A 115,343-nucleotide genomic window follows, 5' to 3' on the forward strand; every position below is an offset into this window, starting at 1 on the left:
CCGCAAAACCCTCGACTGGGCCACCCCCGCCCAACGCCTCGACCAACTCCTCGTTGCAACAACCACTTGACCACAAGGGGTCTCGATACGCCGCTCCGCGGCTACTCGACCAGCATGGTGCGGCTGCCGCCCGGCTAAAGCGCTCAGGCGGCGGCGATCCGCGCGTCCGCCGTGCGGCGCGCCCAGGCCTCGGCCTCGGCCAGCGACTCGCGGGTCAGCTCGCCGTCGACGGTGTGCGCGTCGACGACGGCCTCGACCGTCGCGAGGATGTCCAGGTAGCCGATCCGACCGGCGTGGAACGCCTGCACGGCCTGCTCGTTCGCGGCGTTGAAGACGGCCGGGTACGACGCCCCCGCGACTCCGACCTTCTTCGCGAGCCGGACGGAGGGGAAGGCCTCCTCGTCGAGCGGCTCGAACGTCCAGGACTGCGCGCGGGTCCAGTCCAGCGGCACGCCGACGCCGGCGACGCGGTGCGGCCAGTCGAGGCCGAGCGAGATCGGCAGCCGCATGTCGGGCGGCGACGCCTGGGCGATCGTGGAGCCGTCGACGAACTCGACCATCGAGTGGACGATCGACTGCGGGTGCACGGTCACGTCGATCCGGTCGTAGGGCACGTCGAAGAGCAGGTGCGCCTCGATCACCTCGAGGCCCTTGTTGACGAGCGTCGACGAGTTGGTGGTGACCACGAGGCCCATGTCCCAGGTCGGATGCGCAAGCGCCTCCGCCGGGCTGACGTCGCGGAGGGAGGCGCGGTCGCGCCCCCGGAAGGGACCGCCCGACGCGGTGAGCACCAGCCGGCGGACCTCGCGGTGCTCCCCGGCGAGCAGCGCCTGCGCGATCGCCGAGTGCTCGGAGTCGACGGGCACGAGCTGAGCGGGAGCGGCGAGCGAGGTGACCAGCTCGCCGCCGACGATCAGCGACTCCTTGTTCGCGAGGGCGAGGGTGCGGCCCTCCTCGAGCGCCGCGAGCGTCGGGCCGAGGCCGACGGAACCGGTGATGCCGTTCAGGACGACGTCCGCGTCGACCGAGCGGATCAGCTGCTCGGCCTCCGCGGCGCCGAAGGCGGTGTGCTCGACGCCGAAGTCGCGTGCCTGCCGGGCGACGACCTCGCGGTTGGATCCGGCGCCCAAGCCGACCACCTCGAAGCGGTCGCGGTTCGCGCCGATGACGTCGAGGGCCTGCGTGCCGATGGACCCGGTCGAGCCGAGGATGATGACCCTGCGCATCCGCCCATCCTGGCACGGCGGCCCTCGGCCCTCCCGGGTGCGGAGCCCCGCCGGGTCAGCTCACCGCGAGGATGTCCACCACGAAGACGAGGGTGTCCGTGCCGCTGATGCCCGCGTTCGCGTTGCCCGCCTCGCCGTAGCCCTTGTCCGGCGGGATGACCACGAGCACCTGCGAGCCGACGGTCTGGCCGACCACCGCCTCCTTGAAGCCCTCGATCACGTCGCCCGTGCCGAAGGACGCGGGCGTGCCCTTTCCCCAGCTCTGGTCGAAGATCTCGCCGGTGCCCCAGACCACGCCCTGGTACTGGACGATCAGCGAGTCGCCGTCGGCCACGGTCTGCCCGTCGCCCTTCTTGAGCACCTCGAGCTGCAGCTCGGCCGGCGGGTCGGTCGCGGGGATCGTCACCGTCGGGGTGCCGTCCTCGGCGAGCGCCACCGTCGGCAGCCCGTCGACCGGGGCCTGCGGCTCGCCGGTCGCGGCCGAGGGGACGATGCCCTCGACGTCGATGACCATCACGATGGAGTCGTCCGCGGCGATCCCGAGGTCGGTGCTGCCGGCGTCGCCGAACGCGTCGGCGGGCGGGACGACCGCGACGACGCGCGAGCCCACGGCGGCGCAGTTGACCGCCTTCACCAGGCCGGCCAGGTACTGCTCGGTGTCGACCTCGAAGGCCGCGCGGCCCCCGGAGGCGTAGCTGCTCGCCGAGAACTCCGCGCCGCTCGTGCCGTTGTAGAGGGTGTAGTCGACGAGGACGGTGTCGCCCTCGGCGACCGTCTCGCCGGTGCCGTCGATGACGGTGGTGCCCTCGGTCGCGTCGACGCTCATCGGGGTGGGGAAGACGGTGACCGGCTTGGTCCCGAAGTCGCCCGCCGCGTCCACCGCCTCGGACGCGTCCCCGGAAGAGATGCAGGAGAGCGGAGTCGGGCTCGCACTCGGGGTCGCCTCGGGGGTGCCGGGGGTGCCCGGCGTGCAGGCCGCGAGGCCGAGGGAGGCGCCGAGGACGGCGAGGATCGCGAGGGTTCTGCGCACGGGTGCACCTTTCCTGCCCGGCAGGGAGCGGGACGACGTCGGGGGGATCGGTCCATCCTGCGGGCTGCGCCTCTGCCCCGGCTGAACGATCCCTCCACGGCGCCCACCCGGTCGCGCCGCCCCGGAGCGTCCCCGGCCCCCTCCCCGGGAGCCGCGCCTAGCATGGAGGAATGCGTGAATTCTCGGTCCCCCAATCCCGCGCGCTCGTCACCGAGCTCCCCGGCCCCCGCTCGATCGCGCTGCAGGAGCGCCGCGTCGCCAGCGTCTCCCGCGGCGCCGGAGCCCTCGCCAACATCTACATGGATCACGCCTCGGGCGCCGTCCTGGTCGACGTCGACGGCAACCGCCTGATCGACCTCGGCTGCGGCATCGGCGTCACCACCATCGGCCACGCGCACCCCGCGGTCGCGGCCGCCGCCGCCGCGCAGGCCGAGAAGCTGACCCACACCCTCTTCACCGTGACCCCGTACGAGAACTACGTGCGGGTCGCCGAGAAGCTCGCCGAGATCACCCCCGGCGGCTTCGAGAAGCACTCGATCCTCGTCAACTCCGGCGCCGAGGCGGTCGAGAACGCGGTCAAGATCGCGCGCAAGCACACCGGCCGCCGCGCGATCGCCTCGCTCGACCACGCCTTCCACGGCCGCACCAACCTCACGATGGCGATGACCTACCGCCCCTGGCCCGAGCGCGCCGGCATGGGCCCGTTCCCCGGTGAGATCTACAGCCTCCCGATGAGCTACCCCTTCCGCGACCCCGAGGGCATGACGGGCGAGGAGGCGGCCGAGCGCTCGATCGACTACATCCGCACCCACATCGGCGCCGAGGAGCTGGCGGCGCTGTTCGTCGAGCCCATCCAGGGCGACGGCGGCATCATCATCCCGGCCGCCGGCTACTTCGAGCGGCTCTCGGAGTTCTGCACCGAGAACGGCATCGTCTTCGTCGCCGACGAGATCCAGGCCGGCATCGCCCGGACCGGCGCCTGGTACTCGATCGAGCACTTCGGCGTCGTCCCGGACCTCATCACCTCGGCCAAGGGCATCGCCGGCGGCTTCCCGCTCGCCGCGGTCACCGGGCGCGCCGAGATCATGGACGCCGTGCAGCCCGGCGGCATCGGCGGCACCTTCGGCGGAAACCCCGTCTCGACCGCGGCCGCGCTCGCCACCTTCGAGGCGATCGAGTCCGAGGGGCTCATCGCCGAGGCGCAGCGCGTCGAGCGCGCCCTGCAGGCCCGCATCGGCGACTGGGCCGAGCGCTTCGCCGTCGTCGGCGAGGTCCGCGGCAAGGGCGCGATGTTCGGCGTCGAGCTCGTGCACCCCGGCACGAAGAAGCAGAACCCGGAGGCGCTCTCCGCCGTCCTGAAGCACGTCACGACCAACGGCGTCATCGCCCTGGACGCCGGCAGCTGGGACAGCGTCCTGCGCATCATGCCGAGCGTGGTCATCAGCGAGGAGCTGATCGACGACGCCGCCGGTGTCATCGAGGAGGCGCTCGCCACCTTCGGCTGAGTCTCTCCCTCTGCGTCGACCTGCGGGCCGCTCCTCGTCACGAGGGGCGGCCCGCGGTCGTCCGCCCCGGCCCGCGAGAAGGGCCCCGCCGGAGCGGTCGGCGGAGCATGACCCGAGCGGCATGCACCCGCCGGTAGCGTCGGGCGAATGCCGACCGACGACGCTCCCGCACCGCCGACACCCCCGGGGATCGGCGTCTCCGCGCGCGTGGCCCGCTTCACGATGAGCCGCCTCGGCCGGATGATCTACCGCCCGATCGTCGAGGGCCGCGACAACGTCCCGCGCACCGGCCGGGTCATCCTCGCCAGCAACCACCTGTCGTTCATCGACTCCCCCGTCCTGACCCTGCTGGCGCCGCGGCCGGTGCAGTTCCTCGCGAAGGCCGACTACTTCACCGGCACCGGCGCACGCGGCGCCGCGTCGCGCTCGTTCTTCACGGCGGTCGGAGCGGTGCCCGTCGAGCGGGGCGCCGGCCAGGCCGCGCAGGAGGCCCTCGACCTCGGCCGCGCGATCCTCGAGCGCGACGAGGCGTTCGCCGTCTACCCCGAGGGCACGCGCTCGCGCGACGGCCGCCTCTACCGCGGGCGCACCGGAGTGGCGTGGCTCGCCCTCACCACCGGCGCACCGGTCGTGCCGGTCGGGCTGGTCGGCACCCAGGAGCTGCAGCCCGTCGGCTCGAGGATCCCCCGCCTGCACCGGATCACGGTGCGCTTCGGCGATCCGCTCGACCTCTCCCGGCACGGCTCGGCCGACTCGGGTCGCGCGCGCCGGCACGCGACCGACGAGGTGATGACCGCGATCCACGCGCTCTCGGGCCAGGAGGCCGCGGGCGTCTACAACGAGTCGCCGCCGGTCACCACGGTGGAGAAGATCCGGCGGGCGCTGCCGCACGAGCGGCGCTGACCGCTCCGGTCGCCGCCGCCCGAGCCCGCCAGGATCAGTGCGCGTCGGCCGCCGAGGTCTGCGGCTCGTGTCCCACGGGGAAGTTCACCGAGTTCGCGATGAAGCACAGCCGCGACGCCTCGCCGTGCAGCGACTGCGCGAGCTCGACCATCGACTCGTGCGCGACGCGGACCCGCGGCCGGAGGGTCACCGAGACGAAGCGCCCGCCCTCGCCCTCCTGCACCATCCGCCCGGCGGCGTCGTCGACGTACTCGGTCACGACGACGCCGTTCTTCACCGCGACGTGCAGGAACGAGAGCAGGTGGCACTGCGCGAGGGCGGCGAGCAGCAGCTGCTCGGGGTTCCAGCGGTCCGGGTCGCCGCGGAAGGGCTTGTCGGCCGAGGCGAGGATCGGCGGCGGGCCCTCGGCGACGAGGACGTTCTGGCGCCCGTAGTCCCGGTAGCCGCTGGTGCCGGTGCCGCGATTGCCCTCCCAGACGACGGATACGGCGTAATCGTGCTCCGCTTGCATCGGATCCCTCCTTCTCGGCCGTGGTTCAGGCCGGTCTCGACGGTCTGGACCCCTGCTCCTTCGAGGCCCGCGGGTACACTCGGGGGACCATGACAGACACGCTCGCTCCCCAGGTTCCCACGTCGGCCGTCCCCCAGGAGCGTCGCGTCGCGACCGAGATCCCGGGGCCGCGATCGAGGGCCCTGCACGAGCGCCGCCTCGCCGTCGTCCCCACCGGAGTCGGCACCGCGCTCCCCGTCTACATCGACCGCGCGCACGGCGCGATCCTCGTCGACGTCGACGGCAACCAGTTCATCGACCTGGGCGCCGGCATCGGCGTGACGACGATCGGCCACACCGACGACGCGGTCGTCGCCGCCGCCACCGCGCAGCTCGGCCGCCTCACCCACACGCTCTTCACCGTCACGCCCTACGAGCCGTACATCCGCGTCGCGGAGCTGCTCGGCGAGCACACCCCCGGCGACCACGCGAAGAAGACCGTGCTGGTCAACTCCGGCGCCGAGGCCGTCGAGAACGCGGTCAAGATCGCCCGCAAGCACACCGGCCGCCCCGGCGTCGCGGTGCTGGACCACGCCTACCACGGCCGCACGAACCTGACGATGGCGATGAACTTCAAGGCGCTCCCCTACGGACTCGGCTTCGGCCCGTTCGCGAGCGACGTCCACCGCGCGCCGAGCTCGTACCCCTACCACGACGGCCTCTCGGGCGCCGAGGCGGCCGAGCAGACGATCTCGTACCTCGAGAAGACGGTGGGTGCCTCCGCGCTGGCCTGCCTCGTCGTCGAACCCGTCCAGGGCGAGGGCGGCTTCATGGTCCCGGCGCAGGGCTTCCTGCCCGCACTGCAGGAGTGGTGCACCGCGAACGGCATCGTCTTCGTCGCGGACGAGATCCAGTCGGGCATGGCCCGCACCGGCGCCTGGTTCGCAAGCGAGCACTTCGGCCTGGTGCCGGACCTGGTGCTCTCGGCCAAGGGCATCGCAGGCGGCCTGCCGCTCGCCGGCGTCACCGGCCGGGCCGAGATCATGGACTCCGCGCAGGCCGGCGGCCTCGGCGGCACCTTCGGCGGCAACCCCGTCGCGGCGGCCGCCGCCGTCGCAGTCTTCGAGCGGATCGAGCAGGACGGCCTCCTCGCCGAGGCCGACCGGATCGGCGCCCGCCTCGGTGACGCGCTGCACGCCCTGCAGGGGCGCTACGACATCATCGGCGACGTGCGCGGCATCGGCGCGATGATGGCGATCGAGCTCGTCGAGCCCGGGACCGCGCAGACGACCAAGCGACCGAACACCGCGGCGGTCGCCGCGATCATCAACTACGCCGCCAAGCACGGAGTGCTCGTGCTCAGCGCCGGCACCTACGGCAACGTGGTGCGCTTCCTCCCCAGCCTCGCCCTCACGGACGAGCTGCTGGACGAGGCCGTGGCCGTGCTCGGCGAGGCGTTCGCGACCCTCTGAGCCCCGCCCGCTCCGTCGACGGCCCGGCCCCTCCGCCCAGGAGGCGCCGGGCCGTCGGGCAAGATGGGGGGATGTCCGCAGGTACCTTCACCCTCGCCGAGTCCGTCGAACTGGCGGTGGTCGAGCGCTCCGGCTTCGTCGAGTCGCGCCACGCCGGGTCGGCCGTGCTCCTCGACTCCGACGGCCGCGTCGCCCGCACGCTGGGCACCCCGACGGCGCCGGTCCTCCCCCGCTCCTGCCTGAAGCCCTTCCAGGCCCTCGCCGTGATGACCGCCGGCGTCGAGCTGAGCGGGGCGGAGGCGGTGATCGCGACCGCGAGCCACGCCGGCATCCCCCAGCACGTCGCCCTGGTGCAGAACCTGCTCTTCCGCGCGGGGCTCGACCACACCGCCCTGCAGTGCCCGGCCGACTGGCCGAGCGACTGGGCCTCGCGCACCAAGCTGCTGCGCGCCGGAGCCAGCGCGGACCCGCTGTACATGAACTGCTCCGGCAAGCACGCGGCGATGCTGCTCGCCTGCGTGCAGAACGGCTGGAGCACCGACGACTACCTCGAGCGCTCGCACCCGCTGCAGCAGCACATCGTGGACACGATCGAGCGTCTGACCGGCGAGCGGATCGCCGGCTCGGCCGTCGACGGCTGCGGCGCGCCGGTGCACGCACTGCCGCTGACCGCGCTGGCGAAGGGGATCTCGCGGATCGTCTCCTCCTCCCCCGCCTCCCCGTTCGGTCTCTACCGGCAGGCGGGCGTGCTCACCGAGGCGATCCTCGAGAACGCGTGGGCCCTGGACGGGCCGGGTCGCGACAACACCGTCGTGATCGAGCGGCTCGGCCTGGTCGCGAAGCTCGGCGCGGAGGGGGTGCTCGTGATGGCCTCGCCCGACGGAACGACGGTCGCGCTGAAGATCCTCGACGGCAGCCTGCGCGCCGCCACGGTGGTCGCGCTCAAGCTGCTGGTGGAGGCGGGCACCGTGGACCGCACGGCGGCGAACGAGGTGCTGGTGCGGCTCAACCCGGTCGTCACCGGCGGCGGCAAGCCGGTCGGCGCGGTCCGCGCCTCCTACGTCTGAGGCGCCGGGGCGCCGCCGGAGCGGCCGGTCGCGCCGCTACTGCGTGCGCGCCAGCCGCTTCGCCCGGGCCGCCGCCGACACCTGCGTGACGACGACGATGAGGATCGCCAGCACGAACACCGCCGAGGCGATCACGTTCGCCTCGGCGGGGATGCCGCGGGCCGCCGCGATGTAGATGTACTTCGGGAACGTGGTGACGGACCCGGAGTTGAAGTTCGTGATGATGAAGTCGTCGAAGCTCAGCGCGAACGAGAGCAGAGCCGCCGCGAGGATGCCGGGCAGCAGCAGCGGGAAGGTGATCCGCCAGAAGACCTGGGCCGGTGAGGCGTAGAGGTCGCGCCCCGCCTCCTCGAGCCGGGGGTCGAGGCTCGCGACACGCGCCTTCACCGTCACCACGACGAAGCTGATGCAGAACATCGTGTGCGCCAGGATGATCGTGACCAGGCCCTTCTCGGTGCCGAGCGCGAGGAACTGGGCGGCGAGTCCGGCGCCGAGCACCACCTCTGGAGTGGCCATCGGCAGGAACAGCAGCAGGCTGATCGCCGAGCGGAACCGGAAGCGGAACCGCACGAGTGCGATGGCGATCATCGTCCCTAGTGCGGTGGCCAGCACCGTCGCGACGACGCCGACCAGCAGGCTGTTCCCGAACGCCGTCATCACCTCCTCGCTCGTCCAGGCCGAGACCCACTTGTCGAAGGTGAAGCCCCGCCAGGCGAGGTTGCTCTTGCCCGAGTCGTTGAACGAGTAGACGAAGGTGTAGCCGATCGGGATCAGCAGGAAGATCAGGGCGAGGGCGGTGTAGATCCCGAGCCCGAGGCCCTTGAAGCGGCGCGGGCCTCGCACCGGCGCCGGAGCGGGTGCCCCCAGCGCCTCCTGGGCGCTCGCGACGGGGCGGTCGGCGGTGGCGGTCACAGGAGGTCCTCCGTTCCACTGCGCTTCACGTAGAAGCCGACGATGACCAGGATCACGGCCATCAGCACGATCGAGAGCGCGGCCGCGGCCGGATAGTTCTCGAGGGTGAGGAAGTTCGCCTCGATCGCGTTGCCCACCATCGAGGTCTGCGACGAGCCGAGGAAGTCCCGGCTCGCATTGATGTAGTCGCCCGCGGCCGGGATGAAGGTGAGCAGCGTGCCCGAGACGATGCCGGGCATCGAGAGCGGCACCGTGACCTTCCAGAACACCGAGGCGGGGTGCGCGTAGAGGTCGGAGCCGGCCTCGAGGAGCCGGGTGTCCAGCCGCTCCAGCGTCGTGTACAGCGGCAGGGTCATGAAGGGGATGAAGTTGTAGGTGATGCCGAAGACGACGGCGATCGGGGTTCCCGTGAGGTGGCCGTCGGAGGGCAGGATCGCGACGGTCTTGAGCGCCTGCACGAGCGGGCTCTCGTCGGCGAGGATCTGCTTCCACGCCAGCGTGCGCAGCAGGAAGCTGATGAAGAACGGGGCGATCACCAGCGTCAGCAGCAGGTTCTGCAGCAGCGGCCACGGCCGCGCCTTCACCCCGATGAAGTAGGCGAGCGGGTAGCTGATGACGAGCGCGAGCACCGTGGCGATCAGCGCGTAGCCGAAGGAGCGGATCGCGTGCGGCCAGTAGTCGGCCATCACGACGAGGTAGTTCTGCCAGGCGAAGCCCGGCGCGTACTCGCCGATGTCGCCGTCCGGCACCTCGACCTGGAACGAGGTCAGCACGAGCGAGATCAGCGGCGTCAGGAAGAAGAGCAGCATGTAGACGATGCCCGGCAGCAGGAGCACGAGGGCGATCGTCGACCGCCGGCGGACCGGCGGATCGAGCGTGTCGGCAGAGCCGGTCGCGAACGCTGCGAAGGCCATGCCTACGCCCCTCCGGAGCGTCCGGCGAGCAGCCCGCGCTTCTGCAGGGCGATCGAGCGGGTGGAGTCGTCGGCGGCGAAGCGGGGCACGGTGCCCGGCTCGTCGGCCAGACCGAAGCCGTGCTCGATGCTCCAGCTGACCCAGACCTGCGCGCCCTCGCCGACGACCGGCCCGAAGACCATGTTCTGGGCGAAGACGACGATCGAGCCGAGCGTCGGGATCTCGATCGTGTACTGGGTGCTGACGCCGCTGAAGGAGACGTCGATGACGCGGCCCGGCCCGAGCACGTTGCGGTCCGGCGAGTCGGCCGGCGCCTCCGTGAGCAGCTGGAGCTTCTCGGGGCGGACGCCGATCGTCATCTCCCCGGACTCGCGAGCGGCACGGGCGGTGGGCACGACGATCCGGGCGTCACCGGCCGCGATCGTCAGCGCGGTGGCGGTCGAGCCGACGACCTCGCCGGTGAAGAGGTTCGACTGGCCGAGGAAGTTCGCGACGAAGACGGTGCGCGGGAGCTCGTAGAGCGCCTCGGGGGCGCCCATCTGCTCGATCCGGCCCTTGTTCATCACGGCGACGGTGTCGGCCATGGTCATGGCCTCCTCCTGGTCGTGCGTGACGTGCAGGAAGGTGAGGCCGACCTCCTCCTGGATCGACTTCAGCTCGAGCTGCATCTGGCGGCGGAGCTTGAGGTCGAGCGCGCCGAGCGGCTCGTCGAGGAGCAGGAGCGCGGGCCGGTTGACGATGGCCCGGGCGAGGGCGACCCGCTGCTGCTGCCCGCCGGAGAGCTGGGCCGGGCGGCGCTGTGCGAGGTGGTCGAGCTCGACCAGCCGGAGCGCCTCGTGCGCCTTGCCCACCGGGTCGTCGATCCGGCGGCGCTTGAGGCCGAAGGCGACGTTCTCGAGGATCGACATGTGCGGGAACAGCGCGTAGGACTGGAAGACCGTGTTGACCGGGCGCTGGAAGGTCTTGGTGGCCGTGACGTCCTTCCCGCCGATGAGGATCCGGCCGGCGCTGGGCTCCTCGAGGCCCGCGACGAGGCGCAGGGTGGTCGTCTTCCCGCAGCCGGAGGGCCCGAGGAGGGCGAAGAAGGAGCCCGCGGGGATCGTCAGATCCAGCGAGTCGATGGCGGTGAAGCCCGGGTACTGCTTGCTGATCCCGACCAGTTCGAGGTCGGCGCCGCGCTCGGCGAAGGTTCCCATCGCCATCAGATGCCCAGCAGCACTTTCTGGAACTCGGCCTGGTAGTCCTTCTCCTCGTCCGCGGTGAGCGTCCGGAAGATGTGGGACTGCGCGAGCGTGTCCTCGTCGGGGAAGATCAGCTGGTTCTCGGCCAGCTCCGGGTCGATGCTCTCCATGGCGTCCTTCGCTCCGTCGACGGGGGTGATGTAGTTGACCCAGGCGGCCACCTCGGCGGCGACCTCCGGCTCGTAGTAGTAGTTCATCAGCGCTTCCGCGTTGGCCTTGCGCTGGGAGCCCATCGGCACGACGAACGTGTCGTTCCACAGGGTGCCGCCGGAGTCGGGGAGCGCGAACTCCCACTTGTCGCCGGCCTCGGTGTTGATCAGCGTGATGTCGCCGGACCAGCAGATCGCCGCGAGGGTGTCCTCGTTCTGCAAGTCGTTCAGGTACGCGTTGCCCTTGATGTTGCGGATCTGGCCCTCGTCGACCTGCTTCCGGAAGACGTCGATCGCGTTCATGAACTCGTCGTCCCCCCAGGAGCCGGCGATGTCGGTGCCCTGGGCGAGCATGATCAGCCCGATGGTGTCGCGCATCTCGCTGAGCACGCCGACCCGGCCGCGCAGTGCCGGATCCCAGAGGTCCTCGACGCTCGCGAGTCCGTTCGGCAGCTTCTCCTTGTTCCAGCAGATCCCGGCGAAGCCGGCCTGGAACGGGAGCGAGAGGTGGCGGCCCGGATCGAAGTCCGGGTTCGCGAGCGAGGGGGTGAGGTTCGCGATGTTCGGGATGTTCGCGTGGTCGAGCTCCTGGATGTAGCCGCGCCGGGCCAGCCGAGAGACCATCCACTCGGTCAGGCAGACGGTGTCGGCGCCGATGTACTGGCCGAGCGCGAGCTGGTCCTTGACCTTGCCGTAGTAGGAGTTGTTGTCGTCGACCGCGACGTTGTAGGTGACGGAGATGCCGGACTGCTCCTCGAACGCCGTCAGCGTCGGGTAGCCGCCGTCGTCGTCCTCGTCGAGGTAGGCCGGCCAGTTGTCCCAGACCAGTCTCGGATCGGAGGCGGACTCGTCGACCGCGGCGGTGGGGGCGGCCCGCGAGACCGGGGCGCAGCCGGCGAGCGCCAGCGCGCCGACGCCGAGCCCGAGGCCGCCGAGGACCGCGCGCCGCGAGAGCATCGCGCGCCGCTCCCGCTCGCGGGATCGTGCGACGGCGATGGCCTCGCGGAGGACGGGGTCCCTCGGGAGAGGACGGGTCATGGCTGCGGCTCCTGACTGCGTCGGTGCTCGGGCCCACCGGCGTGAACGTGGGGAAATACTGGCACAGTGCTCGGACGTCTGTCGATGACGGACGGAGGAGATCGGTGATCTGGAAACATGATTGTCACGAAATCCGCGCTCCGAGGGCTCTCCGACCACGGATTCCTCCCGTTCGGAGCCGATGGTCAGGACGCCGGGGCGTCCGGCCAGCGCGCACGACGAAGACGGTCGTCCACCAGGAGCAGCACCCTGTCGCCCGCGCAGAGAGGTGCCGGCGGGAGCGGACCCAGCACGACCCGCGCCTCGGCCGGGGGGGGAGGTCGAGCACGACGGGCGCACCTGCGCGGAGGCGGGCGAGGAGCGCCCTCGCCACGGACCACTCCGCGACCGACCCGAGGATCGCCGCCCCGGCCGGAGGCAGCCCGTTCACCACCGCCGGGACCGGGAGCGCGGGGACACCGGCCGCGGTGAGCCTCGCCCGCAACGCTCCCGCGCGGTTCGTCAGGACGGCGGTGGGCTCCTCGCCCGTCGGCACGACCGGCACGGCCGCCGGACGCCTGCCCGACGGCGACGGCGGCGGCGCGAAGACCTGGATCCGCTCCCCGCGCCACCAGCCGCCGCCCGGGGGCAGGTCGCCGCGGTACGGCTCGCCGTGCAGCGCGAGCAGCTGGTGCTCCTGCCGGTGTGCGGCGCGCAGCAGCAGGACGTCGTCGAAGGAGTCCCGGAGACCGGCGAGACCGTCGGTCGCCCGGCGGGCGGTGGCGACGATCGGCTCCCCGCCGGAGCGGAGCGCCGTCTGCAGGGCGTCGAGGAGTCGCCGGCGCTCGTCCTCGGTGCAGCGTCGCAGCAGCAGATCCAGGTCGTCGAGCAGGAGCGGACCGGACGGCCCCTCCTCGGCGACGATCGCGTCCCAGGCCCCCTCGGCGTCGAGCGGGCCGACCGTGCGAGCGCCGAGCTGCGCGGCGACCGTGCGGAGCGCGCCGCTGCGACCGGAGCCCGCTGCTCCGAGGACGAGGAGGGAGCGGTGATCGAGGTGGACGACGTCCTGGCGCTGCTCGGCCGGGCGGTCGACGACGCCGAGCGCGATCCGGCCCGTCCGCCGGTGCTCCGGCAGGGGGATTCGGTCGGGCAGCGGATCGAGCCAGGGCCGGTGCGCCGGGGCCGACCCGGCGCCGCTCCGCCTCGCCCTGGCGATGTCGTCCTCCTGCGCGAGGGCCGCCTGGATCAGCTGGCCGCGTCCACCGATCGACACCACGCACCGACCCGCCGCGCGGTGCGGGATCCGCGCGGCGGCGTCCGAGCCGATCAGTGCTCGCGAGTCGGCGGCGTCGTGCACCCGGAGCGCGATCCGGAGACCGCAGTTCGCCGCGACCGCGTCGCGGACGACGCCGACCGGCCGCTGGGTGCAGAGCACGAGGTGGACGCCGAGCGAGCGCCCGCGCGCGGCGATGTCGGCGAAGGTGCGGTGCAGCTCCGGTGCGCGCTCCAGCACGACCGCGCACTCGTCGACGACGACGACCAGCCGGGCGAGCACACCGGGTGCCAGCCGGGCGATGTCCGGGACGCCGCGCTCGGCGAGGACCACCTCGCGACGCCGCAGCTCGGCGGCGATGCTGGTGAAGGCGCGGAGAGCCCCCTCGGTGTCGAGATCGGTGATCACCCCGGTCACGTGCGGGAGGGGCCGGAGCGCGCTGAACCCCGCGCCGCCCTTGAAGTCCGCGAGCAGGAACGTCACGGCGGTCGGCGGGTGCCGGATCGCCAGTCCCACGACCCAGGCGATCAGGAGCTCGCTCTTGCCGCTCCCCGTCGTCCCGCCGACCACGGCGTGCGGCCCGTCGCGGACCAGATCGATCTCGATCGGGCCGCTCGGCGTCCGCCCCAGCAGCACCGGGAGGCCCGTGCCGTCGTCGGGTCCGTCCCGGTCACCGAGGTCGGAGAGCAGCACCGTCCCCGGGAGCTCCGCCGGTCCTGCGCCACGGGCGGCGGCGAGCGACTCGGCGTAGCCGCGCGCCTGCTCCGCGGCCACGAAGTCGACGACCAGCGGCTCCGTGGTGCCGGGCCCTCTCCGGCCGACGACGCTCGCGACGCCGGCTCCGCCGAGCTGCACGATGCAGCGGCACCGCTTCGGCAGCTCGGCCGCCGTGCCGGCGAGGGCGAGGACGGCGTCCGCCTCGGTCGCCGCGTCCTCCTCCAGGACGGCGAGGGTGAGCGGCGCGCCGACCGACCGCGTGTGCGGGAGAGCGCGGAGGCAGCGCCAGCCGGTTCCGGCCGGCAGCTCGATGCGGAGGGCTTCCGGCGCCACGAGCTCCGCGATCTGCACCAGGAGCCCCCGCACCAGCGCGCGGGTGAGGACGGCGGGGCCGACGACGCCGATCCCCGAGGACATCCCTGCCAGCAGCACCTCCCCGTCCTCCCATGCGCCCTCGCCGGTCCCCCTCGCCCGACCGAGCACGACCTCGAGTCCCGCCGCCGGCCGGCGCCAGCGGGCGTCCGCCGGGACGCGCTGCTCGAGGACGTCGAGCGGGAGCGGCGACGCGCGGCGGAGGGCGGCGACCTCCTCCGCCCGCGCCTTGGCCGTCGCGACGGTGTGCTCCGCGAGCTCCCGGGAGTAGCGCTCCGCCTCCCGCCGCGCGGTGCGGCGGCGGAGACGGGCCGCGTCGAGGAAGGAGGCGAGCGCGATCACGGGCCCGAGAGCGGCGAGGGCCAGCGTGTACGGCGACGAGGTCAGCGCGTACAGCACGAGGGACGACAGCACCGGGGTCAGCGCAGCGATCCACGGGAACGGCGGCCGCGGCAGCGTGCTCGGCGGAGTGGGCGGCAGGAGCCGTGCCCGGGGGTGCTGGATCGTCATGCGACCAGCGAAGCGGACGCCGGCTCCGCGCGGTGGGTCAGCGGGTGATCGGTGGACGGTTCGAGGCTGTGGAGGAGCCGTCGACCCGCTCCACCGCCATCTCCACCGAGGACAGCAGGAGCCTGCTGCCGATCTTCGCACGGTAGCGGCGGCCCGCCTCGAGCGGGAGCGGGGCCTGCGTCGGGGCGACCAGCACGGTGCCGTTGGCCGACCAGCGATCGCTGACCCACAGGCCGCCCTCGTCGAAGCCGAACTCGAGGTGCGTCTTCGAGAGCGAGCGCGTCGGATCGGGGACCGCGAGGATGTGCCGGAAGGTCTCGCCCGCATCCGGCAGCGGCTGACGGCCGATGAGACCGCTGCCGGTGACGATGGCGTGCTGCCCGGAGGCGAAGATCAGCTTCACGAGCCCCTGACTCGGCGGCGCCATGGGCGCCCCGGGAGCGGGCCGCCGGTGCCGGCCCGGCGCGAGACCGGGGAGCCAGGCACGGCGCGAGGGGTCGAGGACGGTGGTGTCGCCGGTCGACGCGGGGCGGGAGGCGCCGGGAGTCGCGTGCGAGGCCACCGAGGTGCCGCACTCTCCGCAGAGGATCGCCCCGGGATCGAGGGTGGAGCCACACGTGCTGCAGATCACCGAGACCACCCCTCCTCGACCCATGCTACCCGGGGCTCCGGCGGGCCTCCCGGGTCCTCGATCAGTCGCTCTCGCCGGTGACGGCGAGCACGTCGACGACGATCACCGTCACGTTGTCGCGTCCACCGTTGCCGAGCGCCGCCTCGACCAGCCCGTCGGCGGCGTCCTGGGCCGTCTCCGCGGTGGAGAGCACGTGCTCGAGGCCCGCGTCCGTGAGCTCCTTGGTCAGGCCGTCCGAGCAGATCAGCAGCCGCGACGGGGCGATGACGGGGACCAGGCGGTAGTCGGGGACGGGCGGCTCGTGGAAGCCGACCGCCCGGGTGATCACGTTGCTGTGCGGGTGCACGTCGGCCTCGTCCCGGGTGATCAGGCCGGCATCGACGAGCTCCTGGACGATCGAGTGGTCGACCGTCAGCTGGACCAGGGCGCCCTGGACGCAGAGGTAGACGCGCGAGTCGCCGATGTTGAAGACGGACCAGTAGGGCTCGCCGCCCACGGCGGTCAGTGCCGCTCCGGTGACGGTGGTCCCGGTCCCGCCGTCGGCGGTGCGCGACTGGCGGGCGATGTCGTCCACGGCCTCACGGAGTGCGCGGTCGATCTCCTCCGCTCCCACGGTGCTGCCGGTCGCGGCGAGGGAGAGCCGGGACACGACGGCGTCGCTCGCCACCTCTCCGGCCGCGTGACCGCCCATCCCGTCGGCGACGGCGAAGAGCGGTGTCTTCGCGAGGTAGCTGTCCTCGTTGGCGCTGCGCACCAGGCCGACCTCGGTGCGCGCCGCCCAGCCGAGGGTGACCTCCGCGGAGGGCGTGTCCGAGGACCAGGCCGAGACGGGGACGGTCACCGACGCTCGGCTGCGGCCGATCTGCGTCATCGCGTCTCCTCGCCTCCGCCGGCTCCGCGCACGCGGGCCGATCCCTCCGATGCTAGCGGCTGTGCGAGCACTGGAGACGCCCGCTCAGCGGCGCTCCGCAGCGCCCCCGCGGAGGATCGGACCGACCGTGCCCCGCGTGGGCGAGAGCGCTTCCGCGACAGTGGATTCCGTCATCCGGGACGCCTCGCCGATGCGGATTCACTTGCCGGGCCCCGACGAGGCTGCCAGGATCATCGCATGAGCCCCTCCCGCCCTCCTGCGCCGCGCCCGCTCCAGCTCGACGACGTGTCCAAGGCGATCATCGAGCAGCTGCAGGCCGACGGCCGGCGCTCCTACGCCGAGATCGGCAAGGCGGTCGGGCTCAGCGAGGCGGCGGTCCGCCAGCGGGTGCAGAAGCTGACCGAGTCGGGCGTGATGCAGATCGTCGCCGTGACCGACCCGATGCAGCTCGGCTTCTACCGGCAGGCGATGATCGGCGTCCGCGTCACGGGGGACACCAGGGTGGTCGCGGACAGCCTCGCGGCGATCCCCGCGGTGGACTACGTGGTGCTGACGGCCGGCACGTTCGACATCCTCGCCGAGGTCGTCTGCGAGAACGACGACGACCTGATCGCCCTGCTCAACCAGGAGATCCGGTCGCTCCCGGGGGTGCTCTCGACCGAGACCTTCGTCTATCTGAAACTCCACAAGCAGTTCTACAACTGGGGAACGCGGTAACCGATGACCACAGAGACAGCATTCTCGAGCCAGGGCCTCGCGTCCGGCGATCCGGTGAAGGGCGAGGACGCCCCGGCCGGCTTCGACGACGCGGCGCTGCAGAAGAAGGCCAAGGACCACCTCTGGATGCACTTCACCCGGCAGTCGGTGATGGACTCCGGCGCGGGGGTCCCCATCATCACCCGGGGTGAGGGCCATCACATCTGGGACAGCACGGGCCGGAAGTACTTCGACGGGCTCTCCGGGCTCTTCGTCGTCAACGCGGGCCACGGCCGGCGTCGGCTCGCGGAGGCCGCGGCCAAGCAGGCGGCCGAGCTCTCGTTCTTCCCGCTCTGGTCGTACGCGACGCCCTCGGCGATCGAGCTCGCCGATCGCCTCGCGGATCACGCACCGGGCGACCTCAACCGCGTGTTCTTCTCGACCGGTGGCGGTGAGGCCGTCGAGACGGCCTTCAAGCTGGCGAAGCACTTCTGGAAGCTCCAGGGCAAGCCCGGCAAGCACAAGGTGATCTCGCGCTCGGTCGCCTACCACGGCACCCCGCAGGGCGCCCTGGCGATCACCGGCATCCCGGCGATGAAGGCGATGTTCGAGCCGATCGTGCCCGGCGGCTTCCGCGTGCCGAACACCAACTTCTACCGCGCGCCCCAGCATGGCGACGACCTGGAGGCCTTCGGCGTCTGGGCCGCGGACCGCATCGAGGAGATGATCGAGTTCGAGGGCCCCGAGACGGTCGCCGCCGTCTTCCTCGAGCCGGTGCAGAACTCCGGTGGCTGCTTCCCCCCGCCGCCCGGCTACTTCCAGCGGGTGCGCGAGATCTGCGACCGGCACGACGTGCTCCTCGTCTCGGACGAGGTGATCTGCGCCTTCGGGCGGATCGGCCACATGTTCGCCTGCGACGAGTACGGCTACGTGCCGGACATGATCACCTGCGCGAAGGGCATGACCAGCGGCTACTCCCCCATCGGCGCCACCATCGTCAGCGACCGCATCTACGAGCCCTTCCGGCACGGCGAGGTCTCCTTCCCGCACGGCTACACCTTCGGCGGGCACCCCGTCTCGGCCGCGGTCGCGCTGGAGAACCTCGACATCTTCGAGGAGGAGAAGCTCAACGAGAACGTGCGGGAGAACTCGCCGCTCTTCCGCTCCACGCTCGAGAAGCTGCTCGACCTGCCGATCGTCGGCGACGTCCGCGGCGCGGGCTACTTCTTCGGGATCGAGCTGGTCAAGGACAAGACGACCAAGGAGACCTTCGACGCCGAGGAGTCCGAGCGCCTGCTCCGCGGCTTCCTCTCGAAGGCGCTCTTCGACGCCGGCCTGTACTGCCGGGCGGACGACCGCGGCGACCCCGTCGTGCAGCTCGCGCCGCCGCTCACCATCGGACCGAAGGAGTTCGACGAGATCGAGCAGATCCTGCGCTCCGTGCTGACGGAGGCCTGGGCGCGACTCTGACGTGCTCGTGTGCGCCGCCGGAGGGACTGGCGGCGCGCACGAGCACGCCGGACGCGCCTCACGCGGCACGGCGGCCCTCGGCGGCCCACGGGCACGGCTCGCCGCCCTCGAGAGCGGCTGCGAGGATCCGCGAGTCGTGATCGTGCGGGTCGAGGCGGACCGCCTCCCGCGCGAGGAGCGCCGCTGAGCGGATCGACCCCGACGACCAGTGGAGCGTGGCGAGCAGGACCAGCAGCGGTCCCCGCTCGGTCCCCGGCGCCGCCGCGGCCGCGTGCGCGATGAGCCCGATGACGGACGGCGCAGCGGCGCGGTCGGGAGAGGCGACGAGTCGGATCACCCGCTCCCGCCCTTCCCGCCGTTGCGCACCGACGATGAGCGCGGCGAGCGCGCGGGTCCGCGGCTGCCAGGGACGACCCGCGGCTGCACGCAGCAGAAGGGACTCGACGTCGGCCGTCACCGCCTCGGGGAGACGAGCGCGCGGGTGCCGGTCGAGCAGCGCGTCCACCTCCGCCGCGATCGCGAGCGCCTCCCCTCTGTCGACGGCCGGCAGCAGTTCCGCCGAGGGGGTGTCGCCGGCCCTCCTGAGGATCGTCGTTCCGGTGCCCGGCCGAGTCGGGCGGCGTGCGCCCGAGGGGACGAGCACCTCTACGGCGAGTCCGACCTGCTGCGCTCGACTGCTCAGCGCACCGAGGAGCGCACTCGCGGACGGATCGAGTCGGCCGCTCGAGAACAGCGCGATCACCACGCACTCCACACGCCCGAAGCGCCCGAGGGCCCCGATCCAAGCCCGAGCGGCTCGTGTCGGATCGCCGACAGCGAGGTCGAAGCGGAGGGCGCCGGTGGGCGTCCCGCCCCTCACCGGGAGGAGGACGACGCTCTCGTGGGGCGGATGCCCGAGCAGGCGAGGGATCGCCGCGAGCACGGCGCTGTGATCGACGGGGTGGACCGGAGGCGATGCAGTGGATGTCATGCGGCAACGGTGGCGGGCCCGGCGTCGCTGCGGGGCGGGGCCCACGGCGACCGGAAGACAGATCGCCGGAACGCCGCCTGTGGAGGACGCAGGCCCACCGCGCCCGGACGCGCGCACACCTGCTGATCGACCGGCCGCAGCCGATCGCGCGGACATGCTGGTCGAGTAGCCCCGCAGGGGCGTATCGAGACCCGCCCACCGTCAGCACGGCGGGACTGCGAGGCCGGTGGATCTCGACGCGCCCGTTCCGTCCTCCACAGGCCGCCGAGCTGCGAAGCCGTCCACCGATGTCCGATTCCCGCCGGTCGGCCGCGGGTCCCGCGGATACTCTCGTGGCATGAGAACGACTCCCCTGCACGTGCGCCGCACCGTCAGCCCCCTCGGCCGGATCGAGGTCGGCAGCGACGGCGAGTCGATCGTCTCGCTCGCGATCGAGAACGGCGGAACCCTCCCGCACGACCACCTGCCCGACGGCTCGCTCCCCGTCCTCTGCAGCGCGGTCGACCAGCTCGACGCGTACTTCGCCGGAGAGCGGCGCACCTTCGACCTGCCGCTGCTGCTGCGCGGGACGCCCTTCCAGCTGGAGATCTGGGGAGCGCTCCAGGGCATCGGCTTCGGCGAGATCACCTCCTACGGCGCCCTCGGGCAGGCGACAGGACGGCTCCGCTCCGGCCGGCCCATCGGCGGCGCCGTCGGCGCGAACCCGATCCCGATCCTCGTCGGCTGCCACCGGGTGCTGGCCGGAGACGGCCGGATCACCGGCTTCAGCGCCGGCGAGGGCGTCGCCACGAAGGCCTGGCTGCTCGATCACGAGGGGATCGCGCACCGATGACGGCCGAGGACGGGCTGATCACCGATGCGGACGGGACCGTCCGCTGCGGCTGGAGCGGCGACGACGCCGAGTACCGCCGCTACCACGACGAGGAGTGGGGCGTCCCCCTGCACGGGGACCGTCCGCTCTTCGAGAAGATCTGCCTCGAGGGCTTCCAGGCGGGGCTCTCCTGGATCACCATCCTCCGGAAGCGGCCTCGGTTCCGCGAGGTCTTCCACGGCTTCGATCTCGATGTCGTCGCAGCGATGAACGAGGACGACGTGGACCGCCTGATGGACGACGCCGGCATCATCCGCAGCCGCCCCAAGATCCTCGCGACCATCGGCAACGCACAGTCGGCCGTCGCCCTGCGCGAGCGCGACGGCGAGGGCGCGCTCGACCGCCTGGTCTGGTCGTTCGAGGAGGACACGCCGCCCGGCCGCGTCGTCCGCCCCGCCGACGTCCCCACCTCGACGCCGGCGTCCCTCGCGCTCTCGAAGGCGCTGCGGAAGGCCGGCTTCCGCTTCGTCGGTGCGACGACCATGTACGCGCTGCTGCAGTCGGCCGGCGTCGTCGACGACCACCTCACCGGGTGCTTCCGCGCCCGCTCCTGACGCTCAGGCCGAGCGCACGACGAGATCCAGCTCGCCGCTGCCGGCGTTCGGCGCCAGCTCGAACCCGCGGGACGCCGCCCACTCGATCAGCTCGGCGAGGGAGTCGGTCTCGACGCCGTCCTCCGCGAGCGCGCGGACGAAGAGACCCTTGCCCTGCTTGTTGAAGTGGTTCAGGTTGCGCAGCTGCCCCATCGCGTCGCGCGACCGCACCCGGACGAAGAAGCGCCCCTCCCCCGGCTGCAGCGGCCCGAGCGCCGCGTAGGACTCGCTGCGCAGGTCGAGGACGAGACCCGGGAGCGCCGACAGCTCGCGCCCCGCCTCGGCAGCCCACCAGCGCTTGAGCGGCATCCCGGGGATACGCGAGTCGTGCGACAGCCGGTAGGCGGGGATGCCGTCGAGGCCCCGGACGGGACCCCAGAGCGCGGACTGCACCACGACGATCCGGCCGAGGACGCCGCGCGCCCCGGCCGAGAGCGACGCCGCCTCGAGCGCGTCGAACAGCACACCGTCGAAGCGGTCCACCGCGGGCATCGCCGGCGCGGTCGGCAGTGCCGCGTTGCGCTCGATCTCGCCGAACTGCCGGGGACCGAGCTTCAGTGCGCGGGACGCCGCGTCCCGGTCGCCGGCGAGCGCGACCAGCGCGTCGCGCAGCGCGACGCGACGATCGGTCAGCCCCGGGAACGACAGCTCCTCGACCCGGAACTCGGCCGATCCGCCGTCGCGCTTGGTCTCGGACGGGGGAAGCAGGACGTGCACGGGACTCCTCGGGAGGACGGCGTGCGAGAGCGCACGCGGGGGACGCGGCGAGGGGACGCCGCGGACGACGGAGGGGCCGGGCGATCGCGATGATCACCCGGCCCCTCCGGTCGCCGCTCGAGGCGGCGGGTCGTCAGACCAGCGCGGCCTCGCGGGCCACGACGGTGACGACGTCGTTCTCGACGGACAGGAAGCCGTCGTCCGCCTGCGCGGTGATCCGAGTCCCGTCGGCTGCCGTGACGCGCACCTCACCGGAGGCGAGGATCGCGAGCATCGGCTCGTGTCCGACCAGGATGCCGATCTCGCCCTCGACGGTGCGGGCCGAGATCTGCTTCGCCTCGCCCGCCCAGACCTCCGCGTTCGCGGAGACGACGCTGACCTTCAGGAACGCGGCCATGATCAGCCGTTCTCCTTCTGGATCTGGGCCCACTTCTCCTCGACGTCCGTGATCGGGCCGACGTTGAAGAACGCCTGCTCCGCCACGTGGTCGAACTCGCCGCGGGCGATCGCGTCGAACGACTCGATGGTGTCCTTCAGCGGGACGGTCGAGCCCTCCACGCCGGTGAACTTCTTCGCCATGTAGGTGTTCTGCGAGAGGAACTGCTGGATCCGGCGCGCACGCGACACCGTGATCTTGTCCTCCTCGGAGAGCTCGTCGACGCCGAGGATCGCGATGATCTCCTGCAGCTCCTTGTTCTTCTGCAGGATCTGCTTGACGTTCGTGGCCACGCGGTAGTGGTCGGCACCCAGGTAGCGGGGGTCGAGGATGCGCGAGGTCGAGGTCAGCGGGTCGACGGCCGGGTAGAGGCCCTTCGACGCGATCTCACGGGAGAGCTCGGTCGTCGCGTCGAGGTGCGCGAACGTCGTGGCCGGCGCCGGGTCGGTGTAGTCGTCGGCGGGGACGTAGATCGCCTGCAGCGAGGTGATCGAGTGTCCGCGCGTCGAGGTGATGCGCTCCTGGAGCACACCCATCTCGTCGGCGAGGTTCGGCTGGTAGCCCACCGCGGAGGGCATGCGGCCCAGCAGGGTCGACACCTCCGAGCCGGCCTGGGTGAAGCGGAAGATGTTGTCGATGAAGAGCAGCACGTCCTGCTTCTGCACGTCGCGGAAGTACTCCGCCATCGTCAGCGCGGACAGCGCGACGCGGAGGCGGGTTCCCGGCGGCTCGTCCATCTGGCCGAAGACGAGGGCCGTCTTGTCGAAGACGCCCGCCTCCTCCATCTCGGCGATGAGGTCGTTGCCCTCACGGGTGCGCTCGCCGACACCGGCGAACACGGACACTCCACCGTGGTCCTGCGCGACGCGCTGGATCATCTCCTGGATGAGGACGGTCTTGCCGACGCCCGCTCCGCCGAACAGGCCGATCTTGCCGCCCTGCACGTACGGAGTGAGGAGGTCGATGACCTTGATGCCGGTCTCGAAGAGCTCGGTCTTCGACTCGAGCTGGTCGAACGCCGGGGGCTTGCGGTGGATCGGCCAGCGCTCGGTGATCTCGAACGACTGTCCGTTGATCGTGCCGTCGGCGTCAGCGTTGAGCACCTCGCCGATCACGTTGAAGACCTTGCCCTTGGTCACGTCGCCGACCGGGACCGAGATCGGCAGGCCGGTGTCGTGGACCTCCTGGCCGCGGACGAGTCCGTCGGTCGGGTTGAGCGAGATGGCGCGGACGAGGTCGTCGCCCAGGTGCTGCGCGACCTCGAAGGTCAGCTTGGACGAGACGCCCTCGACCTCGACGTGCGTGTAGAGCGCGTTGTAGACCTCGGGGATCGCGTCGTGGGGGAACTCGATGTCAACGACGGGGCCGGTGACGCGGGCGATACGGCCGACGGCCCCGCCCGGAGTCCCGGTCGCCGCCTCAGGTGCGGTCAGTGTCATTGCTTCTTCCTTCTGTGGTCTCACCGCACCCGGAGGGCGGAGGCTTCGTGTCGGGGAGGTGCGCCGTCTACTTCGAGGACGACAGGGCGTCGGCGCCGCCGACGATCTCGGCGATCTGCTGCGTGATCTCGGTCTGGCGCGCGTTGTTGGCGAGCCGGGTGTACGTCTTGATGAGCGTGTCGGCGTTGTCGCTCGCCGACTTCATCGCCTTCTGGCGCGCCGCGTGCTCGGACGCCGCCGACTGCAGCATCGCGTTGAAGATGCGGCTCTCGACGTAGACCGGCAGGAGGCGGTCCAGGACCGTCTCGGGGTCGGGCTCGAACTCGTAGAGCGGGTACAGATCGGTGTTCTGATCCTCGGCGCCCTCGACGACCTCGAGCGGCAGGAGCCGGACGACGGTCGGCTGCTGGGTGACCATGCTGACGAAGCGGTTGTACACGAGGTGGATCTCGTCCACTCCGCCCTCTTCGTCATCGAGGTTGTAGGAGTCGACGACCGCGTCGGCGATCTCCTTCGCCGTCTCGAACACCGGCTGGTCGGTGCCACCCGTCCAGATGCGGACGCTCGGACGCCGGCGGAACGAGAAGTACGCGTTCGCCTTGCGGCCGACCAGGTAGAAGACGACCTCCTTGCCCTCGCTGCGCAGCAGCGAGGCCAGCTCCTCCGCCTCCTTGAGCACGCTCGAGGAGAACGCGCCCGCGAGGCCGCGGTCGGAGGTGAAGATCACGATCGCGGCCGTGTCGAGCTTCTCGCGCTCGGTCGTGAGCGGGTGCTCGACGTTCGAGTAGGTCGCGACGGCCGACACGGCGCGCGTGATGGCGTTCGAGTACGGAGCCGCGGCGGCGACGCGGTTCTGCGCCTTCTGGATGCGCGAGGCCGAGATCAGCTCCATGGCGCGGGTGATCTTCTTGGTCGTCTGGGCCGAGCGGATCTTCGACCGGTAGACCCGGAGTTGCGCTCCCATGTGTCTCCTGTTGTCCTTCTCTGAATCGTCAGGGGGCCGCTGTTAGCGACGGCCCTTGACGATCTTCTCCTGGCCGACCTCGTCGGCCGAGATCGCCTTGTGCTCCTCGCGCCCGACCGAGGCGAGCGGCTTGCCCTCACCGGTCTGGAACTCGAGCTTGAAGCCGTCGACGGCACGGTGCAGCTCGGCGACGGTGTCGTCGGAGAGCACGTTGGTGTCGCGCAGCGTGGAGAGGACCTGCGTGTTGCGGCCCAGGTAGTCGAGCAGCTCGCGCTCGAAGCGCAGCACGTCGGGGACGGGCACCTCGTCGAGCTTGCCGTTCGTTCCGGCCCAGATCGAGACGACCTGCTCCTCGACGGGGTACGGCGAGTACTGCGGCTGCTTGAGGAGCTCGGTGAGGCGGGCGCCGCGGGCGAGCTGACGACGCGAGGCGGCGTCGAGGTCCGAGGCGAACATCGCGAAGGCCTCGAGCGAGCGGTACTGCGCCAGCTCGAGCTTCAGCGTTCCGGAGACCTTCTTGATCGACTTGACCTGGGCGTCACCGCCGACTCGCGACACCGAGATGCCCACGTCGACCGCCGGACGCTGGTTGGCGTTGAAGAGGTCGGACTGGAGGAAGATCTGGCCGTCGGTGATCGAGATCACGTTGGTCGGGATGTACGCCGAGACGTCGTTCGCCTTGGTCTCGATGATCGGGAGACCCGTCATCGAGCCGGCGCCGAGCTCGTCGGACAGCTTCGCGCAGCGCTCCAGCAGGCGGGAGTGCAGGTAGAAGACGTCGCCGGGGTACGCCTCGCGTCCCGGCGGGCGGCGCAGGAGGAGCGACACGGCGCGGTAGGCCTCGGCCTGCTTCGACAGGTCGTCGAAGATGATCAGGACGTGCTTGCCGCCGTACATCCAGTGCTGGCCGATGGCCGAGCCGGTGTAGGGGGCGAGGTACTTGAAGCCGGCGGGGTCCGAGGCGGGGGACGCGACGATCGTCGTGTACTCCATCGCTCCGGCGTCCTCGAGCGCGCCCTTCACCGAGGCGATGGTCGAGCCCTTCTGGCCGATGGCGACGTAGATGCAGCGGACCTGCTTGTTCGTGTCGCCGGACTCCCAGTTGGCCTTCTGGTTGATGATCGTGTCGATCGCGATGGCCGTCTTGCCGGTCTGGCGGTCGCCGATGATGAGCTGGCGCTGTCCGCGGCCGACGGGGATCATCGCGTCGATGGCCTTGATGCCGGTCTGCAGCGGCTCGTGGACCGACTTGCGCGACATGACGCCGGGGGCCTGGAGCTCGAGGGCGCGGCGGCCCTCGGAGGCGATGTCGCCGAGTCCGTCGATCGGGTTGCCGAGCGGGTCGACGACGCGGCCGAGGTAGCCGTCGCCGACGGGGACGGAGAGGACCTCGCCGGTGCGGGTCACCTCCATGCCCTCCTCGATGCCGGAGAACTCGCCGAGGACGACGACGCCGATCTCGTTCTCGTCGAGGTTCTGAGCGAGGCCCAGCACGCCGTTGGAGAACCGGATCAGCTCGTTCGCCATGACGCCGGGGAGTCCCTCGACGTGGGCGATGCCGTCGGCGGCGTCGATGACGTAGCCGACCTCGGTGGTGGACGCCTTGCCCGGCTCGTACGACGAGACGAAGTCCTTCAGCGCGTCGCGGATCTCATCCGGGCTGATGGTGATATCTGCCATGGGAATTCCTATTCGTTGGGTCCGTGCGAGCCGAAGCGGTCGTCGGGGCCTGACCTGGGTGGTGCGGAGGTCGGAGGCGGCGCGAGCCGCTCCCTGAGGATACGTGCGTCCGTCAGGACGCGAGCTGGAGCTTCAGGTCGGACAGCCGCGCCGAGACGGAGCCGTCGATGACCTCGTCGCCGACGTGCAGTCGCATGCCGCCCAGGAGGGAGGGGTCGACCAGGACGTTGACGGAGACCGGGCGGCCGTACTGGCGCGTGAGCGCCGAGCGGAGCCGGTCGAGCTGCTCGGGGTGCAGCGGAGCCGCGACCGAGACCGTGGCGAGGGTGAAGCCGCCCTGGTCGGCGACGACACCCGCCGCGAAGCGGACGAGCTCGGGGATGCGGCGACCGCGCGGGTGCGCGATCAGCTGGCGCAGGACGGCGAGGGTCTCCGCGGAGGCCTTGCCCTCGAGGAGGCGCTGCACGAGCGCCACCTTCGAGTCCGCCGCGGCGAGCTTGCTGCCGAGCGCGAGCTCGAGCTGAGCATCCGACGCCACGACGGCGCCGAAGGTCTGCAGCTCGGTCTCGAGCGAGACGCCCTCCGGAGTGGCGGACGCGATCGCACGGACCCCGACCTCCTCGATCCCGGCGATCAGATCGCTCGGGCTCGACCAGCGGTGGCCCACGACGACGGTCAGCAGGCGCTTGGCCGGCTCGCCGAAGGGTGCGAACACCCGGGCGACGAGGGTCTGCCTGCTGCCCGCGTCGGTGCTCGGGTCGGACAGGACCGTGCGCAGCTGCGCCTGCCCGTCGATGACCCGGGCCGCCTCGAAGAGCTGCCGGGCGGTGTCGAGGGACGCCTGGCCGCCGAGGGCGGAGAGCTCCGCCTTCGCCGACGCGAGTGCCTGCCTGGACGCGCTGCCCATCAGCTGTTCGCCTTCTCCGAGGCCTCGAGGTCGGCGAGGAAGCGGTCCACGATCGCGGACGCCTTCGCGTCGTCGTTGAGGCTCTCGCCGATGACGCCGGAGGCGAGATCGATGGCGAGGGTTCCGACTTCGGAGCGCAGAGCGACGACGGCCGACTGGCGGTCCGCCTCGATCTGGGCGTGCGCGTTCTGGAGGATGCGCTCGGCCTCGACCTGCGCCTGCTCCTTCTTCGCCGCCACGATCGCGTTGCCGTCGGCGTTCGCCTTCTCGCGGATCACTCCGGCCTCGGCGCGGGCCTCGGCCAGCTGAGCGGTGTACTTCTCGAGTGCGATCTCAGCCTGTCGCTGGGCCTCGTCGGCCTTCGCGATGTTCCCCTCGATCGCGGCGGAGCGCGCGTCGAGCATCGTCTGGATGCGCGGCAGGACCAGCCTCCAGAAGAAGAACAGCAGGATGAGGAAGATCACCCCCGACCAGAAGAAGTCGTAGAACTCCGGGATCAGAATGACCGCGGGGACGTCACCTTCTTCCGCAGCGATGTTCACAGCGGTGCTGAACACGACTACGCCGCGAAGATGAAGTAGGTGGCGAGACCGATGAGCGCGAGCACCTCGGTGAACGCGATGCCGAGGAACATCGTGGTCTGGAGGCGGCCGGCCATCTCGGGCTGGCGCGCCATGGCCTCGACGGTCTTGCCCGCGACGATGCCGACACCGATGCCGGGGCCGATCGCTGCGAGGCCGTAACCGACCGTCGCGATGTTGCCGGTGAGTTCGGCGAGAACGGTGACTGAGTCCACGAGTGGGTCCTTTCAGTGGGGTGATCGTGTGAACGGGCGGGAGCCCGTGAGTAGTGGGGTCAGTGCTCCTCGGCGACGGCCAACTGGATGTAGACCGCAGCGAGGAGAGTGAAGATGTAGGCCTGCAGCACGGCGACCAGCAGCTCGAAGAGCGTGAAGGCCCCGCCGAAGGCGAAGGTCACGACACCGAAGAGCTTGAACCCCGGGTCGATCTGCGAGCTGAAGAGGAAGAACTGCGTGGCCGAGAAGCACAGCACCAGGAGCAGGTGCCCGACGATCATGTTCATCACGAGCCGCAGCGCGAGCGAGAGCGGACGGATGATGAACGTCTGCAGCAGCTCGATCGGCGTGAGGATGAAGTAGATCAGGAACGGGGCTCCGGGCGGGAAGAGGGCGTTCTTGAAGAAGCCCATCCCCCGGTCCTTGATGCCGGCGTAGATGAAGGTGACGTACGCGACCAGGCCGAGGAAGAGGGGCATGCCCACGACCGACGTTCCCGCGATGTTCAGGAACGGGACGATGCCGGTGAGGTTCATCGCGATGATCGCGAAGAAGATCGTCACCAGGATCGGCAGGAAGCGGCGCGCGTCCTTCTCGCCGAGGATGTCCTTCGCGATCGTCACGCGGACGAAGTCGAAGGCCATCTCCACGACGCTCTGGAAGCGTCCCGGGACGATGCGCATCTTGCGCGTCCCGAGGTAGAAGAACAGCATCAGTGCGATGACCGCGATGAAGCGGACCAGCATGACGCGGTTGATCTCGAAAGGGGTTCCCTCGAAGAGGAAACCGGGCGGGAAGAACTCGGAGATCGACGGGGTGTGGAAGTCACTCTCACCGGTCGAGGACGAGACCAACAGGGTCACAGCGTTAGCAAACAGCGCTAGCTCCTGGAATTCGGGGCGTGGCACGTGGCAGACGAACGACGTGAATCGTTCGGACGCAACGCTCTCGCGACGACGAAAGGTGGGGTATTCCGCTCGGACGGCGTTCGCACTCGGCGGTCGACATCAACGATGAGACGACCTGAGGACGGGCACACGTCGCCTGCGGGGATTGGACCCTACTGTAGCAACAGAACGGCCTGAGAGCCGAATCGTGATCCTCTCAGACGCCACTCGGGCGGCGCTCATCGGGCGATGTCGCTGACGTTCGCCATGCGCGAGCGCGAGACGACGAGGACGTCGATCGCGAGCGAGCCGAGGACGGCCGCGATGATCGTGACGAACATCGCGGTGCTGTTCAGCCACGGCTGGTCGCGCAGCACGAGGGCCGCGATCACGAAGAGGACGAACTTGGCGAGCCAGGTGCCGAGCACCACGGCGAAGAAGCCGCCGATGTCCATCCGGTTGGCGACAAGGATGCTGGCGGCGGTGAGCGCCACCATGACCCCGCCGACGACGGCGCCGATCAGAGCACCGACGGCGCCCTCCCCGCCGGCGGCGAGGAATCCGACGATCGCGCCGACGACGGCCAGAGCGAGGACGAAGACGCCGCCGACGGCGAGCGTGCGCCGGAGGACGGGCACCGAGGCGGGCTGGGGGCGGGGGGCGGCCGGGGAGGCTCCGGTCATGATGCTTCTTTCCGCGCCTGGTGCGGCGCTGTCGTGTCGCGACCGAGCGGGAGCCCGATCGGCGGACGGCGCGTGTCGGTCTCGGACGCGCGGTCGAGGGGGTCGAGGACGGGGGACGCCTCCGCCGACTGCGCCGCCGCCTCGAGCCGCTTGCGGCGGCTGAGCGGGAGGAGCGTGACGACGGTGCAGGCGAGCAGCCCGATCGCGAGGAAGGCGAGCGGCACCCAGAGCACGTCGACGACGAACATCAGCAGGCAGCTGAAGGCGACGACCGCCGTCCAGGCGTAGAAGATCAGCACGGCGTGCAGGTGCGAGTGCCCCATGTCGAGCAGCCGGTGGTGCAGGTGCTTGCGGTCGGCGCTGAACGGCGACTTGCCCGCGCGCAGTCGCCGGATCACCGCGAGGCCGAAGTCCATCAGCGGGACGACCAGGATCGCGAACGGCAGGATGATCGGGATGAACGCGGGCAGCAGCTCCTTCGCCGCGAGCTGCGAGGGGTCTATCTGCCCCGTGACGGCGATGGCCGACGTCGCCATCAGCATGCCGACGAGCAGCGCTCCCCCGTCGCCCATGAACATCTTCGCCGGGCGCCAGTTGATCGGCAGGAAGCCCGCGCAGGCGCCGACGAGGACGACCGCGATCAGCGAGGCGAGGTTGAAGTAGTCCGTCGGCGACGTCTGCTGCACCAGCAGGTAGCTGTAGAGGAAGAACACGCCGTTGGCGATCAGCGCGACGCCGGCGACGAGGCCGTCGAGACCGTCGATGAAGTTCAGGGCGTTGGTCACGAGCACGATCGCCAGCACGGTGATGATCAGTGACATCCAGGGCGAGCCGACGGTGAGGCCGCCGATCGGCAGCGAGACGATCTGCACGCCCTTCCAGGCGATCAGCCCCGCGGCGATCATCTGCCCCGCGAGCTTCGTCGTCCAGTCCAGGTCCCAGATGTCGTCGGCGACGCCGATCAGGACGATGAGGAGGCTCGCGCCGAGGATCGCGAGGATCGGCTCGGGGTTGGCGAACACCAGCCGGAAGTAGGGCAGCTGCGAGGCGATGCCGAAGCCGACGAGGATCCCGAGGAACATGGCGATCCCGCCCAGGCGCGGGGTCGGCCGGGTGTGCATGTCGCGCACCCGGATCGCCGGGTAGAGCCGGTACCGCAGGCTGAGCTTCCAGATGACCCACGACAGCCCGCAGGTCACGACCGCGACCGCGAGCGAGACCAGGACGAAGGTGATCATCGGCTACTCACCCGGGGTGGAGTCGGGGCGCGCGGTGCCGCTCGCCGCCGGCTCGTCCTGCACCTGAGCGCGCGACGCCCAGTCCGGTCGCGCCGTGGGAGCGGGCTGCTCCTCGGCGGCGACGGGCTCGTCGTCCTCGACGGTCGGGTCGCTGAGCTCGGTGGAGGCGTCGTAGGACGCGACCGGCGCGGGGGCCTCGGGCTCCTCAGCCGTGGCGACGCCGTCGAGGAGGAGGTCGCCGACGACCTCGCGGATGCTCTCGGCCGAGACGACGCCCTGGCGGAGGATGCGCAGGGTGCCGCCCTCGAAGCTGAGCGCGGTCGCGTCGACGATGGTGGAGGACTCGCTGGCGCCGACCGGTCGGTCGCTGTAGCGGCTGCCGGCGGTGCCCGCGTCGAGGTAGACGTCGACGGAGTCGCCGAGCTGGTCGAGCGCCTCCTGGGCGGTGGTGGCGGACGGGCGGCCGGTGCGGTTGGCGGAGGAGACCGCGAGCGGCCCCGTCTCGGCGAGGAGCTCGAGGGTGACCGGGTTGTCGGGCATCCGGAGGGCGACGGTGCCCCGGGTCTCGCCCAGGTCCCAGACGAGGGAGGGCTGCGCGTGCAGCACGATCGTGAGCCCACCCGGCCAGAAGGCCTTCGCCAGCTCGCGGACGGCCTCGGGCACGTTCTCCGCGAGGGCGTCGAGCGCGGCCACGTCGCCGATCAGCACGGGCGGCGGCGACTGGCGGGTGCGCCCCTTCGCGTCGAGCAGGCGCTGCACCGCCGCATCTTCGAACGCGTTGGCCGCGATCCCGTAGACCGTGTCGGTCGGCAGGACGACGAGCTCGCCCCGGCCGATCGCGGTGCGCGCGAGACGGGTGCCGGTCAGGAGGTCCGTGTCGACGGAGCAGTCGTAGATGCGTGACATAACGCCGCAATGATACGGGACCACCGGTGGTGACCACCCGGAGGGCGCGCACCGCTCCGGCGGACGGCTCCTGCACGGAGGGACCGCGCCGAGAGGGGGCCCGCTGCACGGGACCAGGCGATCCGCGCCCCGGGACGCGCCACGCGGGGCGGGGCGGAACGGGGCGACCTACCGTGTCCCGGCGGCTCGCCTGCCGTCGTGATCCCCGATCGGGAGGCTCCCTCGATGGACCGGACGTCCTGCTGCGCGACGGAGTCCGGGGCTCCCCGCCCCGGAGCTCGATGATCCACCGCGTCGCCGCACTGCTGCGCTCCCCGACAGCGCGGAGCTCCTCGAACGCCGCCCTCGAGCGGCTCGTCTCCCGCGGCACGAGCGCGGTGGTCGGCCTCGTCGTCGCCGTCCACGTGTCGCCCGCGGAGGCAGGCGTGTACGCGATGGCGTTCCTCGCGCTCTCCCTCCTGCAGGAGATCGGGGAGAACACGGTGCGCCCGCTCGGCGTCGCGATGTGGCGGAGGGAGGGAGGTGCGCGCCAGCTCCGGCGCGCCGCCGCCGTCGTCTCCGTCGGCGGCGCGACGGCGATGGCGGGCGCGATCGGCCTGCTCTGGGCCCTGTCAGCGGCGTCCCCTGCGCAGGCCGTCGCCCTCCTGCCGTTCGTCGTCGTCGCCGCGCTCCACGGAGCGATCCTGCCCGCACTGACCCGGGCGCAGTTCGACGGACGCTGGGCCTCGATCGCGCGTGGTCAGGCCCTCGGCAGCATCGCCTCGATCGTCGTGTGCGTCCCGCTCGCTCCCGTCCTCGGCATCGCGGCGGGATCGCTCCAGACCGGCGTGACCGAGGGGATCCTCCTCCTCCTGCTCTCGAGACGGGGGACGCTGCCGGCTCCCGACCTGCCACGACGGCCGATGCTCAGGGACTACGTGATCCCCACCCTGCAGAGCAACGTCTTCGGCTGGCTGCAGGGCCAGTCCGAGCGGATCGTCCTCTCCGCCCTCGGTGAAGCCACGACACTCGGCCTCTACTCGATCGCGAGTCAGATCGCGCGCGCCGTCTCGGACGCCGTCGTCCTCGGACTCGCGAACGTCCTCCGCGCCCGGCTGGCGAACTCCCGGACGGACGAGGAGCGGCGCGCAGTGCTCCGCTCCGTCGTGATGCAGGCGGCGGTCGGCGCCCTGGTCGTCCAGACGACGATGGTCGCCCTGGATCTCCTCGTCCTCGGCCGCGTCCTCGACTCCTCCTGGCATCCCGCCCTGCTGATCGTGCCGATCCTCTCCGTCTCCTCCGCGCCGATCGCCTGCCTGTGGTGCGCCTCCTCGTACCTGATCGTGCAGGGCCGCGCGAGCGTGCTCGTGCCGTGGCACTGGATCGGCGTCGCTCTCAGCGTCGGAGCCGGATTCGCCGTTGCCGCCGATCTGCTCGCGGGCGCGTGCGCCGCCGTCCTCCGCGACGCCGTCGCCCTCGCCGGCCGCCTGCCGCACGTCGGGCAGGACATCGGCCGCTCCGGCCTCCTGCGCGTCTCCGGCTGCCTCGCGGCCGGCGTGCTCATCGGCGCCGCAGGCTTCTGCGCCGCGCTCCCCCGCTACAGCTGACCATCCGTGACACCCCCCGACCCCTGAGGTGACCCGCCATGACACCACCTCCCCCCGGCTCGCACCGCCGATCGCTCGCACGGTCTCCACGACGACCGCCGCCACTGCAGCGGCACGGTCACGCGGAGTCCTCGCTCCCGGGCGGACCACCCGCGCAGCGCTCGAACGCCGTCTGGCTCCCCGCTCTGGCGGTCCTCCTGCTCGGCGCCGTGGTGGTCGCGGTCGTCACCGGCGAGCTCCGGATCCCGGCGCTCGCCGCTGCGGCGGCCTGCGTGCTGATCGTCGCCCGCCTGCTCCCGCCGGCCGCCGCCCTGACGCTCGTCCTCGTCCTCTACGCGGTCGTCCCGTTCGACTACCTGGCGCTGCCCGCGCCGTTCCCGATCCTCAGTCCGATCATCGTCCTCGCGGCACTCCTGGCGATCGCGACCGGAGCTCCGCCACCGCACTGGCTCCGCAGGACCCGGCTGATGGCGCCGATCGCGTTCACGGTCTACGCACTGGTGATCCCCGTCCTCCGGCCGCAGGGGCAGATCGAGACGATCGTCTCCTGGACGGCCGTCGTCGTCATCGCGCTGATCGCCCTACCGCTGTGGATGAGCGACCCCTCGGTCTTCCGGCCGCTGACCACCGCCCTCCTCCTCGTGTCGGTCGTCCTCGCGATCATCGGGACGGTCGAGTTCACGACGCGGTCGAACCTCTACGCCGAGATCTTCGCCTCCGCTCCGTTCCCGCTCACGCAGAAGTGGAGCGTCTACCGGATAATGACGACGCTCGGGCACCCCCTGGTGAACGGCACCTTCTTCGCGTCGGTCGGATCCCTCGCGTTCGGGCTGTTCCTCAAGGGCGGACGGCCGGGTGCCCTCCTCGGCTTCGCGGCCTGCTGCGCCGGAGTGCTGCTCTCCGGATCACGCAGCGCCGTGGTCGCGATCGCGGTCGGCGTCCTGGTGGCGGGCGGCGTGACCGTCTTCCGCCTCACGGGCAGCCGGCTCGTCAGACTGATAGTCGCGTTCGCCCCTCTCCTCGTGATCGTGTCGACCGTGGGCGCTCAGGCCCTCGACCCCCGCTCCGAGACGGAGGAGGGCGCACGGTCCGCGGACGTCCGCGACCTGGTCCTCCGGATCGGTCTGAAGGTGCTGCCGACGGAGTCGGGCGTCTTCGGCTCCGGAGGAGGACTGTCGGGGGTCGTCTTCGCGCAGAACGGCGGGGGGAACTACGTCCTCGAGAGCAGCCTGTGGCAGACGGTGTTCAGCTACGGGGTCATCGGCACGACCTTCCTCGTGGCCCACCTCCTGATCGTCCTGATCTGCTCGATCACCCGAGGTGCGGTGGCCGGCCCCGCGATGCTCGTCGCGTACCTGGTGGCGGCGTCGGCCTTCAACCTCCTCGAATCGGCGCCGGCCTCTCTGATCATCCCGGCGCTCGCCCTCCTGCTGACCATCGCGGAAGCGCGGTCGGAACCGGCACCGCCGCGTGCCCTCCCGCCCGTCCCTCCGCGCCGCGTCGGCCACGGCGAGCGCCACTCGAGCAGCTCGGGCCCCGCTGCACCAGCAGCGCAGGACGGGCGCGCCGGAGCAGCCGGACCGGCGACGAGCCGGGTCGTTCCGGCCGCGCCGCGCCAAGAGCCCCGGAGACCGCGCCGCACGCCGCAGTGGCGGCGAGCGTCTTGGTAGCGTCCCGCGAGCCGCTGGACACCCCGCCCCCGGCGGACACCGAGGAGTGCTGATGACATCGACGCGCCGCTGGCTGGTCGCCACCACGGAGTACGCGGGGCTGACGCCCTACACCGGCGGAATCGGGCGCGGCTTCGCCTCGCTCCTGCCGGCGCTGGTCAGAGCGGGCGTCGAGGTCGACCTCGTCGTCCTCTCCTGCGACCCGCCTCTCGACGGCTTCGATCCCGAGGGCGTGCGGATCCTCGAGTACGTCCGGCTGCGCCGCCGGCCCGCTGTCGGCAGGCTCCTGCAACGGGCGCTCCACCTGCGCGCCCTCGTCCGCCGCTCCCGCTACGACGTGATCTTCCTCGCGGAGTGGGAGGGCCTGGGGGCGCTGCTCCCCCGGCACGCGCCGCTCGTGACGAACCTCGCGACCGGCTACCGCATCGCGGACTGGATCGCGGGCCGGTCGACGGAAGGTCGGACTCTCCGCACGCGCCTCCTGATCGGGCTCCAGAAGCGCCTCGAGACCCGCCAGATGAGACGGTCGCTCGGACTCGTCCCGATCTCCCGCGCCGTCCGGGACTGGTACTCGACGCGGATTCCGGAGCTTCCGCCCTCGGTCGTCGTCCGCAACTGCATCGACGTGCCGACGGTGCAGCGGAGCGCGCGGTGCGGCGACCTCCCGGAGGGCTGGCCGCCCGGCCCGGGTCCCGTGGTGCTCTTCCTCAGCCGCATCGAGCGGCGCAAGGGCGTCGAGACCGCGATGCACGCCTTCGAGGCACTGGCCCGGACCCGTCCGGAGGTCTCCTTCGTCTTCGCGGGTGCCTTCTGCTTCCTCGAGCCGACGGAGGCGGAGCTCCTCGACACGGTCGCCGCCGAGCACCGCGACAGGTTCACGTTCCTCGGCCACGTCGGAGGCGACGGGGTGTTCGCCGCGATCAGGGCCGCCACCGTCGTGACCTGTCCCTCACGCTGGGAGGGCTTCGGGAACGCGGCGCTCGAGGTCAAGGCGGTGGGAACCCCGCTCGTCGCCACCACCGGCAGCGGCTTCGACGACTTCTGCGAGGACGGCGTGGATGCGCTGATGGTGCCTCGGGACGACCGCTCGGCGCTCAGCGAGGCGATCGGACGACTGCTCGACGAGCCCGAGCTCAGGGAGCGCCTCACCGCTCGCGCTGCGCGCGGGATCGGTGCCTTCACCGCGGACTCGGTGGCACCGGACCTGCTCGCGGCCGCCCAGCAGCTGCTCGAGGGCGCCGGCCGGGCGAGCGGCGGGGCCAGCGCCTCGAACGGCCACCGATGACCCGCCCGAGCACGGCGCGTCCCCGCTCGGTCACGATCGGGGTCCCGGTCCACGGGGTCTCCGCGTACGTCGAGCGGTGCCTCTCCTCGCTGTGGGCGCTCGCGCTGCCGCCCGGATGCACGGTGGAGGTGATCGTCGTCGACGACGCGAGCCCCGACGACTCGATGGTGAAGGTCCGCGCATCGATCGCGGACGCGCCTCCGGCGTTCTCGGTGCTGGTGGTGACGCACGAGTCGAATCTCGGGCTCGCCGAGGTGCGGAACACGATCCTCGAGCGCGCCTCCGGAGACGCCGTCTGGTTCGTCGACTCCGACGACCACGTCCATCGGGACATGCTCGCCGCGATGGTCGATGCGATGTCCGGCGAGGTGGACGTCGTCGTCACCGGTCTGGTCGCCGTCGGCGAGTCGGGCGAGCGGCTGCCCGTCGGAGCGATGCCGTACACCGGGGGCCGCCTCTGGACGGGATGCGACGCCGCGGTCGAGCTCTTCGAGTTCCGGCTCTGGGCCTTCCTCTGGAACAAGCTCGTCCGGCGCGAGCTCTACGCCGGCCTCCGCTTCCCCCGCTCCCGCTCCTACGAGGACACGGCGCTGATGGCAGTCCTGCTCGCGCGTGCGCGCACCGTCTCGTTCGTCGATCGCGAGCTCTACGTCTACTCCGTCCGCCCCGGCGCGATCACGGACGGACTGCGGGTCGACCTCCTGGACCTCTCGAGGAACGTCCGTCACGTCGTGCGCCTGCTCGAGGCGGACTTCCCCCTGCTCGCCGCGCACCCCTCGGTCAGCTCCTACACGGCGCGGGTCGCCCACCTGTCGGCCCTGAACCACGTCGCCGAGCACCCGTCCGAGGGCGATGCCGGACGCACGATCGAGCGGGAGGTCTCGGCCGACGTCCGAGCGAGCGACGTCCTCCGCACCGTCCGCGACGGGCACGTCGCCGTCGCGGCCGCACTCGCCCTCATCGCCGTCTCGCCGAGCGCCTACGTGGGTCTTCGTCGCCGGTCGACGCTGACGCGCATCCTGCGCCACCTGCGTCGATTCCGGCGCGTGTGACGCGGTCCGAGCGGCGCTGCGCGCCAGTTCCCCGACGAACACGCCCCTCCGGGTCGACGCCCGGTCCCGCGCGAATAGCGTCCCCGCCATGCCGAAATCCCTCGCCGTCATCGGCACGCGCGGCTACCCCAGCTACTACGGCGGCTTCGAGACCGCGGTCCGCCGGCTCGCCCCCCACCTCGTCGCCGCAGGCTGGGACGTCACCGTCTACGGGCGCCCCGGAGCGACCGTCGACGACGCCGAGGGCCGAGACCCGCGCGTCCGCACCGTCGTCACCTCCGGCTGGGACTCCCGGTCGCTGAGCACGCTGAGCCACGGGCTGAGCGCCACCCGCGACGCGGTGCGACGCACTCCCGACGTCGCACTCGTCATGAACGCCGCGAACGGCCTCTTCCTCCCCCTGCTCGAGCAAGCCGGCATCCCCACCCTCGTGAACGTGGACGGCATGGAGTGGGAGCGGGAGAAGTGGGGGCCTCTCGCGCGGTCCGTCTTCCGGAGGGGCGCGCGGATGACCGCGGCGCACGCCACCGAGCTCGCCTTCGACTCGCACGAGATCGCCCGGCGCTGGGGCACCGACCTCCAGCGCGACGGCGTCTTCCTGCCCTACGGCGGAGACGTCCCGCCCGACCTGCCCGTGGAGCCCGGGCTCCGGCACCGGTCGTACGCCCTCCTCGTCTCGCGGTTCGTGCCCGAGAACACCGTCGAGGAGTTCTTCGCCGCCGCTCCCGCGATCGCGCGCACCCACGACGTCGTCATCGTCGGCTCCACCGGCTGCGGCGGCGTGCTGGATCAGCGGGCCGCTCGCCTGGCGGCCTCCCACGAGCGCATCCACCACCTCGGTCACCTCCGCGACGACGCCCGGCTCTTCTCGCTCTGGCAGCACGCCGGCGCCTACTTCCACGGTCACAGCGTCGGCGGCACCAATCCCGCGCTGGTCCAGGCCATGGCCTGCGGCGCTCCGACGGTCGCCCGCGACACCGTCTACAACCGGGAGGTGCTCGGGGAGGGCGGCGTGCTCGTCGCACCGGACGCTCCGTCGATCGCCGCGGCGGTGCGGCGGATGCTCCTCTCCCCCGACGAGCAGTGCGCCACGAGCGACGCGGCCCGCGAGCGCGCCCGCGAGCACTACACCTGGGACGCGGTCTGCTCCGCCTACGAGGAGACCCTCGCCGGGCTGGTGGACGGCGCATCGGCACGGTCGCCCCGTCCGCGCGCCCACCGCCGCCCGCTGGCGAGCCGGTGAGCGGGTCCGTCGGCCGGCGACGCCGTCCCCGCCCTCCGGCCGCGGCGTCCTGTCCGCGAACGATCCTGTTCCTCCATCCCTCCGACGAGACCTACGGCGCCGATCGGGTCCTCCTCGAGGCGCTGCGAGCGGTCCCCGAGGACGTGACGGCCGAAGTCTGGCTCCCGGACGACCTGGACTACCCCGCTCGCCCCCTCACCCGCCTGCTCGAGGAACGCGGTGTCACCGTGCGCCGCATGCCGCTCCCCGTGCTCCGGCGCGCCTACCTCCGCCCGCGCCACCTCCTCTCCTTCCTGCGGCGGACCGCAGCGACCGGCCGGGCGATCCGCGAACTCGATCCGGCACTCGTCTACGTGAACACCGCCGCGCTCGCGCTCGTGCTGCCCATCGCTCGCCTCCTCGGTGCACCGACCCTCCTGCACCTGCACGAGCACAGTCGAGGGATCGAGCGCCTGGTTCTCTGCCTGCTGTTCCGCTCGGCGGACCGCCTCGTCGTCGTGAGCCGAGCGGTCGCGGACACGCTGACCGCCTCGAACCGGAGACGGTCGACCGTCGTCCACAACGGATTCGAGAGCGCACCGCCGGTCCCGCTCCCGCAGGGAGACGAACTCGTCTTCGTCCTGGCGAGCAGGTGGAACGCGTGGAAGGGCCACGAGCACTTCCTCCGGGTGTGGAGTCGCCTCCAGCGCCGAGATGTGCGGCTGATCGTCCTCGGCGGGCCTCCGGTCTGCGGGGCCGGAGTGGACGTCCCCGGCATCGTGGCGGGCATGCGGAACGGCGAGTCCGTCGAGGTGCGCGGCGAGTGCGAGGACGTGCGGCGAGTGCTGGACGCGGCTCACGTCGTCGTCGTGCCCAGCACGTCGCCCGATCCCCTGCCGACGATCGCCCTGGAGGCCGCCGCAGCCGGACGAGCAGCCCTCGTCAGCCGCTCCGGCGGGCTGCCGGAGATCGTCCTGGACGGAGTCACCGGGCGCACGCTCGCCCCCGGCGCGGTGGAGGAGTGGGTCGCGGCCCTCGAGGGGGTGGATCGCGCCGCCGTCGAATCGTTCGGACGGGCCGCGCGCGAGCACTCCACGGCGGCCTTCTCGCGGACCGAGTTCGTGCGCCGCATCGGCGAGGAGCTCCGGGCGATGCTGCGATGACGCCGCCGAGACGCGAACTCGTCGTCGCGAGCCCGTACTCCGAGGGGGCGGCCAGGGCCCTGGTCGCCGGCGCGGCGTCCCGTGGGGCTCTGGCCGCAGAGATCCTCCCGCGGACGAGGCTCGTCGCTCTCGCCGCGTCGCTCCCCCTCCCGTCCGCTGCAGCCCGCACGACCTTCGGGCGGCGGATGCGCGTCCTCCGGGACGGCTACGCCGCGTCCCGTCCCCACCGGGTCGAGCAGGTGTCGCATCTGGCCGAGACGGTGCTCCGCGCGGGTCTCCGGCTGCCCTGTCCCGGTCTCGCACTGCGGGCGTCCTACCTCTCCAAGGTCCTCTTCGACCGGGCGGCGGCTGCTGTCGAGCTCCCCGAAGGCGCGGTCGTGCTGGGCTTCCCGGGCGCCTGCCTCGCGCTCTTCCGCGCCCACCCCGACGCCCGGCGGGTCCTCCACGCCGTCGACGCGCATCCGCGCGCGCACAACGGCGAGCTCCTCCGGCACTTCTCCCGCCGCCGGACCTGGGACGAGCGCTACCCCGGGCGCCTCGTGCGCCGGATCGAGAAGGAGCTGCGGCTCGCCGACATCGTCCTCACCCCCTCGGCGATCGTCTCGGAGCAGATGGCCCGGTACGGCGTCGATCGCGCGAAGATCGTGCAGATCCCCTACGGCGTGAGCCTGACCGGCTTCACCCCCGACGGACCGTCCGTCGATCGCGACCCCGAGCGGCGACGAGTCGTCTGCGCGGCCCACCTCTCGCACCGCAAGGGGATCCCCCAGCTCCTCGAAGCCCTTCGAGGACTGCCGGTGGACCTCGTCCTGGCCGGCGGAGTCTTCGATCGGCGCCTGCTCCGCGGTGCCCCGCCGAACGTGATCGTCACCGGCCCGCTCTCCGCGGACGAGCTCGCGCGGGAGTTCCGGGCCGCCGACGCCTTCGTCCTCCCGACGCTGGAGGACGCCTGCTCCCTGGTCGTCGCCGAAGCCGCGGCCTCCGGGCTCCCGGTCATCACGACCGACGCCAACGGCGCCTCCGCCCTTCTCGACCCGCGGCACAGCACGGTCCTGCCCGCGGGAGACGTCCTGGCGCTCCGGGAAGCGCTCAGCAGGGTGCGGCCGCTCGATCGCGCGACCCGGCTGGCGATCGCGGAGTCGGCGCGCACCGCGGCGACGTCGATCACCGAATGGAGCACCTACGCGGAGCGGGTGCTCGACGTCGTCCTCGCCGAACGAGGGTCACGGGTCACGGGCGATCGGGCGGGCTGCGGTGCGCGGCACGGGCGGAACTGAGAGAATCTCCCGCAATAGCGAGCACACCTCATTTTCTCGTGTACGGTGCTGTTCCTGTCCTCCTCGCTCGAGGCGGCGCCGCTCTCGGCGTCCGCCCCGCGCTCCCGCCCCTCACCGAAGAAGAGACCACCGCCATGCTCCGACGCCTCGACGGCACCGAACCCCGGGTCATCGCCGTGACCGTGTCCACCGGAAGGCGCACGGCGACACTCGCCCGCGTCGTCGAGGCGGCTCTGCAGGCCGGCGCCGACTCGGTGCACGTCGTCTTCAGCGGCAACGGCGGCCAGGAGCGCGTGCTGCGCGGACTGCTCCCGGCGGGCCTCGACGCCCGCGTGAGCGCCACGGTCCTTCCGAACGACCTCGGCACCGCCGGCGGCTTCCGGGCCGCGATCGAGCACTGCCGCACGCAGGAGCTGGACTACGCCTGGCTCCTCGAGGACGACACCGCGCCGCGGCCGGACGCACTCGCCGTGCTGCTGGCCTCTCCCCTGGCGCTCGATCCGAGGGCCTGCCACGCGAGTCTGCGCGAGACCGACTTCTACCAGTCCCAGCTCGTCACGGGTCGGCCCGCCGCCGAGGTGTTCCCGAGCCCCGGCCGGTTCCTGGACAACGACGTGCGCCGACTCCTCCGGCGCGGGGCCTGCGGCCGCTGCGGGGCGCGCCCGCAGGAGCCGATCGTGGTTCCGATCGCGCCCTACGGCGGCCTGCTGGTCTCCCGGGCCGCGCTCGTGGAGGTGGAGCCGCCGCGTCAGGAGTTCGTGCTCCGGGGTGACGACCGGGACTGGACGCGGCGGATCACGCGGGCCGGCTTCACCCTCAACCTGCACCCCCTGAGTCGGATCGATGAACTCGACCGGTGCCGGAGCGCGGCCGAGCGCGCGTCGGCGACCGACGTGCTCCTGCACTCCTCGAACTCCCGCGAGCTCTACCTCGCCGTCCGGAACCGGACGGCGCTCGACCTCGAGCTGGCCCGGACGGAGGGGCGCCGCGGCAGCACCGTCTTCGCGCTGAACCGCGGGATCTACTGCGCCGCGCTGGCGGCCCGGGGCCTGCGATGGGGCCGGGTTGCGACGGCCGGCACGATCCTCCGGGGCGTCGTCGCGGGCGGCCGGGGGCGCTTCCTCTCCGTGCGCTGACGCGCCGCCGGCCCTCCCCCGGGTCGGGCCGCCGGTCCCCCGGTCTGGTCGCCGATCCCCCGGGTGGTGTCGCCGGCTCCCCGCGGTCAGGACGCCAGGAGGCCGAGTTCGACCAGCTCGTCGAGGAGCTGCTCGATCTCCGCCCGCCGGCCGTCGGCGAGCACGTCACCGAGGTCGTCCGTGGCGCGCACGACTGCGTCGGCCCCTGCTCGCGAGCGCGCGTCCTGAGCGGAGAACCGCTCCCAGAGCAGCCGCGCCGCCCCCTGCAGCACGACCGGCTGCGCCCCCGCGGGCGCACCGAGGGGCAGGAGGTAGAGGCCCTGCGGCGTCGCCATCGCCGCCACGCGGGACCCCGTCACGGACCGCCCGCAAAACGTCCGCGCGCCGTCGACGACCTGCCCTGTCGCCGGAGCTGTCCGCTCGGTGCCGGGCGCCGGCACGGGAGCTCCGCCGACGGGAGCGGTTCCTCCGGGCGCGAGCCGCGGAGCAGCGGCCGCGTCGGCGTCCGCCCGGAAGGCGCGGCGCACGGCGACGAGGTCCCGGATCGCGGGCAGGAGCGCACGAGCCGCGGCCGCGAAGCGCCGCGCACGGATCGACAGGCGGGCCGAGGCGGTCGGCGGGAGCAGAGGGTGGTCGATCACCAGGTCCTGGCCGGCGGGGTGGAGCGCTCGCCGGAGCAGGACGACACGCTCCGCGAGCGTCGGCGCCTGGTCGATCGCCAGCAGCCAGTCGGCCGTCCTGCTCGGCCGCCGCGTGCGCAGCCGCCAGAGCGCGTACTGCCGACTCGGCCGGGCGGGCAGCGCGACGGTCGCGCCGATCCGCACGAGGAAGGGGGCGATCGGCTCCAGGCAGCCGAGCTCCGCGGCTCGAGCGACCACCGCTTCCTCCCTGCGCCGGGCCGCCACCACCGCGACGAGCTCCTCGAGCTCCTCCTCGCTCCGCTGCTGATACGGCGAGCGCAGGCTGTGCAGGGCGGAGACGACGACGGACGTGTCGAAGCCGATCGCCCGCACCGGCACTCCGGCGACGACCACCTCGCAGCGGGTCCGCCAGAGCACCTCGAAGGCGAGCTGCGGATCGACGAAGAAGCCGGGCCAGCTGGTGTGCACGTCGATATCGCAGGGCCAGGAAGCGTGGAGGAGGGTGATCGAGTGGGTCACGAACGCCCGGTGCGCGGCGGACCCCGGCCGGACCGACCAGCCGCGCTCGCCGAGCAGGGTGAGGAGGCGGTCCGCATCGCCCGGGGCGACGAGGACGTCCGCGTCGCTGGAGGGATGAGGACGGCGGATCCGGTGCGCATCGGCGATCGGGCCCTTGAGGAAGAGAGCGCGGATCCCCGCGCTGCGGGCGAGGTCGTCCACGAGGGCGTGGACCAGGCCGACGGCGGCGGCGAGCGGGAGGTCGGCGAGGGGTCGCATGATGGCTGCCGTCCTCCGTCCTCCGGGACGCGGATCCGCGCCGCAGAGAACCGTAGGAGCCGTCGCCCGGAGAACGGCCCCGGGGCGCGGCATCACGGGTCCGCGTGCGCGGGACGTCGCCCGCGCCGGGTGGACCTCTCCCGGCCGGTGGGCGCCGCGGTGCCGTCCGGGCGTCCGCTCGTGGTGCGGTAACGTCCCTGCTGGAAGCCCCGGCCCCCGTCCCTCCCACTCACAGCAGGAGCACTCGTGCGAATCCTCGTCACCGGCGGAGCCGGCTTCATCGGCAGCAACTTCGTCCACCTGACCCTCCGCGAGCGGCCCGACGCGCGGATCACCGTGCTGGACAAGCTCACCTACGCGGGCAACCGCGCCTCCCTCGCCCCGGTCGCCGACCGGATCACGTTCGTCGAGGGCGACATCGCCGACGCCGAGCTGGTCGACCGCCTGGTCGCCGATGCGGACCTGGTCGTGCACTTCGCCGCGGAGTCGCACAACGACAACTCGCTGAACGACCCGACGCCGTTCCTCGAGACCAACATCATCGGCACCTTCACCCTGCTGCAGGCCGTGCGGAAGCACGACGTCCGCTACCACCACATCTCGACCGACGAGGTCTACGGCGACCTCGAGCTCGACGACCCGGCGAAGTTCACCGAGCAGACGCCGTACAACCCCTCCAGCCCCTACTCCTCGACGAAGGCCGGCAGCGACCTGCTCGTGCGCGCGTGGGTCCGCTCCTTCGGCGTGAAGGCGACGATCTCGAACTGCTCGAACAACTACGGGCCGTACCAGCACGTCGAGAAGTTCATCCCCCGGCAGATCACGAACGTCATCGACGGCGTCCGGCCCAAGCTCTACGGCGCCGGCGAGAACGTCCGCGACTGGATCCACGTCGACGACCACAACAGCGGCGTCTGGGCGATCATCGAGCGCGGCGCCATCGGCGAGACGTACCTGATCGGCGCGGACGGCGAGAAGAACAACCTCGAGGTCGTGACCTTGATCCTGGAGGAGTTCGGCCAGGGCGCCGACGCCTTCGACCACGTCACCGACCGGCCCGGCCACGACCTCCGCTACGCAATCGACTCCACGCGCCTGCGCACGGAGCTGGGCTGGGAGCCGCGCTACACCGACTTCGAGTCGGGTCTCGCCGCTACGGTGCAGTGGTACCGCGAGAACGAGGACTGGTGGCGTCCGCAGAAGGCGGCGACAGAGGCGAAGTACTCGGCGCAGATCAGCACCACCCCGTAGCGCCCGGCCTTGCAGACGGCCGCGGCCGTCGTTTCCGGACGGCGGCCGCTTCCGCGTGCCCGGACGCGACGCGATGTCGCTCCGAGGCGGACGGACGGCGCGCGAGCGCGGACCGGGAGCCGCGTTCGGGGGGCCCGGTGGCGGGGCTTTGTTCACTTCGGCCGGGGCGGTGAGTCGCCTCTCTACGGTGAGCGCATCCCATCCCCCGGGTGGCCGCCCTCCCGATCCTCCACGCCGCACCGCGGAGGAGCCGCGGCTCCGCCCCTCGCCGAAGGCAGAGGCCCATGCTCCGACGTGCCCGACGCAGTGCACCGCTCGCCCTCGTCCTCGCCGCGGCACTCGCGGTCGGGCTGGTGCCGTTCGGTGCCGCTCCGGCCTCCGCGGTCGGCTCCGCCTCGACCCCGGGGACGTACGAAAACGACTCCCCCGCCCTGACGCTGACCGGCACCTGGAACACGGTCGCCTCGTCGATGGACAGCGGCGGGACCTATGCGCAGCTCTCGACGGCCGGGGCGGCCGAGATCACCTTCGCGGCGACCGGCATCGCCTGGACCGCGCGGAAGAACCAGTCCTCCGGTTTCGCGGACGTCTACCTCGACGGATCAAAGGTCACCACCGTCGATCTCTACTCGCCGGCCACCCAGTACCGGCAGGCGGTCTACAGCGTCGACGGCCTCGCGGACGGCGAGCACACCCTCCGCATCGTGCGCACGGGCACCAAGAACGACAGCGCCATCGGCCGGAACATCACCCTCGACTCCGTCGTCGTCTCGGACATCACTCCCCCGTCCGCGCCGACGAGCGTCACTGCAACCGCGGAGGGAACGGGCGCGCGGGTCGGCTGGACGGCGTCCCCCGAGAGCGACGTCGCCGGCTATCAGGTGTTCCGTTCGGCGAGCGGCAGCACTGAGTGGGCACGGCTGACCGACGACCGCGGGGTGAGCGGCACCGATCTGCTCGACGAGGGACTGGCGCCCGGCGGCGGCTACTCGTATCAGGTAGCGGCGGTCGACGCGGCCGGCAACGTGTCGCCTCGCAGCGCTACCGCCTCGGTGGTTCTGCCGCAGAACGCCGTCGCGCCGGGGACGTACGAGAACGACTCCGCCGCCGTCACGCTCTCCGGCGGGTGGAGCGCCGTCGCGTCGTCGATGGACAGCGGCGGCTCCTACTCACAGTTGGGCGCCGCCGGTTACGCCGAGATCTCCTTCACCGGCACCGGCGTCTCCTGGATCGCCCGGAAGAACCAGTCCTCCGGAACCGCGGACGTGCTCCTCGATGGGACGACGGTCGCCACCGTCGACCTCTACGCGGGGACGACCGCGTACCGGCAGGCGGCCTACCGGGTCGACGGGCTCGCGGACGGCGTGCACACGCTCCGAGTCGTGCGCACCGGCACGAAGAACGACAGCGCCATCGGCCGGAACATCACCCTCGACTCTTTCGTGATCCCCGACATCACCGCGCCGGCGACTCCCGCCGACGTCTCCGCGGTCCCCGAGTCGACAGGAGCGCGCGTCTCCTGGTCCGCGAGCGCCGACGCGGACACCATCGGCTACCGTGTCTACCGAGCGGTCGGCGCCGACGCCGCCTGGACGGAGATCACGCCCGCCTCCGGCACGACCGAGCTCGGCCTCCTCGACGAGTCGCTGCAGCCGGGCACCGGCTACCGCTATCAGGTCGTCGCCTTCGACGGCTCGGGGAACACCTCGGTGCGGAGCGCCTTCGCCGCGGTGACGACCGCGATCGCCGCCGTCCTCCCCGGCACCTGGGAGAACGACTCCGCGGCCGTCACCCGCTCCGGTCCCTGGACCGTGGTCTCCTCATCGATGGACAGCGGCGGCACCTACTCGCAGCTCGGTGCCGCGGGCTACGCGGAGCTCTCCTTCACCGGGACCGGCGTCTCCTGGCTCGCTCGGAAGAACGCCTCGTCCGGCATCGCCGAGGTGCTCCTCGACGGCGTCTCCGTGGCGACAGTCGACCTGTACTCGGCGTCCACGCAGTACCGGCAGACCGCGTACCGGGTCGACGGACTGACCGACACGACGCACACCCTCCGCGTGGTGCGCACGGGGACAAAGAGCGAGGCGGCGAGCGGGCGCAACATCACCCTCGACGCATTCGTCGTGCCCGACGTCACGGCGCCGTCGCCGCCGACGGACGTCACCGCGACGCAGGAGGGCACCGGTGCGCGGATCAGCTGGACGGCGAGCCCGGAGCCGGACGTCGCGGGCTACGAGGTCTACCGCGCCACGGATTCGACCTTCGCGCGGATCAGCCCCGCGGAAGGCGTCAGCGGAACCAGTCACGTCGACAGCGATCTGCAGCCGGGAGTGACCTACTCGTACCAGCTGGCCGCGTTCGACGCGTCGGGGAACACCTCCGCGCGCACCGCCGCCACGAGCACGACGATGGCGCTCCGCGCCGTCCCACCCGGCTTGTACGAGAACGGATCCTCCGCGATCACCACGACCGGCACCTGGACCACCGTCTCCTCGACGATGGACAGCGGCGGCAGCTACGCGCAGCTGACCACCGCCGGCTACGCCGAGCTGTCCTTCGAGGGCACCGGCATCAGCTGGACGGCCCGGCGCAACTCGTCGTCGGGCATCGCCGAGGTACTCCTCGACGGCCGCTCCGTCGACACCGTCGACCTCTACTCCGCCTCCACCCAGTACCGGCAGACCGTCTACCGGATCGACGGACTCGCCGACACCGCGCACACGCTGCGGATCGTCCGCACCGGCACCAAAAACGCCGGCGCGATCGGCCGCAACATCACCCTCGACTCCCTCGTCGTGGCCGACGTCACCGCGCCCTCGACCCCGACGGGCGTGTCCGCCGCCGTGGAGGGGACGGGCGCCCGGATCAGCTGGACCGCGAGCCCCGAGAAGGACGTGACCGGATACCGGGTCTACCGCGCCCCCTCCGGCTCGTCGACCTGGACCCTGCTCACCCCGACCGCGGGCGTCACAGGGACCGACCACCTCGACGACGGACTGCAGCCCGGCGCCGGCTACAGCTACCAGATCGTCGCCGTCGACTGGGCGGGGAACACGTCCGCGCGCAGCGCGAGCGCCTCGGTGACCATGCCGCAGAACGCGGTCTCCCCGGGCACTTACGAGAACGACTCCTCCGCCGTGACGCTGTCCGGGACCTGGGGCGTCGCCACGTCGCCCGTGGACAGCGCGGGCAGCTACTCGCAGCTGACGACCGCGGGGTACGCCGAGCTCTCCTTCACCGGCACCGGCGTCTCCTGGATCGCACGGAAGAACTCGTCCTCGGGGATCGCCGAGGTCTTCCTGGACGGGAAGAAGGTCGCCTCTGTCGACCTCTACTCCTCGACCACGCTGTACCAGCAGACCGTCTACCGGGTGGCGGGGCTCCGCGACGCCGTGCACACGATCCGGGTGGTGCGCACGGGGACGAAGAGCGACGAGGCGATCGGCCGCAACATCACCCTCGACGCGTTCGTCGTCCCCGACGTCACGGCGCCGGCCGCGGCCACCGGCCTCGTCGTCGGTCCCGAGGGCACCGGCGCGCGGATCAGCTGGACCGCGAGCCGGGACTCCGACGTCGCCGGCTACCGCCTGCTGCGGACGCCGACGACGAGCAGCACCTGGACGCCGGTGCAGAGCGCCCTGGTGACAGCGACCAACTACTACGACGCGGGGCTCACTCCGAGCGGGCGCTTCAAGTACAAGGTGATCGCGGTGGACACCAGCGGGAACGAGTCTCCCGGCACACCGACCGCGTCGCTGACGGCGCCGGCGATGCCGGTGATCGAGAGCCCGGCGCTCGCCGACTGCCCGGCGGCGACGGTGACGGTCTCTACCAGCGCCCAGCTCAAGGCGGCGCTGAGCGCGGCGAAGCCCGGCACCGTGATCCGGCTGGCGGCGGGCGTCTACACAGACTCCTTCACCGTCTCGAAGTCGGGGACGGCAGCAGCGCCGGTCTGGATCTGCGGCGGTCGCGACGCGGTGCTCGACGCGGGCTCGACCTCCGAGGCGCGCGCGCTGCTCGTCTCGTCGGTCAGCCACGTGAAGCTGGTCGGCTTCACCGTCCGCAACTCGACGAAGGGCGTGATGGTGGTCGGCAGCGACCACGTCGTCGTCTCGCACCTGAAGATCCAGAACATCGGCGACGAGGGCATCCACCTCCGCTCGACGACGATCGACAGCGTGGTCTCCGGGAACACGATCGACCGGACGGGGCGGGTCCGCCCGCTCTTCGGCGAGGGGATCTACGTGGGGACGGCCGAGGAGAACCGCTGCACCTACAGCGAGTGCCTCCCCGACGCGTCGAACCGCAACATGATCGCCGGGAACACGATCACCAACACGACCTCCGAGGCCATCGAGGCGAAGGCCGGCACCTTCGACGGCTGGATCGTGGACAACTCGGTCGATAGCACCGGGATGGGCGCCGACCACCTCTCGCCGCTCGTGATCCTCGGCAACTCCTGGGTCGTGACCGGCAACACCGTGGTCACCGCGCACCGCGACGGGATCCAGGTCTACGCCTCCGAGAACGCCTTCGGCTGGGACAACGAGGTGTTCGGCAACAGCTTCGGGACGGCACCGAGCGGGTACTTCGCGCGGATGACCGTTGACGTGCACGGCAACATCGTCGGCTGCGACAATGATCCGGGCGCGGCAGGGGTGTCGAACCTGGCCTGCCAGAACTGAGGGCGGCGTCGGCCGGCGGAGCACCGAGGAGGGGCGCGCCCCTCAACCGGAGGGGTGCGCCTCGATGACCGACGCCTGAGAATGCCGGACCGAGATCGTCGAGCTCCCCGGCTTCGCGGAGTAGGCGATGAGCCCCTTCGGATCCTCGACGCTCGTCGCGGCGAAGTAGGTGACGTCGAGACGATAGCGATCCGCGATGCGATAGGCGAGCTCGAAGCTCTCGCGGTCCTCGTCGCCGGACTCTGACTGCCAGCCGAGCTCGCCGATCGTGCAGTGGACGCCGAATCCGGAGCACCACTTCGCGAAGGACGTGATCCGCGTGAGGAGGCTCTTGCGTGTGCCGTCGTGCAGGTAGAAGTGCTGGGAGTAGACGATCGCGTTCTGCGGGTCGCTGATCGGCGGACCGTCCGGCGCATCCTCGGCGAAGCTCGACAGGAGGATGGAGTCGATCCAGATCGCGTGCGCGTCGCCCCGCTTCCGTAGGTCGTCGACGACCGCCTGCATGTACCCGAAGTACGTGGAGGACCCGGTCAGGCTCCCGCGCGGCTCGTTGAAGAGGTTGTAGGCGGCGACGCGCTCATCGTCCTTGAAGCGGTCCGAGATCGCCCTCCAGACCTTGATCACGTCATCGGTCGTCAGGTCGCCGCCGCAGTAGATCGTTCCCTTCGGCACCGGACCGGTGCCCCAGGGGAAGGCGCAGCTGTTGTGCAGGTCCAGGACGAGGCGGATCCCGGCCGTACCTGCGCGCTCGACCTGCTCCTCGAGGAGATCCAGGTACGCGGGATCGACGGGGGCGTCCAGGGCTGCGCGGACGTCGTCGCCCGGCTTCCAGGGCTGCAGTCGCTGCCACGGCACGGCGAGGCGGATGATCGAGACTCCCCGGCCGGCGAGGTAGTCGTACGTCGCCTGGTTGTCGGGCTCCACCCGCGAGGTCGCGATCGCCCGCTGCTGCTGGAGCGTGTACAGATTCACACCGCGCAGGTAGGAGGAACCGTCGAGGTAGGTCGAGAGGCCGGTGTCCGCCGACGGCAGCGGCACCGGAGCCGGGCCGCCCGAGGGGGTCGGCTCCGGCCGCGGCGTGCACGCTGCGAGGATCGCGAGCACCGTGCCGAGGGCGACGACCGTCAGGAGGCGCCGGAAGCTGTTCGTTCTTCTGATGCCGGGCACACGCCCTCCCCTCCCGATGCGTTGCAGATCGAGCGCGGTGATCGCACTCCACTCCGGAGGGCCGCGAACGATCTCCACGTTAGCGGCGGACGACCGGACGACTCGCCCGCACAGCCGGAGAACGCCGAAGAAAGGTCGGCTGATCTCTCGTGAGACAGTCGAGAAGAATCATTCGCCGAAAGATCAGGAATTCTTTTCGAGAACGCCGATGACGCCACTCCGCCTCTCCTCGAGAGACCGTGACGACTTCTTCCGACCACCCTTATCGACTAGAATTCAGCTACTTCTCCCGACCGATAAGGACCGTCGATGCCTCTTCTCTCCAACCTCACGAAGCGCCTCCCGCCGCAGTGGCGGTGGCGCATCCTCTCCCGCACCCTGGGCCGCTCGGCCGCCGCACGTGCGCTCGGTGTCCAGGTCGGCGACGGCTGCCGGATCATCTCTTGCCAGGTCCGGTCGGAGTACGACCTGCTGAGCATCGGTGACCGCGTGACCGTCAGCAGCGAGGTCCTCTTCATCACCCACGACGGCGCCGGCTGGCTCGCCAACGATGAGCGGGGGCGGAGGTACCGCGTCTCCCCCATCACCATCGGCGACGACTCCTTCATCGGCGCCAGGTCCATCGTGATGCCGGGTGTCTCCATCGGGGCGGACTGCATCGTCGCCGCAGGCGCTGTGGTCACGAAGTCGGTCCCCTCCGGCGCCATCGTCGGCGGAAACCCGCCAGGATCATCGGCGAGACACACGCGTTCCGCGAGAAGGCCCTGCGGGAGTGGCCGACGACTCGTCAGGTGACTCGGACGCCGCGCCCCGCCATGGATCGCCGATGATCTGACCTGCTCGGAACATCAGCGGCGCCAGGAATGCGAGGAGGGCGGGGTTGACGTCGATGGCACTGAAGCCCGAGAGACTGACCGAGAACGCGACTATCCCAGCCGCGACTCCAGCATCCCCGCGCTTCGAGACCCGGAGCACAATGACCACGATCGCCGCCAGCCCGAGGGCCGCGAGCGGCACACCGAGTGAGAGCAGAAGCTGGAAGACGGAGTTCTCGAGCGGGCCGTCGAAGATCGAGGAGAACTCCGCTGCAGAATTACTCGGACCCAGCCCTAGCAACCAGTTGTCGTCGATCAAGCCGAGGGCCACTTCGGTCGACTGCTCCCGGTAATCAGTGGACTTCACCCCACCCGACGACTCATTTCGCTGGTCGAGCAAAGGAGAATTCGTCACGACGCCGAGGAAGCCGAGCGCGGAGATCATGAGGAAGATCGCTGTGATTCTCCGGGTGCGCTTGGAGGGAGAGGCGCCGAAGAGGAGGACGAGGCAGCCCAGCGCGAGACCGATGGCGATGGCGAGAACTCCGGTTCGCGAGACGGCGAGAATGACCGCGGCACCGGATCCGGCAAGGGCGGCGATGCGGAGCCACCGGTTCTTGTCCGAGCCGAAGAGAGCGATCATCGCGCAGACGGTCGCAACAGTGGACGTCACGAGCGGATGGCCCAGGCTCGTGCGAGTGCGGAACACCGACCAGACCTTCTCGGTGACGTCGTAGGAGAAGAGCGACGACCACGGATTGAAGCCTGCGACGAAGTCGAGCACGGCAAGTGCACCGACGAACACGCCGATCCAGAGATATGCCTTCTGCGTCGAAGCCCAGGTCTCGTCGCGACGTGTTCGTCCGTAGAGGTAGGGCAGAATCACGCAGACAAGAGCCACGAGCACCCATGCGACCGACAGGAACGGGTCCAGGCCGAGACCCACCGAGACGGCGAGGGCCCCGAGGACCGGGATCCAGAGCAGCGTGCCGACGCGCACTGGTCGAGCAAGAGCATCTCGCTTGCCGAGCGCGGTCCTGATCATCCAGACAGCGAGGATGATCACTGCGGGCGAGAAGTAGCGGCCGACGAGCCTGGGTAGATCCATGTAGCCGACGGGCAGGACGACGAGCACCGCGAGAGCGAGGGCGGGCATGAGTCGACGCGGCATGAACATCAGGACGATCGCGCCGACGATGCCGACGAATCCGAGTGCGACGAGGGTCATGCCAGCACGTCGTTCGACTCGACGCCGAGATTGCTGCTGAATGGACGCACCCTGCGCGAACTCGCCAGCACGAGGTCGGTGAGGCTCACTTCATCGGCCTCCCGAACCAGCGCCAGGTCGCGTTCGGCGAGGAGCCGTGCGATCTGCGCCTGGTGGTCGTCGATGTGTTCACCGTTCCGGGACCGTCGGATGACCAGAACCGGGTAGATGCCAAGCTCGAGTAATCGCAGGACGCTGCCGACGCCCGCATGACTGACGACCACGTCGGCGTCTCTCGCCGACCGGTCGAAGCGTGCACTCGAGAAGAAATCGACCACCTCGCCCGAGAGACCCGGTACGGGCGGCGTGACACCGAGCTGCCAGATCGAGCGCTCACCGACGAGAGGAGACAGCGCCGCGACCGGCCTCGGAAAAGGATACTTCTTGATCGTCCCGAGGGTCACGAAGACGCTCGGGTCCGCGACTCTCTCGCGCGCGGTGTACGACTCGAAGGAGTCGAGAACCGAACCGTGGTACGCCCACCTCGCATCGGACCAGTGCTCGTGCTGCGTCCACACGGTGCGTGCCAGGCGACTCCGAGAGACCAGGCGGCCGGTCATCGACGGACCGTCGACGCGCGACACGCTCTCGATGTAGTGGGTGGGGATCCGAAGGCTGCGCGCAGCGAGGAACGCCGGCGCTGCGATCGCCGCCCCGGTGCTCACTACGCCGTCGAAACCACCGCAGGCGAGGATCCGGCGAAAACGCGGAAGGGCGCCGAGCACCCCTCGGAAGTCGCGCTGGACGATCTCCGGGATGTAGTGGTGCGGCTCTCCCGCGAGTAGCCCGTCGGCCTGAGGCGAATCGAAGGTCACCCACTCGGATGCGCTGTCGATCGACGAACCCCGAGAGAGTCTCCACAGCTGTTCGAGGTGACCGCCGGTCGAGGCCGCAAGGAGGAGGCGCGGGGGTCGATCCATGTGGAACGCATCGGCGAGATCTATCATGCTCGGGCCTCCAGGAGAGTGCGGACCGCGGATCGAACGACAGCGAGCTTTTCGACCGCACCCTGCAAAGCGCTCTGCTGCGAGGCGTCGGTGTCGACGCTGCGGAGAGCTTCCGCGATGGCGTCCGTCGAGCGGCTCTTGGCATCGAAGACGACGATCGGGATACCCGCTGCGGCGAAGTGGCGCTCGATCTTGTCTGTCGGCGTATCGGCGATAGAGGCGACGGCGGCACCTTCGGCCACGGCGACGATCAGGGCGTGCAGGCGATCGCTGACGACGAGAGCCGACTCCGCGAACGCGCGGCGGACCTCCGCCTCCTGCACCTTGTGCGAGCGGGAGCCCCACGCGACGTAGTCGGCGTCCCACTCTCCGGCGAGCTCCGCCATCAGCGGTTCGTCCCGCTCCACCTGGGTCACCACAGTGAGACGGAGTCCGCGCTCCTCCGCGATGCGGGCGATCGCCTGCCGCCACTGCCGGGAGGGCGGCACCCGGTCGCCGCGCATCGTCACCGTCAGGCGGGTGCGCTCGGTCGACGCGGCGTGCTCGGATCCCACTTGGCCGAAGCCGAGGTCCGGCATGACGCCGCCGTGGCCCAGCCGGTCCGCCGTGCGGACGTCGCGCCACATCGTGTAGTGGCTGAGTCCGAGGGTCGAGCGGAACACGGCCGTCGGCCAGCGATCGAAATTGCGGGACCCCGCTCCGACCCGGATGACCAGGCCGCCGCGCAGCCGAGTGGCGACGACCAGCGGGAGCAGGCCAATGTGCTCCTTCAGACCGCGCCAGGTGAGCTGGATCTCACCCGGCTTGTAGATGTAGGCGACGCACTCGCCGCGGCGGAGGCAGGCGCCGAGCTCGCGCGCCCAGCCGCCGACGCTCCGGTAGGTGATCACGTCGGCGGGGAGGTCGAGCGCCTCGTCGTAGGAGGCGGGCGAGGCACCGACGTAGGCGTGCATCTCCCCCATGCCGCTCAGCCACTCGACGAGCTCACGCCGCAGGACGATGTCGCCGATGTTCTCGTACTGCCCGACCACGGGAACGAAGATCTTCATACTCACCTCTTCTACTTGCTCAGAATCGTGTCGACGATGAGGGGGGCGTTGAGCTCCTCCACGGAAGCGCGGGCGACCGCCGCGGACGCAGCGCTGGCGCGCTCCACCGCCGCGGCGAGCTCCGCAGGATCGTCGCGAGAGGCGCGAGCGCCGTTCACTCCCTCGACGATGAGCGCGTTCGGGTCGCCACCGGGAGTGGTCGCCACCGGGAGACCGGTGGCCAGCGCTTCGACGATCGAGCGCGAGAAGCCCTCGAACCGGGAGCTCATCAGCAGCAGGTCGTGCTCGCGCATCAGCGCGCCGACCTCGCCCTTGGGCACGGCGCCCCGGAAGTCGACGCGGTGCGCGATCCCGGCGGCCGCGGCGGCCTCGCGCATGCGGCCCTCGAGCGTGCCGCTGCCGGCCACCGTGAGGCGGAAGCGCTCGTCGAGCAGAGCGAAAGCGGCGATCGCGAGCTCGGGATTCTTCGCCGGCTCGATCCGGCAAGCCCAGAGCACGTTCACCTTCTCGCTGCGCTCGCTCGTGCTCGGGTAGAACTCGGTCGGGTCGAACCAGGTCGGCGAGAAGTGCACGGAGGCGGACTGCCGGCGCAGCCGCTCGGCGCCGCCGCTGCTGAAGATGACGACGGCGCGCGACTGCCGGACGACCCGCCGCTCGAGGAAGCGGTAGAGCCCGCGCGCCCGCCGGAAGAACGAGACGCTGCCCTGCTTGAGATTCGCGTCGCCGCTGCTGTGCATGAACTGCACGTGCGGGGTTCCGCGGAAGTGGCGGAGCGCGACGGCACCGACGTTCACGCGGTGGGTCTGGACGGTGTCGACGTCCGCGGTCGGCAGGAACTTCTTCAGCCCGCGGGCCAGGCGGACCGAGTGCGGGATGCGCCGGGTCAGGTCCGCGTGGTCGAGGCGGACCACCGGCATGAAGTCGAAGCGGCGCCCGCCGATCTCGTACTCCTTCCACTCGCCGAGCACCTTGTCGCCGATCGCATCGACGCCCGCGATGCGGATGATCTCGGTGTCGGGAGCGAACTTGACGAGGCCGCGGATGCAGGTGTCGATACCGCCGGGCTTGGGGCGCACCGGGTCGAACTGCTCGACGATCAGGCGAGTGCTCATCTGGGATTTCCTTCTCTGGGGTGTCATTTCTTCAACCAGCGCACGAGGTCGACGGGGGAGATCGACGAGCGACGGGTCAGGAGCACGTAGGCGCCGACGAAGACGAGGCTCTGGAGGGCCACGACGCCGAGCACGGCGAGGGTCGGCGGGTCGAGCACGAACAGCAGCACCCAGCCCGGCGCTCCGATCACGACCGCCAGCGACGAGGAGACGGCCGCACCGCGTCCGACGCCGCGGCTGACGGCCGGCTCGACACGGAAGCCGAGGCGCAGCCGCAGCCAGCGCAGCTTGATCGGCAAGTCGATCCAGTAGGACAGGGCGAAGCCGGTGGCGAGGCCCAGGATCACTCCCTGCGGAGGCAGGACCAGGAGCCCCACCAGACCGGTCCCGGCCCAGATCGTGTTGATGACGAAGGCGCTGTAGAGCGGGCGGATCCCGTCGTGCTTCGCGTAGAAGGGGCGGATGAGCAGGACGTGCCAGGCGAACGGCAGCAGGCTGGAGGCGAAGACCGCCAGGACCACGCCGATGATCCGCGCAGAATCGGTCGACGTCTCGCCGCGGGCGAACATCAGCTCGCTCAGACCGGGGCCGACGGCGACGAGCAGACCGGCGACCGGCAGGATGAACGAGGCCAGCCGCAGCAGCGCCTCGCTCAGCTCGCTGAAGGCCTCCTCGTCGTTCGACGCGGCGAAGTGCCGGGACAGGCGCTGGAGCAGGACCGAGGCGAGGCTCGACACAGCCACGCCCTGCACCACCGAGACGATCGCCTGCGCGTAGAAGAGCGCCGAGTAGCCGAAGCCGACCGCACCGGCGTCAGCCGCTGTCGCGCCGGCCTGAGCCGCCCAGGCCGCCGTGAGCAGATTCGAGATCTGGTAGCAGACCGCCGAGGCGACGGCGAGCAGACCGGTGCGAGCGGCGAGGCGGAGTCCGAGTCCACGCAGCCCGCTCGTCCCCCAGCTCGGCCGGAAGCCGGCGCGGCCGAGGAGGACGCAGAGCACGACGCTCTGCAGGACGGTCCCGCCGAGTGTCGCCGCGCCCAGCACGGTGATGGCGACGAGCGAGACCGAGCCGGGAGAATCGGCGCTCACGTCGCCGGCGGCGATCACGATGATCGCCCCGGCGATCACTCCCACGCTCGAGACCGCCGGCAGCCAGCTGACCGAGGTGAAGCGGCCTCGGGCGTTCATCAGCTGCGACGCGACCGTGAAGACCGACGCAGCAGCGACCTGCGGGGTGCACCAGAGGAAGAAGGCGAGGGTGAGCTCGCGCTGCGAGAATCCCCAGCTGCCGCCGCCGAGGACAGAGATCAGCGGGCCGGAGAACGCCAGCAGCAGTCCGCTGACGACCACGCCGAACGCCGCCGAGCAGACCAGCAGCACCGTGCCGTAGCGGTCCGCGTCGTGCTCGGACCGCACCCGCAGCGTGGCGAGCTGCGGCAGGAACACCGCGGCGATCACTCCCCCGCCCAGCAGCAGAAAGATCTGGTTCGGTACCTGGTTGGCCAGGTTGTAGGAGTCCGAGACCAGGCCCGTCCCGAGCGCCGCGGCCAGAGCGATGTTGCGGAGGAACCCGAGCACGCGTGCGACGAGCGTGCCGGTCGACGCGCTCAGGACGGTGCGTCCGGCACCTCGCTCGCTCACTTCTGCATCACCACGGCCTCCAGGCGGCTGCGGAGAGCCGCGCCGCTCGACGCGCGAGTGAACGAGCTCAGCCAGGACTCGTGTCCGGCGACGGTCATGCCGGCGGCCTCGATCACGCCGGCGGCGAAGTCGGCGGCCGACTCGCCGGCGACGAGGACTCCGGTCAGCCGCGGGACGATGGCGTCGGCCACGCCGAGCGCCTGCGAGGAGGCGACGCTCGGCACACCCACGCGTGCCGCCTCGACGAGCACGTTGCCGAAGCCCTCGGACAGCGACGGGAGGAGGACGACGGCGTTCGCGGGCAGGTCGGCGGACCAGGAGGAGACCCAGCCATGGAAGACGGCGGGGACCCCGCGCTTCGCGGCGAGCGCGCGCACCTGCTCCGTCAGCGGCCCGACGCCGTAGAAGTGCGCGACCACCTCGCGGCCGTGCAGCTCGCGGCAGGCCACCGCGGTCTCGACGACCAGCTGCGGGCGCTTCTGCGCGACCAGCCGCGCCGGTGCGACCAGCGCGAGGGGACCGTCGTCGTGCCGCGGCGCGACGGCCGCGGCCGACTCCGTCTTCAGCGACGGATTGAGCACGACGGAGACGGAGGCGGGCGGCAGGCCGTAGAGCGCGATCGCCTCGGCGGCGACCGGATGCGAGATAGCGACGAACTCGTCGGCCCACCGGTACGCCAGACGCGCCAGCAGCTGCTTCGCCGCGTAGGCGGGGCCGAAGGTGCGGCGGAGGTGGACGGCCATGTTGCGGCCGCTGATCAGCACGCGCGGGCGGCCGGGCAGCAGTCGCGTCGCGAAGAGCGCGAGAAGGTTCCAGTACGGCATCAGCGCGAGCACGGCGTCCGGCTTCTCGGTGCGGAGCAGCCGGCGCAGCTGCAGCAGCTTCCTCACGGTCCCGCGACCGTCGAGAGCGACGAGCCGCAGCTCGGCCGGGATGTCGTCGTCGCCGGTGAGCTTCGTCGCGGCGACCACAACCGTGTCCCCGCTCGCGGCGAGGTGCAGCGCCCACTGCCGGGCGACGAACTCGGCCCCGCCGCCGGAGAACCGGGGGACGAGGAGGACGACCTTCATCGCTTCGCGCTCTCGACGCGGGCGAAGGCCGCCGGCATCAGCGAGGTGGAGTCGCGGGACGCGACCACCCGTGCGGGGGCGCCGGCGACCGTGACGCCGGCCGCGACGTCGCGGTTGACCACCGCGTTCGCGCCGACCACGGCGCCGTCGCCGATCGTGACAGCCCCGTAGATCACCGCGCCCGGGCCGATGTAGACGAAGTCGCCAATAGTCGGCACGCCGCCCTGCGCGATGCCGATAGTGACAGTGGGGTGGATCCGGCAGAACGCCCCGACTCGCGCCCGCGAGTTCACGACGAGCGTGCCGTAGTGCGCGATCGAGAGGCCCGGGCCGAAGACGCCGGGGCCGATCGAGATCCCGGTGCGCAGCCCGGCGCGCTGCAGGCGGAACCGTGCGACGAAGCGGGCGACGCGAGCGGCGGCGCCCTTCTGCGCGCGGAGGAACTCGACCTGGCGGAGCAGCCGCTGGTAGTGCACGACCGGGTGGCGCCACCGCGAGTCGAACCGCCAGGCGGCCACCCCGTGCGCCATCTGGTCGGCCAGCACGAACGCCCGGAGATCCGCGCGAGTGCGGATCGTCCGGGGCAGCGTGCGCAGCTCGTCTTCGGTGAGCGTCACGCGCGCCCTCCGAAGGTCTCGCACGCCCAGTCGAGGTGGCGCGCGAGTCCCTCCTTCAGGTCGACCTTCGGGGCCCAGCCGAGCTCGGTAGCGATGCGGTCGGTCCCGCCGCCCGTGCGCACGACGTCGCCGAGCGCCTTGTCGGTGTAGGACACGTTCAGCGGCGCCCCGTGCAGCTCGCCGAGGAAGTGCAGCACCTCGTTCACCGAGGCGCTCGTCCCGCCCGCGACGTTGTAGACCGAGCCGGGAGCTGTCGGGGTCGTCGCCGCCAGTACGTTGGCCTCGACGATGTCCTCGACGAAGGTGAAATCGCGGATCTGCTCGCCGGTCCCGTAGATCTCGATCGGGTCGCCGAGCACGGCGGAGCGGACGAAGCGGGTGAACGCCATATCGGGACGCTGGCGCGGTCCGTACACGGTGAAGTAGCGCAACGACGTGGTCGGCAGACCGAAATTGGTGCCGTAGAGGCTGGTGAGGTGCTCGGCGGCGAGCTTGGTCACGCCGTAGGGGCTGACCGGCGAGGGGGGCGTCGCCTCGGAGGTAGGGAAGCATTCCGCGTCGCCGTAGATCGACGAGGAGGAGGCGTAGACGAAGCGCTGCAGGCGATCGTGGTCGCGGAGCGCTTCGAGAAGCCGCTGCGTCGCGCCGATGTTCCGGGAGAGATAGGGAGCGAAGCCCTCCTTCCAGGAGCCGCGCACGCCCGGCTGGCCTGCCTGATGGAAGACGACGTCGACGCCGTCGAGCAACGGACCGAGCTCGACCGTCGTCAGATCTGCCTCCACGAGCTTCAGTCCGGCCGCGACGTTCTTCGCGGCATTGGCTCGCTTCAATGAGACGTCGTAATAGTCGGTGAACGCGTCCACACCGACGACATCCCAGCCGTCGGCCAGGAGGCGGCGGCTGATCGTCGAGCCGATGAAGCCGGCCGCACCAGTGACGAGCGCTTTCATGGATCCCTTCGCGATAAGACCTTAGAAAGGCCAGATCGATACTCGGATAGATGTATGAGAAGCGGTCGGCATTGCCCGCGGAGTTTCGAACTCTACCTTCCGGAGAAGGCCCTTACGGCGTTTTGAAGTGATACTCTCTCAGTTCGTGTCCCCCGTTCGGAGGCGCTCAAATGGAGGGATCGTCGCCCGGCCGAACGGAGCCGTTTGCATTCCTTCGGCACCCCCCGACAGGTGGTCAAGCCGCGTGATCCTGCTAAGTTCGGGGTCGAGCGCCGCCGCCGCTCTCCCCGCCCGCCGTCCGAGGCCCGCGCGAGAGCTTCGCCAGTCGATGGCCGCTCTCATCCGTATCGGCTCCTTCGAGGGGTGAAGGGAAGACCGAGTTCTCCGTGAATGGTAAGTGGACAGCTTTAGCCGCGGTGAGCGTCGAAAGAGCCGAAAGGGCTTTTCTCGTGCCACTTCGCGAACCGCTCGAGGATGCCGTGGAGATCTCCGGCTCGGGACTGGACATCTGGGACGAGATCTGTGCCTCCTCTCAGGGGATCACATTAGCGGCGCTCATCGAGAAGATGGCGGCACTCTATTCGACAGACGTCTCAGAGATAGCCCTCCCGGTCGAGGAATTCGTTCTCTCCCTCCGCGATCGCGGTCTCGTCCTCGCCGCGGATCAGAGTGCAGGTGACGGAGAATGACCGGCGCTCGAAGTCTCGACCTGCCCAGCGCCGTCCTCCTGCTGCACGGCTGGCTCTCCTGGGTCGCGGAGGAGCACTCGCAGCGCGCCCTCTTCATCAAGGGGCCGGGGCTGCAGTTCCTCGGGCTGCGGGATGGGCACGTCTCCTCCGACGTCGACGTCATGGTCGACCCGGCGGCCTTCGAGTCGTTCTGCGCCCTCCTCGAAACGAACGGCTGGAGTCAACGCCGCAGCACCTTCGCCGGTGCGCGCTACACCGAGCACTCGCGCACCCTCATCCATCCCCGCTGGCCCTGCGACATCGACGTTCACCGCTTCTTCCCCGGCTTCATCGCGCCGGGCGACGTCGTCTTCGACGAGCTGTGGCGCCGACGGGTGACGATGCCCGCCGCCGGGCGCGACTGCAGCATCCCCGACCGGGCCGGGAGCCTGCTCGTCCTGGGCCTGCACGCGCTCAGGAGCCGCTCGGACAACGCCCGGCACGCACGCGAGCTGGCGTACCTCCTCGAGCACGCCGCACTCGACGCTGAGCAGCGCGCCGATCTGGCAGCGCTCGCCCGCCGTACGGGGGCTGAGCACACGCTCGCCGAGGTGCTCCGCGCGCTCGACGCGATCTCGGCGACACCGGCGCCTCCCGTCGCGGACCCGGCGGAGGCCGCCGCACTGATGGAGTGGACCCGGCGCGTGGCGGCAGGAGCGAGCACCGGCTACATGTGGACCAGCATCATCCGGCGGCAGCGAGGCTGGCGCCGGATCGTCACGATCCGCCACGCGGTCTGGCCCCAGCGCGCAGATCTGCTGCGCATGCGCCCCTCGACGACGGACACAGCGGCAGGGCGCACGCGGGTACGGCTCCAGCGCCTCCTCCGGGGGGCGCCGGCCGCGTCACGGGCGGTCGCGCAGCTGATCACCGAGGTCCGCCGCTCCCGCCGCTGACGGAGAGGATCACGCGGTGTGACGGCCTCACAACGCCCACGGACCGGAAGGTACGGGGCCCCTTCTGCCTCAGCGCACCGCCACCGTCGACCGATCGCGCCCGGTCAGATCCCGCTGCGTCGTCGCCCCGCGCCAGCCGTCGGCCGTCAGCAGCGCGCGGATCTCCGCCCCCTGCAGCTCGCCGTGCTCGATGACGAGCACTCCCCCGGCCCGCAGCAGCCGGAGCGCCGTCCGCGAGAGCGAGCGCACGACGTCGAGCCCGTCCTCGCCACCGTAGAGCGCGGCCGGCGGGTCGTAGCGCTGCACCTCGATGTCGCGCGGGATGGCGGCCGACGGGATGTACGGCGGGTTGGAGACGACGACGGAGACCGTGCCGTCGAGCTCGGGCAGCGCGTCCGCGAGGTCGACGAAGACGATGCGGGCGTTCTCCAGGCCCAGGCGGTCGCGGTTGCCGCGCGCCCAGAGGAAGGCGTCGACGGAGTTCTCGACGCCGATCACCCGCGCGTGCGGGACCTCGTGGGCGAGCGCGAGCGCCAGCGCTCCACTGCCGGTGCCGAGGTCGACGGCGATCGGTGACTCGTCCGCGACGGCGCGGAGGGCGTCGATGGCGAGCTGCGCCACTCCCTCCGTCTCGGGACGCGGCACGAAGACGCCGGGACCGACCGCGAGCTCGAGCGAGCGGAACGGCGCGACGCCGGTGATGTGCTGGAGCGGCTCCCGCGAGGCCCGGCGCCCGATCGCGTGATCGTAGGCGTCGCGGGTCGTCTCGTCGAGCGCGAGACCGGTGATCAGCCGCGCCTGGAGCGACCCGCGGCCGAGGCCGAGCAGGTGGCCGAGCAGCAGCTCGGCGTCGACGTCCGGGGTGGGCACGCGCGCCGCGGTCAGCCGGGCGACGGCGTCGGCGAGGAGCGCACGCGCGTCGAGGTCCATCGTCACCGCGCTCACGACTCGTCGGAGCCGATGTCGGCCAGGCGGGCCTCCTCGTCGAACTGGATCGCGCTCTCGACCACGGGGTCGAGCGCTCCGTTCATCACGCCGTCGAGGTTGTAGGCCTTATAGCCGGTGCGGTGGTCCGCGATGCGGTTCTCGGGGAAGTTGTAGGTGCGGATCCGCTCGGAGCGGTCCATCGTGCGGATCTGCGTCTTGCGCGCGTCCGAGGCGGCGGCGGCGATCTCCTCCTGCTGACGGGCGAGGATGCGGGCGCGCAGGACGCGCATGCCGGCCTCGCGGTTCTGCAGCTGGCTCTTCTCGTTCTGCATCGAGACGACGATGCCGGTCGGGAGGTGGGTGATCCGCACCGCGGAGTCGGTGGTGTTGACCGACTGGCCGCCGGGGCCCGAGGAGCGGTAGACGTCGATCTTGAGGTCGTTCTGGTTGATCGCGACCTCCTCCGGGGCGTCCACCTCGGGGAAGACCAGCACGCCGGTCGTCGAGGTGTGGATGCGGCCCTGCGACTCCGTCACGGGGACGCGCTGCACGCGGTGCACGCCGCCCTCGTACTTCAGGTGCGCCCAGACGCCCTGCGACGGGTCGGTCGCGTTGCTCTTGATGGCGACCTGGACGTTCTTGTAGCCGCCGAGGTCGGACTCGTCGCGGTCGAGGATCTCGGTCTTCCAGCCCTTCGCCTCGGCGTAGTGCAGGTACATGCGGAGCAGGTCCGCGGCGAACAGCGCGCTCTCGGCGCCGCCCTCGCCGCCCTTGATCTCCATGATCACGTCGCGGCCGTCGTCCGGGTCGCGCGGGATGAGCAGGCGGCGCAGCTTCTCCTGCGCGACGCGCAGGGACTCCTCCAGCTCCGGCACCTCCTCGGCGAAGGCGTCGTCCTCGCGGGCGAGCTCGCGCGCGGCCTCGAGGTCCTCGCCGGCCTGGATCCAGGCGGCGTGCGCCGACTTGATCTGGTTCAGCTCGGCGTAGCGGCGGTTGACCTTCTTGGCGCGCGCGGCGTCCGCGTGCAGGGCGGGGTCGGACAGCTGCGTCTGGAGGTCCTCGTGCTCGGCGAGGAGGACGCTGACGGATTCGAACATGGGGTTCCTGGTTTCCGGTGGTGGTGGAGGGGTGGGTCTCGATACGCCCGCTGCGCGGGCTACTCGACCAGCATGAGCGGCCCGCTTGATGGGCTGCTCGACCGGCAGCACATGCTGGTCGAGTAGGTGCCGCAGGCGCCGTATCGAGACCGACGTGCTTAACGGGGTGGGCCTCGATACGTCCGCTGCGCGGGCTGCTCGACCAGCAGGGGCGACCCGCTGCGCGGGCTGGCCGACCAGCATGATCGCACCGAAGGTGCCGACGGACGCGAAAACGCCCGCGGCCGCCCCCGGAGGGGCGACCGCGGACGTCGGGGCAGCTAGTGGTGGCCGTTGCCGTGGTTCGCGGTGGTCGGGCCGACGGCGGACTTCGAGACCTGCATCAGGAACTCGACGTTCGAGGACGTCTCCTTCAGGCGGGACAGGATGATCTCGAGCGCCTGCTGCTGGTCGAGCCCGGCGAGGGCGCGGCGCAGCTTCCAGGTGATCTTGACCTCGTCCGAGCTGAGGAGCATCTCCTCGCGGCGGGTGCCCGACGCGTTGACGTCGACCGCGGGGAAGATCCGCTTGTCGGCGAGGTGGCGCGAGAGGCGGAGCTCCATGTTGCCGGTGCCCTTGAACTCCTCGAAGATCACCTCGTCCATCTTCGAGCCGGTCTCGATGAGCGCCGTCGCGAGGATGGTGAGCGAGCCGCCGTTCTCGATGTTGCGCGCCGCTCCGAAGAACTTCTTCGGCGGGTACAGCGCCGACGCGTCGACGCCACCGGAGAGCACGCGGCCCGAGGGGGCGGCGGTCACGTTGTAGGCGCGGCCGAGGCGGGTGATCGAGTCGAGCAGCACGACGACGTCGTGGCCCAGCTCGACGAGGCGCTTGGCGCGCTCGATGGCCAGCTCGGCGACCGTGGTGTGGTCCTCGGCCGGGCGGTCGAACGTGGAGGCGACGACCTCGCCGCGCACGGTGCGCTGCATGTCGGTGACCTCCTCGGGACGCTCGTCGACGAGCACGACCATGAGGTGGACCTCGGGGTTGTTCTGCACGATCGCGTTGGCGATCTGCTGCAGGACGATCGTCTTGCCGGCCTTGGGCGGCGCGACGATGAGGCCGCGCTGGCCCTTGCCGATCGGGGCGACCAGGTCGATGATCCGCTGGGTCAGCTTGCCCGGCTCCGTCTCGAGGCGCAGTCGCTCGGTCGGGTAGAGCGGCGTGAGGTCGTGGAACTCGACGCGCGCGGCGGCCTCCTCGACGGTCTGGCCGTTGATCGAGTCGACGCGGACGATGGCGTTGTACTTCTGGCGTCCGCCGCCCTCGCCCTCGCGGGGCTGGCGGATGGCGCCGACGACGGCGTCGCCCTTGCGCAGGTTGTACTTCTTGACCTGGCCGAGCGAGACGTAGACGTCGCTGACACCGGGCAGGTAGCCCGTGGTGCGCACGAAGGCGTAGTTGTCGAGGACGTCGAGGATGCCGGCGACCGGGATGAGGACGTCGTCCTCGCTGATCTCGGGCTCGAAGTCGTCGCCGACCGCTCCCCCGCGGCGCTTGCGGTCGCGGTAGCGGCTGCGGCGGCCGTCCTCGCCGTCGGCCTGCTGGCCGTTCTGCGCGGAGCCCTGGGCGTTCTGGCCGTTGCCGCCCTGCGGCTGGCCACCCTGGTTGCCCTGGTTGCCGCCCTGGTTCGACAGCGCCTGGCCGTTGCCGTTCTGCGCGGCGCCGTTCTGGCCGCCGCCGTTCTGACCGTTGCTCTGGCCGCCGTTGCTCTGGCCGCCGTTGTTCTGGGCGCTGCCGCCCTGGCCGTTCTGCTGGCCGTCGTTCGCCTGACGGTCCTCGCCGCGGCGGTTGCGGTTGCGGCGGTTGCGGCCGCGGCCGGTGCCCTGCTGGTCGCCGCCGTTCTGCTGGTCGCCGTTGCCCTGCTGCTCGCCGGAGTTCTGCTGGTCGTCCTGGCGGTCGCCGGAGTCAGGCTCGTCGCCGGCGTCCTGCGCGGAGGACTCGACGGCGTCGGTGGTCTCGGGCTGCTCGCTCTGCTCGGCGCTGCCGCCGCGACTGCGACGGCGTCCGCGACGCTCGCGCTGGCCGCCCTCGCGGGAGGAGTCGTCCGACTCCGGCCCGTTGGGAAGCTCGATCTCGATGACCGGTCGCGGCGCCTGCTCGGCGTCGGGGACCTGCTCGAGGACGGGCGGAAGCTCGGGGATGAGCGACTCGACACCGCTGCCGGCCGGCACGTTCAGGTGCTCGCCGGCGGCGACGGTGCCGCTGGAGGCGCGACGCGAGCCGCGGCGACGGGGTGCGCGCTCGGCGGCGGGCTCGGCCACCGGCTCGGCGGCGACGGGGAGCTCGAGCTCGACCGGAGCGGCCTCGGCGGCGGCGGGCGCCGGCTCCTCGACCGTGGTGGCGGCCTGCTCGAGGACGTCGGCGGTGTCCGCCTCCGTGCTCTCGGCGTGCGCGGGCACCTCGGCGGGGGCCTCGGGCACCGGGGCGCTCTGCTCCGCCACGTCGGCGGGCTCGGCCTCGACGCTCGTGCCGTCGACGACGGGCTCGGCCTCGGCCGGCTCGACGAAGGACTGCTCGGCGACCGAGGGCTCGGCGGGCGCCTGCTCCTCGGCGGGAGCGGCGGGCTCGGCGCCCTCGGAGTCCGCACCGGCGCGGAGGTCCGAGATGGCCGAGACGAGCTCGCCCTTGCGGAGCTTGGAGGCTCCGCCGATACCGAGGCTCGTCGCGAGGGCCTGGAGCTCCGCGACGCGGAGGCCGATGAGATCGGCGTTGGTGTCCGCGGCGGTACCGCGGGTGTTGACATCTGTCACTGGAGAGGGGTTCCTTCCCCCCGGGAGCGATCGCTCACCGGGAGAGCACATCAGCCGTGCGGGTCCATCGCGAGTTCTGATCCACGCGATGCTCTCGGTCGCCGGCTCGACCTGCCTCGGGAAGCGCAGAGAGGGCACGAGCGACCAGGCGCTGATCTGCACGAGAAGCAGGGGCGCCCTTCACACGATGTGATGGCCGTGATTATCGGGACGATCCGTCGGACAGATTCCGCTCGTTACGCGGCTCCTCGGGATGCGATCCCCACTGTAGCACCCTTGAAGTCGACGGCCAGCATGTGCGCCCGCCACGGCGTGTGCGCCTGCTTCGCCACCAGATCCGCAGCGGCGAGGCGCTGCGCGGGGTCGCTGCAGAGCACGAGGACGCTCGGTCCGGCGCCGGAGACGACGGCCGCGTAGCCGTGCGAGCGCAGCAGGGCGATCAGCTCGGAGGTCTGCGGCATCGCGGCCGCGCGGTAGTTCTGGTGCAGCTTGTCCTCGGTCGCCGCGAACAGCAGCTCGGGGCTCTGGATGAGGGCCGCGATCAGCAGCGACGAGCGCGAGACGTTGAAGACGGCGTCCTCGTGCGGCACGCTGATCGGCTGCAGCGAGCGCGCCAGCCGGGTCGACATGGTGTGCTCGGGCACGAAGACGACCGGCGAGACGCCGCGGTGCACCATCAGCTTCTTGGAGCGCGGCCGCAGCGGCGCCTCCGGTCCGCCCTCGGCGCCGGGCTCGACCCAGGCGATGGTGAGACCGCCGAAGAGCGCCGGCGCGACGTTGTCGGGGTGCCCCTCCATCTCGGTCGCGATCCGGAGCAGGTCGTCGGAGTCGAGCTCGACGATGCCGTCGAGCAGACCCTTCGCCGCCATGATCCCGGAGACGATCGCCGCCCCCGAGGAGCCCATGCCGCGGCCGTGCGGGATGATGTTGCGCGCGGTCACGTCGATGCCGGGCATCTCCTGCCGCTGGTCGGCGAAGGTGTAGGCGATGGCCTGGACGACGAGGTTCGTCTCGTCGGTCGGCACCTCGCCCTCGCCCACGCCGTGCACCGAGACCCGGGCGCCCGTCGCCGTGACGGCCGTGACCTCGAGCTCGTCGTACGCCGAGAGCGCGAGGCCGAGCGTGTCGAACCCGGGGCCGAGGTTCGCCGAGGTCGCGGGGACCTTGACGTGCACGGAGCGGCCGACGGGAACCGCCGAGGTCATGCGCCGGCCAGCCCCAGCACGTCGGCGATCGCCGCGGTGTCCACGGGCACGACGGTCGGCGTGATGTCCTCGCCGTCCGCGGTGCGCAGCGCCCACTGCGGGTCCTTCAGGCCGTGGCCGGTGACGGTCAGCACGACGGTGGCGTCCTTGGGGATCGCCCCCGCCTCGGCGCGCTCGAGCAGGCCGGCGACGCTGATCGCGGAGGCGGGCTCGACGAAGACGCCGACCTCGCCCGCGAGGATGCGGTACGCCTCGAGGATCTTCTCGTCGCTGATCGCGCCGAAGTAGCCGTCGCTGACGCTGCGCGCGTTGAGCGCGAGCTCCCACGACGCGGGGTTTCCGATCCGGATCGCGCTGGCGATGGTCTCGGGGTGGCGGACGACCGCGCCGTGCACGATCGGCGCGGAGCCCTCGGCCTGGAAGCCGAACATCCGGGGCAGCTTCGTCGACCCGCCGCGCTCGAGCTCCTCGGAGTAGCCGCGGAAGTAGGCGGTGTAGTTGCCGGCGTTGCCGACCGGGACGATGTGGAGGTCCGGCGCGTCGCCCAGGACCTCGACGACCTCGAAGGCGGCCGTCTTCTGACCGGCGATGCGGTCCGGGTTCACCGAGTTGACCAGGTGCACCGGGTAGTTCTTCGCGAGGTCGCGGGCGATGTCGAGGCAGTCGTCGAAGTTGCCCTGGACCTGCAGCAGCTGCGCGTTGTGCGCGATCGCCTGGCTCAGCTTGCCGAGCGCGATCTTGCCCTCGGGGACGAGCACCGCGGCGGTGATGCCGGCGTGCGTCGCGTAGGCCGCGGCCGAAGCGGAGGTGTTGCCGGTCGAGGCGCAGATGACGGCCTTCGCGCCGTGCTCGACGGCCTTCGAGATCGCCATGGTCATGCCGCGGTCCTTGAAGGAGCCGGTGGGGTTCATGCCCTCGTACTTGACCCAGACCTTCGCGCCCGTGCGGGCCGAGAGAGCCGCCGCCGGGATGAGCGGGGTGCCGCCCTCGCCGAGCGTGATGACGGGGGTCGCCTCGGTGACATCGAGGCGGTCCGCGTACTCGTGCAGGACTCCGCGCCACTGCTTGGCCATCTCAGGCTCCTTCAACTCGTAGAACGGACGTCACGGCGCCGACGAACCCGTGGGATTGGAGAGCGGTGACGGTGGCCGCCAGATCGGACTCTGCCGCGGCGTGCGTGCCGATGACCAGGGTAGCGGTCGGCTCGCGCCGCTCCGCACCGGTGTCGGCGAGGGGGTCGAGCACGGGCGGCGTCTGCACGAGCGTCTCGACGGAGACCCCGTGCTCGGCGAAGACGCCGGCGATCTGGGCGAGCACGCCGGGGCGGTCGAGCACCTCGAGCGTCACCTGGTAGCGGGTGGTGACGTGCCCGATCGGCAGCACCGGGAGCCCGGAGCTGGCGCTGGTGACGAGGCCCGGACCGCCGACGACGTGGCGGCGGGCGGCCGAGACGACGTCACCGAGCACGGCCGAGGCGGTCTCGACGCCGCCGGCGCCGGCGCCGTAGAACATCAGGCTGCCGGCGGCCTCCGCCTCGACGAAGACGGCGTTGTTCGCGCCGTGCACGGCGGCGAGCGGGTGCGTGCGGTGCACGAGCGCGGGGTAGACCCGCGCCGAGACGCCCTCCTCCCCCGTCTTCGCGTCGACGAGGCGCTCGCAAATCGCGAGCAGCTTGATCACGTAGCCCGAGGCGCGGGCCTGCTCGACCTGCTGCTGGGTGACGCCGGTGATGCCCTCGCGGTGCACCAGCGAGACCGGGACGTCGGTGTGGAAGGCGAGCCGGGCGAGGATCGCCGCCTTCTGCGCGGCGTCGTAGCCCTCGATGTCGGCGGTCGGGTCGGCCTCGGCGTAGCCGAGCTCGGTGGCGAGCGCGAGCGCCTCCTCGAGCGTGGCGTGCTCGGTGTCCATCCGGTCGAGGATGAAGTTGGTGGTGCCGTTCACGATGCCGAGGATCCGGTGCACCCGGTCGCCGGCGAGGCTGTCGCGCAGCGGGCGGATGATCGGGATCGCCCCGGCCACCGCGGCCTCGTAGTTGAGCTGCGCGCCCACCTGGTCGGCGGCCTCGAACAGCTCGTTGCCGTGCGCGGCGAGCAGCGCCTTGTTGGCGGTGATCACGTCGGCGCCCGAGGAGATCGCCTTGAGGATGTAGCTGCGCGCCGGCTCGAGGCCGCCGATCAGCTCGACGACGATGTCGGCGCCGAGGATCAGCGCCTCGGCGTCCGTGGTGAGGTACTCCCTCGGGATGTCCGCGGTGCGCGGTGCGTCGAGGTCCCGGACGGCCACGCCGGCGAGCTCCAGCGGCGCCCCCACGCGCTGGGCGAGCTCGTCGCCGTGGTCGAGCAGGAGGCGCGCCACCTGGGCACCGACGGACCCGGCGCCCAGCAGGGCGACGCGGAGGCTGCGGTACTCGATCATCGGAGGATGGCCTTTCGTTCGATGCCGGCATCGCGGCGGAGGAGGTCGTCCTCGGTCTCGCCGTGCACGATGACGCGCGCGACTCCGTCCCGGACGGCGACGACCGGGGGGCGGCCGAGGTGGTTGTAGTTGCTCGACAGCGACCAGCAGTAGGCGCCGGTCGCGGCGACGGCGAGCAGGTCGCCCGGCTGCACGTCGGCGGGGAGGAAGTCGTCGTGGACGACGATGTCGCCCGACTCGCAGTGCTTCCCGGCCACGCGCACGAGGGCCGGCTCGGCGTCGGAGACGCGGTCGGCGATCCGCGCCGTGTAGTCCGCGCCGTAGAGGGCGGGCCGCGCGTTGTCGCTCATCCCGCCGTCCACGCTGACGTAGCGGCGCACGCCGTCCGTGCCGACCGCGACGTCCTTGATGGTGCCGACCTCGTAGAGGGTCAGCCCGGCGGGCCCGATCAGCGAGCGGCCCGGCTCGATGGCGATGTGCGGCACCGGGATCCCGCGGGTCGCGCACTGCTCGCCGACCGCGTCCGCGATCGCCGCGGCGATCTCGCCGATCGGGGTCGGGTCGTCGGCGCTCGTGTAGGCGATGCCGAAGCCGCCGCCGAGGTTGAGCTGCGGGACCGGGCCGTCGGCGAGCAGCCCCGCGTGCACCGCGAGCAGGCGCGAGGCCGACTCGGCGAAGCCGGCCGAGCCGAAGATCTGCGAGCCGATGTGGCAGTGCAGGCCGAGGAAGCGCAGGCTCCCGTGCGAGCGGATCCGGGCGACGGCGTCCGGGCAGTCCTCGAGGGTGATGCCGAACTTCTGGTCCTCGTGCGCGGTGGCCAGGAAGCTGTGGGTGTGCGCGTGCACGCCGCTGTTCACCCGCAGCCGCACCGGCTGGACGCGGCCGTGGCGCTCGGCCGCCGCGGCGACCCGCTCGATCTCGAGCACGCTGTCCAGGACGATCGCGCCGACACCGGCCTCGACCGCCCGGTCGATCTCGGCGAGCGACTTGTTGTTGCCGTGCAGGCCCATGTGCTCGGGCTCGACGCCGGCGGCGAGCGCGACCGCGAGCTCTCCCCCGCTGCAGGTGTCGATGTTCAGGCCCTCGGCGCGCATCCAGCGCGCGACCTCGGTGGAGAGGAAGGCCTTGCCGGCGTAGTAGACGGTGACGCCGGTGCCGATCCGGCCGAGCTCGCGCTCGAAGGCCTCCCGCGTCGCGACGGCGCGGCGGCGGGCGTCGTCCTCGTCCACGACGTAGAGCGGGGTGCCGAAGCGGGCGGCCAGCTCGGTGGCCGCGACGCCGGCGATCTCGAGAACGCCGTCCGCCGAGCGGAGCGTGCCGCCGGACCAGACGCCGTCGGCGAGCGCGTTCGCGTCCTCGGGGCGGTGCAGCCAGTCCGGAGCGAGGGGATGACGGGGGGCGCGGACGGGTGCGTCGGCGTGTGCCACGGGTGAGACCTCACAGGAGAGAGTGGGAGCGTCACTGCGTGGCGAGCGAGTCCGGATTGACCCCTGAAGCCAGCAAGATCCTTGAGAGTGCTGTCGGTGGCAGTGCTCTCGGTGCGCGCACTGCCGGCGTTCGGCCCGCGGGACACGCGGGCACAGGGCTCCGATCCTACCGGTCGGGCGCTGCGCGTCCGTCCCGGGTCAGGAGCAGACGCCGGTCTCCTGCTGCGCCGGGTCGCTGAGGAACGTCGGAGAGAGGTCGAAGGAGGCGTCCAGCGAGTCGGCCGTCACGGTGACGTCGGTGAGCGCGAGCCCCTGCGGCACGGCGTCGGCGATGCAGACGGAGCGCGCGGCGAGCAGCCCCTCGGCCACGGCGCCGAAGCGGTCCTCGACGTCGGCGGCACTGATCGTGGTGCCGCCCGCCGTCACTTCGGACGGCGTCAGCTCGATCGCGCCGTCGGCCGCGCCGAGCTCGATGCCGACGCCCGCGGCGAGGGTGAGCCCGAGCACGTCGACCGAGGTGTTCACGCGCACCAGCGGCGGATCGAGCGTCACTCCGTCGATCGGCACCTGGCTCCGCGCGGCGACGAGCGTGCTCACCGAGTCGGGGTCGAGGGCCACGGTCGCGCGTCCCGCCTCGAGCGGACCGTCGCCACTAGCGGGGACGCCCTCGAGAGTCGCCTCGACATCGCCGTTCAGGTCACCGAACGCGACGTCCTCGCTGCGGATGTCGAGCCGGTCGAGCGAGCCGGCGATCAGCTGCGGCAGCACCGCCCAGCCGGCGACCTCGACTTCGACGGGGTGGTCCGCGGGGAGCGAGAGCGCGTCCCGGATGCTCGACGCCGCGGTGTCGGCGACGGCGCGGCGGGCGAGCACGTCGCCGACGACGGCGGCCACCGCCAGCAGCACGATCACGATCACGGCGACGATCGCGATCCGGCGGCCGCGGCGCGGCGCACCGGCGTCGGCGGCGGTCACATCCGGTCCGGAGCGGTCACGCCGAGCAGCGAGAGCCCGTTGCGCAGGACCTGCGCGGTCGCGTCGTTCAGGCGCAGGCGGGTCGAGTGCACGGCCTCGATCGGGTCGTCGCCCTGCGGGACCACGCGGCAGTTGTCGTACCAGCGGTGGTAGAGACCGGCGATCTCCTCGAGGTAGCGGGCCACACGGTGCGGCTCGCGCAGCTCGGCGGCCAGGGCGACGATGCGCGGGAACTCCTGCAGTCCGCCCAGCAGCGCCGACTCGCTCGGGTGCACCAGCGTCTCGGGGGCGAACGGCTCGCGCGGCACGCCCGACGCCTCCGCCTTGGCCGCCACCTGGCGGGTGCGGGCGTGCGCGTACTGCACGTAGTAGACGGGGTTGTCGTTGCTGCGCTTGGTGAGCAGGTCGAGGTCGATGTCGAGCGAGGAGTCGGCCGACGATCGCACCAGCGAGTAGCGCGCGGCGTCGACGCCCACGGCCTCGACCAGGTCCTCCATCGTCACCACGGTGCCCGCGCGCTTGGACATCCGGACCGCCTGCCCGTCCCGGAGCAGGTTGACGAGCTGGCCGATCAGGATCTCGAGGTTGACGCCCGGGGTGTCGCCGAAAGCCGCGCACATCGCCATCATCCGGCCGATGTAGCCGTGGTGGTCGGCGCCGAGCATGATGATCGCCCGGTCGAAGCCGCGCTCGCGCTTGTCGAGGTAGTAGGCGAGGTCGCCGGCGATGTAGGCCGCCTCGCCGTCGCTCTTGATGATGACGCGGTCGCGGTCGTCGCCGAAGTCGGTGGTGCGCAGCCAGGTCGCTCCGTCGGCCTCGAAGATGTGGCCGAGCTCGCGGAGGCGCTCGATCGCCCGCTCGACGGCGCGCGACTCGTGCAGCGAGTTCTCGTGGAAGTAGACGTCGAAGTCGACGCCGAACTCGTGCAGGCTCTGCTTGATCTCGCCGAACATCAGGTCGACGCCGATCGAGCGGAAGGTCTCGTTCAGCTCGGCCTCGGGCAGGACCGAGAGGTCTCCCGGGTAGGCGGCGACGACGCGATCGGCGATGTCGGCGATGTACGCGCCGCCGTAGCCGTCCTCGGGCGTCGGCTCGCCGCGGTAGGCGGCGAGGACGCTCCGGGTGAAGCGGTCGATCTGCGCGCCGTGGTCGTTGAAGTAGTACTCGCGGGTCACCTCGGCGCCCTGCGCGATCAGCACGCGGGCCAGGCTGTCGCCGACGGCCGCCCAGCGGGTCCCGCCGATGTGGATGGGGCCGGTGGGGTTGGCCGAGACGAACTCGAGGTTCATCTTCAGACCGGAGTAGGCGGAGCCGGTGCCGTAGGCCTCGCCCGCGTCGACGATCGCGCCGGCGAGCGCGCCCGCCGCGGCGGCGTCGAGCCGCACGTTGAGGAACCCGGGGCCGGCGACCTCGACCGAGGCGACTTCGTCGATCGCGCCGAGGCCCTCGGCGAGCTCGGTCGCGAGCTCGCGCGGGTTCGCCCCGGCCTTCTTCGCGATCTTCATCGCGATGTTCGAGGCCCAGTCGCCGTGGTCGCGGTTCTTCGGCCGCTCGAGCACGACGTCGCCGAGCGCGACCTCGGCGTCGCTCCCTCGTCGCTGCACGGCGTCGAGGACGAGGGCGTGCAGGGAGGCGGCGAGCTGTTCGGGAGTCACGGGGCAAGATTCTACCGGCCGGTCCCCACGCGCCTTCTTCCTCCGGATCGAGCAGCCCCTCTCCTTCTGCTGATCGAGTAGCCGGCGCAGCCGGCGTATCGAGATCCACTGCCGCCAGCACTCCACCCGCCCGCGCCCCGGCGCCCGGCCCGCCGCGATTGCTAGGGTGCAGCGCATGCGCCGACCCGCCGCCCTCGCCCTGATCGTCGCCGTCGCGGCCCTCGCCGGCTGCGCGCCGGCCGCGGATCCGGCGCCGAGCGCGAGCGACGCGGTCACCGGCACTCCGGTTCCCGTCACCTGCGAGCAGCTCGTGCCCGCCTCCGCCCTGACCGGCCTCTGGGCGGGCTTCTCCCCCAGCGACGCGGTGGAGCCGACCGCGGTCTCCGCCGAGATCGCCGGCTACGACGGCCTGGTCTGCGGCTGGGCCGACTCCGAGGGCGCCGACTTCCAGCTCGCGGTCGCCCGGCTCGACCCGGCCGTCATCGAGGCCCTCAAGAACGAGTTCTTCACTACGAGCGAGGCCGTCCCCACCTACGGCCGGCCCCCGGAGATCGAGGGCTACTACGAGGTCGCCGACAGCCGCGGCATCGCGGACGCCTTCATCGGCGACTACTGGCTCGAGGCGTCGAGCGCATCGTTCGTCGAGCCGGGCGATCCGGAGCCGCTCGTGCGCGCGGCGCTGGACGCCCTCGCCGGCTGACCGCCCCGGTCGGTAGGGCCGCTCAGCCCAGGCGCACCGGGGAGACGTGGTCGTCCTCGACGACCTCGTCGCAAGTCGCCTCGACGTTCATCGTCTCGAGCCGCAGGTCGGTGAGGTAGCTGCTGAGGAAGGCCGTGTCGGCGGTATCGCGGCCGGAGGAGATCCGGAGCATCGACGGCCGCGGAGCGAGCCGGGTCGCGTCGACCACGTGCCAGGCCCCGTCGACCCAGGCCTCCGACACCGCGTGGAAGTCGCGCGGCTCGAGGCCGGGAGCGTAGACGGCGGTCACCCGCGCCGGGATGTCGAGCGCGCGGAGCAACCCCACGACGGTGTGCGCGAAGTCGCGGCAGACGCCCTGCCCGCTCTCGATCACCTGCGCGGCTCCCCCGGTCGCGACCGTCGAGCCGTAGACGTAGGAGAGGTGCGCGTGCACCCACTCCTCGACCGCGGCGAGCGCCTCGAAGCCCCGCGCCCGGCCGAACTCGCGCCGGGCGATGCCGCCGAGTGCGTCCGTCTCGGCGTAGCGGCTCGGGCGCAGGTACTCGACCAGCTCGAGCTCGCTCGGCTCGTCCGGCACGCCGCGCCCGGAGACGCGACCGCGGTACTCCACGTGCATCGCCCCGGCGTTCGCCGCGACACGGTGGACCCGCGCGCCGTGCCGCGCCGGGAACTCCCGCACCGGGACGGGCTCGCCGTCCAGAGTGACGGTGAACGAGTCCTCGAACCCGTCTCCGGTCGGCGTCGCCGCCATCAGGAAGATCAGGTCGGTCGGCCCGTTCAGTCGCAGGCCCAGCGAGGCGGAGACGGTGCGCAGCATGCCCCCATCGTGGCACGACCGCACGGCCCGCCACGGCGTCCGGCGGCACCCACCCCGGGTGCTAATGTTGACAGGCACTCCTGGCCCCCATAGCTCAGGGGATAGAGCACTGCCCTCCGGAGGCAGGGGCGTAGGTTCGAATCCTACTGGGGGCACCACTCTTGAAGGCCCGGAATCACGCGGTAAGCAGCGCGAGCCGGGCCTTCCTCGCTCCCGCTCGCCTTCTCCGACGACCGTCCCGACCAGGTCAGGGTCCTCGGCTGATCAGCCGCCGCCTGTGGCCGCGCGCCGCGGTCGCCGGAGACTCTCGACGACGCCGAGCACCCGGGCGCGCACGGCCTCGGTCCTCCGCTCCGTGAGCGCGCCGAAGGCCCAGCCCACGGCGCAGGCGAGGAGCGCGAGAGCGAGGACGGCCGCCCAGCTCGCCGCCGAGGGCTGCCACCAGGCCGACGGCGGCGGGAACAGCAGCGCGTGGAGCAGCATCAGCACGGGCACGTGCGTCGCGTAGAGCGAGAACGAGAACCTCGAGACCCAGGTGCCGCCGCGCAGCAGGCGGTCGAGACCCGTGCCGGGGGTCCCCTCGGAGTGGCACAGCACGACGACGAGGGCCGCCGCCGCGACCGTCGTCGCCCACGTCGTCCAGCCGAGATCGTCCGTCCCTGCTCTCGCGAGGCGATCGACCGACATCGCCGCGATCAGGAGCAGCAGCACCGCGAGGATCGAGGCGGCGGTGCCCTTCGGTCCGAGTCGGGAGAGGAACCGCGTGGCCGCCGATCCCTTCCAGGCGACCGCCGCGCCGGCGAGCCAGGCGAGGAAGAGGCCGGTGCCCGCCGGCCCGAGAACGCAGCCGATCACGACGGCGGCCGCGGCGCAGAGCACTCTCCGCTGCCGGGAGCCGCGCGTGAGCCCGACGAGGAGCAGCGGGAACAGCAGGTAGTAGCCGGCCTCGTATCCGATCGACCAGAGCGGCTGGTCGGTGCCGAAGGGCCGGACCAGGTGCGGCTGGAGGAAGATCACGTTGCCCAGCGCCCCGAGGACGCCGCCGTTCACCTGCGCGGAACCGCCCGGCGCGTACTGCGGCCGGTCCGCGAGGAAGGCGACGCCGACGGCGTCGAGGACGGCGGTGAGCACGAGGGCCGGGATCAGGACGAGCCAGAGCCGGGTCAGTCGGGACGTGAGGTACCTGGTCCAGCTGAAGGCGTCGCGGGAGAGGGAGCTGAGGACGGAGCCACCGACGAAGAAGCCGCTCAGGACGAAGAAGACGATGACAGCGCCGTGACCGAGGGAGGTCAGCGCATAGAGCGCGCTGTCGACGGGACCGAGCCGCGTCTCACCGGCCGGGATCAGGAAGGCCTGCCGCACGTGGGCGACGAGAACGAGCAGCGCGGCGCAGGCCCGGACGGAGTCGAGGGCTCGGTAGGTCATCGCTGCCACTCCGACCGGTCACCCGCACGCGGCGGAACTCGCAGCGATGAAGGCGGGGGACGTCAGCAGGCTGCCGTATCGGCGGCAGCCCTCGTCCGCAAGTCGCAGCCGGCGGCGGAACTGGCGCGGGACGCGCGTCCGACGCTCTGCGCGACGCCGGCGTCAGGGGTTCAGGTCGAACCTCTGCGCTCGGCGAGCGCACATGGAGGAGCAGTACGGCTCCGCCGCGGGGTTCGTCTTCCTGCAGTACTCGCGGGACGTCGGATGAGAGCCCCGACGGAGCGGGCGAGGACCGAGTAGGGGCGAGAAATCTTGATGCGCTCCGAACCGGACGAAACAACGTCAACTGCGGTCCGACCTTAGATCGAGCCGCGAGGCCGCATCGCGAGCTGGACCACCATCGAGATCGAAGCACCTCCGAGAAGCAGAACCGGGATGGATCCGAAAGCGTCGCTCGCACGCGACGTACGTGGATCAGTCGTCGTCGTTCGCGCAGTACCGGGAGCAGTACGGATCGGCAATCCGCGACAAGCGACGATGGCAGGCGTCGCAGCGTCGGGCGCGCCAGAAGGAGCTGATCAGGGTCGTCATCGTGAGCCTTCGGGTACGACACCGCGACCGCCGTGAGGCTGCGGGATTCGGGTTCCACAGGTCGCTCGGGAGGTGTCTTCACCGGATCATACGTTCCGTCTGCGCCTCGATCAAGAAGCCCGACGAAGTTCCCGGCCACACCTCACCTCCGCGCCACCTAAGCGCGGGATCGGATTACCGACCGATGACGATTTTTCCTAAATCAGTCGCCAGCTCCTGAGCCATGTGGTCGTAGCCTGCCGTATTCGGATGACCGACCTCGATGTTGACCCACTCGGACTGTGACTTCGTCGGGAACCAGCGCTCATACAGCGGGCTGATGAAAGCGATGCGATGATCGCGTGCGTACTTCTCAAGAACGCCGTTGACGTAGCGCTTGTTGGCATTCGAATTTGTCGAGACCGAGACCGGGCCGAGCATTACGAGCTGCGCCGAAGGAAACCGGTCTTTTAGAGCGTTCACCGTCACATCGACCGCCTCTGCGAGGCCAGCGTTTTCCACGTTCTGGTCATTCGAGCCACCTTGAAGAAGGACGAGCTGAAATTCATCCCCGTAGCTCAGGCGCTCGATGCGCTGCAAGAAGGTGCCCTGCCCATCGTTCCCCGAGTTGAGGTATCCCGTCGAGCCAACTCCCTCGACCGCGAAGTCCCAGCCCGGGAGGTAGCGGGGCAGAACTCGTGCGAAACCATCGTTTACCGGATCGACGGAGCCATAGCCCGCGGTGTAGGAGTCACCGAACACAAGCACACGAGGCTGCGCAGGCAGCACAATCGGATCTGGGGGCTCGACTCCCGGCGCGGTAGCGGAAGGCGAGAAGGTTGCTCCTGCGGGAATCTCAACGGCCGGGCGGTCGTCGGGCAAGAGGAATACGACCGCCGTCCCGGCGACAGCGAGCGCCGTCACGATGGTCGCGATCCGCATCGCCTTGCTCCCCAGGAGCTGCGACAGCGCGCGCGGACGACTCACTATGATCCCTTCGATCGAGTGAGCGAGACGATAGCGGAGGGGTGCGCCACGCTGGGGACCGTCGAGTTCGGCTGTACCAGCCATGTCCTCCGCGCTATCCGCGCTGAGGCGGGCATTCCACGTCGCGCCGAGTTCCGCAGTACGGCGGAGATCGCCCGCGTGGCGTCGCAATCGGACGGCTCTTTGGCCGGCGTAAGCGGCATGATTCCTCTTACGCGGTTGGCGGGCGCGGACTCCTGGCCACCGGGTCCATTAGTCATCTCACTTACCGACTGGCCTCAGCTGGGGTACGACCCTGCGGCGAGTCGCGACCATCGTCCCGACCCGACGGGCGAGGCGACGAGAGGGCGGTTCGATGATCCGGTGAAGATACCCAGCCGGTGAGAAGCGATAAAGGCAGAGCCAGAAAGATCTCCAGGGGTGACCTATTGGGCTCGAGCGCCGAGCCCACGGTCACGACAATCGGTTCGTGGACGAGATATGGACTGTAAGAGATTACTCCGAGACATTGCGGCGTCCTACGACTTAAGAACGCCCGAACTGGATCCCAGTCGACGGAGAGGACGAAGACGATCGGGATCCCGTGATGGATAGGCCCTGGGCAGCTGAAGGGGGTACGACGGCCGCCCGAGCGGCAGAAGGGACCACCTGAGAGTGGGGAACAGCAACGCGACAACCAACAGCGACCAGCCGAGGACGTCCGTCGGACCCGAGGTCAGCACCCGTTGCGAGACGGCATCGATCCGAGCCCAGGTAGCGGCAAGCAGGTTGCTCAGGAGCCTCGGCAGGAGAAACCTCGCCCAGATCGACCATCGCACCGACGACAAGGACTGCCAGCAGCGTATTGGCGAGCACCTGCCACCAAGTTGAATCCGCTGAGGCCATAGGGAGCGAGACCTGGCGGGAGCGGTCTGCGATGGAGTGCAATCCTGACTAGCGCCAGGCGGGCGGGTCGCGGGGGCCTTCAGTCGTCGTCGTTAGCGCAGCGTGTTGAGCAGTAGGGGTCGAGTGGGCGCCGTGGCGCGAGACCGCATGCGGCGCAGGGGAGAGATGGGCGCAGTCCGGGTATCAGCGAGCGGAGTCGCTCAGCGAAGCGTTTCGGGGTCACGAGAACCACCTTTTCGGTGACGTCGCGAGCTGCCGAGGGGGAGCCGGACCGCGCTTCGGGTACGCGGACGCTCGCCGGGAGACGTCGTACTTCATTCGTACCCCCGTCGAGCGCGGATTGGTACGTGGTGCGCGGGAAAAGCGGCAATATCAGTACGTCGGAGCGTCGAATCGGAACATCGAGGAACACTCTGTCTCATCTTCGACACGCGCAATCGGCAGCGAGACACAGCAAGACGGAGTGGCGGCGCCGCCGAGACACGCTCGGCGTACACGCCGTTCCTGAGAGCGGCGTCGTAGGGTGAGCCCGTGAAGATCCTTGTCGTCGAAGACGATCCAGCCATGGGCGAAGCACTCGTGGGCGGCCTAGAAGACGCCGGCTACGAAGCGGAGCTGACGACGAACGGCATCGACGCGCTCGTCGCGTTCAGCAACGCCGAGTTCTCGGCCGCCATCGTCGACGTGATGCTCCCCGCGATGTCGGGCTTCGAGATCTGCCGGCGCATCCGCGAGCTGGGCCGCTCCACCCCGATCCTGCTGCTCACCGCCCGCGACTCCGTCGAGGACCGCGTGTTCGGCCTGGACGCCGGCGCCGACGACTACCTGACGAAGCCGTTCGCGTTCACCGAGCTGAACGCGCGGCTGCGGGCGCTGCTGCGGCGCAGCCCGTCGCTGATGTCCACCTCGATCGAGGTCGGCCGCATCACCGTGGACGGATCGAGCATCCGCCGCACCGCGGACAACACGCGCATCCACGTCAGCCCGAAGGAGCTCGAGCTGCTGAAGCTGCTGATCTCGCCGGTCGGCTCGGTCGTCACCCGCCAGCGCATCCTCTCCGAGATCTGGGGCGGCGGCGAGATCGTCGACAACAACATTGTCGACCAGTACGTCAGCTACCTGCGCAAGAAGCTGCCCGCCGAGGACACCGGGGTCAGCATCGTGACGGTGCGCGGCAAGGGCTACTTCCTCCGCCCGGTCGAGTAAACGCATGGCCGCCCCGAGCCCGCTCGCCGCGGCGCGTGCCGCGAGGCGGCGCTCGGGAGCCCTGTCGATCCGCGCCAGGATCACCGTCGGCTCCGTCGCCGTCGCGACCGTGCTCTTCGCCCTCGCCGCGATGCTCTTCTACCAGGTCGTCACCGGCATCGTCGAGCGCAGCGAGCGGACGATCCTCGTCTCGATCGAGGACGAGATCCGGCGCGACATCGCGGCCGGCGACGTCCCCCGGGTCCGGGACTCCTCCACGGGGCAGCTCTACCTCGCGATCACCCCGGACGGCGCGATCGACGCGACCACCATGCCGACCGAGGTGCGCCGCTCGGTGCAGGCGGAGCTGCGCGACCGCGCGGCCGACGCGGTGCCGCGCTACACCGAGGTCGCCACCGCCACCACGCGCTACCTGGTGCGCATCACCGCGGTGGAGGGCGAGGACGGCACCTGGAGCGTCGCCACCGCCCGCGACCAGGCCGCCTCGCAGCTGGTGCTCGACGACTTCGCGCACGTGCTGGTCTACGCGGCGATCTTCCTCGTCGTCACCTTCGGGCTCGCCTCCTGGATCCTCACCGGAGCGGCTCTGGCCCCGGTGCGCCGGATGCGTGCGCGCGCCGACCAGATCGCCGCCGACCCCACTCCCGGCGATCAGCTGCCGGTCGTCGGCACTCGCGACGAGATCGACGAGCTCGCCGAGACGCTCAACGCGTTCCTCGCCAAGCAGACGGCCTCCCTGGCGCGGGAGAAGCAGATGGTCTCGGACGCCAGCCACGAGCTGCGGACGCCGCTCGCCGCGCTCTCGGCCCAGCTCGAGATCGCGCACCACCGCGTGGAGGACCCGGTCGCCGTCGACCGCGTGATCCTCGACGCGCAGAAGAGCGTCGACCGTCTGGTCCGCCTCGCCTCCGCACTGCTGGACATCTCCCGGATCGAGAGCAGGTCGGCCCGGCCCGCCTCGCCCTTCGCCGAGCTGGTCGACGAACTGGTCGGCGCGGTCGACCGCACGCGGCTGCTCGCGGCCGAATCGGACGTCGAGATCGACTACGAGATCGACGAGCGCGAGCCCGCTCGGCTCTACGCCGTCGCCACCCAGGACTTCGGCCGGGTGATCGACAATCTCGTCCGCAACGCGATCCAGGCGATCGGCCACGGCGGGACGATCGTCGCGGCGCTCGCGCAGAAGGACGGCCGACTGCTGCTGACGGTCTCCGACGACGGACCGGGCATGCCGGCCGAGTTCATCCCGGTCGCCTTCGACCGCTTCTCCCGACCCGACGACTCGCGCACGATCGCCTCCGGCGGCAGCGGCCTGGGTCTCGCCCTCGTGCACACGACGGTGCTCTCCGGCGGCGGGACCGTGGCGCTCTCCAACCGGGAGCCGCACGGTCTCGCGGTCGACATCGTGCTGCCACCCGTGGGGTCCGCCGCCCGCTGACGCGACGGCCCGGCAGACGGACCCGCCCGGTCGCTACGGCACGGACGCGACGAAGGCCCCCGGATCGCTCCGGGGGCCTTCGAGGGGGGTCAGCGCCGTTCGTCCTCCGGACGGATCGGCACCGGCTCCGCATCCGCGGGCGGCGGCGACCAGACCGGCGCCTCCGACTCGGCGGGGGTGCCGTCGAGCAGGTTGCGCGCGCGGTTCACCACCTCGGGGTCGACGATCACCGAGTAGCTGGTGGCGATGACCTGCATCGTCGAGGTGAAGTCGCGGCGGCGGCGGTTGACCGCGTAGGAGGCCAGGCCGAAGAGCATGCCGAATCCGGCACCGAGCAGCACGGCCGCGATGAGGAAGGAGAACTCGGTGGCCGGCGAGAAGATGATCAGCAGCAGGCCGAGGAAGACACCGAGCCAGGCGCCCGAGGCGGCGCCGGCCAGGGCGACGCGGCCCCAGGCGAGCTTGCCGGTGACGCGCTCCACGCTCTTGAGGTCGTTGCCGAGGATGGCCAGCTGCTTGACCGGGAAGTCGGCCCGCGCGAGGACGTCGACGGCCTGCTGCGCCTTCTCGTAGGTATCGAAGGTGGCGAGGATCTCGCCGCGCGGGATCGTCGGGGAGGCGGCGCCCCGGCGGTTGTTCATGGGCATCTGCTGAGTCACCTGCTCAGACTGTCACAGAGGACTTGGAGCATTCTGGACACGGATCGGGAGCTTCCCGAGCGCGCGGTGGGAGCGGCGGGACCCCGCGCTCGGCTTCCGCAGGGGCGCCCGGGTCTAGGTTGGTAGCCGTGAGTTCCGCCAGAGTCTTCGTAGCGCGCTTGGCCGGCTGCAGCGTCTTCGACCCGGCGGGCGATCGCGTCGGCAAGGTCCGAGACGTGCTGCTCGTGCACCGTCAGAACGACGCGCCGCGCGTGGTCGGCCTCGTCGTCGAGATCCCCGGCCGCCGCCGGGTGTTCGTCTCGATCGGACGGGTCACCAGCATCGGCAGCGGGCAGATCATCACGACCGGTCTGATCAACGTGCGCCGCTTCGAGCAGCGCGGCGGCGAGGTCCGCGTCATCGCCGAGCTGCTCGGCCGGAGGATGACGTTTGTCGACGGCTCGGGCGACGCGATCGTCGAGGACGTCGCGATCGAGGAGGTCGGGCCGGGCGAGTGGGAGCTCGCCCAGCTCTTCGTCCGCCGCCCCAAGACCAGCCCCTCCCCCTTCGCCAAGGGCGCGACGACCTTCGCCGGCTGGCGCGAGGTCCGCGAGAGCGTGTCCACCGAGGCGCAGTCGGCCGAGCAGTACGTGGCGAGCCTCTCCGAGCTCAAGCCCGCCGACCTCGCCAGCACGCTCCTCGACCTGCCGCAGCAGCGGATGCTCGAGGTCGCCGGCGAGCTCTCCGACGACCGGCTCGCCGACGTCCTCGAGGAGATGCCCGAGAGCGAGCAGGTCGAGATCCTCGGCCGGCTCGACGACGACCGCGCGGCCGACGTCCTCGACCAGATGCAGCCGGATGACGCGGCCGACCTGATCGCGCAGCTCTCGGACGAGCGCGGCGAGGCGCTCCTCGAGCTGATGGAGCCGGAGGAGGCGGACGACGTCCGCATGCTCCTCTCCTACGCTCCCGAGTCGGCCGGTGGACTGATGACGACCGAGCCGATCATCGTCTCGTCCGAGGCGACCGTCGCCGAGGGCCTCGCGATGATCCGCCGACACGAGCTGGCCCCGGCGCTCGGCGCCGCGGTCTGCGTCACCCTGCCGCCGTACGAGCCGCCGACCGGCCGCTTCCTCGGCATGGTGCACTTCCAGCGGATGCTCCGCTACCCGCCGCACGAGCGCCTCGGCACCCTGCTCGACCAGAGCCTGGACCCGATCACGCCCGACACCTCCGCGGCCGAGGTCGCCCGCATCCTCGCGAGCTACAACCTCGTCTCGGTGCCCGTGGTGGACGAGTCGCACCGCCTGGTCGGCGTCGTCACGATCGACGACGTGCTCGACTACCTCCTCCCCGACGACTGGCGCAGCCACGACGGCGACGACGAACCGCGCGTGCCGGTGAGCACGACGACCCAGGGCATACCGATCGCGCCGCCCGCGGCGGCGACCAGCAGGTTCAGGGCAGGACGACGAGGACGGAGGGGTGCGCGTGGCTAGGGACACCAAGCAGGATCGACGGCTCGACGCCCCGAAGGGCCTGCGCACGCGGGTGCTCCCCCGGCGCAACCGGCAGAGCAGCGACCGCTTCGGCCGCCTGACCGAATCCTTCGCCCGCGGCATGGGCACGCCGTGGTTCCTCGTCGGCATGACGATCTTCTGCGTGTTCTGGCTGCTGTTCAACACCTACGGCCCCGAGGAGTCGCGCTTCGACTCCCAGGCCCTGGGCTTCACGGTGCTCACGCTGATCCTGTCCCTGCAGGCCTCCTACGCGGCGCCCCTGCTGCTGCTCGCGCAGAACCGCCAGGACGACCGCGACCGCGTGCAGATCGAGCAGGACCGCCAGCGCGCCGAGCGCAACCTCGCCGACACGGAGTACCTGGCCCGCGAGGTCGTCGCGCTCCGCCTGGCGATCCGCGACATGGCGAGCAAGGACTTCATCCGCTCCGAGCTGCGCAGCCTCGTCGAGGAGCTCGAGAAGGACCGGGCGGAGTCGATCGCGAGCGAGCGGCGCGATGCCTGACGTCGCCGTGACGGGTCCGGCGGATCCCGCCGCTCTCGAGAGCGCGGTGCTCGCGGCGCTCGCGCGGGTCATCGATCCCGAGATCCGGAAGCCCATCACCGAGCTCGACATGGTCGACGCGGTGACGGTCGGCGAGGACGGCGCGGTGACCGTCGCCATCCGGCTGACGATCGTCGGCTGCCCGGCCGCGACCGCGATCGAGCGCGATGTCCGCGCGGCGGCGGAGTCTGCGGCGGGCTCCGCCGCGGTGCGGGTCGAGGTCGGCGTGATGACGCCGGCGCAGCGCACGGCTCTGACCGAGCGGCTGCGCGGCGGGCGGCGCGAGATGCCGTTCGGCCCGGACTCGCTGACGCGGGTCTACGCGGTGACCAGCGGCAAGGGCGGGGTCGGCAAGTCGACCGTCACCGCGAATCTGGCGGTGGCCCTGGCCCGGCGCGGGCTCGCGGTCGGGCTGGTCGACGCCGACGTGCACGGCTTCTCCATCCCGGGGCTGCTCGGACTGATGCACGACGGCCGCGTCGCGGGGCCGACGCGCGTCGGCGAGCTGATGCTCCCCCCGGTCGCGCACGGCGTGAAGGTGATCTCGATCGGGATGTTCCTCGAGGGCGACACCCGCGGCGCGGCCGTCTCCTGGCGGGGACCGATGCTGCACCGCACCATCTCGCAGTTCCTCACCGACGTGTACTTCGGCGACCTGGACGTGCTGCTGCTCGACCTGCCGCCGGGCACGGGCGATGTCGCCATCTCGATCGGGCAGCTCCTGCCGCACGCGGAGGTGCTGATCGTGACGACTCCGCAGCCGGCCGCCGCCGACGTGGCGGAGCGCAGCGGTGCGCTCGCCCGGCAGTCGGGGCAGCGCATCGTCGGCGTGGTCGAGAACATGTCCGGGCTGCCGCAGCCCGACGGGTCGGTGCTCGAGCTCTTCGGCAGCGGCGGCGGCGCCGAGGTGGCCCGCCGGCTCAGCGCGAGCGGTGAGGACGTGCCGCTGCTCGCCTCGCTGCCGATCAGCGTGGCGCTGCGCGCAGGCGGCGACGACGGCCTGCCGGTCGTCATCGGAGACCCGGAGGACCCGGCCGCCGTCGCGATCACGGAGCTGGCCCGGACCCTCGCCTCGCGTCCGCGCGGTCTGACGGGCCGCCGCCTCCCGATGTCGGTCGGCTGAGGCCTTCGCCGCAGGCCCCGGCCTGAGCGGGTCTCGATACGGCCGCTGCGCGGCCTACTCGACCAGCATGCAAGGGCCGCACTGCGGGCTGCTCGACCAGCAGGCAAGGGCCGCACTGCGGGCTGCTCGACCGGCCGCAACCGAGGGAAGTGCCGCAACCATGCTGGTCGAGTAGCCCCGCAGGGGCGTATCGAGACCCACCGTCGTCAGCACTTCGGCCGACGGCGCGCGTCAGGTGGCTTCGAGGTCGATGGGCGGGGGCGCCACCGTCGAGAGCTCGCCGGCTCCGGCCGACCGCTTCATCGTCGTGTAGTAGCTGTCCGCCGTCGAGGCGCCGCCGCCCGCGGTGACGGGCGCGGAGACCGCGGAGGGCGGCTTGACCGTGGGGGCCGGCTCGTCCTCGAGCAGGGCGTCGCGGATGATGCGCCGCGGGTCGTACTGCCGCGGATCGAGCTTGCGCCAGTCGACCTCGTCGAACTCGTCGCCCATCTCGTCCTTCACGCGCTCGCGCGCCTGCGTGGCGAATCCGCGGACCTTCCGCACCAGCGCAGCGAGCTGCGAGGCGTAGTAGGGGAGGCGGTCAGGGCCCAGCACGAAGACGGCGATGACTCCGATGATGAGGAGCTTGTCGAACGTCAAACCGAACACGGGACCACCCTAGTCCGCCGCGCCTGCGCCGACGACCGCACGGACCCCCGTACCCTGGCGATGCGCAGGCGCGATCCGCCCGCCGCGACCACCACCAGAGGAGCCCGCCCGTGTCCGACAAGGATGCCAACTGGAAGTACGCCGAGGACGCCGTCGTCGAGCCCGAGGCGATCGCCTCCGCCCGCCGGCTCGCCGTCGAGCTGGGCATCGACGCGATCGCGCCCTCGATCGGCGCGCAGTCCGCGCTCGTCGCGGCGGCAGCCCGGGCGACGTCGATCATCGAGATCGGAACCGGCACCGGCGTGAGCGGACTCTGGCTGCTCGACGGCGCCCCGGAGGCCATGCTGACCTCGATCGACTCGGAGGCGGTGCACCAGCAGCACGCCCGCGCGCAGTTCCACGAGGCCGGCATCTCGCCGAACCGCCTGCGCCTGATCCCGGGCCGCGCCCTCGAGGTGCTCCCCCGGATGAACGAGAACTCCTACGACATCGTCTTCGTCGACGGCGATCCGCTGCAGGTCATCGAGAACGTCGAGCACGCGCTGCGCCTCGTCCGCGTCGGCGGCACCGTGCTCGTGCCGCACGCTCTCTGGCGCGGCCGGGTCTCCAACCCCGCGCAGCGCGACGAGATCGCCTCCGCCTTCCGGACGCTGGTCGCCGAGGTCTGCGGCTCGCCGGCCGTGGTCAGCGTGCTGTCGCCGATCGGCGACGGGCTGCTGCAGGCAAACAAGCGCCGCGCGTAGCACGGGCCCGACCCCGGGAACGAGGGAACGCCCGTCGCATCGGATGCGGCGGGCGTTCTCGACGGTGCTGGTGGGTCAGGCTGGAGTCACCACCGACGCGAGAGCGTCGTGGAGTTCTTTCGCCTCTGCATCGTTGACTGAGACGACGAGGCGTCCGCCGCCTTCGAGCGGAACGCGCACGACGATGAGTCGCCCCTCCTTAACAGCCTCCATCGGTCCGTCTCCGGTCCTCGGCTTCATGGCCGCCATAGAGTTCCCCTTTCGTGACGTATCCGTCTATTATCGTGCATCCGCGCCAGGGACGAAATCGGCGGCCTTCCGCGGAAACGCGGCGTCGATCACGGCGGTGTCCAGTCGTAGCCGTCGACGGCCCAGCCGATGGTGATCCAGCCGATCTGGCCGGCGATCGAGACGAGCACCAGCGCGCTCCGGAACAGGGGCGAGCGCGGCACCGCGAGCGCTCCGACCAGCGGGAACATCGGGCCCAGCAGGCGGAACGTGCTCGACTGCGGGAAGAAGAAGGCGAAGAGGTAGACGCCGTAGCCCGCGATCCACGCGCGGCTGAAGAGGTCCAGCCGCCGCGTCCAGGGCGACGCGAGGATGCCGACGAACAGCAGCACGAGGACGACGACCAGCGCGATGCCGACCATCGGCGCGCCGAACCACCAGCCGCCCCACCACGCGCCGCCCTGGAACCAGGAGGTGAAGGGGAACAGCTCCTGGTAGCCGATGTAGGAGGCTCGCCAGGCCAGCTCGGTGTCGGTGTAGGCCGTCGGCGAGCCGGTGACCGCCCAGGCCACCGCGGGCCAGAGGAAGCCGACGACGAGGCCCCACACCGTCAGCGCGACGGCGGGCACGGCGTCGGCCCGCGGGAACGGCTCCTTCGAGCGCCGGACGAACCGGTAGACGACGTAGAGGCCCATCGCCGCGGCGAAGGCCAGCCCGCTCGGGCGCGTCAGCCCGAGCGCGAGCACGACCGGGAAGACCCAGGCGTACCGGCGCCGGACGAGCAGCAGCAGCACGATCGCGGTCAGCATCATCGCCATCGACTCGGCGTAGGCGATCTGCAGCATCGGCGAGGTCGGCGCGACGCAGAAGAACAGCACGGCGACGAGGGACTGCGACTCGCTCAGCGAGTGCCGCATCAGCCGGTAGAGCACCAGGCAGGTGACGGCCGCGCAGATCACCGAGACGGCGACACCGGCGGTGGCCCAGCCGAGGCCGGTCAGCACCATCAGCAGTCGCACGACGACCGGGTAGAGCGGCATGAACGCCCACGCGTTCTCGCCGATCTCACCCGCGTCGGTCACGGGCAGCTCGGTCGGATAGCCGGCGGTCGCGATGATCTCGTACCAGCGGCCGTCCCACATCGTCGCGAAGTCGACGTAGGCCGGCGACGGGCCGGTCCACGAGTTCGCCTGCTGATTCGCGGCGAACTGCAGCATGATCACGGTCGTCACGATGCGGGTGAGGACGAAGACCGCGAGGACGCGCGCCCACCAGGGGACGAGGCGCAGCTGCGCGCGACGGCGGACCGGGAGCCCGGTGAGGACGGCGCTCACGCGCAGCCGCGCAGCCAGCGGCGGAGGCCCTCGGTGCAGGCGGTGATCTCGTGCACGGCGACGTGCTCGTCGTCGGCGTGCGCCTTGAGCGGGTCGCCGGGGCCGTAGTTGACGGCGGGGATGCCCATCGCGGAGAAGCGGGCGACGTCGGTCCAGCCGTACTTGGGCTTCGCCTCGGCGCCGACCGCGGCGATGAAGGCCTGCGCGAGCGGAGCGTCGAGCCCGGGGCGCGCGCCCTCGGCCAGATCGACGACATCGACCTCGAAGCCCTCGAACAGCTCCCGGAGGTGGGCGACCGCCTCCTCGCCGGTGCGGTTCGGCGCGAAGCGGTAGTTGACGTGCACCGTGCAGAGGTCGGGGATCACGTTGCCCGCCACTCCCCCGCTGATGCGGACCGCGTTGACGCCCTCGCGGTAGACGAGGCCCTCGACCTCGACCTCGCGCGGCTGGTAGGCGGCGAGGCGGTCCAGGATCGGGGCGGCGGCGTGGATCGCGTTCTCGCCGACCCAGCTCCGGGCGGAGTGCGCGCGGCGGCCGTGCGTCGTCACGTCGACGCGGAGCGTGCCGTTGCAGCCGCCCTCGACCTCGCCCCTGGTCGGCTCGCCGAGCACGGCGAAGTCGGCGGCGAAGACGTCCGGGCGGTGGCGGGAGAGGCGGCCGAGGCCGTTGAGGTCGGAGGCGACCTCCTCGTTGTCGTACCAGATCCAGGTGACGTCGACGACCGGATCGGTCAGCTCGGCGGCGAGGACCAGCTGGACGGCGACGCCGGCCTTCATGTCGGTGGTGCCACGGCCGACGAGGTGCTCGACGCCATCGATCGTCTCGGCGCGCACCGGGAGGTTGTCGTTGATCGGGACCGTGTCGAGGTGGCCGGCGATGACGACGCGCTGCTCGCGCCCGAGGTTCGTCCGGGCGACCACGGTGTGGCCGTCGCGGAGCACCTCGAGGTGCGGGTACTGCTCGAGGGCCAGCTGCACCGCATCGGCCAGCGCCAGCTCATCGCCGGAGACGGAGGGGATGTCGCAGAGCACGCGGGTCAGCGCGATCGGATCGGAGCCCAGATCGAGGGGCGCGACGGGCGCCGGGGCGGAGGTCGGTACGGCCATGCGCCCCAGGGTACCGGCCGGATCGTGCGCGCTACCCTGGGCGACATGAGCCTCCAGAACACCGCTGACTCCGCCGTGCCCGCGCCCGCCTCCGCCTGGGGCTACGGGCTGGCGACGATCGCCTCGGACGGCACCGTCCTCGACACCTGGTTCCCGGAGCCGCGGCTGGGCACGATCCCCGCGGGCCGCGACCCGTGGATCGTGCCGGCGGAGTTCGAGGCCCTCGCCGGTGAGGACCCGCGGCGCGAGGTGCGGATCGACGTGGTGACGCTGCAGATCGACCTGCAGAGCGCGCCGGCGTCGACGTCGGACGCGTACCTCCGGCTGCACCTGCTCTCGCACCTGCTCGTCCAGCCGAACACAGTGAACCTCGACGGGATCTTCGCGCACCTGCCGAACGTCGTGTGGACGAACGCCGGGCCGGTCGCGCCGGACTCGTTCACCCGGCTGCGTCCGTCGCTGCGGCGCCACGGGATCCAGGCCGCAGGGATCGACAAGTTCCCGCGACTGACGGACTACGTCACGCCGGCGAAGGTGCGCATCGCGGACACGTCGCGGGTGCGCCTGGGCGCGCACCTCGCTCCCGGGACGACGGTCATGCACGAGGGGTTCGTCAACTTCAACGCCGGGACGCTCGGCAGCTCGATGGTCGAGGGCCGCATCTCGCAGGGCGTCGTCGTCGGCGACGGCTCGGACATCGGCGGCGGCGCCTCGATCATGGGGACGCTCTCCGGCGGTGGCGTGCAGCGCGTGTCGATCGGCGCGCGGGCGCTGCTCGGCGCGAACTCCGGCATCGGCATCTCGATCGGCGACGACACCGTCGTCGAGGCCGGGCTCTACGTCACGGCGGGCACGAAGGTCGTCGTCGTCGGCGGCGCCCCGCGCGCCGACGGGCGGCCGCAGACGGTGAAGGCCGTCGAGCTCTCAGGGGTGCCGAACCTGCTCTTCCGCCGCAACTCGCTCACCGGCGCGGTCGAGGTGCTCCCCCGCACCGGCGCCGGCATCGAGCTGAACACGGCCCTGCACGCCTGACGCAAGGCTTCGATGCGCCGCGATCGGTCCATGCTGGTCGAGTAGCCGCGGAACGCGGCGTATCGAAACCCACCCCTAGGCGGACGCGGGGTCTCGATACGCCCGCTGCGCGGGCTACTCGACCAGCATGAGCGGCCCGCGCGCGGGCCACTCGACCAGCATGGTGGGCCAGCTGCGCAGCCTGCTCGACCAGCAGGGCGAAACATGCTGGTCGAGTAGCCGCGGCACGCGGCGTATCGAGACCCACCCGCCGACGGGCTCCTCGGGCCGGGTCAGCGGCCGGTGGGCCAGTGGCGCTCGGGGGCTCCCGTGTAGAGCTGCTGGGGGCGGCCGATCTTGGTCTGCTTGTCGGTGTTCATCTCGCGCCAGTGCGCGATCCAGCCGGGCAGGCGGCCGATGGCGAACAGGACGGTGAACATCCGGGTCGGGAAGCCCATCGCCTTGTAGATGACGCCGGTGTAGAAGTCGACGTTCGGGTAGAGGCGGCGCTCCTTGAAGTAGTCGTCCTCCAGGGCGAGGGCCTCGAGCTCCATCGCGATGTCGAGCAGCGGGTCCTTGACGCCGAGCGCCTGCAGCACCTCGGACGCGCTCTCCTTGACGAGCTTCGCGCGCGGGTCGTAGTTCTTGTAGACCCGGTGGCCGAAGCCCATCAGGCGGACGCCCTCCTCCTTGTTCTTCACCCGCTCGACGAAAGTCTGGACGCTCTCGCCGGACTCGCGGATGCGGCCGAGCATCGTCAGCACGGCCTCGTTCGCGCCGCCGTGCAGCGGGCCGAACAGGGCGTTGATGCCGGCCGAGACCGACGCGTAGAGGTTCGCCTCGGTCGAGCCGACCAGGCGGACGGTGGAGGTCGACGCGTTCTGCTCGTGGTCCTCGTGCAGGATCAGCAGCCGGTCGAGCGCCTTCGAGAGCACCGGATCCACCTCGAACGGCTCGGCCATGGTGCCGAAGTTCAGGCGGAGGAAGTTGTCGACGAAGCTCAGCGAGTTGTCCGGGTAGAGGAACGCCTGGCCGATCGCCTTCTTGTGCGCGTACGCCGCCATCACCGGCAGCTTCGCGAGCAGGCGGATGGTGGTCAGCTCGACCGCCTCCGGGTCCTTCGGGTTCGAGCTGTCCTCGTAGTAGGTCGACAGCGCCGAGACACCGGCCGAGAGGACCGACATCGGGTGCGCGCTGTGCGGCAGCGCGTCGAAGAAGCGCTTGAGGTCCTCGTGCAGCAGCGTGTGCCGGCGGATGCGGTCGTCGAAGCCGGCGAGCTCGTCCGCGGTGGGCAGCTCGCCGTAGATCAGCAGCCAGGCCACCTCGAGGTACGTCGCGTTCGTCGCGACCTCCTCGATCGGGTAGCCGCGGTAGCGCAGGATCCCCTCGTCGCCGTCGATGTAGGTGATGCTCGACTTGGTGGCGGCCGTGTTGACGAAGCCGTAGTCGAGCGACATCAGACCGGTCTGCTTCGACAGGGTCGAGAAGTCGATGCTCGAGGAGCCGTCGACGCTGCGCAGGACCGGGAACTCCGCGGTGCGATCACCGAACGTGAGCGTCACCTTCTCGGGCAGGACCTCGGCCGCGGCCGGCGCACTCTCCGTGGCGGGCTCAGGTGTCTCCACCGTCGCGGTTCCGTCGCTCTGCGTGCCGGATTCGGTCACAACGCCTCCCAGGTCATCGGTCGCACCCGGGTGCGCTCGCGCGGAGCGGGCGGCGCCGGGGGCTGGAACTGTCCGGAACCAGGGCCGTTTGTGGCGACGCTGACCGTACCCCATACAGCCTATGGGCAAAGCGGCGGCACTGTGACACCGCCCAGTGCTCGCCCCCGTCCGTTGTGGGGATCCTTCAGGATCACGGCGAGCCGAGGGTCAGAGACCGCCCGCCAGCCGCTCGGCGGCGGCCGCGATCCGCTCGTCGGTGGCCGTCAGCGAGAGGCGGACGTGCTCGGTGAAGTGGTCGCCGTAGAAGACGCCGGGGCCGGCGAGGATCCCCAGGCGCGCGAGCCGGTCGATCGACTCCCAGGCGGGTCGCCCCTCGGTCGCCCAGAGGTAGAGGCCGGCCTCGCTGCGGTCGACGCGGAAGCCCGCGGCTTCGAGCGCCGGGCGCAGGAGGTCGCGCCGGGACCGGTAGCGCTCCTTCTGCTCCGCCACGTGCCCGTCGTCGCCGAGCGCGACGACCATCGCCTCCTGCAGCGGGGCGGGGACGATCATCCCGGCGTGCTTGCGGACGGTGACGAGCCGCGCGATCAGCTCGCGGTCGCCCGCGACGAAGGCGGCCCGGTAGCCGGCCAGGTTGGACTGCTTGCTGAGGGAGTAGACGCCGAGCACGCCGCGGCGTTCCTCGCCCGCCACGCGAGGATCGAGGACGCTCGGGATCGGCTCGTCGGCCCAGCGGCGGTCCCAGCCGAGCTCGGCGTAGCACTCGTCGCCCGCGACGACCGCTCCCAGCTCGCGCGCCCGGTCGACCGCGCGCCTCAGCGCGTCGACGTCGAGCACGGCGCCGTCGGGATTGCCGGGCGAGTTCAGCCAGACGAGGCGCGTCTCGGCCGGCCACTCGTCGGGGTCGTCGGAGGCGAGCACCGAGGCTCCGGCGATCGCGGCGCCCATCGCATAGGTGGGGTACGCGGCGCGCGGGTGGACGACGACGTCGCCCTCGCCGAGACCGAGGAGGAACGGCAGCCAGGCGACGAGCTCCTTCGAGCCGATCGTCGGCAGCACCTCGTCGAGGCCGAGCCCCGGGACGCCCCGGCGCCGGGCGTACCAGGCGGCGATCGCCTCGCGCAGGGCGGGAGTGCCGACCGTGGTCGGGTAGGCGTGCGCGTCCGTCGCCCGGGCGAGCGCCGCGCGGATCGGCTCGGGCGTCGGGTCGACCGGCGAGCCGATCGAGAGGTCGACGAGGCCGCCGGGGTGCGCGGAGGCGACCCGGGTGGCGGGACCCATCAGGTCCCAGGGGTAGTCCGGCAGCGATCCGAGTGCCACGGACGCGCGCTCAGTGGCTCTGCGGCGGGAGGACGGCGATGACCGGGTGGTCCTTCGCGATCACTCCGACCTTCGCGGCGCCGCCGGGCGAGCCGATCTCGTCGAAGAACTCGACGTTGGCCTTGTAGTAGTCGGACCACTCCTCGGGGAGGTCGTCCTCGTAGTAGATGGCCTCGACGGGGCACACCGGCTCGCACGCCCCGCAGTCGACGCACTCGTCGGGGTGGATGTAGAGCGAGCGCTCGCCTTCGTAGATGCAGTCGACCGGGCATTCGTCGATGCAGGCGCGGTCTTTGACATCGACGCACGGAAGTGCGATCACGTAGGTCACGGTCGTGGACGTCCCTTCGAACAGTGTTCTCTATCGTACGGGGAGCGGCGGGGCGGTGCTGTCGGCCGCCGGTTCCGCCGGAGCGGGGCGGGACGGCGGACGGACCCGCGGCCAGGCGATCACCACGAGGGCGATCAGCGCGGGGGCGAAGGTCCAGACCACGCCGAGGCCGTTGGCCGGCACGAGGACCGAGCCGCCGGTGCTGCGCAGCGCCAGCAGCCCGATCGCACCGAGCAGGCCCATCGCGGTGCAGAAGGCGACGAAGCGGTCCACCATCACGAGACGGAGTCCGAGCAGCAGGAGCAGCACGGCGGCCAGCGACACGGCGAGGCCGACCGGGAGCTCCGCGTCGCCGACGGTCACGGTGCTCTGGTGCGCGACGGTCGTGATCGCGCCGACCACCGCGCCGGTCAGCACCGAGAGCAGACCCGAGACGATGCGGGTGCCGAGATCGGGCCGCTCCTCGGCGACCGGCTCCGGCGGCCTCGGCGCACCCTCGGGGCGGAAGCGCTCGAGGCGGCAGATCGGGAACGGCGGGCCGCTCGAGAGCCGCAGCTCGTCGCCGTCGACGACGAGCTGCGTGCGGTGCGCCTCGAGCGCCGCGCGCTTGCGGGCGTAATCGGTGTCGTCGAGCTCGATCGCGACGTCGCCGGGCTGCTCGGGGACGGCGTCGGGCAGGACCGCCAGGTAGCGCAGTCCGAGCCGCTCGGCGGCCGTCGAGGCGATCAGGGCGGCGCGGATGTGGTCGGGATGGCCGTAGCCGCCGCCGACGTCGTAGGAGAGCACGAGGGTCGCGCCGGTCTGCAGGAGGACGGCGACGAGGTCGGCGATCGCCTCCTCCTCCGGCGCGGAGGTGAAGGAGCGCGGGTCGACGGGCTCGAGCGGGACGGGCACGCGACCCGGGCCCCACTGCATGCCGGAGTCGCGGTAGACCCGCGGGGCGAGGCCGGCGGCGCGGGCGGCCGGGTCGCCGAGGAAGCGGTGATCGGCCACGCCGAGGGCGGTCAGGGCGACGACCAGCTCGGTGGTGCGGTGCGCGGCGAGCTCGTCCGAGCCCTCGAGGTGCGCGAGATCGGCCGGGATGACCTCGCCGCACTCGCCGCGCGTCGCGGTGACGACGGTGACCGCGGCGCCGTCCGCGACGAGTCGCGCGAGGGTCCCGCCCATCGTGATGGTCTCGTCGTCGGGATGGGCGTGCACCGCCACGACCCGCTCGCCTGCGCCGTCTCGACTCGCGTCCACTCTCCGCCTCTCGTCCGTCCTGTGCTCTCGTTCCGCCGCGGTGCCCCGCTCGAAGCGCGTCCGACCGGCCGCTCGGCGCCGCACATCGCGCGCCCGGCGTCCTGTGTGGACACGCGACCGGATGGCCACTACAGTCGTCCACGGGTTAGGCAAGGCTTACCTGAGGATGCGGCCCGGGGGTGGGCTTCGCACCGTCCTCCCGTGCAGACGACGAAGAGAACACACGTGCTCGCAAACTACCTCATCGGCCTCCGTGAAGGCCTCGAAGCCGGGCTCGTCGTCGGCATCCTCGTCGCCTACCTGACCAAGCTGCAGCGGCGCGACGTGCTCCCCCGGCTCTGGACGGGCATCGCCGCCGCGGTCGTCCTCTCCCTCGTCACCGGCGCGATCCTCACCTGGGGCCCCTACGGGCTCAGCTTCACCGCGCAGGAGCTCCTCGGCGGCGGCCTCTCGCTGCTCGCCGTCGGCCTCGTCACCTGGATGATCTTCTGGATGGGCGCGAACGCCCGCAGCCTGAAGGGCGAGCTCGAGTCCAAGCTGGACGCCGCGGTCAGCGGCTCCGCCCTCGGGATCGTCGTGCTCGGCTTCGTCAGCGTCGGCCGCGAGGGGATCGAGACCGCCCTGTTCGTCTGGGCGAGCGTCTCCTCGAGCAGCGCCTCCTCCGCCTCCAACGCCTGGGTCGGCACGATCGGCGCCTTCCTCGGCATCCTCAGCGCGGTCGTCGCCTCCTACCTGATCTTCCGCGGCTTCGTCCGGATCGACCTCGGCCGCTTCTTCACCTGGACCGGCGGCTTCCTCATCGTCGTCGCGGCCGGGGTGCTGCTCTACGGCGTCGGCGACCTGCAGGAGGCGGCGCTGCTGCCCGGCTGGGGCACTCCGCTGTTCGACCTCGGCCCGATCCTGCCGGCCACGGTCGCCGCGGTCCTCGGCGGACTCTTCAACTACACGCCCGAGCCGACGGCACTGCAGTTCTCCGCCTGGCTGCTCTACCTCGTGGTCGTCGGGTCCCTCTTCGTCCGCCAGGTCCGCTCCCGCCGGCCGCGACGGGGCAGCGCGGCCCCGGTCGCCGCTCCCGTCGCCACCTCCGTCTGATCCCGCCCCGGCACCGCCGGGACGACCTCCCACCACCAGGAGAACCATGCCCCCGCGCACTCGACCCCGCCTCCCCCGCGTCGCCACCGGCCTCGCCGGCGCCGGCGCTCTCGCCCTGCTCCTCACCGGCTGCGTGCCGAACACCCCGGCCGCCTCCTCCGCCGCGGCCCTCGACGTCGCGATCGACGACGGCGCCTGCGCGGTGTCCGCCGCCACGGCCGAGGCGGGTGCGGTCACCTTCGCGCTCGAGAACACCGGATCGGACGTCAACGAGTTCGAGATCCTCGCCGAGGACAAGCTGCGCATCGTGGGCGAGAAGGAGAACGTCACCCCCGGTCAGAGCGTCTCCTACGTCGCCCAGCTCGAGCCCGGCACCTACTACACGGCCTGCAAGTTCCAGCAGGTCGGCGCTCCCGTCGGGCTCGCCGAGTTCACCGTGACCGGCGAGGCGACCGAGCAGTCGGCCGACGAGCAGGCCGCGACCGAGGCCGCCGTCACCAACTACGTCTCCTACGTGCAGTCGCAGTCCGGCGAGCTGCTGCCCGCCGTGACGTCCTTCGCCGAGGCGTACGCGGCGGGCGACGACGAGAAGGCGCGCAGCCTCTTCGCCGCGACCCGCGTCTTCTACGAGCGCATCGAGCCGACCGCCGAGGCCTTCGGCGACCTCGACCCGAAGATCGACTACCGCGAGGTCGACGCCGTCGCCGAGGGCCTGGACTGGACCGGCTTCCACCGGATCGAGAAGGACCTCTGGGTCCCCGCCGCCGACGCGCTGAACTCCGACGGGACGAGCGCCTGGCTCGACTGGGCGCCCTCTACTCCCGAGCAGCGGACGGCCTTCGCCGACGGGCTCGTCTCCGACGTGCAGGACCTCTACGACCTCGTCGCCGCGCCCGATTTCACCGTCTCGGTCGGCGACATCTCGAACGGCGCGATCGGCCTGCTGGACGAGGTCGCCGCGGGCAAGATCACCGGCGAGGAGGACTGGTGGTCGGGCACCGACCTGACCGACTTCGCCGCGAACGTGCAGGGCGCGGAGGTGGCCTTCGGCAACGTCGAGCCGATCGCGACCGCCACCGGTGACGACGGCGCCGCGCTCACCGCCGAGATCGGCCAGCGCTTCGCCGAGCTCGACGCGATGCTCGCCCAGTACGGCTCGATCGACTCGGGCTTCGTCGCCTACTCGAGCGTCACCGACGAGCAGAAGAAGGAGCTCTCGGACCAGGTGAACGCCCTGTCCGAGCCGCTCTCGCAGCTGACCCACACGGTGCTCGGCGTCGAGGAGCCCGCGGAGTAGTGGAGCCCGAGCAGAACGCCGCCGGCCCCGCCGACGAGTCGGGCCGACCCGACGAGCAGCCCCGCCGCCTCTCGCGGCGCGGGCTGCTCGGCCTCGTCTCGGCGGGGACCGCGGGCCTCGCGGCGGGGATCGGCGGCACCGTCGCCGTCACCTCGGCGACCAGCGCGAGCGCCTCCTCCGCCGCGACGCGCGTCGTGCCGTTCCACGGCGCGAACCAGGCCGGCATCACCACGGCCGCGCAGGACCGGCTGCACTTCGCGGCGTTCGACCTGTCCTCCACCGCGACCCGCGACGACCTGATCGAGCTGCTGCAGGACTGGACCCTCGCGGCCGCCCGCCTCACCCGGGGCCTCGATGTCAGCGAGGAGGGCGCCGTCGGCGGCCCGGACACGGCGCCGCCGGACGACACCGGCGAGGCGCTCGGCCTCGACGCGTCCTCGCTCACGCTGACCTTCGGCTTCGGGCCGACGCTCTTCACCGACGAGTCGGGTGCCGACCGCTTCGGCCTCGCCGACCGCCGGCCGGCCGAGCTCGCGGCGCTCCCCCGGTTCCGCGGCGACGCGCTGGTGCCGACCGCGGGCGGCGGGGACCTCTGCATCCAAGCGTGCGCCGATGACCCGCAGGTCGCGGTGCACGCGATCCGCAACCTCAGCCGCATCGCCTTCGGTCGCGCGTCGCTGCGCTGGTCGCAGCTCGGCTTCGGCCGCACCTCCTCCACCTCGACCGCGCAGGCGACTCCGCGGAACCTCTTCGGCTTCAAGGACGGCACGGCCAACATCAAGTCCGAGGAGCCGGACGCCGTGCAGGAGCACGTCTGGGTGCAGGACGCCGACGGCCCGGCCTGGCTCGCGGGCGGCAGCTACCTCGTGGCGCGCAAGATCCGGATGATCATCGAGACCTGGGACCGCAGCCAGCTCGGCGAGCAGGAGCGCGTGATCGGCCGGAGCAAGGGCTCCGGCGCCCCGCTCTCGGGCGGCGGCGAGTTCACTGAGCCCGACTTCGAGGCGGCGGGGGCGACCGGCGTGCCGCTGGTCGACAAGGAATCGCACGTGCGGCTCGCGCACCCGACCGTGAACAACGGCGTCCGGCTGCTGCGCCGCGGCTACAACTTCGTCGACGGCAACGACGAGCTCGGACGACTGAACGCGGGGCTGTTCTTCCTCTCGTTCCAGCGGTCGCCGGAGCAGTTCATCACCGTGCAGAGGAACCTCGCGACCGATGCGCTCAACGAGTACATCAAGCACGTGGGTTCGGCGGTCTTCGCCGTCCCGCCGGGGGTGCGCGACGAGGGCGACTTCGTGGGCTCGGGGCTGTTCGCCTGATCCGGCAGCGTTCCTGAGGGAATCTCCATGCCGGCACAGCTCGTCGGCGGCTGCCTCTCCGAGTGCGGCAAGGTCGGCTCCCTAGCCTCGACGGCGATGTCCGGGAACAGTGCGAAGAACCAGCCGACCAAGCGCGAGCGCCAGGAGCTCGCCCGCCTCGAGGCGAAGGAGCGGCGCGAGCAGGAGCGGCGCCGGAAGCGGCGGAACCGGGTGCTCGGGCAGAGCGGAGCGGCCGTCGGAGTGCTCGCCGTCGTGGCGCTCGTCGCGTGGAACGTCTGGTCGCAGCAGGAGATCGCCAGCACCGGGCCGGCGAACATGCTGAGCGACGGGATCGTGCTCGCGGGGGCGGAGTCGGCGGTCACTCCGGTGATGACCGCCCCCCTCGAGGCGGGCGAGGAGCCGGTGCCGACCGACGAGGCCGCCACGCGCGCGGGCGGCGTCGTCACCGTCGACCTCTACGTGGACTACCTCTGCCCGTACTGCGGGCAGTTCGAGACCGCCAACATGGCGAACCTGCAGTCGTGGCTGACGCAGGGGGCGATCACGCTCGAGATCCATCCGGTCGCGATCCTCGACTCCTCCTCGGCGGGGTCGGAGTACTCGAGCCGCGCGGCGAACGCCGCGGCCTGCGTGGCGGACGAGGATCCGGACCGCTTCCTTGCCGTGCACGAGGCGCTGTTCGCGAAGCAGCCGGCGGAGGGGACGACCGGGCTGAGCGACGACGAGCTGCGGGCGCTGGTGACCGGGGCGGGCGTGACGGACGACGACGTGCTGGCCTGCATCACGAGCGGCGAGTTCCGGCCGTGGGTGGCGGCGGCCACGAAGCGGGCGACGAGCGGGACCCTGGCGAACTCCTCGGTCGCGAAGCTGAGCTCGACGCCGACCGTGCTCGTCAACGGCGAGCAGTACACCGGGAAGCCGGACGACGCCGACGCGTTCGTCGCCTTCATCACGGCCACGCTCGAGGCCGAGGGCGCGACTCCGACGCCGACGCCGGCGGGCTGACGGCCGGGTCTCGATACGCCGCTGCGCGGCTACTCGACCAGCATGCTGCAGCCCATGCTGGTCGAGCAGCCCTCGCAGAGGGCGTATCGAGACCCACCCTCTGCCGGACCTCGGTCTCGATACGCCGCTGCGCGGCTACTCGACCAGCATGAAGCGGGCCCCGCGGGAGGCCGGCCGAGCAGCAGACGACGGCGGTGCACTCCACGCCGGCCGAGCCGTCTGCGACGGCGCTGCGCTCCATGCTGGTCGAGTAGCCCTCGGAGAGGGCGTATCGAGACCAACGCTCTGCAGGACCCGGGTCTCGATACGCCGCGTTCCGCGGCTACTCGACCAGCATGAAGGGCCGGAACGACGAACGACCGGCGGAGCGGGCTCCGGCCGGTCGTTCGTCGTGGCGGGCGCCTCAGGGGCGCCCGGGGATCAGGCCTGCTTCTTGAGGCGGCTGGTCGCGCGGGCGCGGGCGTTCGCGTCCAGCTCGACCTTGCGGATGCGCACGATCTCGGGGGTGACCTCGACGCACTCGTCCTCGCGGGCGAACTCGAGGCACTCCTCGAGCGTCAGCTGGCGCGAGGGCGTCATCGACTCGAACGTGTCGGAGGTGGACTGACGCATGTTGGTCAGCTTCTTCTCCTTGGTGATGTTCACGTCCATGTCGTCGTTGCGCGAGTTCTCGCCGATGACCATGCCCTCGTAGACCTCCTCGGTGGGGTTCACGAAGAAGGTCATCCGCTCCTGGAGCGCGATGATCGCGAACGGCGTCACGACGCCGGTGCGGTCGGCGACGATCGAACCGTTGTTGCGGGTGACGATGGCGCCGGCCCACGGCTCGTAGCCGTGCAGGATCGCGTTCGCGATGCCGGTGCCGCGGGTCGTGGTGAGGAACTCGGTGCGGAAGCCGATCAGGCCGCGCGAGGGGACGATGAACTCCATGCGGACCCAGCCGGTGCCGTGGTTCGCCATGTTCTCCATGCGGCCCTTGCGGGCGGCGAGGAGCTGGGTGATCGCGCCGAGGTACTCCTCCGGAGCATCGATGGTGAGGTGCTCGAAGGGCTCGTGCACCTTGCCGTCGACCTGACGGGTGACCACCTGGGGCTTGCCGACCGTGAGCTCGAAGCCCTCGCGGCGCATCTGCTCGACGAGGATGGCCAGCGCGAGCTCGCCGCGGCCCTGGACCTCCCACGAGTCGGGGCGGCCGATGTCGAGGACCTTGAGCGACACGTTTCCGATGAGCTCGCGGTCGAGGCGGTCCTTGACCATGCGCGCGGTGAGCTTGTGGCCCTTGACCTTGCCGACCAGCGGCGAGGTGTTGGTGCCGATGGTCATCGAGATCGCCGGGTCGTCGACCGTGATGGCCGGCAGCGGGCGGATGTCCTCCGGGTCGGCGATGGTCTCGCCGATGGTGATCTCGGGGAAGCCCGCGATCGCGACGATGTCGCCGGGGCCCGCGGTCTCGGCCGGGTAGCGGTCGAGCGCCTTGGTGATCAGCAGCTCGGTGATGCGCGCGTTGGTGTGCGAGCCGTCGTGGTGGACCCAGGCGACGGTCTGGCCCTTCTTGATCGTGCCGTTGAAGACGCGGAGGAGGGCGAGGCGGCCGAGGAACGGCGACGCGTCGAGGTTGGTGACGTGGGCCTGGAGGGGCGCCTCGTCGTCGAAGGTCGGCGCGGGGATGTGCTTGAGGATCGCCTCGAACAGCGGCTCGAGGTCCTCGGCGTCGGGCAGCGTGCCGTCCTCCGGCTTGTTCGCGGAGGCGCGGCCGGCCTTGCCGGACGCGTAGACGACGGGGACGTCGAGGATGGCGTCGAGGTCGAGGTCGGGGACGTCGTCCGCCATGTCGGAGGCGAGGCCGAGGAGGAGGTCCTGGCTCTCGGCGACGACCTCGTCGATGCGAGCATCGGGGCGGTCGGTCTTGTTGACCAGCAGGATGACGGGGAGCTTCGCCTCGAGCGCCTTGCGCAGCACGAAGCGGGTCTGCGGGAGGGGACCCTCCGACGCGTCGACGAGGAGGCAGACGCCGTCGACCATCGACAGGCCGCGCTCGACCTCGCCGCCGAAGTCGGCGTGGCCGGGGGTGTCGATCACGTTGATGGTGATGGGGCCGTCGACCGCGTGCTTGCCGCTGTAGGACACAGCGGTGTTCTTCGCGAGGATCGTGATGCCCTTCTCGCGCTCGAGCTCGTTCGAGTCCATCGCGCGCTCGTCCACGTGGGCGTGCGCGTCGAAGGAGTTCGTCTGCTTGAGCATGGCGTCCACCAGGGTGGTCTTGCCATGGTCGACGTGGGCGACGATCGCGACGTTGCGCAGGTCGGAGCGGGTGGCACTTGCCATGTGAACGGACTCGTCTCGTGTTCTCGTGCAGTAAGGGGGACCCTCCATCGTACCGCAGGCTCGCGCCGAGACGGCGGAGGGCCCCGTTCCGGGCCGCCGACCCGATGAACATCGGGTGTCGCCGGCCCGGAACGGGGCCCTCGTGGAGTGGATCCGGCGGACTAGACCGCGAACTCGATCCCGGCGCCGGGGATGGCGGCGAGCAGCTCGCGGGTGTACTCCTGCTGCGGCGACTCGAACACGGTGTCGGTCGAGGCGTGCTCGACGATCCGGCCCTTCTGCATCACGCAGACGTCGTCGGCTATCACGCGGACCACGGCGAGGTCGTGCGTGATGAACAGGTAGGTCAGCCCGAGCTCGGCCTGCAGGTCGGCCAGGAGGCGGAGGATCTGCGCCTGGACGAGCACGTCCAGGGCCGACACCGCCTCGTCGAGCACCACGATCTCGGGCTTGAGCGCGAGCGCGCGGGCGATCGCCACGCGCTGGCGCTGGCCGCCGGAGAGCTCGTTCGGGTAGCGGCTCGCGATGACCCGCGGGAGGGACACCTGGTCGAGCAGCTCGAGCACGCGCTCGCGCTGCGAGGTGCGGTCGCCGACCTTGTGCACCCGCAGCGGCTCCGAGATGGTGTTGCCGATGTTGTGCAGCGGGTCGAGCGAGCCGTACGGGTCCTGGAACACCGGCTGCATCGAGCGCCGCAGCGCCAGCATCTCCTTGCCGCGGAGCTTCTCGGTGCGACGGCCGTCGATCGAGATCGCGCCGGACGTCGCCGTCTCGAGGCCGAGCACGAGGCGGGCGATCGTCGACTTGCCCGAGCCCGACTCCCCCACGAGCGCCGTGGTGGTGCCCTTGGGGATCGAGAACGACACGTCGTCGACGGCCGTGAAGTCCTCGGCCTTCAGCCCGCCGCGGCGGATCTTGAAGACCTTGGTGAGCCCGTCGAGCTCGATCATCGGCCGCGCGGTGGTGGTCGCTGCGCCGTGATGGGCGCCGGCCGCGCCGACCAGGTCGACCTCGCGGACGGCCTCGGACTCGCCGGGCACCGCCTCGGTGGCCTTGCCGGCGGTCGACTGGATGCGGCGCGAGGCGAGGCTCGGCGCCGCGGCGATCAGGCGCTGCGTGTAGGGGTGCTGCGGGTTCTGCAGCACCTCCACCGAGGCGCCCGACTCCACGATCCGGCCCTTGTACATCACGATGAGCTTCTCGGCGCGCTCGGCGGCGAGGCCCAGGTCGTGCGTGATGAAGAGCAGCGCGGTGCCGTCGGTCCTCGTCAGGGTCTCGAGGTGGTCGAGGATGCGCCGCTGCACGGTCACGTCGAGCGCCGAGGTGGGCTCGTCCGCGATCAGCAGCTGCGGCGACGCGGCCAGGCCGATGCCGATCAGCACCCGCTGGCGCATGCCGCCGGAGAACTGGTGCGGGAACTGCTTGAGCCGCTTCTCGGCGTCCGCGAGCCCGGCGTTCTGCAGGACCTCGATCGCCTTGGCGCGGACCTCCTTGCGGCCGGAGGCGAGGCCGTTGGCCTTGATCGTCTCCTCGACCTGGAAGCCGACCGACCAGACCGGGTTGAGGTTGGACATCGGGTCCTGCGGCACGTAGCCGATCCGGCGGCCGCGGATGTCCTCGAGCTCGGTCCTGGTCGCCTTCGCGAGGTCCTTGCCGTCGAACAGGACGGAGCCACCGGTGACCGTGCCGGTGCCGGGGAGCAGGCCGATGATCGCCGCGGCGGTCGTCGACTTGCCGGAGCCGGACTCGCCGACGATCGCGACGGTCTGGCCGTGCTCGATCGTCAGGCTGACGCCGCGGAGTGCGGGGACCAGTCCGCTGCCGGTCTGGAAGCCGACCTCGAGGTCGGTGACCTGGAGCAGCGGCCCCTGCGGGGTGCTCGGTGTCGTGGACGTCATCGGAGGGCCCTCGCCTTCGGGTCGAGCGCGTCGCGGAGCGACTCGCCCAGGAGGATGAAGCTCAGCACCGTCACCGTCAGCGCGATCGACGGGTAGATCAGCGTCTGCGGGTTGGTGCGCAGGTCGCGCTGCGCCTGGCTGATGTCGTTGCCCCAGGACATCACCGAGCCGGGCAGGCCGACGCCGAGGAACGACAGCGTCGCCTCCGCGGTGATGGCCGCGCCGAGCGAGATGGTCGTGACGACGATGACGGGGGCGATCGAGTTCGGCAGCACGTGCCGGAACAGGATCGCCATCTTGGACAGGCCCGTCGCGGTGGCGGCGCCGACGAAGTCGGACTGCTTGACGCGGAGGACCTCGGAGCGCAGCACGCGCGCCGTCGTGGGCCAGGCGAACGCTCCGATCGCCAGGGCGATGACGAAGACGTTCCGGTAGGCCGAGAAGACCGACATGATGACGACCGCGGCGAGGATGTAGGGGATCGAGAAGAAGATGTCGCCGAGGCGCATGATCACGGTGTCGACCCAGCCGCCGAAGAAGCCGGCCAGCGCGCCGCCGATGACGCCGGAGACGGTCGTGATGACGATCACGATCAGACCGACGGTCAGCGACGTGGACGTGCCGTGGATGATGCGTGAGAAGACGTCGCAGCCCTGCTTGGTGTAGCCGAGCAGGCTGCCGCCGCCCGGGCCCTGGTTGCTGAACGAGAGCGCGCACTGCCGCGGGTCCACCGAGGTGAACAGGCCGGGGAGCAGGGCGACCGCGATGATCACGACGATCATCACGCCGGAGATCCAGAACATCGGGCGCTTGCGCAGGTCGCGCCAGGCGTCGGTCCAGAGGTTGCTGGGCTTCTCGTCGAGGCTGACCGCGTCGACGGACGCGATCGGCGTCTCCTCGAGCGGGGCGACGAAGTGGTCGATGCGGCGGGCCTTCTGCGCGCCGCCGGAGAACTCATTTGGCATAGCGGATCCTCGGGTCGAGTACGGCGTAGAGCAGGTCGACGAGGATGTTCACCACGAGGTAGAACAGCACCATGACCGTGACGAAGGAGACGACGGTCGGTCGCTCCCCTCGGATGATCGCCTGGTAGAGCGTGTTCCCGACGCCGGGAACGTTGAAGATGCCCTCGGTCACGGTGGCACCGACGATCAGGAGGCCGAAGTCGGCTCCGAACTGCGTGGTGACCGGGATCAGCGAGTTGCGCAGGACGTGCACCGGGATGACGCGACGACGCGAGAGTCCCTTGCTGTACGCGGTGCGCACGAAGTCCGAGCCCGCGGTCTCGATGACCGAGCCGCGGGTCAGGCGGATCGCCGAGGCGACCACGAACAGCGCGAGCACGATCGCCGGGAGCAGGAGCCTCTGGAACGACGCGTCGGCACCGACCGTCGGAGGGAACCAGCCCAGCTGGATCGCGAAGAACGACTGCGCGATGAAGCAGAGCACGAAGATCGGCACCGAGACGAGCAGGAGGCTGACGACCAGGGCGCTCGCGTCGAAGAAGCTGCCCTTGCGCAGTCCGCTGATGAGGCCGATGGTCAGCGCCACGACGATCTCGATGATGATCGCCATCATCGCGAGGGTCAGGGTCACCGGGAAGGTGCGGGCGAGGATCTCGTTGACCGACTGGCCCGAGAACGAGATGCCGAAGTCGCCGCGGACGACGCCTCCCAGGTAGTACAGGTACTGGACGATGAACGGCTCGTTCAGGTGGTACTGCTCCTCGAGGCGGGCGAGGAGCGCGGGGCTCGGCGTCTTGTCGCCGAAGAGCGACAGGAGCGGGTTCCCCGGCATGGAGAAGACCATGAAGTAGATGAGGAACGTGGTGCCGATGAGCACGGGGACGGCTTGCAGGATGCGTCGGACGATGTAGGCGAGCATGTCAGCCCAGCCGGTTCCGGAGTCGCATGGATGGGGACCTCATTCGATTGTGACCGAAACAGGGCGCTCCGCCCGTGCCGTGACCTGGTGGCCGGCGGCACGGGCGAAGCGCCCCAGTGGTTCGAGCTTAGTTCTTGGTGATCTCGTAGTAGAGCGGCACCGAGTTCCAGCCGAACTCGACGTTCGACACGCCCTCGCCGTAGCCGCCGGTCACGTTCGCGTACCAGAGCGGCAGCGCCGGGAGGTCGGTGAGGAGGGTCTCCTGCGCCTGCTGGAACGTGGTGTTCGCAGCGTCGGTGTCGGCGTCGGAGAGGCCCGAGGCGACGAGAGCGTCGAACTCGGGGTTCGTGTAGTCGCCGTCGTTCGACGAGGCGCCGGTCACGTAGAGCGGTCCGAGGAAGTTGTAGAGGCTCGGGTAGTCGGCCTGCCAACCGGTGCGGAACGCCGTCTCGATCGAGCGGTCGACGATCTTGGTGCGCGCCTCGGCGAAGGTCGGGTAGGCGTCGCCCTCGGCCTCGATGCCCAGCGTGTTCTTGATCGAGTTGGTCACCGCGTCGACCCAGCCCTGGTGGCCGCCGTCCGCGTTGTAGGCGATCTTGAAGGTGCCGTCCCAGGGGCTGATCGCGTCGGCCTGAGCCCACAGCGCCTTGGCCTCGTCGGGGTTGTACTCGAGCACGTCGGCGCCCTCGAGGGAGTCGCTGTAGCCGTCGATCACCGGGGAGGTGAAGTCGGAGGCGGGGGTGCGGGTGCCCTCGAAGATCACGTCGGTGATCTCCTTGCGGTCGAAGGCCATCGAGATGGCCTGACGGCGCAGCTGGCCCTCCTCACCGCCGAAGTGCGCGAGGCGCTCCGGGATGGTGAAGGACTGGAAGATCGCGGCGGGCTGGTTCACGGCGCGGTCGCCGAGGTCGCTCTCGAAGGTGCCGAAGGCGGAGTCCGGGATCTGGTCGACCACGTCGACGTTGCCGCCGAGGAGGTCGGCGTAGGACGCGTCCTGGGTGGCGTAGAAGACGATCTTCAGGCCGCCGTTCTGCGCCTCGCGGGGTCCGGAGTAGTCCTCGTTCTTGACCAGGTCGATCTGGACGTCGTGCTGCCACGCGTCGTCGCCGGCCAGCTTGTACGGGCCGTTGCCGATCGGGTTCTCGCCGAACGCGGCCATGTCGTCGAACGCGACGGCGGGCAGCGGGTAGTACGCCGAGTAGCCGAGGCTGATCGGGAAGTCCGACTGCGGGGACTTGAGCGCCACGGTGAAGGTGGTGTCGTCCACGGCCTTGAGGCCGGTGAGCTCGCTGTCCTCGGTGTCGCTGTAGCCCTCGAAGTTCGCGAAGAACGACGAGCTGAGCTGGTTGTTCGAGAGCTTCGCGCCGTAGTTCCAGGCGTCGATGAAGGAGCTCGAGGTCACCGGGTCGCCGTTCGTGAACGTCAGGCCGTCCTTGATGGTGATGGTGTAGTTCTGCGCGTCGTCCGACTCGATCGACTCGGCGACGTCGTTGTTCGGCGCCCCCTCGGCGTCGTAGTAGACCAGGCCCGCGAAGATCTCGTCGAGGATCTTGCCGCCGCCCACCTCGTTGGTGTTGGTCGGGACCAGCGGGTTCTGCGGCTCCGAGCCGTTGGTGGAGATGATCGCGGCGGTGTCACCGCTCGCGTCTCCGCCGCCCGAGTCGTTCGAGCTGCTGCAGCCGGCCAGGACCAGCGTGCTCGCGGCGACGAGCGCCAGAGCTCCGAGGCCGTAACGTCTGATTTTCACAATTCCTCCAGTGGTGTGGGGGCGCGCGAGAAGTGGTTTCCCTGACGCGTGGAGTGCCGTGCGCGTGGCGACGACGTCGGCGCGCGAGACTGGTGGCCACCGCGCGAATGCCTCTGTCGAGACTATGTATCGACTGCCTATCGCCACAAAACGATGAGGAAACCGTTACACAGCGGTAACCAGGAGGTGGAATCCTTGCGCGGATTCGCACGAAACGTGCGTCTGCGCGTCGTTCCGCGCACACCAGCGAATCCGAGGAAGGGGCCCGCGTGTCCACCGCTCCCCCAGCGTCCGCACAGTCCCGGGGCCGGATCGGGGCGGAGATCCTCCTGGTCCTCGGGCTCTCCCTCGGGGCGTCGGCGGTCTACTCCGTCGTCTCGATCGCCAACAAGCTCACCCGCTCGGTCTCGCTCGGGCAGCAGTCGACGACGATCAACGGGGCGCTCAGCGACCGGCCCGCCTTCGACCTGATCTACCAGCTGCTCGCGCTGTTCTTCGACCTCGTGCCGGTGCTGCTCTGCGTCTTCCTGCTCTGGCAGGGCGGCCGGCGTCCGCTCGGTCGGCTCGGGCTCGACCTGCGCCGTCCGCTCCCCGACCTCGGCACGGGAGTCGTGCTCGCGGTGGCGATCGGCGCACCCGGCATCGGTCTGTACGCGCTCGGGCGGGCGCTCGGGATCACGGTCGCTGTGGTCGCGTCGCCGCTGGACGCCTACTGGTGGACGGTGCCCGTGCTGGTGCTCTCGGCGATCCGGGCGGGGGTGCAGGAGGAGGTGATCATGATCGGCTACCTCTTCGCGCGCCTCGGCGACCTCGGCTGGGGGCGGTGGAGGATCCTGTTCGCGAGCGCCCTGCTCCGGGGCAGCTACCACCTCTACCAGGGCATCGGGCCGTTCATCGGCAACGTGATCATGGGCGTGGTCTTCGGCCTGTTCTACCAGCGCTTCGGGCGCACGCTTCCGCTGGTGATCGCGCACTCGATCATCGACATCGTGTCGTTCGTGGGCTACCCGCTGGCGGTCGCCCTCTGGCCGGAGCTGTTCGCGGCGCCGACGCCGACCGCGACGCCGACGGTCACTCCGACGCCCTGACTCTGCTGACGCCCCGACACTGCTGTCGAGCGCGCCACCGCAGTCGACGATCAGCGCTCCTCGGCGAGCCGATTGCGCTCGGTGCTGGTCCACAGATGCTTCCGCCGTTGCACGAGAAGTCTCAGAACGGCCTCCGTCTGCGGCCAGGAGTGCAGCACCTGCCTCGAAGAGAGCCGCACGACGACGAACCCGAGCGCCTGCAACGCCAGGCTCCTCCGGTAGTCCTCTTCCAACTGAGTCGAACCGGTGTGGAACCTCCGCCCGTCGGTCTCGACGGCGAGGCAGTCTCCGAGGACGTTGTCCACGTGCCCCACCCCCTCGACGGGGACCTGCGCACGCACTCGAGCTCCGAGCCGGACGGCCGCGAGTCTGATGCGCGTCTCGAGACCCGATTGGCAGAGAGGCTCGACCAGATCGAAGACTCGACGCTTCTCGACAGGGACCATCGCTCGGAGATCCATCAGGTCGTCGTACGGCAGCACTCCGTTGTACGCAGCAGAGTCCAAGGCCATGACCGCCTCCTCCTCCGGCAGGCAGAGGACAGCGTGCAGGATCGCGGAACGGACGCCGTCGCGGGAGTTGGACTCGGGTCCGCACCCCGGCCACTGCCGCCAATGCAGAACGACACCGCGTCGAATCGTTCGAACGGCGTTCGACGGAACAGCTACGTGAAGCGCGCCCTCCGAGAGGACCCACAGGTCGCGAGCGGCCAGCGCGGAGACACACGAGAGGACTCCGCCCGCCGCGACCGCGGCGCGTTCCTCGGGCGCAACGGACGGAAGCGCGAACCAGCCCCGCCGCAGGCGGAGAACCAGCCCGTCCCTCAGCGACCGGTCGAGGTCGCGTCGACTACACCCCGCGGCGGCGAGCTGCGCGGCGGACGCCACGCCTCCCTGCTCGGCGAGGGCGGTGAGAAGGCGATCCATGCGTCGAGGGTGGCGCGGCGGACACTCCTGGTGCGGCACTCTCGCGAAAGATGTGGAGAACGCGCGCGGGCAGGTGATGGAGGTGGAGCGGCGCCGCGTACACAACTAAGGCTGAATGGCCCGAAACTCGACTTTTTCGAGCGTTTCGGGCCATCCAGCCTTAGTTGTGCACCGCTGAGCAGTCTGATCAGGCGAAGGCCTCGATCGGCGGGCAGGCGCAGACGAGGTTGCGGTCGCCGTAGGCCTGGTCGACGCGGCGGACCGGCGGCCAGTACTTGCCGCGGACCAGCGAGCGGACCGGGTAGACGGCCTCCTCGCGGCTGTACGGGTGCGACCACTCCGCGTCGACGAGGCACTCCGCGGTGTGCGGGGCGCCCCGCAGCGGGTTGTCGTCCACCGGCCACTCCCCCGCGCCGACGCGGTCGGCCTCTGCCTTGATGCCGATCATCGCGTCGATGAAGCGGTCGATCTCGGCGAGGTCCTCGCTCTCGGTCGGCTCGACCATCAGCGTGCCCGCCACGGGGAAGCTCATCGTCGGCGCGTGGAAGCCGTAGTCGACGAGGCGCTTGGCGACGTCGTCCACGGTCACTCCGGTCGCCGCGGTGAGCGGGCGGATGTCGAGGATGCACTCGTGCGCGACGAGGCCGCTGCCGCCGGTGTAGAGCACCGGGTAGTGCTCGCGCAGGCGGGCGGCGACGTAGTTGGCCGAGAGGACGGCCGCGCCGGTGGCGGCGCGCAGTCCCTCCTCGCCCATCATCCGGGCGTAGGCCCAGGAGATCGGCAGGATGCCCGGGCTGCCGTACGGGGCCGCGGAGACGGGTGCGCCGCCGTGGACGACGGTCTCGCCGTGCTGCCCGACGGAGTGCTCGAGCCGCTGCGCGAGCGGGTGGCCCGGCAGGAACGGCGCGAGGTGCGCCTTCGCGGCGACGGGGCCGACGCCGGGGCCGCCGCCGCCGTGCGGGATGCAGAACGTCTTGTGCAGGTTGAGGTGCGAGACGTCACCGCCGAAGTCGCCGAAGCGGGCGAAGCCGAGCAGCGCGTTGAGGTTCGCGCCGTCGACGTAGACCTGGCCGCCGGCCTCGTGCACGAGCCGGCAGATCTCCGCGACCTCGTGCTCGTAGACCCCGTGGGTGGACGGATAGGTGATCATCAGGGCGGCGAGGCCCTCGGCGTGCTCGGCGATCTTCGCGCGGAGGTCGTCGAGGTCGACGTTGCCGAGCTCGTCGCAGGCGACGACCACGACGCACATCCCGGCGAGGACGGCGCTGGCCGCGTTCGTCCCGTGGGCGCTCGAGGGGATGAGGCAGACGGTGCGCGCCTCGTCGCCGCGCGAGCGGTGGTAGCCGCGGATGGCGAGGAGCCCGGCGAGCTCGCCCTGCGAGCCGGCGTTGGGCTGCAGCGAGACGGAGTCGTAGCCGGTGAGGTGCGCCAGCCAGCGCTCGAGCTGGTCGATCAGGGCGAGGGAGCCCTCGACGTCGGCCTCGGGGGCGAAGGGATGCAGGCCGGCGAACTCAGGCCAGCTGACCGCCTCCATCTCGGCGGCGGCGTTGAGCTTCATCGTGCAGGAGCCCAGGGGGATCATGCCGCGGTCCAGCGCGTAGTCGGCGTCGGCGAGGCGCTTGAGGTAGCGCATCATCGAGGTCTCGCTGCGGTGCGTGTTGAAGACGGGGTGCACCAGGAACGGAGTGGTCCGCTCCAGCGCGCCGGGGATGCTGCGCGCGGCGCCGGCGAGGACGCCGTGCCGGGCGTCGAGGTCGCCGATCGCGACGGCGACCGCCACGACCTCCTCCGGGGTCACCGTCTCGTCGAGGGCGACCGCGACGGTGTCCGCGTCGACGAGGCGCAGGTCGAAGCCGGCCTCGCGGGCGCGGGCGACGGCCGCCTCCGCGCCCTGCGGCACGACGACCGCGACGGTGTCGAAGAAATCGGCGTGCCGGAGCGCGTGGCCGCGGTCGAGCAGGAGCCGCGCCAGCAGCGCGGCACGGGAGTGCACCTGCTCGGCGATCCGGGCGAGGCCGTCCGGCCCGTGGTAGACCGCGTACATCGCGGCCATCACGGCGAGCAGGACCTGCGCGGTGCAGATGTTCGACGTCGCCTTCTCGCGGCGGATGTGCTGCTCGCGCGCCTGCAGCGAGAGCCGGTAGGCGGGGTTGCCGGCCGCGTCCTGGCTGACGCCGACGAGGCGGCCGGGGAGCTGGCGCTCGAGGCCCTTGCGGACGGCGAGGTAGCCGGCGTGCGGTCCGCCGAAGCCCATCGGGACGCCGAAGCGCTGGGTGGTGCCCACGGCGACGTCGGCACCGAGCTCGCCCGGCGAGCGGACGAGGGTGAGCGCGAGGAGGTCGGCCGCGACGATCGCGAGACCGCCGTGCGCCTTGACGGCGCCGAGGACGGCGGACGGGTCCCAGAGGTGACCGGAGGCACCGGGGTACTGGACGAGGGCGCCGAAGGACTCGGGCAGCTCGTCCGCGTCGGTCCGCGAGAGCGGCAGCTCGACGATGCGGATGCCGACCGCCTCCGCCCGGCCGCGCAGCAGCGCGAGGGTCTGCGGCAGCGCGTCGGAGTCGACGACGAAGACGTCGGTCTTCGCCTTGGAGGCGCGGCGCGCCAGCAGCATCGCCTCGACGACGGCGGTGCCCTCGTCGAGCATCGAGGCGCCGGCGGTGTCGAGACCGGTGAGGTCGGCGACCATCGTCTGGAAGTTGATCAGCGCCTCGAGCCGGCCCTGGGAGATCTCGGGCTGGTACGGCGTGTAGGCCGTGTACCAGCTCGGGTTCTCGAGGACGTTGCGCTTGATCACGGCCGGGGTGAGCGTGCCGTGGTAGCCCAGGCCGATCAGCGGGCGGCGGAGGGTGTTGCGCGCGGCGAGGGCGCGCAGCTCGGCCAGCGCCTCGGCCTCGGTGGCCGGCGCGGGGAGCACCGGTGCGAGGTCGCGGACGTGGATCGACTCGGGGACGGCGGCCTCGACCAGCGCGTCGACGGAGTCGTAGCCGAGGGCGGCGAGCATGGTGCGCTGGGCGTCGGCGTCGGTCCCGATGTGGCGGGACTCGAACTCACCGGGGGTGCGGGCCGCCATCTACTCGCCCACCAGCTCGTCGTAGGCGGCGGCGTCGAGCAGGCCGTCCGGCAGCGCATCGAAGCGCACCTTGATCAGCCAGCCGTCGCCGAACGGGTCGGCGTTGACCAGCTCGGGGCTGTCGACGACCGCGGTGTTGGTCTCGAGGACCTCGCCGTCGACCGGCGCGAACAGCTCGCCGACCGACTTGGTCGACTCGATCTCGCCGACGACGGAGCCGCCCTCGACCCGCGTGCCCGCCTCGGGCAGCTCGACGAAGACGACGTCGCCGAGCTTGTCGGCGGCGTAGGCGGTGATGCCGACGGTCGCGGTCTCGCCCTCGACCAGGATCCACTCGTGGTCGGAGGTGTACTGGAGCTCGGTGGGAACGGCCATGGTCAGTTCTTCTTTCTGGAGTAGAAGGGGAGCTCGGTGACGGTCATCGGGAGCCGGCTGCCGCGGATGTCGACGGAGACGACACTGCCGGGCTGCGCGGAGGCCGGCGCGACGTAGGCCATCGCGATCGGCACGCCGAGGGTGGGCGAGAGGATGCCGCTGGTGACGACGCCGATCACGTCGTCATCGGGGCCGTGCACGCTGTAGTCGGCGCGGGCGGCGCGGCGGCCCTCGCCGATCAGGCCGACCAGCACGGGGGCGTCGCCGGACGGGCCCTCCTCGCTGGCCGCGCGGCCGACGAAGTCGATCGGCTTGCCGAGGGCGACGACGCGGCCGAGGCCGGCCTGCGCGGGGAAGACGTCGCGGGAGAGCTCGTGGCCGTAGAGCGGCATGCCCGCCTCGAGGCGCAGGGTGTCGCGCGCGGCGAGCCCGGCGGGGACGAGGCCCGCGCCCGCGCCCGTCTCGGCGAGCGCCTCCCAGAGCGCGGGGGCGGTGTCGGGGGCGACGTAGATCTCGAAGCCGTCCTCGCCCGTATAGCCGGTGCGAGCGATCAGGATCGGGTGCGCCTCGAAGGTGGCGGGCACGGCGCGGTAGTAGCGCAGCTCCTCGAGCAGGCGGGCGGCGTCGTCGGTGTCGAGCACCGACTCCTCGCCGCGGTCGACCTCGATCGCGAGGCCCTGCAGGTTCTGCAGGATCTCCAGCGAGCGCGGGCCCTGGATCGCGATCAGGGCGACGTCGTCGCTCTCGTCGTAGAGCTCGCACTCGAACATCGCGGTGCGGTCGCGCAGCTGCTCGGCGACCACGTGGCGGTTGGCCGCGTTCGCGACGACCATGAAGCGGTCCTCGCCTGTCCGGTAGACGACGAGGTCGTCGATCACGCCGCCGGTGCGGTCGAGCAGGAGGGTGTACTTCGCGCGGCCGACAGCGACGGCGGAGAGGTCGCTCGCGAGCGCGTAGTCGAGGGCGTCCACCGCCTCGGGGCCGACGACGAGGATCTCGCCCATGTGGGAGAGGTCGAAGAGGCCCGCCGCGGTGCGGACCGCGTGGTGCTCGGCGAGGTCGCCGGTGTAGCGGACGGGCATCCACCAGCCGGCGAAGTCGGTGAAGGAGGCGCCGGCGGCGACGTGCACGTCGTGCAGCGGCGAGCGGCGGGGCTCGGTGCTCGGCGCGGTGGCGTCGGGCGAGTCGATCTCGATGCCGCCGGTCTCGGGGGCGCCGGACTCGGCCGGGGTCGTCGGGACGGAGGTGCCTTCGACAGCGTTCTCGTCGACGGAGTTTTCTTCGGACATGGGAGTTCTCCATTTCGTCGCAGTGCTGCGCACGCGCCCGCACAGGTCGGTGATGCGTGGCACAGCAGTGCCGTGGGAACTCCCCCTCTGTCGTGGTGCCTGAGAGATTCACGCCGTCCCTCGCGGGGTGGGCGCTTTCACCATCGGCGGATCCTCTGCGGATCGCTTTCCAGAGTGGCCAGTTCGACGCGGTACAAGACCTGAGAGATTGGCGGGGAGGCTTGCTCCTTCGGTGCCGACCGGAGTCGGCTCTCCCGCGTCGCGTATGCGGCCCGGTATTCGGTTGTCCGCTCACCCTAGCGGGCGGGTGCGCGTCCTGTCCCCCCGCCGCGAGATGCCACTTGTGCACGCTTCTCACGGCGTGTCGCGTACGCAAATGGCATCTCGCGGCGGGGAGGACGGCGTGTGCCGGGGTGGTGTTCGGGTCGGGGTGACACTAAGCTCGGGGAAGTCGTTAGGGTCAGGGTGACTTTTAGGGGGGCTCGTGGAGGCAGCAGTG

98 protein-coding genes, 1 tRNA gene and 1 riboswitch (1 of these 100 running past the window's edge) are annotated in these 115,343 nt (G+C 71.3%); of the genes, 36 read left to right on the forward strand and 63 right to left on the reverse strand.

Going from position 1 to position 115,343, the window contains the following annotated elements; all coding sequences use genetic code 11:
• Positions 1-143: 143 nt before the first annotated feature.
• Both MT351_RS16240 and MT351_RS16245 read right to left on the reverse strand, forming a co-directional pair.
• On the reverse strand, positions 144-1,226 hold the full coding sequence (locus MT351_RS16240; protein WP_243582663.1) for a 1-deoxy-D-xylulose-5-phosphate reductoisomerase: 1,083 nt from the start codon (positions 1,224-1,226) through the stop codon (positions 144-146).
• Between the two features lie 55 nt (positions 1,227-1,281).
• Positions 1,282-2,256 carry an FKBP-type peptidyl-prolyl cis-trans isomerase gene (locus MT351_RS16245; protein WP_243582664.1) on the reverse strand — a complete coding sequence of 325 codons (975 nt, stop codon included), beginning with the start codon at positions 2,254-2,256 and terminating at the stop codon, positions 1,282-1,284.
• Between the two features lie 170 nt (positions 2,257-2,426).
• On the opposite strand from MT351_RS16245, the gene MT351_RS16250 reads away from it, so the two are divergent.
• Both MT351_RS16250 and MT351_RS16255 read left to right on the forward strand, forming a co-directional pair.
• On the forward strand, positions 2,427-3,761 hold the full coding sequence (locus MT351_RS16250) for an aminotransferase class III-fold pyridoxal phosphate-dependent enzyme (RefSeq protein ID WP_243582665.1): 1,335 nt from the start codon (positions 2,427-2,429) through the stop codon (positions 3,759-3,761).
• A gap of 147 nt (positions 3,762-3,908) precedes the next feature.
• On the forward strand, positions 3,909-4,664 hold the full coding sequence (locus tag MT351_RS16255) for a 1-acyl-sn-glycerol-3-phosphate acyltransferase (protein ID WP_123735374.1): 756 nt from the start codon (positions 3,909-3,911) through the stop codon (positions 4,662-4,664).
• A 34-nt stretch (positions 4,665-4,698) separates the two neighbouring features.
• Here the strand turns inward: MT351_RS16255 and MT351_RS16260 are convergent, their stop codons facing one another.
• Positions 4,699-5,175 (reverse strand): OsmC family protein, encoded by a 477-nt coding sequence (locus MT351_RS16260; RefSeq protein WP_123702936.1) that lies wholly within the window; start codon positions 5,173-5,175, stop codon positions 4,699-4,701.
• Positions 5,176-5,264: 89 nt separating this feature from the next.
• Between MT351_RS16260 and gabT the strand changes: the two genes are divergently transcribed.
• Positions 5,265-6,626 carry a 4-aminobutyrate--2-oxoglutarate transaminase gene (gabT, locus tag MT351_RS16265; RefSeq protein WP_243582666.1) on the forward strand — a complete coding sequence of 454 codons (1,362 nt, stop codon included), beginning with the start codon at positions 5,265-5,267 and terminating at the stop codon, positions 6,624-6,626.
• Positions 6,627-6,697: 71 nt separating this feature from the next.
• The gene (locus MT351_RS16270; RefSeq protein WP_243582667.1) at positions 6,698-7,693 is read left to right on the forward strand and encodes an asparaginase; all 996 of its coding nucleotides are present in this window, start codon (positions 6,698-6,700) and stop codon (positions 7,691-7,693) included.
• A gap of 36 nt (positions 7,694-7,729) precedes the next feature.
• On the opposite strand, the gene MT351_RS16275 is transcribed toward MT351_RS16270, so the two are convergent.
• From MT351_RS16275 to MT351_RS16305, 7 genes are all read right to left on the reverse strand, one after another.
• Positions 7,730-8,497, reverse strand: a complete 768-nt coding sequence (locus MT351_RS16275; protein ID WP_243582724.1) for an ABC transporter permease — start codon at positions 8,495-8,497, stop codon at positions 7,730-7,732.
• A gap of 104 nt (positions 8,498-8,601) precedes the next feature.
• The gene (locus MT351_RS16280; RefSeq protein WP_123732044.1) at positions 8,602-9,519 is read right to left on the reverse strand and encodes an ABC transporter permease; all 918 of its coding nucleotides are present in this window, start codon (positions 9,517-9,519) and stop codon (positions 8,602-8,604) included.
• A 2-nt stretch (positions 9,520-9,521) separates the two neighbouring features.
• Entirely contained in the window at positions 9,522-10,721 is a 1,200-nt protein-coding gene (locus tag MT351_RS16285) for an ABC transporter ATP-binding protein (RefSeq protein ID WP_243582668.1), read from the reverse strand.
• Positions 10,721-11,947 (reverse strand): PotD/PotF family extracellular solute-binding protein, encoded by a 1,227-nt coding sequence (locus MT351_RS16290; protein ID WP_132435738.1) that lies wholly within the window; start codon positions 11,945-11,947, stop codon positions 10,721-10,723. The genes MT351_RS16285 and MT351_RS16290 overlap by 1 nt, the downstream gene beginning before the upstream one ends.
• 124 nt (positions 11,948-12,071) lie before the next feature.
• Positions 12,072-14,798: an FtsK/SpoIIIE domain-containing protein gene (locus MT351_RS16295; protein WP_243582669.1), complete on the reverse strand. Its 2,727-nt coding sequence runs from the start codon at positions 14,796-14,798 to the stop codon at positions 12,072-12,074.
• Between the two features lie 37 nt (positions 14,799-14,835).
• Positions 14,836-15,360 (reverse strand): hypothetical protein, encoded by a 525-nt coding sequence (locus tag MT351_RS16300; RefSeq protein ID WP_165909011.1) that lies wholly within the window; start codon positions 15,358-15,360, stop codon positions 14,836-14,838.
• A gap of 130 nt (positions 15,361-15,490) precedes the next feature.
• The gene (locus MT351_RS16305; protein WP_123735369.1) at positions 15,491-16,300 is read right to left on the reverse strand and encodes a PP2C family serine/threonine-protein phosphatase; all 810 of its coding nucleotides are present in this window, start codon (positions 16,298-16,300) and stop codon (positions 15,491-15,493) included.
• A 237-nt stretch (positions 16,301-16,537) separates the two neighbouring features.
• On the opposite strand from MT351_RS16305, the gene MT351_RS16310 reads away from it, so the two are divergent.
• Positions 16,538-17,017, forward strand: a complete 480-nt coding sequence (locus MT351_RS16310) for an Lrp/AsnC family transcriptional regulator (RefSeq protein WP_123445514.1) — start codon at positions 16,538-16,540, stop codon at positions 17,015-17,017.
• 126 nt (positions 17,018-17,143) lie between these two features.
• Positions 17,144-18,466, forward strand: a complete 1,323-nt coding sequence (locus MT351_RS16315) for an aspartate aminotransferase family protein (protein WP_243582725.1) — start codon at positions 17,144-17,146, stop codon at positions 18,464-18,466.
• A 58-nt stretch (positions 18,467-18,524) separates the two neighbouring features.
• Here MT351_RS16315 and MT351_RS16320 read toward each other — a convergent pair whose 3' ends face one another.
• Positions 18,525-19,436 carry a DUF4192 family protein gene (locus tag MT351_RS16320; RefSeq protein WP_243582670.1) on the reverse strand — a complete coding sequence of 304 codons (912 nt, stop codon included), beginning with the start codon at positions 19,434-19,436 and terminating at the stop codon, positions 18,525-18,527.
• 337 nt (positions 19,437-19,773) lie between these two features.
• On the opposite strand from MT351_RS16320, the gene MT351_RS16325 reads away from it, so the two are divergent.
• Both MT351_RS16325 and MT351_RS16330 read left to right on the forward strand, forming a co-directional pair.
• Positions 19,774-20,268 (forward strand): methylated-DNA--[protein]-cysteine S-methyltransferase, encoded by a 495-nt coding sequence (locus MT351_RS16325; protein WP_123445511.1) that lies wholly within the window; start codon positions 19,774-19,776, stop codon positions 20,266-20,268.
• Entirely contained in the window at positions 20,265-20,861 is a 597-nt protein-coding gene (locus MT351_RS16330) for a DNA-3-methyladenine glycosylase I (RefSeq protein ID WP_243582671.1), read from the forward strand. Before MT351_RS16325 ends, MT351_RS16330 begins: the two co-directional genes overlap by 4 nt.
• A 3-nt stretch (positions 20,862-20,864) precedes the next feature.
• Here MT351_RS16330 and MT351_RS16335 read toward each other — a convergent pair whose 3' ends face one another.
• From MT351_RS16335 to MT351_RS16390, 12 genes are all read right to left on the reverse strand, one after another.
• The gene (locus tag MT351_RS16335; protein ID WP_243582672.1) at positions 20,865-21,617 is read right to left on the reverse strand and encodes a YaaA family protein; all 753 of its coding nucleotides are present in this window, start codon (positions 21,615-21,617) and stop codon (positions 20,865-20,867) included.
• Positions 21,618-21,750: 133 nt separating this feature from the next.
• Positions 21,751-22,014: a F0F1 ATP synthase subunit epsilon gene (locus MT351_RS16340; protein WP_123735364.1), complete on the reverse strand. Its 264-nt coding sequence runs from the start codon at positions 22,012-22,014 to the stop codon at positions 21,751-21,753.
• A 2-nt stretch (positions 22,015-22,016) separates the two neighbouring features.
• Entirely contained in the window at positions 22,017-23,492 is a 1,476-nt protein-coding gene (gene atpD, locus MT351_RS16345; protein WP_123445507.1) for a F0F1 ATP synthase subunit beta, read from the reverse strand.
• A gap of 67 nt (positions 23,493-23,559) precedes the next feature.
• Positions 23,560-24,456 carry a F0F1 ATP synthase subunit gamma gene (locus tag MT351_RS16350; protein WP_123445506.1) on the reverse strand — a complete coding sequence of 299 codons (897 nt, stop codon included), beginning with the start codon at positions 24,454-24,456 and terminating at the stop codon, positions 23,560-23,562.
• A gap of 42 nt (positions 24,457-24,498) precedes the next feature.
• Complete coding sequence (gene atpA / locus MT351_RS16355) at positions 24,499-26,136, reverse strand: F0F1 ATP synthase subunit alpha (protein WP_123702905.1); 1,638 nt, start codon at positions 26,134-26,136, stop codon at positions 24,499-24,501.
• A gap of 112 nt (positions 26,137-26,248) precedes the next feature.
• Positions 26,249-27,043 carry a F0F1 ATP synthase subunit delta gene (locus tag MT351_RS16360; protein WP_243582673.1) on the reverse strand — a complete coding sequence of 265 codons (795 nt, stop codon included), beginning with the start codon at positions 27,041-27,043 and terminating at the stop codon, positions 26,249-26,251.
• Complete coding sequence (locus MT351_RS16365) at positions 27,043-27,600, reverse strand: F0F1 ATP synthase subunit B (protein ID WP_243582674.1); 558 nt, start codon at positions 27,598-27,600, stop codon at positions 27,043-27,045. Before MT351_RS16365 ends, MT351_RS16360 begins: the two co-directional genes overlap by 1 nt.
• 2 nt (positions 27,601-27,602) lie before the next feature.
• Positions 27,603-27,839 carry an ATP synthase F0 subunit C gene (locus MT351_RS16370; RefSeq protein ID WP_055794702.1) on the reverse strand — a complete coding sequence of 79 codons (237 nt, stop codon included), beginning with the start codon at positions 27,837-27,839 and terminating at the stop codon, positions 27,603-27,605.
• Between the two features lie 59 nt (positions 27,840-27,898).
• The gene (atpB, locus tag MT351_RS16375) at positions 27,899-28,702 is read right to left on the reverse strand and encodes a F0F1 ATP synthase subunit A (RefSeq protein WP_123445503.1); all 804 of its coding nucleotides are present in this window, start codon (positions 28,700-28,702) and stop codon (positions 27,899-27,901) included.
• A gap of 263 nt (positions 28,703-28,965) precedes the next feature.
• The gene (locus MT351_RS16380) at positions 28,966-29,409 is read right to left on the reverse strand and encodes a hypothetical protein (protein ID WP_243582675.1); all 444 of its coding nucleotides are present in this window, start codon (positions 29,407-29,409) and stop codon (positions 28,966-28,968) included.
• The gene (locus tag MT351_RS16385) at positions 29,406-30,647 is read right to left on the reverse strand and encodes an MraY family glycosyltransferase (protein WP_123735361.1); all 1,242 of its coding nucleotides are present in this window, start codon (positions 30,645-30,647) and stop codon (positions 29,406-29,408) included. Before MT351_RS16385 ends, MT351_RS16380 begins: the two co-directional genes overlap by 4 nt.
• 3 nt (positions 30,648-30,650) lie before the next feature.
• Complete coding sequence (locus tag MT351_RS16390; RefSeq protein WP_243582676.1) at positions 30,651-31,553, reverse strand: L-threonylcarbamoyladenylate synthase; 903 nt, start codon at positions 31,551-31,553, stop codon at positions 30,651-30,653.
• Between the two features lie 281 nt (positions 31,554-31,834).
• Here MT351_RS16390 and MT351_RS16395 point away from each other — a divergent pair, with 281 nt between their 5' ends.
• The 8 genes from MT351_RS16395 (at position 31,835) to MT351_RS16430 (ending at position 41,944) form a co-directional block, all read left to right on the forward strand.
• Positions 31,835-33,139 (forward strand): oligosaccharide flippase family protein, encoded by a 1,305-nt coding sequence (locus tag MT351_RS16395; protein ID WP_243582677.1) that lies wholly within the window; start codon positions 31,835-31,837, stop codon positions 33,137-33,139.
• Positions 33,140-33,177: 38 nt separating this feature from the next.
• On the forward strand, positions 33,178-34,809 hold the full coding sequence (locus tag MT351_RS16400; protein ID WP_243582678.1) for a hypothetical protein: 1,632 nt from the start codon (positions 33,178-33,180) through the stop codon (positions 34,807-34,809).
• A gap of 52 nt (positions 34,810-34,861) precedes the next feature.
• Positions 34,862-36,094, forward strand: a complete 1,233-nt coding sequence (locus MT351_RS16405; protein WP_243582679.1) for a glycosyltransferase family 4 protein — start codon at positions 34,862-34,864, stop codon at positions 36,092-36,094.
• Positions 36,091-37,146, forward strand: coding sequence for a glycosyltransferase family 2 protein (locus MT351_RS16410; RefSeq protein WP_243582680.1), 1,056 nt, complete (start codon positions 36,091-36,093; stop codon positions 37,144-37,146). The genes MT351_RS16405 and MT351_RS16410 overlap by 4 nt, the downstream gene beginning before the upstream one ends.
• Positions 37,147-37,234: 88 nt before the next feature.
• Positions 37,235-38,389: a glycosyltransferase gene (locus MT351_RS16415; protein ID WP_243582681.1), complete on the forward strand. Its 1,155-nt coding sequence runs from the start codon at positions 37,235-37,237 to the stop codon at positions 38,387-38,389.
• Between the two features lie 143 nt (positions 38,390-38,532).
• Positions 38,533-39,531, forward strand: coding sequence for a glycosyltransferase family 4 protein (locus tag MT351_RS16420; protein ID WP_243582682.1), 999 nt, complete (start codon positions 38,533-38,535; stop codon positions 39,529-39,531).
• Positions 39,528-40,808 (forward strand): glycosyltransferase family 4 protein, encoded by a 1,281-nt coding sequence (locus MT351_RS16425; RefSeq protein ID WP_243582683.1) that lies wholly within the window; start codon positions 39,528-39,530, stop codon positions 40,806-40,808. The genes MT351_RS16420 and MT351_RS16425 overlap by 4 nt, the downstream gene beginning before the upstream one ends.
• A 134-nt stretch (positions 40,809-40,942) precedes the next feature.
• Entirely contained in the window at positions 40,943-41,944 is a 1,002-nt protein-coding gene (locus MT351_RS16430) for a glycosyltransferase (protein WP_243582684.1), read from the forward strand.
• A gap of 86 nt (positions 41,945-42,030) precedes the next feature.
• Here MT351_RS16430 and MT351_RS16435 read toward each other — a convergent pair whose 3' ends face one another.
• Positions 42,031-43,362 (reverse strand): nucleotidyltransferase family protein, encoded by a 1,332-nt coding sequence (locus MT351_RS16435; RefSeq protein ID WP_243582685.1) that lies wholly within the window; start codon positions 43,360-43,362, stop codon positions 42,031-42,033.
• 246 nt (positions 43,363-43,608) lie between these two features.
• Between MT351_RS16435 and rfbB the strand changes: the two genes are divergently transcribed.
• Both rfbB and MT351_RS16445 read left to right on the forward strand, forming a co-directional pair.
• Positions 43,609-44,613 (forward strand): dTDP-glucose 4,6-dehydratase, encoded by a 1,005-nt coding sequence (gene rfbB / locus MT351_RS16440; protein WP_243582686.1) that lies wholly within the window; start codon positions 43,609-43,611, stop codon positions 44,611-44,613.
• A gap of 284 nt (positions 44,614-44,897) precedes the next feature.
• A complete protein-coding gene (locus MT351_RS16445; protein WP_243582687.1) occupies positions 44,898-49,298 on the forward strand; it encodes a fibronectin type III domain-containing protein in 4,401 nt (1,466 codons plus the stop codon).
• Between the two features lie 42 nt (positions 49,299-49,340).
• On the opposite strand, the gene MT351_RS16450 is transcribed toward MT351_RS16445, so the two are convergent.
• Entirely contained in the window at positions 49,341-50,465 is a 1,125-nt protein-coding gene (locus MT351_RS16450; protein ID WP_243582688.1) for a glycoside hydrolase family 5 protein, read from the reverse strand.
• Positions 50,466-50,774: 309 nt separating this feature from the next.
• Between MT351_RS16450 and MT351_RS16455 the strand changes: the two genes are divergently transcribed.
• Positions 50,775-51,260, forward strand: a complete 486-nt coding sequence (locus MT351_RS16455; protein WP_243582689.1) for an acyltransferase — start codon at positions 50,775-50,777, stop codon at positions 51,258-51,260.
• Here MT351_RS16455 and MT351_RS16460 read toward each other — a convergent pair.
• Genes MT351_RS16460 through MT351_RS16495 form a run of 8 tightly spaced genes read right to left on the reverse strand, consistent with a single transcriptional unit; the run spans position 51,195 to position 59,932 of the window.
• A complete protein-coding gene (locus tag MT351_RS16460; RefSeq protein WP_243582690.1) occupies positions 51,195-52,508 on the reverse strand; it encodes an O-antigen ligase in 1,314 nt (437 codons plus the stop codon). The two genes, MT351_RS16455 and MT351_RS16460, sit on opposite strands and share 66 nt — an antisense overlap.
• Positions 52,505-53,494 carry a glycosyltransferase gene (locus tag MT351_RS16465; protein WP_243582691.1) on the reverse strand — a complete coding sequence of 330 codons (990 nt, stop codon included), beginning with the start codon at positions 53,492-53,494 and terminating at the stop codon, positions 52,505-52,507. Before MT351_RS16465 ends, MT351_RS16460 begins: the two co-directional genes overlap by 4 nt.
• Positions 53,491-54,543, reverse strand: coding sequence for a polysaccharide pyruvyl transferase family protein (locus MT351_RS16470; protein ID WP_243582692.1), 1,053 nt, complete (start codon positions 54,541-54,543; stop codon positions 53,491-53,493). Before MT351_RS16470 ends, MT351_RS16465 begins: the two co-directional genes overlap by 4 nt.
• Positions 54,544-54,554: 11 nt before the next feature.
• On the reverse strand, positions 54,555-55,655 hold the full coding sequence (locus MT351_RS16475; protein ID WP_243582693.1) for a glycosyltransferase family 4 protein: 1,101 nt from the start codon (positions 55,653-55,655) through the stop codon (positions 54,555-54,557).
• A gap of 23 nt (positions 55,656-55,678) precedes the next feature.
• Positions 55,679-57,295: a murein biosynthesis integral membrane protein MurJ gene (gene murJ / locus MT351_RS16480; protein WP_243582694.1), complete on the reverse strand. Its 1,617-nt coding sequence runs from the start codon at positions 57,293-57,295 to the stop codon at positions 55,679-55,681.
• On the reverse strand, positions 57,292-58,365 hold the full coding sequence (locus MT351_RS16485; protein ID WP_243582695.1) for a glycosyltransferase: 1,074 nt from the start codon (positions 58,363-58,365) through the stop codon (positions 57,292-57,294). Before MT351_RS16485 ends, murJ begins: the two co-directional genes overlap by 4 nt.
• On the reverse strand, positions 58,362-58,982 hold the full coding sequence (locus tag MT351_RS20120) for a hypothetical protein (RefSeq protein ID WP_308197462.1): 621 nt from the start codon (positions 58,980-58,982) through the stop codon (positions 58,362-58,364). The genes MT351_RS16485 and MT351_RS20120 overlap by 4 nt, the downstream gene beginning before the upstream one ends.
• Entirely contained in the window at positions 58,979-59,932 is a 954-nt protein-coding gene (locus MT351_RS16495; RefSeq protein WP_243582696.1) for an NAD-dependent epimerase/dehydratase family protein, read from the reverse strand. Before MT351_RS16495 ends, MT351_RS20120 begins: the two co-directional genes overlap by 4 nt.
• Positions 59,933-60,318: 386 nt before the next feature.
• Here MT351_RS16495 and MT351_RS16500 point away from each other — a divergent pair, with 386 nt between their 5' ends.
• Positions 60,319-60,621: a PqqD family protein gene (locus MT351_RS16500; RefSeq protein WP_243582697.1), complete on the forward strand. Its 303-nt coding sequence runs from the start codon at positions 60,319-60,321 to the stop codon at positions 60,619-60,621.
• Positions 60,618-61,556, forward strand: coding sequence for a nucleotidyltransferase family protein (locus MT351_RS16505; protein WP_243582698.1), 939 nt, complete (start codon positions 60,618-60,620; stop codon positions 61,554-61,556). The genes MT351_RS16500 and MT351_RS16505 overlap by 4 nt, the downstream gene beginning before the upstream one ends.
• A 69-nt stretch (positions 61,557-61,625) precedes the next feature.
• Here MT351_RS16505 and prmC read toward each other — a convergent pair whose 3' ends face one another.
• From prmC to argS, 9 genes are all read right to left on the reverse strand, one after another.
• Entirely contained in the window at positions 61,626-62,486 is an 861-nt protein-coding gene (gene prmC, locus MT351_RS16510) for a peptide chain release factor N(5)-glutamine methyltransferase (RefSeq protein WP_243582726.1), read from the reverse strand.
• A gap of 11 nt (positions 62,487-62,497) precedes the next feature.
• Positions 62,498-63,580 carry a peptide chain release factor 1 gene (gene prfA / locus MT351_RS16515; RefSeq protein ID WP_123445476.1) on the reverse strand — a complete coding sequence of 361 codons (1,083 nt, stop codon included), beginning with the start codon at positions 63,578-63,580 and terminating at the stop codon, positions 62,498-62,500.
• A 320-nt stretch (positions 63,581-63,900) separates the two neighbouring features.
• Positions 63,901-66,372 (reverse strand): transcription termination factor Rho, encoded by a 2,472-nt coding sequence (gene rho, locus MT351_RS16520; protein WP_243582699.1) that lies wholly within the window; start codon positions 66,370-66,372, stop codon positions 63,901-63,903.
• Positions 66,373-66,608: 236 nt separating this feature from the next.
• Positions 66,609-67,577 (reverse strand): homoserine kinase, encoded by a 969-nt coding sequence (thrB, locus tag MT351_RS16525; RefSeq protein ID WP_243582700.1) that lies wholly within the window; start codon positions 67,575-67,577, stop codon positions 66,609-66,611.
• Positions 67,574-68,650: a threonine synthase gene (gene thrC, locus MT351_RS16530; RefSeq protein ID WP_132435767.1), complete on the reverse strand. Its 1,077-nt coding sequence runs from the start codon at positions 68,648-68,650 to the stop codon at positions 67,574-67,576. The genes thrB and thrC overlap by 4 nt, the downstream gene beginning before the upstream one ends.
• 1 nt (position 68,651) lies before the next feature.
• Complete coding sequence (locus MT351_RS16535; protein WP_123445472.1) at positions 68,652-69,992, reverse strand: homoserine dehydrogenase; 1,341 nt, start codon at positions 69,990-69,992, stop codon at positions 68,652-68,654.
• Positions 69,989-71,419: a diaminopimelate decarboxylase gene (lysA, locus tag MT351_RS16540; protein ID WP_123735334.1), complete on the reverse strand. Its 1,431-nt coding sequence runs from the start codon at positions 71,417-71,419 to the stop codon at positions 69,989-69,991. The genes MT351_RS16535 and lysA overlap by 4 nt, the downstream gene beginning before the upstream one ends.
• A 198-nt stretch (positions 71,420-71,617) precedes the next feature.
• Positions 71,618-72,394: a DUF2993 domain-containing protein gene (locus MT351_RS16545; protein WP_243582701.1), complete on the reverse strand. Its 777-nt coding sequence runs from the start codon at positions 72,392-72,394 to the stop codon at positions 71,618-71,620.
• Positions 72,391-74,049, reverse strand: coding sequence for an arginine--tRNA ligase (gene argS / locus MT351_RS16550; protein ID WP_243582702.1), 1,659 nt, complete (start codon positions 74,047-74,049; stop codon positions 72,391-72,393). The genes MT351_RS16545 and argS overlap by 4 nt, the downstream gene beginning before the upstream one ends.
• Before the next feature lie 175 nt (positions 74,050-74,224).
• On the opposite strand from argS, the gene MT351_RS16555 reads away from it, so the two are divergent.
• The gene (locus tag MT351_RS16555) at positions 74,225-74,749 is read left to right on the forward strand and encodes a hypothetical protein (RefSeq protein WP_243582703.1); all 525 of its coding nucleotides are present in this window, start codon (positions 74,225-74,227) and stop codon (positions 74,747-74,749) included.
• A 22-nt stretch (positions 74,750-74,771) separates the two neighbouring features.
• Here the strand turns inward: MT351_RS16555 and MT351_RS16560 are convergent, their stop codons facing one another.
• Entirely contained in the window at positions 74,772-75,566 is a 795-nt protein-coding gene (locus MT351_RS16560) for a transglutaminase family protein (protein ID WP_243582704.1), read from the reverse strand.
• A gap of 83 nt (positions 75,567-75,649) precedes the next feature.
• On the opposite strand from MT351_RS16560, the gene MT351_RS16565 reads away from it, so the two are divergent.
• Positions 75,650-75,724, forward strand: a tRNA-Arg gene (locus MT351_RS16565).
• A gap of 106 nt (positions 75,725-75,830) precedes the next feature.
• On the opposite strand, the gene MT351_RS16570 is transcribed toward MT351_RS16565, so the two are convergent.
• Both MT351_RS16570 and MT351_RS16575 read right to left on the reverse strand, forming a co-directional pair.
• Positions 75,831-76,991 (reverse strand): acyltransferase, encoded by a 1,161-nt coding sequence (locus tag MT351_RS16570; RefSeq protein ID WP_243582705.1) that lies wholly within the window; start codon positions 76,989-76,991, stop codon positions 75,831-75,833.
• A gap of 765 nt (positions 76,992-77,756) precedes the next feature.
• A complete protein-coding gene (locus MT351_RS16575; protein ID WP_243582706.1) occupies positions 77,757-78,632 on the reverse strand; it encodes an SGNH/GDSL hydrolase family protein in 876 nt (291 codons plus the stop codon).
• A 1,332-nt stretch (positions 78,633-79,964) separates the two neighbouring features.
• Between MT351_RS16575 and MT351_RS20380 the strand changes: the two genes are divergently transcribed.
• The gene (locus tag MT351_RS20380; protein WP_260300519.1) at positions 79,965-80,639 is read left to right on the forward strand and encodes a response regulator transcription factor; all 675 of its coding nucleotides are present in this window, start codon (positions 79,965-79,967) and stop codon (positions 80,637-80,639) included.
• Between the two features lie 4 nt (positions 80,640-80,643).
• Positions 80,644-82,077 (forward strand): cell wall metabolism sensor histidine kinase WalK, encoded by a 1,434-nt coding sequence (locus tag MT351_RS16585; protein WP_243582707.1) that lies wholly within the window; start codon positions 80,644-80,646, stop codon positions 82,075-82,077.
• Between the two features lie 89 nt (positions 82,078-82,166).
• Here the strand turns inward: MT351_RS16585 and MT351_RS16590 are convergent, their stop codons facing one another.
• Positions 82,167-82,718: a general stress protein gene (locus MT351_RS16590; protein WP_243582708.1), complete on the reverse strand. Its 552-nt coding sequence runs from the start codon at positions 82,716-82,718 to the stop codon at positions 82,167-82,169.
• A 146-nt stretch (positions 82,719-82,864) separates the two neighbouring features.
• On the opposite strand from MT351_RS16590, the gene MT351_RS16595 reads away from it, so the two are divergent.
• The 3 genes from MT351_RS16595 to MT351_RS16605 are packed head-to-tail and all read left to right on the forward strand — an operon-like array spanning position 82,865 to position 85,899.
• Positions 82,865-84,214 carry a magnesium transporter MgtE N-terminal domain-containing protein gene (locus MT351_RS16595; protein WP_123735327.1) on the forward strand — a complete coding sequence of 450 codons (1,350 nt, stop codon included), beginning with the start codon at positions 82,865-82,867 and terminating at the stop codon, positions 84,212-84,214.
• Positions 84,207-84,737, forward strand: coding sequence for a DUF1003 domain-containing protein (locus MT351_RS16600; protein WP_123445981.1), 531 nt, complete (start codon positions 84,207-84,209; stop codon positions 84,735-84,737). Before MT351_RS16595 ends, MT351_RS16600 begins: the two co-directional genes overlap by 8 nt.
• A complete protein-coding gene (locus tag MT351_RS16605) occupies positions 84,730-85,899 on the forward strand; it encodes an Mrp/NBP35 family ATP-binding protein (protein WP_243582709.1) in 1,170 nt (389 codons plus the stop codon). The genes MT351_RS16600 and MT351_RS16605 overlap by 8 nt, the downstream gene beginning before the upstream one ends.
• A 231-nt stretch (positions 85,900-86,130) precedes the next feature.
• Here MT351_RS16605 and MT351_RS16610 read toward each other — a convergent pair whose 3' ends face one another.
• Positions 86,131-86,547: a Sec-independent protein translocase TatB gene (locus MT351_RS16610; protein WP_123445460.1), complete on the reverse strand. Its 417-nt coding sequence runs from the start codon at positions 86,545-86,547 to the stop codon at positions 86,131-86,133.
• A gap of 110 nt (positions 86,548-86,657) precedes the next feature.
• Between MT351_RS16610 and MT351_RS16615 the strand changes: the two genes are divergently transcribed.
• Positions 86,658-87,290, forward strand: a complete 633-nt coding sequence (locus tag MT351_RS16615) for an O-methyltransferase (protein ID WP_123702830.1) — start codon at positions 86,658-86,660, stop codon at positions 87,288-87,290.
• A 75-nt stretch (positions 87,291-87,365) separates the two neighbouring features.
• Here the strand turns inward: MT351_RS16615 and MT351_RS16620 are convergent, their stop codons facing one another.
• The 3 genes from MT351_RS16620 to dapE all read right to left on the reverse strand — a co-directional run bounded on the left by MT351_RS16620 (position 87,366) and on the right by dapE (position 89,958).
• Positions 87,366-87,539 carry a DUF3117 domain-containing protein gene (locus MT351_RS16620; protein ID WP_077221916.1) on the reverse strand — a complete coding sequence of 58 codons (174 nt, stop codon included), beginning with the start codon at positions 87,537-87,539 and terminating at the stop codon, positions 87,366-87,368.
• Positions 87,540-87,628: 89 nt separating this feature from the next.
• Positions 87,629-88,852: a hypothetical protein gene (locus MT351_RS16625; RefSeq protein ID WP_243582710.1), complete on the reverse strand. Its 1,224-nt coding sequence runs from the start codon at positions 88,850-88,852 to the stop codon at positions 87,629-87,631.
• Positions 88,849-89,958, reverse strand: coding sequence for a succinyl-diaminopimelate desuccinylase (dapE, locus tag MT351_RS16630; RefSeq protein WP_243582711.1), 1,110 nt, complete (start codon positions 89,956-89,958; stop codon positions 88,849-88,851). Before dapE ends, MT351_RS16625 begins: the two co-directional genes overlap by 4 nt.
• Positions 89,959-90,003: 45 nt before the next feature.
• Between dapE and dapD the strand changes: the two genes are divergently transcribed.
• Positions 90,004-90,990, forward strand: a complete 987-nt coding sequence (dapD, locus tag MT351_RS16635; protein ID WP_123735323.1) for a 2,3,4,5-tetrahydropyridine-2,6-dicarboxylate N-succinyltransferase — start codon at positions 90,004-90,006, stop codon at positions 90,988-90,990.
• Between the two features lie 272 nt (positions 90,991-91,262).
• On the opposite strand, the gene MT351_RS16640 is transcribed toward dapD, so the two are convergent.
• The 4 genes from MT351_RS16640 to MT351_RS16655 all read right to left on the reverse strand — a co-directional run bounded on the left by MT351_RS16640 (position 91,263) and on the right by MT351_RS16655 (position 95,523).
• Positions 91,263-92,543, reverse strand: coding sequence for a citrate synthase (locus tag MT351_RS16640; protein ID WP_123735615.1), 1,281 nt, complete (start codon positions 92,541-92,543; stop codon positions 91,263-91,265).
• A 297-nt stretch (positions 92,544-92,840) separates the two neighbouring features.
• Positions 92,841-93,950, reverse strand: a complete 1,110-nt coding sequence (dapC, locus tag MT351_RS16645) for a succinyldiaminopimelate transaminase (RefSeq protein WP_308197772.1) — start codon at positions 93,948-93,950, stop codon at positions 92,841-92,843.
• 10 nt (positions 93,951-93,960) lie between these two features.
• On the reverse strand, positions 93,961-94,281 hold the full coding sequence (gene fdxA / locus MT351_RS16650) for a ferredoxin (protein WP_085475430.1): 321 nt from the start codon (positions 94,279-94,281) through the stop codon (positions 93,961-93,963).
• Between the two features lie 30 nt (positions 94,282-94,311).
• Positions 94,312-95,523, reverse strand: a complete 1,212-nt coding sequence (locus MT351_RS16655; RefSeq protein ID WP_243582712.1) for a PIG-L family deacetylase — start codon at positions 95,521-95,523, stop codon at positions 94,312-94,314.
• Between the two features lie 225 nt (positions 95,524-95,748).
• Between MT351_RS16655 and efeU the strand changes: the two genes are divergently transcribed.
• From efeU to MT351_RS16675, 4 genes are read left to right on the forward strand one after another with little or no spacing between them, the layout of a single operon-like run.
• A complete protein-coding gene (gene efeU / locus MT351_RS16660; protein WP_123445452.1) occupies positions 95,749-96,615 on the forward strand; it encodes an iron uptake transporter permease EfeU in 867 nt (288 codons plus the stop codon).
• A gap of 46 nt (positions 96,616-96,661) precedes the next feature.
• Positions 96,662-97,912: an iron uptake system protein EfeO gene (gene efeO, locus MT351_RS16665; protein ID WP_243582713.1), complete on the forward strand. Its 1,251-nt coding sequence runs from the start codon at positions 96,662-96,664 to the stop codon at positions 97,910-97,912.
• Positions 97,912-99,234, forward strand: a complete 1,323-nt coding sequence (gene efeB / locus MT351_RS16670) for an iron uptake transporter deferrochelatase/peroxidase subunit (protein ID WP_243582714.1) — start codon at positions 97,912-97,914, stop codon at positions 99,232-99,234. Before efeO ends, efeB begins: the two co-directional genes overlap by 1 nt.
• Before the next feature lie 27 nt (positions 99,235-99,261).
• Positions 99,262-100,239: a thioredoxin domain-containing protein gene (locus MT351_RS16675; RefSeq protein ID WP_243582715.1), complete on the forward strand. Its 978-nt coding sequence runs from the start codon at positions 99,262-99,264 to the stop codon at positions 100,237-100,239.
• Positions 100,240-100,659: 420 nt separating this feature from the next.
• Here MT351_RS16675 and typA read toward each other — a convergent pair whose 3' ends face one another.
• The 5 genes from typA to MT351_RS16700 form a co-directional block, all read right to left on the reverse strand.
• A complete protein-coding gene (gene typA, locus MT351_RS16680; RefSeq protein ID WP_123445448.1) occupies positions 100,660-102,564 on the reverse strand; it encodes a translational GTPase TypA in 1,905 nt (634 codons plus the stop codon).
• A gap of 161 nt (positions 102,565-102,725) precedes the next feature.
• Entirely contained in the window at positions 102,726-104,462 is a 1,737-nt protein-coding gene (locus MT351_RS16685; RefSeq protein ID WP_123445447.1) for an ABC transporter ATP-binding protein, read from the reverse strand.
• A complete protein-coding gene (locus tag MT351_RS16690) occupies positions 104,459-105,427 on the reverse strand; it encodes an ABC transporter permease (RefSeq protein WP_123445446.1) in 969 nt (322 codons plus the stop codon). The genes MT351_RS16685 and MT351_RS16690 overlap by 4 nt, the downstream gene beginning before the upstream one ends.
• Positions 105,417-106,346, reverse strand: a complete 930-nt coding sequence (locus tag MT351_RS16695; RefSeq protein WP_123445445.1) for an ABC transporter permease — start codon at positions 106,344-106,346, stop codon at positions 105,417-105,419. The genes MT351_RS16690 and MT351_RS16695 overlap by 11 nt, the downstream gene beginning before the upstream one ends.
• 127 nt (positions 106,347-106,473) lie before the next feature.
• Positions 106,474-108,093: an ABC transporter substrate-binding protein gene (locus tag MT351_RS16700; protein WP_123735315.1), complete on the reverse strand. Its 1,620-nt coding sequence runs from the start codon at positions 108,091-108,093 to the stop codon at positions 106,474-106,476.
• A gap of 269 nt (positions 108,094-108,362) precedes the next feature.
• Here MT351_RS16700 and MT351_RS16705 point away from each other — a divergent pair, with 269 nt between their 5' ends.
• On the forward strand, positions 108,363-109,181 hold the full coding sequence (locus MT351_RS16705) for a CPBP family intramembrane glutamic endopeptidase (RefSeq protein ID WP_132435782.1): 819 nt from the start codon (positions 108,363-108,365) through the stop codon (positions 109,179-109,181).
• A gap of 50 nt (positions 109,182-109,231) precedes the next feature.
• Here MT351_RS16705 and MT351_RS16710 read toward each other — a convergent pair whose 3' ends face one another.
• The 4 genes from MT351_RS16710 to gcvT form a co-directional block, all read right to left on the reverse strand.
• The gene (locus MT351_RS16710; protein WP_243582716.1) at positions 109,232-110,107 is read right to left on the reverse strand and encodes a type IV toxin-antitoxin system AbiEi family antitoxin domain-containing protein; all 876 of its coding nucleotides are present in this window, start codon (positions 110,105-110,107) and stop codon (positions 109,232-109,234) included.
• A gap of 187 nt (positions 110,108-110,294) precedes the next feature.
• On the reverse strand, positions 110,295-113,180 hold the full coding sequence (gcvP, locus tag MT351_RS16715) for an aminomethyl-transferring glycine dehydrogenase (RefSeq protein WP_243582717.1): 2,886 nt from the start codon (positions 113,178-113,180) through the stop codon (positions 110,295-110,297).
• Positions 113,181-113,555, reverse strand: a complete 375-nt coding sequence (gene gcvH, locus MT351_RS16720; protein WP_123445441.1) for a glycine cleavage system protein GcvH — start codon at positions 113,553-113,555, stop codon at positions 113,181-113,183.
• A 2-nt stretch (positions 113,556-113,557) separates the two neighbouring features.
• Complete coding sequence (gene gcvT / locus MT351_RS16725; protein ID WP_132435785.1) at positions 113,558-114,844, reverse strand: glycine cleavage system aminomethyltransferase GcvT; 1,287 nt, start codon at positions 114,842-114,844, stop codon at positions 113,558-113,560.
• Positions 114,845-115,023: 179 nt separating this feature from the next.
• Positions 115,024-115,111: riboswitch (glycine riboswitch) on the reverse strand.
• A 217-nt stretch (positions 115,112-115,328) separates the two neighbouring features.
• Between gcvT and MT351_RS16730 the strand changes: the two genes are divergently transcribed.
• Positions 115,329-115,343: the 5' end (the start) of an NUDIX domain-containing protein gene (locus MT351_RS16730; RefSeq protein WP_132435786.1), read on the forward strand. The gene runs 669 nt beyond the window's last position; the window shows 15 of its 684 coding nt (coding positions 1-15); it begins with the start codon at positions 115,329-115,331; the stop codon falls past the right edge of the window.

This window comes from Rathayibacter sp. VKM Ac-2926 (assembly GCF_022815565.1).
Taxonomy (GTDB): Bacteria; Actinomycetota; Actinomycetes; order Actinomycetales; family Microbacteriaceae; genus Rathayibacter; species Rathayibacter festucae.

Coding starts and splice junctions, on each gene's coding strand:
- dapE (WP_243582711.1), bottom strand. CDS start 89,958: ATGGCCGTACCGACCTCCGCCCCGGCGCCCGTCGCGCCCCTCGATCTG.
- MT351_RS16390 (WP_243582676.1), bottom strand. CDS start 31,553: ATGTCACGCATCTACGACTGCTCCGTCGACACGGACCTCCTGACCGGC.
- MT351_RS16430 (WP_243582684.1), top strand. CDS start 40,943: ATGCTCCGACGCCTCGACGGCACCGAACCCCGGGTCATCGCCGTGACC.
- MT351_RS16435 (WP_243582685.1), bottom strand. CDS start 43,362: ATGCGACCCCTCGCCGACCTCCCGCTCGCCGCCGCCGTCGGCCTGGTC.
- MT351_RS16505 (WP_243582698.1), top strand. CDS start 60,618: ATGACCGGCGCTCGAAGTCTCGACCTGCCCAGCGCCGTCCTCCTGCTG.
- MT351_RS16675 (WP_243582715.1), top strand. CDS start 99,262: ATGCCGGCACAGCTCGTCGGCGGCTGCCTCTCCGAGTGCGGCAAGGTC.
- MT351_RS16570 (WP_243582705.1), bottom strand. CDS start 76,991: ATGACCTACCGAGCCCTCGACTCCGTCCGGGCCTGCGCCGCGCTGCTC.
- MT351_RS16605 (WP_243582709.1), top strand. CDS start 84,730: ATGCCTGACGTCGCCGTGACGGGTCCGGCGGATCCCGCCGCTCTCGAG.
- MT351_RS16575 (WP_243582706.1), bottom strand. CDS start 78,632: ATGGCTGGTACAGCCGAACTCGACGGTCCCCAGCGTGGCGCACCCCTC.
- prfA (WP_123445476.1), bottom strand. CDS start 63,580: ATGTTCGAATCCGTCAGCGTCCTCCTCGCCGAGCACGAGGACCTCCAG.
- MT351_RS16360 (WP_243582673.1), bottom strand. CDS start 27,043: ATGGGCAGCGCGTCCAGGCAGGCACTCGCGTCGGCGAAGGCGGAGCTC.
- MT351_RS16460 (WP_243582690.1), bottom strand. CDS start 52,508: ATGACCCTCGTCGCACTCGGATTCGTCGGCATCGTCGGCGCGATCGTC.
- MT351_RS16325 (WP_123445511.1), top strand. CDS start 19,774: ATGAGAACGACTCCCCTGCACGTGCGCCGCACCGTCAGCCCCCTCGGC.
- MT351_RS16495 (WP_243582696.1), bottom strand. CDS start 59,932: ATGAAAGCGCTCGTCACTGGTGCGGCCGGCTTCATCGGCTCGACGATC.
- MT351_RS16240 (WP_243582663.1), bottom strand. CDS start 1,226: ATGCGCAGGGTCATCATCCTCGGCTCGACCGGGTCCATCGGCACGCAG.
- MT351_RS16410 (WP_243582680.1), top strand. CDS start 36,091: ATGACCCGCCCGAGCACGGCGCGTCCCCGCTCGGTCACGATCGGGGTC.
- MT351_RS16685 (WP_123445447.1), bottom strand. CDS start 104,462: ATGACGTCCACGACACCGAGCACCCCGCAGGGGCCGCTGCTCCAGGTC.
- MT351_RS16260 (WP_123702936.1), bottom strand. CDS start 5,175: ATGCAAGCGGAGCACGATTACGCCGTATCCGTCGTCTGGGAGGGCAAT.
- MT351_RS16250 (WP_243582665.1), top strand. CDS start 2,427: ATGCGTGAATTCTCGGTCCCCCAATCCCGCGCGCTCGTCACCGAGCTC.
- gcvT (WP_132435785.1), bottom strand. CDS start 114,844: ATGTCCGAAGAAAACTCCGTCGACGAGAACGCTGTCGAAGGCACCTCC.
- efeO (WP_243582713.1), top strand. CDS start 96,662: ATGCCCCCGCGCACTCGACCCCGCCTCCCCCGCGTCGCCACCGGCCTC.
- prmC (WP_243582726.1), bottom strand. CDS start 62,486: ATGGACCTCGACGCGCGTGCGCTCCTCGCCGACGCCGTCGCCCGGCTG.
- gabT (WP_243582666.1), top strand. CDS start 5,265: ATGACAGACACGCTCGCTCCCCAGGTTCCCACGTCGGCCGTCCCCCAG.
- MT351_RS16285 (WP_243582668.1), bottom strand. CDS start 10,721: ATGGCGATGGGAACCTTCGCCGAGCGCGGCGCCGACCTCGAACTGGTC.
- thrB (WP_243582700.1), bottom strand. CDS start 67,577: ATGACCTCGGCGGTTCCCGTCGGCCGCTCCGTGCACGTCAAGGTCCCC.
- typA (WP_123445448.1), bottom strand. CDS start 102,564: ATGGCAAGTGCCACCCGCTCCGACCTGCGCAACGTCGCGATCGTCGCC.
- MT351_RS16310 (WP_123445514.1), top strand. CDS start 16,538: ATGAGCCCCTCCCGCCCTCCTGCGCCGCGCCCGCTCCAGCTCGACGAC.
- atpD (WP_123445507.1), bottom strand. CDS start 23,492: ATGACACTGACCGCACCTGAGGCGGCGACCGGGACTCCGGGCGGGGCC.
- MT351_RS16350 (WP_123445506.1), bottom strand. CDS start 24,456: ATGGGAGCGCAACTCCGGGTCTACCGGTCGAAGATCCGCTCGGCCCAG.
- atpA (WP_123702905.1), bottom strand. CDS start 26,136: ATGGCAGATATCACCATCAGCCCGGATGAGATCCGCGACGCGCTGAAG.
- MT351_RS16585 (WP_243582707.1), top strand. CDS start 80,644: ATGGCCGCCCCGAGCCCGCTCGCCGCGGCGCGTGCCGCGAGGCGGCGC.
- gcvP (WP_243582717.1), bottom strand. CDS start 113,180: ATGGCGGCCCGCACCCCCGGTGAGTTCGAGTCCCGCCACATCGGGACC.
- MT351_RS16415 (WP_243582681.1), top strand. CDS start 37,235: ATGCCGAAATCCCTCGCCGTCATCGGCACGCGCGGCTACCCCAGCTAC.
- MT351_RS16320 (WP_243582670.1), bottom strand. CDS start 19,436: ATGACATCCACTGCATCGCCTCCGGTCCACCCCGTCGATCACAGCGCC.
- MT351_RS16255 (WP_123735374.1), top strand. CDS start 3,909: ATGCCGACCGACGACGCTCCCGCACCGCCGACACCCCCGGGGATCGGC.
- MT351_RS16290 (WP_132435738.1), bottom strand. CDS start 11,947: ATGACCCGTCCTCTCCCGAGGGACCCCGTCCTCCGCGAGGCCATCGCC.
- MT351_RS16400 (WP_243582678.1), top strand. CDS start 33,178: ATGACACCACCTCCCCCCGGCTCGCACCGCCGATCGCTCGCACGGTCT.
- MT351_RS16270 (WP_243582667.1), top strand. CDS start 6,698: ATGTCCGCAGGTACCTTCACCCTCGCCGAGTCCGTCGAACTGGCGGTG.
- MT351_RS16385 (WP_123735361.1), bottom strand. CDS start 30,647: ATGATCACCTTCGTCCTGGTCTCGCTCGCGGTCGCGGTCGTGACCTGC.
- MT351_RS16485 (WP_243582695.1), bottom strand. CDS start 58,365: ATGAAGGTCGTCCTCCTCGTCCCCCGGTTCTCCGGCGGCGGGGCCGAG.
- MT351_RS16535 (WP_123445472.1), bottom strand. CDS start 69,992: ATGATCGAGTACCGCAGCCTCCGCGTCGCCCTGCTGGGCGCCGGGTCC.
- MT351_RS16340 (WP_123735364.1), bottom strand. CDS start 22,014: ATGGCCGCGTTCCTGAAGGTCAGCGTCGTCTCCGCGAACGCGGAGGTC.
- MT351_RS16590 (WP_243582708.1), bottom strand. CDS start 82,718: ATGAACAACCGCCGGGGCGCCGCCTCCCCGACGATCCCGCGCGGCGAG.
- MT351_RS16380 (WP_243582675.1), bottom strand. CDS start 29,409: ATGACCGGAGCCTCCCCGGCCGCCCCCCGCCCCCAGCCCGCCTCGGTG.
- MT351_RS16710 (WP_243582716.1), bottom strand. CDS start 110,107: ATGGATCGCCTTCTCACCGCCCTCGCCGAGCAGGGAGGCGTGGCGTCC.
- MT351_RS16405 (WP_243582679.1), top strand. CDS start 34,862: ATGACATCGACGCGCCGCTGGCTGGTCGCCACCACGGAGTACGCGGGG.
- MT351_RS16395 (WP_243582677.1), top strand. CDS start 31,835: ATGATCCACCGCGTCGCCGCACTGCTGCGCTCCCCGACAGCGCGGAGC.
- MT351_RS16445 (WP_243582687.1), top strand. CDS start 44,898: ATGCTCCGACGTGCCCGACGCAGTGCACCGCTCGCCCTCGTCCTCGCC.
- MT351_RS16425 (WP_243582683.1), top strand. CDS start 39,528: ATGACGCCGCCGAGACGCGAACTCGTCGTCGCGAGCCCGTACTCCGAG.
- MT351_RS16475 (WP_243582693.1), bottom strand. CDS start 55,655: ATGAGCACTCGCCTGATCGTCGAGCAGTTCGACCCGGTGCGCCCCAAG.
- MT351_RS16470 (WP_243582692.1), bottom strand. CDS start 54,543: ATGAAGATCTTCGTTCCCGTGGTCGGGCAGTACGAGAACATCGGCGAC.
- MT351_RS16465 (WP_243582691.1), bottom strand. CDS start 53,494: ATGATAGATCTCGCCGATGCGTTCCACATGGATCGACCCCCGCGCCTC.
- MT351_RS16330 (WP_243582671.1), top strand. CDS start 20,265: ATGACGGCCGAGGACGGGCTGATCACCGATGCGGACGGGACCGTCCGC.
- MT351_RS16690 (WP_123445446.1), bottom strand. CDS start 105,427: ATGCCAAATGAGTTCTCCGGCGGCGCGCAGAAGGCCCGCCGCATCGAC.
- MT351_RS16620 (WP_077221916.1), bottom strand. CDS start 87,539: ATGGCGGCCATGAAGCCGAGGACCGGAGACGGACCGATGGAGGCTGTT.
- MT351_RS16295 (WP_243582669.1), bottom strand. CDS start 14,798: ATGACGATCCAGCACCCCCGGGCACGGCTCCTGCCGCCCACTCCGCCG.
- MT351_RS16555 (WP_243582703.1), top strand. CDS start 74,225: ATGCGCCGACCCGCCGCCCTCGCCCTGATCGTCGCCGTCGCGGCCCTC.
- MT351_RS16315 (WP_243582725.1), top strand. CDS start 17,144: ATGCACTTCACCCGGCAGTCGGTGATGGACTCCGGCGCGGGGGTCCCC.
- dapD (WP_123735323.1), top strand. CDS start 90,004: ATGAGCCTCCAGAACACCGCTGACTCCGCCGTGCCCGCGCCCGCCTCC.
- MT351_RS16695 (WP_123445445.1), bottom strand. CDS start 106,346: ATGCTCGCCTACATCGTCCGACGCATCCTGCAAGCCGTCCCCGTGCTC.
- gcvH (WP_123445441.1), bottom strand. CDS start 113,555: ATGGCCGTTCCCACCGAGCTCCAGTACACCTCCGACCACGAGTGGATC.
- thrC (WP_132435767.1), bottom strand. CDS start 68,650: ATGGCCAAGCAGTGGCGCGGAGTCCTGCACGAGTACGCGGACCGCCTC.
- MT351_RS16455 (WP_243582689.1), top strand. CDS start 50,775: ATGCCTCTTCTCTCCAACCTCACGAAGCGCCTCCCGCCGCAGTGGCGG.
- MT351_RS16280 (WP_123732044.1), bottom strand. CDS start 9,519: ATGGCCTTCGCAGCGTTCGCGACCGGCTCTGCCGACACGCTCGATCCG.
- MT351_RS16305 (WP_123735369.1), bottom strand. CDS start 16,300: ATGACGCAGATCGGCCGCAGCCGAGCGTCGGTGACCGTCCCCGTCTCG.
- MT351_RS16560 (WP_243582704.1), bottom strand. CDS start 75,566: ATGCTGCGCACCGTCTCCGCCTCGCTGGGCCTGCGACTGAACGGGCCG.